The organism is Flagellimonas aquimarina, from assembly GCF_003149745.1.
Taxonomy (GTDB): domain Bacteria; phylum Bacteroidota; class Bacteroidia; order Flavobacteriales; family Flavobacteriaceae; genus Flagellimonas; species Flagellimonas aquimarina.
In genome coordinates this window covers 57672-173014 of sequence record NZ_QGEG01000003.1, presented here as the reverse complement: position 1 = coordinate 173014, position 115343 = coordinate 57672, and the positions used below count along the sequence as shown (strand labels likewise).

The 115343-nt window shown below is 37.7% G+C and carries 114 protein-coding genes, 1 tRNA gene and 1 riboswitch (1 of these 116 only partly in view); of the genes, 89 read left to right on the top strand and 26 right to left on the bottom strand.

Features of this window, described 5'->3' with window-relative positions; translation table 11 throughout:
* Positions 1 to 68 precede the first annotated feature (68 nt).
* The 16 genes from cysD to DKG77_RS13940 all read left to right on the top strand — a co-directional run bounded on the left by cysD (position 69) and on the right by DKG77_RS13940 (position 16871).
* The gene (gene cysD / locus DKG77_RS14015; protein WP_109664419.1) at positions 69 to 971 is read left to right on the top strand and encodes a sulfate adenylyltransferase subunit CysD; all 903 of its coding nucleotides are present in this window, start codon (positions 69 to 71) and stop codon (positions 969 to 971) included.
* A 19-nt stretch (positions 972 to 990) separates the two neighbouring features.
* Positions 991 to 2238: a sulfate adenylyltransferase subunit 1 gene (locus tag DKG77_RS14010; RefSeq protein ID WP_109664203.1), complete on the top strand. Its 1248-nt coding sequence runs from the start codon at positions 991 to 993 to the stop codon at positions 2236 to 2238.
* A gap of 78 nt (positions 2239 to 2316) precedes the next feature.
* On the top strand, positions 2317 to 4407 hold the full coding sequence (locus DKG77_RS14005; protein ID WP_109664201.1) for a HEPN domain-containing protein: 2091 nt from the start codon (positions 2317 to 2319) through the stop codon (positions 4405 to 4407).
* The gene (cobA, locus tag DKG77_RS14000) at positions 4400 to 5167 is read left to right on the top strand and encodes a uroporphyrinogen-III C-methyltransferase (protein ID WP_109664198.1); all 768 of its coding nucleotides are present in this window, start codon (positions 4400 to 4402) and stop codon (positions 5165 to 5167) included. The genes DKG77_RS14005 and cobA overlap by 8 nt, the downstream gene beginning before the upstream one ends.
* A gap of 10 nt (positions 5168 to 5177) precedes the next feature.
* The gene (locus DKG77_RS13995; protein WP_109664196.1) at positions 5178 to 6239 is read left to right on the top strand and encodes an NAD(P)/FAD-dependent oxidoreductase; all 1062 of its coding nucleotides are present in this window, start codon (positions 5178 to 5180) and stop codon (positions 6237 to 6239) included.
* Between the two features lie 142 nt (positions 6240 to 6381).
* A riboswitch (SAM riboswitch) is annotated at positions 6382 to 6497 on the top strand.
* Positions 6498 to 6574: 77 nt separating this feature from the next.
* Positions 6575 to 7576 (top strand): homocysteine S-methyltransferase family protein, encoded by a 1002-nt coding sequence (locus DKG77_RS13990; RefSeq protein WP_109664193.1) that lies wholly within the window; start codon positions 6575 to 6577, stop codon positions 7574 to 7576.
* Positions 7577 to 7590: 14 nt separating this feature from the next.
* Positions 7591 to 10287 (top strand): methionine synthase, encoded by a 2697-nt coding sequence (gene metH, locus DKG77_RS13985; protein ID WP_109664191.1) that lies wholly within the window; start codon positions 7591 to 7593, stop codon positions 10285 to 10287.
* Between the two features lie 3 nt (positions 10288 to 10290).
* Positions 10291 to 11244: a methylenetetrahydrofolate reductase [NAD(P)H] gene (gene metF, locus DKG77_RS13980; RefSeq protein ID WP_109664188.1), complete on the top strand. Its 954-nt coding sequence runs from the start codon at positions 10291 to 10293 to the stop codon at positions 11242 to 11244.
* Between the two features lie 19 nt (positions 11245 to 11263).
* Positions 11264 to 12364 (top strand): acyloxyacyl hydrolase, encoded by a 1101-nt coding sequence (locus DKG77_RS13975; protein WP_109664186.1) that lies wholly within the window; start codon positions 11264 to 11266, stop codon positions 12362 to 12364.
* Positions 12361 to 13113, top strand: a complete 753-nt coding sequence (locus DKG77_RS13970) for a head GIN domain-containing protein (protein ID WP_109664183.1) — start codon at positions 12361 to 12363, stop codon at positions 13111 to 13113. The genes DKG77_RS13975 and DKG77_RS13970 overlap by 4 nt, the downstream gene beginning before the upstream one ends.
* A 180-nt stretch (positions 13114 to 13293) precedes the next feature.
* Entirely contained in the window at positions 13294 to 14259 is a 966-nt protein-coding gene (locus DKG77_RS13965) for a serine hydrolase domain-containing protein (protein ID WP_243414936.1), read from the top strand.
* Positions 14260 to 14337: 78 nt separating this feature from the next.
* Positions 14338 to 14571 (top strand): thioredoxin family protein, encoded by a 234-nt coding sequence (locus DKG77_RS13960; protein ID WP_109664178.1) that lies wholly within the window; start codon positions 14338 to 14340, stop codon positions 14569 to 14571.
* 53 nt (positions 14572 to 14624) lie between these two features.
* The gene (locus DKG77_RS13955) at positions 14625 to 15347 is read left to right on the top strand and encodes a hypothetical protein (protein WP_243414935.1); all 723 of its coding nucleotides are present in this window, start codon (positions 14625 to 14627) and stop codon (positions 15345 to 15347) included.
* Between the two features lie 4 nt (positions 15348 to 15351).
* Positions 15352 to 15615: a DUF2024 family protein gene (locus tag DKG77_RS13950; RefSeq protein ID WP_109664175.1), complete on the top strand. Its 264-nt coding sequence runs from the start codon at positions 15352 to 15354 to the stop codon at positions 15613 to 15615.
* 54 nt (positions 15616 to 15669) lie between these two features.
* Entirely contained in the window at positions 15670 to 16278 is a 609-nt protein-coding gene (locus tag DKG77_RS13945; RefSeq protein ID WP_109664173.1) for a MarR family winged helix-turn-helix transcriptional regulator, read from the top strand.
* The gene (locus tag DKG77_RS13940; protein ID WP_109664171.1) at positions 16275 to 16871 is read left to right on the top strand and encodes a Crp/Fnr family transcriptional regulator; all 597 of its coding nucleotides are present in this window, start codon (positions 16275 to 16277) and stop codon (positions 16869 to 16871) included. Before DKG77_RS13945 ends, DKG77_RS13940 begins: the two co-directional genes overlap by 4 nt.
* Positions 16872 to 17020: 149 nt before the next feature.
* On the opposite strand, the gene DKG77_RS17030 is transcribed toward DKG77_RS13940, so the two are convergent.
* A complete protein-coding gene (locus tag DKG77_RS17030) occupies positions 17021 to 17206 on the bottom strand; it encodes a hypothetical protein (RefSeq protein ID WP_165819401.1) in 186 nt (61 codons plus the stop codon).
* 47 nt (positions 17207 to 17253) lie between these two features.
* On the opposite strand from DKG77_RS17030, the gene DKG77_RS13930 reads away from it, so the two are divergent.
* Complete coding sequence (locus DKG77_RS13930; RefSeq protein ID WP_109664169.1) at positions 17254 to 17655, top strand: group III truncated hemoglobin; 402 nt, start codon at positions 17254 to 17256, stop codon at positions 17653 to 17655.
* Between the two features lie 8 nt (positions 17656 to 17663).
* Here the strand turns inward: DKG77_RS13930 and DKG77_RS13925 are convergent, their stop codons facing one another.
* Entirely contained in the window at positions 17664 to 19094 is a 1431-nt protein-coding gene (locus tag DKG77_RS13925; protein WP_109664166.1) for a pyridoxal phosphate-dependent decarboxylase family protein, read from the bottom strand.
* A gap of 171 nt (positions 19095 to 19265) precedes the next feature.
* Between DKG77_RS13925 and DKG77_RS17240 the strand changes: the two genes are divergently transcribed.
* Positions 19266 to 20249 carry a response regulator transcription factor gene (locus tag DKG77_RS17240; RefSeq protein WP_279305977.1) on the top strand — a complete coding sequence of 328 codons (984 nt, stop codon included), beginning with the start codon at positions 19266 to 19268 and terminating at the stop codon, positions 20247 to 20249.
* Positions 20250 to 20315: 66 nt separating this feature from the next.
* Positions 20316 to 22643, top strand: a complete 2328-nt coding sequence (locus DKG77_RS13915) for a TonB-dependent receptor (protein WP_109664164.1) — start codon at positions 20316 to 20318, stop codon at positions 22641 to 22643.
* Here DKG77_RS13915 and gldA read toward each other — a convergent pair.
* On the bottom strand, positions 22640 to 23533 hold the full coding sequence (gene gldA, locus DKG77_RS13910; protein WP_109664161.1) for a gliding motility-associated ABC transporter ATP-binding subunit GldA: 894 nt from the start codon (positions 23531 to 23533) through the stop codon (positions 22640 to 22642). The genes DKG77_RS13915 and gldA overlap by 4 nt on opposite strands.
* Before the next feature lie 395 nt (positions 23534 to 23928).
* On the opposite strand from gldA, the gene DKG77_RS13905 reads away from it, so the two are divergent.
* The 5 genes from DKG77_RS13905 (at position 23929) to DKG77_RS13885 (ending at position 28665) form a co-directional block, all read left to right on the top strand.
* Complete coding sequence (locus DKG77_RS13905) at positions 23929 to 24759, top strand: prephenate dehydratase (RefSeq protein WP_109664159.1); 831 nt, start codon at positions 23929 to 23931, stop codon at positions 24757 to 24759.
* The gene (locus tag DKG77_RS13900) at positions 24756 to 25898 is read left to right on the top strand and encodes a pyridoxal phosphate-dependent aminotransferase (RefSeq protein WP_417935478.1); all 1143 of its coding nucleotides are present in this window, start codon (positions 24756 to 24758) and stop codon (positions 25896 to 25898) included. The genes DKG77_RS13905 and DKG77_RS13900 overlap by 4 nt, the downstream gene beginning before the upstream one ends.
* A 3-nt stretch (positions 25899 to 25901) precedes the next feature.
* The gene (locus DKG77_RS13895) at positions 25902 to 26762 is read left to right on the top strand and encodes a prephenate dehydrogenase (protein WP_109664155.1); all 861 of its coding nucleotides are present in this window, start codon (positions 25902 to 25904) and stop codon (positions 26760 to 26762) included.
* Positions 26763 to 26770: 8 nt separating this feature from the next.
* Positions 26771 to 27853 (top strand): bifunctional 3-deoxy-7-phosphoheptulonate synthase/chorismate mutase type II, encoded by a 1083-nt coding sequence (locus DKG77_RS13890; RefSeq protein ID WP_109664153.1) that lies wholly within the window; start codon positions 26771 to 26773, stop codon positions 27851 to 27853.
* Positions 27854 to 27990: 137 nt separating this feature from the next.
* Entirely contained in the window at positions 27991 to 28665 is a 675-nt protein-coding gene (locus DKG77_RS13885) for a head GIN domain-containing protein (protein ID WP_109664409.1), read from the top strand.
* Positions 28666 to 28734: 69 nt separating this feature from the next.
* On the opposite strand, the gene DKG77_RS13880 is transcribed toward DKG77_RS13885, so the two are convergent.
* Complete coding sequence (locus DKG77_RS13880; RefSeq protein ID WP_109664152.1) at positions 28735 to 29175, bottom strand: hypothetical protein; 441 nt, start codon at positions 29173 to 29175, stop codon at positions 28735 to 28737.
* A 118-nt stretch (positions 29176 to 29293) separates the two neighbouring features.
* Positions 29294 to 29734: a hypothetical protein gene (locus DKG77_RS13875; RefSeq protein ID WP_109664151.1), complete on the bottom strand. Its 441-nt coding sequence runs from the start codon at positions 29732 to 29734 to the stop codon at positions 29294 to 29296.
* Between the two features lie 95 nt (positions 29735 to 29829).
* Between DKG77_RS13875 and rsgA the strand changes: the two genes are divergently transcribed.
* From rsgA to rlmN, 8 genes are all read left to right on the top strand, one after another.
* Entirely contained in the window at positions 29830 to 30774 is a 945-nt protein-coding gene (gene rsgA / locus DKG77_RS13870) for a ribosome small subunit-dependent GTPase A (protein WP_109664150.1), read from the top strand.
* Positions 30775 to 30786: 12 nt separating this feature from the next.
* Positions 30787 to 31239, top strand: a complete 453-nt coding sequence (gene dtd, locus DKG77_RS13865; RefSeq protein ID WP_109664147.1) for a D-aminoacyl-tRNA deacylase — start codon at positions 30787 to 30789, stop codon at positions 31237 to 31239.
* Positions 31240 to 31319: 80 nt separating this feature from the next.
* Complete coding sequence (locus DKG77_RS13860) at positions 31320 to 33218, top strand: DUF3857 domain-containing protein (RefSeq protein WP_165819400.1); 1899 nt, start codon at positions 31320 to 31322, stop codon at positions 33216 to 33218.
* Between the two features lie 2 nt (positions 33219 to 33220).
* Complete coding sequence (locus DKG77_RS13855; protein WP_109664142.1) at positions 33221 to 35230, top strand: transglutaminase domain-containing protein; 2010 nt, start codon at positions 33221 to 33223, stop codon at positions 35228 to 35230.
* A gap of 3 nt (positions 35231 to 35233) precedes the next feature.
* Complete coding sequence (locus tag DKG77_RS13850; protein ID WP_109664139.1) at positions 35234 to 35560, top strand: nucleotide pyrophosphohydrolase; 327 nt, start codon at positions 35234 to 35236, stop codon at positions 35558 to 35560.
* A gap of 52 nt (positions 35561 to 35612) precedes the next feature.
* Positions 35613 to 36842, top strand: coding sequence for a 3-phosphoshikimate 1-carboxyvinyltransferase (gene aroA / locus DKG77_RS13845; RefSeq protein ID WP_109664137.1), 1230 nt, complete (start codon positions 35613 to 35615; stop codon positions 36840 to 36842).
* Between the two features lie 89 nt (positions 36843 to 36931).
* A complete protein-coding gene (gene queA, locus DKG77_RS13840) occupies positions 36932 to 37981 on the top strand; it encodes a tRNA preQ1(34) S-adenosylmethionine ribosyltransferase-isomerase QueA (protein WP_109664134.1) in 1050 nt (349 codons plus the stop codon).
* Positions 37982 to 38062: 81 nt separating this feature from the next.
* Complete coding sequence (gene rlmN / locus DKG77_RS13835; protein WP_109664131.1) at positions 38063 to 39103, top strand: dual-specificity RNA methyltransferase RlmN; 1041 nt, start codon at positions 38063 to 38065, stop codon at positions 39101 to 39103.
* Positions 39104 to 39135: 32 nt separating this feature from the next.
* Here the strand turns inward: rlmN and DKG77_RS13830 are convergent, their stop codons facing one another.
* Positions 39136 to 39540, bottom strand: a complete 405-nt coding sequence (locus DKG77_RS13830; RefSeq protein ID WP_109664128.1) for an META domain-containing protein — start codon at positions 39538 to 39540, stop codon at positions 39136 to 39138.
* Positions 39541 to 39737: 197 nt separating this feature from the next.
* Between DKG77_RS13830 and DKG77_RS13825 the strand changes: the two genes are divergently transcribed.
* The 4 genes from DKG77_RS13825 (at position 39738) to DKG77_RS13810 (ending at position 43320) form a co-directional block, all read left to right on the top strand.
* On the top strand, positions 39738 to 40715 hold the full coding sequence (locus tag DKG77_RS13825) for a polyprenyl synthetase family protein (protein ID WP_109664126.1): 978 nt from the start codon (positions 39738 to 39740) through the stop codon (positions 40713 to 40715).
* A 132-nt stretch (positions 40716 to 40847) separates the two neighbouring features.
* A complete protein-coding gene (locus DKG77_RS13820) occupies positions 40848 to 41417 on the top strand; it encodes an RNA polymerase sigma factor (protein ID WP_109664123.1) in 570 nt (189 codons plus the stop codon).
* 10 nt (positions 41418 to 41427) lie between these two features.
* Positions 41428 to 42156, top strand: a complete 729-nt coding sequence (locus tag DKG77_RS13815; RefSeq protein ID WP_109664120.1) for a hypothetical protein — start codon at positions 41428 to 41430, stop codon at positions 42154 to 42156.
* A 93-nt stretch (positions 42157 to 42249) separates the two neighbouring features.
* Entirely contained in the window at positions 42250 to 43320 is a 1071-nt protein-coding gene (locus tag DKG77_RS13810; protein ID WP_109664117.1) for a hypothetical protein, read from the top strand.
* A gap of 82 nt (positions 43321 to 43402) precedes the next feature.
* On the opposite strand, the gene DKG77_RS13805 is transcribed toward DKG77_RS13810, so the two are convergent.
* Both DKG77_RS13805 and DKG77_RS13800 read right to left on the bottom strand, forming a co-directional pair.
* Entirely contained in the window at positions 43403 to 43642 is a 240-nt protein-coding gene (locus DKG77_RS13805; RefSeq protein ID WP_109664114.1) for a zinc-ribbon domain-containing protein, read from the bottom strand.
* A gap of 73 nt (positions 43643 to 43715) precedes the next feature.
* Positions 43716 to 44066, bottom strand: coding sequence for a 7(1) septoil knot domain-containing protein (locus tag DKG77_RS13800; protein WP_109664112.1), 351 nt, complete (start codon positions 44064 to 44066; stop codon positions 43716 to 43718).
* Between the two features lie 334 nt (positions 44067 to 44400).
* Here DKG77_RS13800 and dnaG point away from each other — a divergent pair, with 334 nt between their 5' ends.
* Positions 44401 to 46374 (top strand): DNA primase, encoded by a 1974-nt coding sequence (gene dnaG / locus DKG77_RS13795; protein ID WP_109664109.1) that lies wholly within the window; start codon positions 44401 to 44403, stop codon positions 46372 to 46374.
* Positions 46375 to 46427: 53 nt separating this feature from the next.
* Here the strand turns inward: dnaG and DKG77_RS13790 are convergent, their stop codons facing one another.
* Together DKG77_RS13790 and nadE are read right to left on the bottom strand one after the other, a co-directional pair.
* On the bottom strand, positions 46428 to 47057 hold the full coding sequence (locus DKG77_RS13790; RefSeq protein ID WP_109664107.1) for a response regulator: 630 nt from the start codon (positions 47055 to 47057) through the stop codon (positions 46428 to 46430).
* Positions 47058 to 47214: 157 nt separating this feature from the next.
* On the bottom strand, positions 47215 to 48003 hold the full coding sequence (nadE, locus tag DKG77_RS13785; RefSeq protein WP_109664104.1) for an NAD(+) synthase: 789 nt from the start codon (positions 48001 to 48003) through the stop codon (positions 47215 to 47217).
* 66 nt (positions 48004 to 48069) lie between these two features.
* Between nadE and gldB the strand changes: the two genes are divergently transcribed.
* Positions 48070 to 49059: a gliding motility lipoprotein GldB gene (gene gldB / locus DKG77_RS13780; protein ID WP_109664101.1), complete on the top strand. Its 990-nt coding sequence runs from the start codon at positions 48070 to 48072 to the stop codon at positions 49057 to 49059.
* Positions 49060 to 49392 carry a gliding motility protein GldC gene (gene gldC, locus DKG77_RS13775; RefSeq protein WP_109664099.1) on the top strand — a complete coding sequence of 111 codons (333 nt, stop codon included), beginning with the start codon at positions 49060 to 49062 and terminating at the stop codon, positions 49390 to 49392.
* 9 nt (positions 49393 to 49401) lie between these two features.
* Here gldC and DKG77_RS13770 read toward each other — a convergent pair whose 3' ends face one another.
* From DKG77_RS13770 to DKG77_RS13755, 4 genes are all read right to left on the bottom strand, one after another.
* Positions 49402 to 49899, bottom strand: coding sequence for a hypothetical protein (locus DKG77_RS13770; protein WP_109664096.1), 498 nt, complete (start codon positions 49897 to 49899; stop codon positions 49402 to 49404).
* Between the two features lie 150 nt (positions 49900 to 50049).
* Positions 50050 to 51150: an AraC family transcriptional regulator gene (locus tag DKG77_RS13765; RefSeq protein WP_109664094.1), complete on the bottom strand. Its 1101-nt coding sequence runs from the start codon at positions 51148 to 51150 to the stop codon at positions 50050 to 50052.
* Between the two features lie 48 nt (positions 51151 to 51198).
* The gene (locus DKG77_RS13760) at positions 51199 to 51897 is read right to left on the bottom strand and encodes a hypothetical protein (protein ID WP_133248460.1); all 699 of its coding nucleotides are present in this window, start codon (positions 51895 to 51897) and stop codon (positions 51199 to 51201) included.
* 197 nt (positions 51898 to 52094) lie between these two features.
* Positions 52095 to 52397, bottom strand: coding sequence for an antibiotic biosynthesis monooxygenase (locus DKG77_RS13755; RefSeq protein WP_109664088.1), 303 nt, complete (start codon positions 52395 to 52397; stop codon positions 52095 to 52097).
* Between the two features lie 77 nt (positions 52398 to 52474).
* Here DKG77_RS13755 and DKG77_RS13750 point away from each other — a divergent pair, with 77 nt between their 5' ends.
* Positions 52475 to 52852 (top strand): GTPase, encoded by a 378-nt coding sequence (locus tag DKG77_RS13750; RefSeq protein WP_109664085.1) that lies wholly within the window; start codon positions 52475 to 52477, stop codon positions 52850 to 52852.
* 3 nt (positions 52853 to 52855) lie between these two features.
* Here the strand turns inward: DKG77_RS13750 and yihA are convergent, their stop codons facing one another.
* Both yihA and DKG77_RS13740 read right to left on the bottom strand, forming a co-directional pair.
* Positions 52856 to 53467, bottom strand: coding sequence for a ribosome biogenesis GTP-binding protein YihA/YsxC (yihA, locus tag DKG77_RS13745; RefSeq protein WP_109664082.1), 612 nt, complete (start codon positions 53465 to 53467; stop codon positions 52856 to 52858).
* A gap of 3 nt (positions 53468 to 53470) precedes the next feature.
* On the bottom strand, positions 53471 to 54235 hold the full coding sequence (locus DKG77_RS13740) for an alpha/beta fold hydrolase (protein WP_109664080.1): 765 nt from the start codon (positions 54233 to 54235) through the stop codon (positions 53471 to 53473).
* A gap of 264 nt (positions 54236 to 54499) precedes the next feature.
* Here DKG77_RS13740 and DKG77_RS13735 point away from each other — a divergent pair, with 264 nt between their 5' ends.
* From DKG77_RS13735 to DKG77_RS13665, 15 genes are all read left to right on the top strand, one after another.
* The gene (locus DKG77_RS13735; RefSeq protein WP_109664077.1) at positions 54500 to 54955 is read left to right on the top strand and encodes a division/cell wall cluster transcriptional repressor MraZ; all 456 of its coding nucleotides are present in this window, start codon (positions 54500 to 54502) and stop codon (positions 54953 to 54955) included.
* On the top strand, positions 54948 to 55850 hold the full coding sequence (gene rsmH, locus DKG77_RS13730) for a 16S rRNA (cytosine(1402)-N(4))-methyltransferase RsmH (RefSeq protein WP_109664076.1): 903 nt from the start codon (positions 54948 to 54950) through the stop codon (positions 55848 to 55850). Before DKG77_RS13735 ends, rsmH begins: the two co-directional genes overlap by 8 nt.
* Before the next feature lie 14 nt (positions 55851 to 55864).
* Positions 55865 to 56182: an FtsL-like putative cell division protein gene (locus DKG77_RS13725; protein ID WP_109664073.1), complete on the top strand. Its 318-nt coding sequence runs from the start codon at positions 55865 to 55867 to the stop codon at positions 56180 to 56182.
* Positions 56183 to 58192, top strand: coding sequence for a penicillin-binding protein (locus DKG77_RS13720; protein WP_109664071.1), 2010 nt, complete (start codon positions 56183 to 56185; stop codon positions 58190 to 58192). It abuts the gene before it with no gap.
* The gene (locus DKG77_RS13715; protein WP_109664068.1) at positions 58189 to 59652 is read left to right on the top strand and encodes a UDP-N-acetylmuramoyl-L-alanyl-D-glutamate--2,6-diaminopimelate ligase; all 1464 of its coding nucleotides are present in this window, start codon (positions 58189 to 58191) and stop codon (positions 59650 to 59652) included. The genes DKG77_RS13720 and DKG77_RS13715 overlap by 4 nt, the downstream gene beginning before the upstream one ends.
* Before the next feature lie 9 nt (positions 59653 to 59661).
* Positions 59662 to 60882 (top strand): phospho-N-acetylmuramoyl-pentapeptide-transferase, encoded by a 1221-nt coding sequence (gene mraY, locus DKG77_RS13710; protein WP_109664065.1) that lies wholly within the window; start codon positions 59662 to 59664, stop codon positions 60880 to 60882.
* Positions 60883 to 62217 (top strand): UDP-N-acetylmuramoyl-L-alanine--D-glutamate ligase, encoded by a 1335-nt coding sequence (murD, locus tag DKG77_RS13705; RefSeq protein WP_109664063.1) that lies wholly within the window; start codon positions 60883 to 60885, stop codon positions 62215 to 62217. It abuts the gene before it with no gap.
* Between the two features lie 2 nt (positions 62218 to 62219).
* On the top strand, positions 62220 to 63425 hold the full coding sequence (locus DKG77_RS13700) for an FtsW/RodA/SpoVE family cell cycle protein (protein WP_109664061.1): 1206 nt from the start codon (positions 62220 to 62222) through the stop codon (positions 63423 to 63425).
* A complete protein-coding gene (murG, locus tag DKG77_RS13695) occupies positions 63412 to 64500 on the top strand; it encodes an undecaprenyldiphospho-muramoylpentapeptide beta-N-acetylglucosaminyltransferase (protein ID WP_109664058.1) in 1089 nt (362 codons plus the stop codon). Before DKG77_RS13700 ends, murG begins: the two co-directional genes overlap by 14 nt.
* The gene (murC, locus tag DKG77_RS13690; RefSeq protein WP_109664055.1) at positions 64497 to 65849 is read left to right on the top strand and encodes a UDP-N-acetylmuramate--L-alanine ligase; all 1353 of its coding nucleotides are present in this window, start codon (positions 64497 to 64499) and stop codon (positions 65847 to 65849) included. Before murG ends, murC begins: the two co-directional genes overlap by 4 nt.
* A complete protein-coding gene (locus tag DKG77_RS13685) occupies positions 65839 to 66558 on the top strand; it encodes a cell division protein FtsQ/DivIB (protein WP_109664053.1) in 720 nt (239 codons plus the stop codon). Before murC ends, DKG77_RS13685 begins: the two co-directional genes overlap by 11 nt.
* A gap of 3 nt (positions 66559 to 66561) precedes the next feature.
* Positions 66562 to 67887 (top strand): cell division protein FtsA, encoded by a 1326-nt coding sequence (gene ftsA / locus DKG77_RS13680; protein WP_109664050.1) that lies wholly within the window; start codon positions 66562 to 66564, stop codon positions 67885 to 67887.
* A gap of 42 nt (positions 67888 to 67929) precedes the next feature.
* Positions 67930 to 69894 (top strand): cell division protein FtsZ, encoded by a 1965-nt coding sequence (gene ftsZ / locus DKG77_RS13675; RefSeq protein ID WP_109664048.1) that lies wholly within the window; start codon positions 67930 to 67932, stop codon positions 69892 to 69894.
* Positions 69895 to 69996: 102 nt separating this feature from the next.
* Positions 69997 to 70449: a GatB/YqeY domain-containing protein gene (locus DKG77_RS13670; RefSeq protein WP_109664406.1), complete on the top strand. Its 453-nt coding sequence runs from the start codon at positions 69997 to 69999 to the stop codon at positions 70447 to 70449.
* Positions 70450 to 70455: 6 nt separating this feature from the next.
* Positions 70456 to 70529 (top strand) — tRNA-Arg (locus DKG77_RS13665).
* A gap of 37 nt (positions 70530 to 70566) precedes the next feature.
* Here the strand turns inward: DKG77_RS13665 and DKG77_RS13660 are convergent.
* Together DKG77_RS13660 and DKG77_RS13655 are read right to left on the bottom strand one after the other, a co-directional pair.
* Positions 70567 to 71298 (bottom strand): ribonuclease activity regulator RraA, encoded by a 732-nt coding sequence (locus DKG77_RS13660; protein ID WP_109664045.1) that lies wholly within the window; start codon positions 71296 to 71298, stop codon positions 70567 to 70569.
* Positions 71299 to 71322: 24 nt separating this feature from the next.
* A complete protein-coding gene (locus DKG77_RS13655; protein ID WP_109664043.1) occupies positions 71323 to 72291 on the bottom strand; it encodes a sugar phosphate isomerase/epimerase family protein in 969 nt (322 codons plus the stop codon).
* A gap of 225 nt (positions 72292 to 72516) precedes the next feature.
* Here DKG77_RS13655 and DKG77_RS13650 point away from each other — a divergent pair, with 225 nt between their 5' ends.
* The 18 genes from DKG77_RS13650 to DKG77_RS13565 all read left to right on the top strand — a co-directional run bounded on the left by DKG77_RS13650 (position 72517) and on the right by DKG77_RS13565 (position 97421).
* On the top strand, positions 72517 to 73617 hold the full coding sequence (locus DKG77_RS13650; RefSeq protein WP_243414934.1) for a polysaccharide lyase family 7 protein: 1101 nt from the start codon (positions 72517 to 72519) through the stop codon (positions 73615 to 73617).
* A gap of 42 nt (positions 73618 to 73659) precedes the next feature.
* Complete coding sequence (locus tag DKG77_RS13645) at positions 73660 to 75981, top strand: chondroitinase-B domain-containing protein (RefSeq protein WP_165819399.1); 2322 nt, start codon at positions 73660 to 73662, stop codon at positions 75979 to 75981.
* A 12-nt stretch (positions 75982 to 75993) separates the two neighbouring features.
* The gene (locus tag DKG77_RS13640; protein WP_109664037.1) at positions 75994 to 77019 is read left to right on the top strand and encodes a polysaccharide lyase family 7 protein; all 1026 of its coding nucleotides are present in this window, start codon (positions 75994 to 75996) and stop codon (positions 77017 to 77019) included.
* An 83-nt stretch (positions 77020 to 77102) separates the two neighbouring features.
* Positions 77103 to 79358, top strand: coding sequence for an alginate lyase family protein (locus DKG77_RS13635; RefSeq protein WP_207785465.1), 2256 nt, complete (start codon positions 77103 to 77105; stop codon positions 79356 to 79358).
* A gap of 9 nt (positions 79359 to 79367) precedes the next feature.
* Positions 79368 to 79721, top strand: coding sequence for a cupin domain-containing protein (locus DKG77_RS13630; protein WP_109664032.1), 354 nt, complete (start codon positions 79368 to 79370; stop codon positions 79719 to 79721).
* A gap of 420 nt (positions 79722 to 80141) precedes the next feature.
* Positions 80142 to 83246, top strand: coding sequence for a SusC/RagA family TonB-linked outer membrane protein (locus tag DKG77_RS13625; RefSeq protein WP_109664029.1), 3105 nt, complete (start codon positions 80142 to 80144; stop codon positions 83244 to 83246).
* 16 nt (positions 83247 to 83262) lie between these two features.
* A complete protein-coding gene (locus DKG77_RS13620; RefSeq protein WP_109664400.1) occupies positions 83263 to 84726 on the top strand; it encodes a RagB/SusD family nutrient uptake outer membrane protein in 1464 nt (487 codons plus the stop codon).
* A gap of 18 nt (positions 84727 to 84744) precedes the next feature.
* Positions 84745 to 86703 (top strand): PKD domain-containing protein, encoded by a 1959-nt coding sequence (locus DKG77_RS17235; RefSeq protein ID WP_109664027.1) that lies wholly within the window; start codon positions 84745 to 84747, stop codon positions 86701 to 86703.
* A gap of 138 nt (positions 86704 to 86841) precedes the next feature.
* Entirely contained in the window at positions 86842 to 87753 is a 912-nt protein-coding gene (locus DKG77_RS13610; protein WP_109664024.1) for a polysaccharide lyase family 7 protein, read from the top strand.
* 52 nt (positions 87754 to 87805) lie between these two features.
* A complete protein-coding gene (locus DKG77_RS13605; RefSeq protein WP_109664022.1) occupies positions 87806 to 88723 on the top strand; it encodes a polysaccharide lyase family 7 protein in 918 nt (305 codons plus the stop codon).
* Positions 88724 to 88911: 188 nt separating this feature from the next.
* Positions 88912 to 89619: a FadR/GntR family transcriptional regulator gene (locus DKG77_RS13600; RefSeq protein WP_109664019.1), complete on the top strand. Its 708-nt coding sequence runs from the start codon at positions 88912 to 88914 to the stop codon at positions 89617 to 89619.
* Positions 89620 to 89849: 230 nt separating this feature from the next.
* Positions 89850 to 91136 (top strand): MFS transporter, encoded by a 1287-nt coding sequence (locus DKG77_RS13595; protein WP_109664017.1) that lies wholly within the window; start codon positions 89850 to 89852, stop codon positions 91134 to 91136.
* A 42-nt stretch (positions 91137 to 91178) separates the two neighbouring features.
* Entirely contained in the window at positions 91179 to 91943 is a 765-nt protein-coding gene (locus DKG77_RS13590) for an SDR family NAD(P)-dependent oxidoreductase (protein ID WP_109664014.1), read from the top strand.
* Between the two features lie 19 nt (positions 91944 to 91962).
* The gene (locus DKG77_RS13585; RefSeq protein WP_109664012.1) at positions 91963 to 92718 is read left to right on the top strand and encodes an SDR family NAD(P)-dependent oxidoreductase; all 756 of its coding nucleotides are present in this window, start codon (positions 91963 to 91965) and stop codon (positions 92716 to 92718) included.
* Positions 92719 to 92752: 34 nt separating this feature from the next.
* Positions 92753 to 93793: a sugar kinase gene (locus tag DKG77_RS13580; RefSeq protein WP_109664009.1), complete on the top strand. Its 1041-nt coding sequence runs from the start codon at positions 92753 to 92755 to the stop codon at positions 93791 to 93793.
* An 8-nt stretch (positions 93794 to 93801) separates the two neighbouring features.
* Complete coding sequence (locus tag DKG77_RS13575) at positions 93802 to 94470, top strand: bifunctional 4-hydroxy-2-oxoglutarate aldolase/2-dehydro-3-deoxy-phosphogluconate aldolase (protein WP_109664006.1); 669 nt, start codon at positions 93802 to 93804, stop codon at positions 94468 to 94470.
* A gap of 53 nt (positions 94471 to 94523) precedes the next feature.
* Positions 94524 to 95783, top strand: a complete 1260-nt coding sequence (locus DKG77_RS13570; RefSeq protein ID WP_243414933.1) for an Nramp family divalent metal transporter — start codon at positions 94524 to 94526, stop codon at positions 95781 to 95783.
* 57 nt (positions 95784 to 95840) lie between these two features.
* Positions 95841 to 97421, top strand: a complete 1581-nt coding sequence (locus tag DKG77_RS13565; protein WP_109664001.1) for an aldehyde dehydrogenase (NADP(+)) — start codon at positions 95841 to 95843, stop codon at positions 97419 to 97421.
* A 58-nt stretch (positions 97422 to 97479) separates the two neighbouring features.
* Here DKG77_RS13565 and DKG77_RS13560 read toward each other — a convergent pair whose 3' ends face one another.
* The 4 genes from DKG77_RS13560 to DKG77_RS13545 are packed head-to-tail and all read right to left on the bottom strand — an operon-like array spanning position 97480 to position 99847.
* Positions 97480 to 98172: an SCO family protein gene (locus tag DKG77_RS13560; RefSeq protein ID WP_109663998.1), complete on the bottom strand. Its 693-nt coding sequence runs from the start codon at positions 98170 to 98172 to the stop codon at positions 97480 to 97482.
* Positions 98141 to 98758 carry a toxin-antitoxin system YwqK family antitoxin gene (locus tag DKG77_RS13555; RefSeq protein WP_109663996.1) on the bottom strand — a complete coding sequence of 206 codons (618 nt, stop codon included), beginning with the start codon at positions 98756 to 98758 and terminating at the stop codon, positions 98141 to 98143. The genes DKG77_RS13560 and DKG77_RS13555 overlap by 32 nt, the downstream gene beginning before the upstream one ends.
* Positions 98759 to 99526: a YHYH protein gene (locus DKG77_RS13550; protein WP_109663993.1), complete on the bottom strand. Its 768-nt coding sequence runs from the start codon at positions 99524 to 99526 to the stop codon at positions 98759 to 98761.
* A gap of 18 nt (positions 99527 to 99544) precedes the next feature.
* Positions 99545 to 99847, bottom strand: a complete 303-nt coding sequence (locus DKG77_RS13545) for an EF-hand domain-containing protein (protein WP_109663990.1) — start codon at positions 99845 to 99847, stop codon at positions 99545 to 99547.
* Between the two features lie 124 nt (positions 99848 to 99971).
* On the opposite strand from DKG77_RS13545, the gene DKG77_RS13540 reads away from it, so the two are divergent.
* From DKG77_RS13540 to DKG77_RS13465, 16 genes are all read left to right on the top strand, one after another.
* The gene (locus DKG77_RS13540) at positions 99972 to 100550 is read left to right on the top strand and encodes an RNA polymerase sigma factor (protein ID WP_109663987.1); all 579 of its coding nucleotides are present in this window, start codon (positions 99972 to 99974) and stop codon (positions 100548 to 100550) included.
* Positions 100551 to 100601: 51 nt separating this feature from the next.
* The gene (locus DKG77_RS13535) at positions 100602 to 100919 is read left to right on the top strand and encodes a hypothetical protein (RefSeq protein ID WP_109663985.1); all 318 of its coding nucleotides are present in this window, start codon (positions 100602 to 100604) and stop codon (positions 100917 to 100919) included.
* 6 nt (positions 100920 to 100925) lie between these two features.
* Complete coding sequence (locus DKG77_RS13530) at positions 100926 to 101375, top strand: Spy/CpxP family protein refolding chaperone (protein WP_109663982.1); 450 nt, start codon at positions 100926 to 100928, stop codon at positions 101373 to 101375.
* Between the two features lie 383 nt (positions 101376 to 101758).
* Positions 101759 to 103372 carry a glutamate synthase-related protein gene (locus DKG77_RS13525; RefSeq protein WP_109663979.1) on the top strand — a complete coding sequence of 538 codons (1614 nt, stop codon included), beginning with the start codon at positions 101759 to 101761 and terminating at the stop codon, positions 103370 to 103372.
* A gap of 12 nt (positions 103373 to 103384) precedes the next feature.
* The gene (locus tag DKG77_RS13520; protein WP_109663976.1) at positions 103385 to 104623 is read left to right on the top strand and encodes a cation:proton antiporter; all 1239 of its coding nucleotides are present in this window, start codon (positions 103385 to 103387) and stop codon (positions 104621 to 104623) included.
* 29 nt (positions 104624 to 104652) lie between these two features.
* On the top strand, positions 104653 to 106608 hold the full coding sequence (locus tag DKG77_RS13515) for a thiamine pyrophosphate-binding protein (RefSeq protein ID WP_109663974.1): 1956 nt from the start codon (positions 104653 to 104655) through the stop codon (positions 106606 to 106608).
* A gap of 1 nt (position 106609) precedes the next feature.
* A complete protein-coding gene (locus DKG77_RS13510) occupies positions 106610 to 106825 on the top strand; it encodes a hypothetical protein (protein ID WP_109663971.1) in 216 nt (71 codons plus the stop codon).
* Complete coding sequence (locus DKG77_RS13505) at positions 106825 to 107214, top strand: hypothetical protein (RefSeq protein ID WP_109663969.1); 390 nt, start codon at positions 106825 to 106827, stop codon at positions 107212 to 107214. The genes DKG77_RS13510 and DKG77_RS13505 overlap by 1 nt, the downstream gene beginning before the upstream one ends.
* On the top strand, positions 107214 to 108245 hold the full coding sequence (locus DKG77_RS13500; RefSeq protein WP_109663966.1) for a Rieske 2Fe-2S domain-containing protein: 1032 nt from the start codon (positions 107214 to 107216) through the stop codon (positions 108243 to 108245). The genes DKG77_RS13505 and DKG77_RS13500 overlap by 1 nt, the downstream gene beginning before the upstream one ends.
* A gap of 3 nt (positions 108246 to 108248) precedes the next feature.
* Positions 108249 to 109037: a hypothetical protein gene (locus DKG77_RS13495; RefSeq protein ID WP_109663963.1), complete on the top strand. Its 789-nt coding sequence runs from the start codon at positions 108249 to 108251 to the stop codon at positions 109035 to 109037.
* A 1-nt stretch (position 109038) separates the two neighbouring features.
* On the top strand, positions 109039 to 109485 hold the full coding sequence (locus DKG77_RS13490; RefSeq protein WP_109663961.1) for a YHS domain-containing (seleno)protein: 447 nt from the start codon (positions 109039 to 109041) through the stop codon (positions 109483 to 109485).
* 121 nt (positions 109486 to 109606) lie between these two features.
* Positions 109607 to 110260 carry a LysE family transporter gene (locus DKG77_RS13485; protein WP_109663958.1) on the top strand — a complete coding sequence of 218 codons (654 nt, stop codon included), beginning with the start codon at positions 109607 to 109609 and terminating at the stop codon, positions 110258 to 110260.
* Between the two features lie 5 nt (positions 110261 to 110265).
* Positions 110266 to 110751 carry a hypothetical protein gene (locus DKG77_RS13480; protein ID WP_109663955.1) on the top strand — a complete coding sequence of 162 codons (486 nt, stop codon included), beginning with the start codon at positions 110266 to 110268 and terminating at the stop codon, positions 110749 to 110751.
* Positions 110739 to 111461 carry an NRDE family protein gene (locus DKG77_RS13475; RefSeq protein WP_109663952.1) on the top strand — a complete coding sequence of 241 codons (723 nt, stop codon included), beginning with the start codon at positions 110739 to 110741 and terminating at the stop codon, positions 111459 to 111461. Before DKG77_RS13480 ends, DKG77_RS13475 begins: the two co-directional genes overlap by 13 nt.
* A complete protein-coding gene (locus tag DKG77_RS13470; protein WP_109663950.1) occupies positions 111458 to 112501 on the top strand; it encodes an ATP-grasp domain-containing protein in 1044 nt (347 codons plus the stop codon). The genes DKG77_RS13475 and DKG77_RS13470 overlap by 4 nt, the downstream gene beginning before the upstream one ends.
* Positions 112502 to 112508: 7 nt before the next feature.
* On the top strand, positions 112509 to 113084 hold the full coding sequence (locus DKG77_RS13465; protein WP_133248459.1) for a hypothetical protein: 576 nt from the start codon (positions 112509 to 112511) through the stop codon (positions 113082 to 113084).
* Positions 113085 to 113094: 10 nt separating this feature from the next.
* Here the strand turns inward: DKG77_RS13465 and DKG77_RS13460 are convergent, their stop codons facing one another.
* The 4 genes from DKG77_RS13460 to rpe form a co-directional block, all read right to left on the bottom strand.
* Entirely contained in the window at positions 113095 to 113481 is a 387-nt protein-coding gene (locus tag DKG77_RS13460; protein ID WP_109663944.1) for a DUF2721 domain-containing protein, read from the bottom strand.
* A gap of 3 nt (positions 113482 to 113484) precedes the next feature.
* A complete protein-coding gene (locus DKG77_RS13455) occupies positions 113485 to 114216 on the bottom strand; it encodes a hypothetical protein (RefSeq protein WP_109663941.1) in 732 nt (243 codons plus the stop codon).
* Positions 114217 to 114312: 96 nt separating this feature from the next.
* The gene (locus DKG77_RS13450; protein ID WP_109663938.1) at positions 114313 to 115281 is read right to left on the bottom strand and encodes a YpdA family putative bacillithiol disulfide reductase; all 969 of its coding nucleotides are present in this window, start codon (positions 115279 to 115281) and stop codon (positions 114313 to 114315) included.
* Positions 115281 to 115343: the final stretch of a ribulose-phosphate 3-epimerase gene (gene rpe, locus DKG77_RS13445; protein ID WP_109663935.1), read on the bottom strand. Its footprint extends 597 nt past the window's final position; the window shows 63 of its 660 coding nt (coding positions 598–660); its start codon lies beyond the right edge, outside the window — the gene reads right to left on this strand; its stop codon occupies positions 115281 to 115283. The genes DKG77_RS13450 and rpe overlap by 1 nt, the downstream gene beginning before the upstream one ends.

The window sequence follows — 115343 nt, the reverse complement described above, 5'->3', positions numbered from 1 at the left end:
CAGAGGCCTTAAATAGAAAAGCATTGAATACACTTACAGAAGTAATACAAGACCCAGAAATACTGCAACTGGCGGATAGACCAAATGCCAATGCATTGGAGCATGAGGCCATTTACATTATCCGGGAGGTAGCGGCACAGTTTGAAAATCCTGTACTTCTATTTTCAGGAGGAAAAGATTCCATAACCTTGGTGCGCCTGGCTCAAAAAGCTTTTTGGCCTGCCAAAATTCCTTTCCCTTTAATGCATATAGATACAGGACACAACTTTCCAGAAACAATAGAATTTAGAGATAGGTTGGTTGAAGAATTGGGGGTGGATTTGATTGTGCGCAATGTGCAGGATTCCATAGATCAAGGTAAAGTTATTGAGGAAACTGGAAAATATGCTAGTAGAAATATGTTGCAAACGACAACTTTGCTAGACGCCATTGAGGAATTCAAATTTGATGCTTGCATTGGTGGCGCCAGAAGAGATGAGGAAAAGGCAAGAGCCAAAGAACGCATTTTTTCTGTCCGTGACGATTTTGGCCAATGGGACGAAAAGAATCAGCGTCCAGAGTTGTTCGATATGTTGAATGGCGAGATTGAAATTGGTCAAAACGTAAGGGTATTTCCAATTAGTAACTGGACAGAATTAGATGTATGGAGTTACATTCAAAAAGAAGATATTGAAATACCATCTATCTATTTTGCACACCTTAGAAATATCTTTTTAAGAGATGGATTGATTTGGTCTGCGGAAGATGATGTGGTCTTCAGGGCAGAAGATGAGAAAGTTGAAGAACGTATGGTAAGGTTCAGAACTGTAGGGGATATGTCTTGCACAGCAGCTGTGGAATCCTATGCGGATACCATAGAAAAGGTGGTTTCGGAAATTCGAGAATCAAAAATTTCTGAACGAGGAGCGCGAATCGATGACAAACGTTCAGAAGCGGCCATGGAAAAACGCAAACAACAAGGATATTTCTAACAACCATCAAAAATAAAAAATGGAAGTTTTAAAAATAGCAACGGCAGGTAGTGTGGACGACGGTAAAAGTACCTTGATAGGAAGGCTACTTTACGATACAAAATCGTTGACAGATGACAAATTAGAGGCCATTGAAAAAACAAGTAAGCAAAAGGGATACGATTATCTTGATTTTTCCTTAGCTACAGATGGTTTGGTGGCAGAAAGAGAGCAAGGTATCACAATTGATGTGGCGCATATCTATTTTTCTACGGCATCAAAAAGCTATATCATCGCGGATACTCCCGGGCACGTGGAATATACAAGAAACATGGTTACGGGTGCATCTACATCACAAGCGGCCATCATTTTAATAGATGCTAGAAAAGGGGTGATAGAGCAGACAAACAGACATTTTTTCATCAATAACCTTCTTAGGGTGAAAGAAGTAATTGTTGCTGTAAACAAAATGGATTTGGTAGATTTTTCGGAGGAAAAATACAATGCTATCAAAGCAGATTTTGAGCAGTTAATGAGCAAACGTGATTATGCAGACCAAAAAATCACCTTTATCCCGGTAAGTGCCTTAAAGGGCGATAACGTGGTCGATAAATCTAAGAACACACCGTGGTACAATGGCGAAACCATTTTGGAACATTTAGAAGGCCTGGATTTGGCCGCTGTCTCTAATGTGGGTACTCCGCGTTTTCCAGTACAATATGTAATTCGACCAAAAACTGAAGAATTTCATGATTTTCGTGGATTCGCGGGCAAGGTATACGGAGGAGAGTTAAATGTAGGGGATGATGTTGTAGTGCTACCATCTATGACCCGCAGTCGGATTAAGAGCATATATTTTCATGATCAAGAATACCAAACAGCGCCAAGGCGCTCATCGGTGACCATTGCTTTGGAAGATGAAGTGAATGTAAGTAGGGGTGATATGCTGGTAAAGACAGGAGATTTGCCAACCATAGACAAACAGCTAACAGCTACCATATCTTGGATGGATTCCGATAACATGACCACAGGAGGGAAATATGTGGTTCAACATGGAGTGAACAAAGTATTGGCCAAAGTAGACGCCATAGAACACAAGATACATCCAGATTATTCTGGTATTGAAGAGAATGTCTCCACTTTGCAAATGAACGACATTGCCAAAGTCCGTTTAAAATTGAACAGGCCTATTTTCTATGATCGTTTTAAGGATCATCGCACAAATGGCTCCTTTATCATTTTAGATAGCAGAACAAACAATACCGCAGGAGTGGGATTTATAAATTAAAAAATTTGACCAGCAAGGTTCTTAGGTTATAAAATAAACACTTTTAAAACCTAGTAAATAGATAGGAAAAATAGAAATATGAGAAGCTTTAGAACAGAAATCGAAAATCCAATAGTAGAAAAGGATATTATTGAATTGGAGAACAAAATTCGTCAGTTTAAAGGCGGTAAAATTGATGAAGAGAAATTCCGAAGCCTTCGTTTGGCCAGAGGAGTTTATGGACAACGTCAACAAGGGGTGCAGATGATACGCATTAAGCTGCCTTATGGTAAAGTGACATCAAACCAGCTACTTCGTATTTGTGATGTGTCTGATGAATATTCTAGAGGAAGACTCCATATAACTACGCGCCAAGACATACAGATTCACTATGTAGATTTAGATCGTACCCCTGAACTTTGGGCACAATTGGAGAGAGACGATGTCACCTTGCGTGAAGCTTGCGGAAATACTGTGCGTAATGTTACTGCAAGTGAGACTGCTGGTATTGATGTAAACGAACCTTTTGATGTTTCACCCTACGCACATGCCGTTTTTCAATATTTCCTTAGAAATCCTATTGGACAGGAAATGGGAAGAAAGTTTAAAGTCTCGTTTTCTGCAAGTGATTCAGATACAGGACTTTCCTATATGCATGATTTAGGCTTTATAGCTAAAATACAAAATGGAGAAAGGGGTTTTAAAGTGATGTTGGCGGGAGGACTTGGTTCACAGCCTCGTCATGCAGACGAACTTTATAGTTTCTTGCCTTCAGAGAAAATTGTTCCTTTAATGGAAAGTGTAATCCGTGTTTTTGATAGATATGGAGAACGAAAGAGTAGGGCAAAGGCTCGTATGAAGTTTTTGTTGAAAGACATTGGTCTGGATGGATTCAAGGCTTTGTTGGAAGAAGAACAATTGGCGGTTCCACATCAAACCTACCGTATTGATTTTGAAAGCTACCCAAAACCGGAAATTGCAGATGTTGTGGTTCCTTTAGCTCAAATAAAGGATACCAATGCATTTGAACAATGGAAATCAACCAATATAGTACCTCAAAAACAAAATGGTTTTGTGGCCATTGGGATTAAAGTCTTATTGGGTGATTTCTATACAGACAAAGCAAGGGCATTGGCAAGATTGGTCAAGAATTATGCTGCTGGAGAGTTAAGGTTGTCACTCAGACAGAATATTCTAATTCCTTATGTAAAAGAAGAATTGGTTCCCTTTTTCTACTTGGAACTTCAAAAACTGGGGTTTGTGGAAGCAGGATATAACAAGGCCTTGGACATCACCGCCTGCCCGGGAACGGATACCTGTAATTTGGGAATTGCCAGCAGTACAGGAATAGCAGAAGAGTTGGAAAGAGTAATAAAGGCGGAATATCCACAATACATCAGCAACCCAGATGTGGTCATCAAAATCAGTGGGTGTATGAATGCTTGCGGGCAACATAACATGGCCAATATTGGTTTCCAAGGAATGTCTATTCGTACCAAGGATAAACTCGTTGCACCTGCTTTACAGGTACTATTGGGTGGAGGTAATTTTGGAAATGGGAAGGGAAGATTTGCAGACAAAGTTGTAAAAATTCCGAGCAAAAGAGGACCTCAGGCGCTAAGATTAATTTTAGACGATTTTAATGAAAATGGCAATGGAGCTTCTTTTGCCGATTATTATTGGGAAAAAGGAGAACATTATTTCTACAATTATCTAAAACCACTTGCAGACATTGAAAATCTAACACAAGATGATTTTATAGATTGGGGTAATGCTGAAAAATACAAGAAGGAAATTGGAATTGGAGAATGTGCAGGAGTGATTGTTGATTTGGTGGCTACACTTTTCCTAGAAAGCAAGGAAAAGATTCAAAGCGCCGAAGATGCATTGGTGCAAGAAAAGTGGGCTGCAAGTATCTACTATTCCTACCAGTCTATTGTAAACTCTGCAAAAGCACTGTTAACATCAGAAAAAGTAAAAACAAACAGCCATGCCAGTATCATCAAAGATTTTGACAGATTGTATGTTGAGACAGGTAAGATAGATCTGGCTGTAAGCTTTGAAGATTTAGCGCTTCAACTCAACAAAAATAGGCCATCCCAAGAGTTTGCTCAAGACTTTTTAGAAGATGCAAGAGCAGTATTGGAACAACTAGAGGCATATAGAAAATTAGAATTGGCACATGTATAGAGGAAAACTAACTGTAGTAGGAGCAGGCCCCGGAGATGTCGACTTAATTACCTTAAAAGGGGTTAAAGCATTACAAGATGCAGATGTTGTTTTGTATGACGCTTTGGTGGATAAAGGATTATTGGATTATGCGCCAAATGCTGAGCAAATCTTTGTGGGGAAACGTAAAGGTTGTTATGCCTATCAACAAGAGCAGATCAATGAACTTATAGTTGAACGTGCCTACTTGCGCAAACATGTTGTGAGACTTAAAGGTGGAGATCCTTTTGTTTTTGGCAGAGGTGCAGAAGAAATGGAGTATGCAGCTGAACAAGGTATAGAGGTGGCAGTAGTTCCAGGAATTTCCTCTTCGGTGTCCGTACCAGCATTTCAAAATATTCCTGTTACTAAAAGAGGAGCGGCAGAGAGTTTTTGGGTGATTACGGGAACCACAAAAGAACATAAACTATCCAAAGATGTTGCCCTGGCTGCTAAGTCAAACGCGACAGTAGTTATTTTGATGGGGATGTCAAAGCTATCAGAGATTATGGAGCTTTTTAAGAGCGAAGGAAAATCGGACGTACCTGTAGCGATCATACAAAATGGCACTACGGATAAAGAAAAAATAGGTATTGGTACTGTTGCTTCTATTGAGTACAAGGCAAGGGAGCAGCAGTTATCCAATCCTGCCATTATTGTTATTGGTGAGGTGGTAGGGCATCGAGAGAAAATATTGGAAATCCAAAGAGAATACTACCATAAAGAAGCAGTGTTATTGTAAAAAGAATAAGATGATCAAAACAGATATACTCATAATCGGAGCAGGTCCAACAGGTTTGTTTACCGTATTTGAAGCAGGTTTGCTAAAGTTAAAAACACATTTAATAGATGCATTGCCCCAACCAGGAGGCCAATGCTCAGAAATTTATCCAAAAAAACCTATTTATGATATACCCGCTTATCCGGAAATATTGGCAGGTGATTTAGTGGGTAGACTAATGGAACAAATAAAACCATTTGAACCTGGGTTTACCTTGGGAGAACGTGCAGAAACTTTGGAGAAGCAAGAAGACGGGTCTTTTGTGGTAACTACCAATAAAGGAACCAAGCACCATGCTCCCGTAGTGGTCATTGCTGGCGGCTTGGGTTCTTTTGAACCAAGAAAACCTCTGATTGCCAATATTGCTGATTATGAAGACAAAGGAGTCTCTTATATCATTAAGGATCCAGAAGTATACCGAAACAAAAAAGTGGTCATAGCAGGAGGTGGAGATTCAGCCTTGGATTGGGCCATTTATCTTGCTGATGTGGCTTCAGAAGTTGCTTTGGTGCACCGAAGAAACGAATTCAGGGGCGCTTTGGATTCAGTTGAAAAAGCATCGGAATTAGCCAAATTGGGTAAAATTCAGTTGTATACGGAAGCTGAGGTAAAAGAAATACATGGAAAAAATGCACTACAAGCTGTTGTCATAAAGTATAATGATAATGACAAAGGAGAAACCTATGTGGAAACGGATCATTTTATCCCTCTTTTTGGACTTTCTCCAAAACTTGGACCAATAGGTAGTTGGGGCTTGGAGATTGAAAAAAATGCAATTAAAGTGAACAATGCCAAAGACTACCAAACCAATATTGAAGGTGTATTTGCCATTGGGGACGTAAACACATATCCTGGAAAATTAAAACTGATTTTATCAGGATTCCACGAGGCCGCAGTGATGTGCCAATTTGCCTATCAAATCATAAACCCAGATAAACGATATGTTATGAAATACACCACGGTTGGCGGAGTAGAAGGTTTTGATGGTACTAAAAAAGAAGCTAAAAAGGAAGTTGTGCAAAGTATAGTCTAAAGTTTTTTTAGGTTATTTGAGTTAGTCAAGAACCTTCCTATGTGCCCACTTAGGAAGGTTTTAACGTTATAAAAAGAAGATTTAAGTTGTTTTTAAGGACAAAGAGTGGTTATTTTGTACTCAGTTCATTTATAAATTGAAATTGTTATCAAGAAAGGTGGAGGGATTAGACCCTATGAAACCTTAGCAACCCTTTACTCTTAAAGAAGGTGCTAAATTCTACCTCAAATCAGACTTTGGTTTTAGGAAGGATAACGTAATGAATACGCCTTTTGCGCATTTCCTACACTTTTCTTGATGCAATATTATAACCCTTTAAAGGGGGTGATTGTGTTATGAATAATATTGAAACTATTTTAAAGAAGCGTATTCTGGTGTTGGATGGTGCCATGGGAACCATGCTGCAGCGCTATAAATTTAAGGAAGAAGATTTTAGAGGTGAGCGATTTAAAGATTGGAAATACCCTCTTCAGGGCAATAACGACCTTTTATCATTGACCCAGCCAGATGCCATTGCAGAAGTACATAAACAGTATTTTGAAGCTGGGGCGGATATTGTAGAAACCAATACATTTTCGGGAACCACAATCGCCATGGCCGACTATCATATGGAGGATTTGGTGTACGAACTCAATTATGAATCTGCTAGAATTGCCAAGAAAGTAGCCGAAGAATTCACTGTAAGAGAGCCTCATAAACCAAGGTTTGTAGCAGGGAGTATTGGTCCCACCAATAAAACGGCTAGCATGTCTCCAGATGTCAATGACCCAGGATACAGAGCAGTCTCTTTTGACGAACTACGCATTGCCTACAAACAACAGGTAGAAGCGCTATTGGATGGTGGAGCGGATATCTTATTGGTAGAAACCATTTTTGATACGCTGAACGCCAAAGCTGCTTTATTTGCCATCGAAGAAGTTAAAGAAGAAAGGAATATTAAAGTACCTATAATGGTAAGCGGAACCATTACAGATGCTTCTGGTCGCACGCTATCTGGTCAAACGGCAGAAGCCTTCCTAATCTCTATTTCACATATCCCCATTATTTCTGTTGGGTTCAATTGTGCCCTAGGTGCAAAACAACTAGTTCCCCATTTAGAGGTATTATCGGCAAAAACTAATTATGGAGTCTCTGCCCACCCTAACGCAGGACTTCCCAATGCATTTGGGGAATATGACGAAACACCGGAACAAATGGCAAATCAGATCAAGGAATATGTTGAGAAAGGACTTGTGAACATTGTAGGGGGGTGCTGCGGAACCAATCCGGAGCATATTAGGGCCATTGCAGATTTGGTAAAAGAATATAAACCACGAAAACAAGTCGTTCCCGCATAGCTGAAGAATCATTTATGGAAAGTACTAAACCAAAATATTTAAAGCTTAGTGGACTGGAGCCGTTGGTCGTTACCCCAGATAGTAATTTTATAAACGTTGGGGAACGAACCAATGTAGCGGGATCAAAAAAATTCCTTCGATTGATCAAGGAAGAAAAATTTGATGAGGCTTTGGACGTTGCCAGGCACCAAGTGGAAGGAGGGGCTCAAATCATCGATATTAACATGGATGATGGTCTTATTGATGGAAAGGAAGCTATGGTCAGGTTTTTAAATTTGATTGTCGCTGAACCAGATATTGCCCGTGTCCCAATAATGATCGATAGTTCCAAATGGGAAATTATTGAAGCTGGTCTTCAAGTAGTGCAAGGAAAGTGCGTGGTGAATTCTATCAGTTTAAAAGAAGGAGAAGCCCAATTTATACAGCAAGCCGTATTGATAAAGCGTTATGGCGCCGCTGTAATCGTTATGGCTTTTGATGAGGTCGGTCAAGCAGATAATTTGGAACGGCGCAAAGAAATTGCAGAACGGTCCTATCGCATTTTGGTGGATCAAGTTAAATTTACTCCGGAAGACATCATTTTTGACCTTAATATTTTCCCTGTCGCCACGGGCATGGATGAGCATAGGTTGAATGCCTTGGATTTTATTGAAGGAACTAGATGGGTCAAAGAAAACCTTCCTCATTGTAGTGTTAGTGGAGGAGTAAGCAATGTTTCCTTCTCATTTAGAGGCAACAATCCAGTTCGTGAGGCTATGCATTCCGTGTTTTTATTCCATGCCATTAATGCAGGAATGAACATGGGTATTGTAAACCCAGCTTTGCTGGAAGTTTATGATGATATTCCAAAGGATTTGTTAGAGCATGTTGAAGATGTGATTCTAAACCGAAGAGATGATGCTACAGAGCGGTTGTTGGAGTTTGCCGAGACTGTTGTGGGCAAGGCAAAGGAAAATAAGGTCGATCTATCTTGGCGAGAAGAGCCATTACAATCAAGGATTACAAGGGCCTTGGTCAAGGGAATTGACCAATTCATTGTTGAAGATATTGAAGAAGCTCGTTCTAAGGCATCCAGACCATTGGAAGTTATTGAAGGTAACCTAATGACAGGGATGAATGTTGTTGGTGATTTGTTCGGAAGTGGGAAAATGTTTCTTCCCCAAGTTGTAAAATCTGCAAGGGTGATGAAGAAAGCCGTAGCATATTTAGAACCTTTTATTGAAGAAGAGAAAAAGAATAATCCAGACCTTAATTTTTCAGAAGGAGCAGGCAAAATTTTAATGGCTACCGTTAAAGGGGATGTTCATGATATCGGTAAAAATATTGTTAGTGTGGTTCTTGCATGCAACAATTATGAAATCGTGGATATGGGAGTCATGGTGCCTCCAGAAAAAATCATTCAAAAAGCTAAAGAAGAACAGGTGGATGTCATTGGTTTAAGTGGTTTGATCACACCTTCTTTAGATGAAATGGTTTTTCTGGCCAAAGAAATGGAAAGACAGCAATTTACGGTTCCTTTGTTAATTGGTGGTGCAACTACCAGTAAAGCCCATACAGCTGTGAAGATAGACCCACAATACAGTCAAGCGGTGGTGCACGTAAATGATGCTTCCCGTGCAGTGACAGTTGTTGGAGATTTATTGCAGAAAGAAACGTCCAGCACATATAAGAAATCCATCAAACTGGATTATGAAAGCTTCCGGGATAAGTTTTTAAATAGAACCAAACAAAAAGAATACTTGACATTGGCAGAAGCCAGAGAAAATAAATTTCAAATTGAATGGAATGCTTCCGATATCAAAAAACCAAATGAACTTGGTATTCAAGTATGGGAAGACTTTGATTTAAAAAAGCTTATAGATTTTATAGATTGGACTCCATTTTTTAGAAGTTGGGATTTACATGGAAAATATCCTGCTATTCTAAACGATGATATTGTTGGAAAACAAGCGACTGAGCTTTTTGAAGATGCACAGGTTATGCTGAAACGGGTTTTGGACAAAAAATCGTTGAAAGCTAAGGCGATTTTTGGCTTGTTTCCTGCAAATACTATAGATGACGATATTAAAGTGACTGAAAATGGAAGTTCAAAATCTGGGTTTACTTTTCTAACACTCCGTCAGCAGCTCAAAAAAAGAGCTGGAGTCCCAAATATTGGGCTTTCAGATTTTATTGCCCCAAAAGAAACGGGTATTCAGGATTATATTGGTTGTTTTTGCGTAACCACTGGGTTTGGAACTCAAGAAATGGCCGCTGAATTTGAAAAGAACCTAGATGACTATAGTTCCATAATGATCAAAGCACTGGCAGATCGCTTGGCTGAAGCCTTTGCTGAATACCTCCACAAAGAAGTTAGAACTAAGCATTGGGGGTATGCATCACAGGAAATTTTGTCCAATGCTGAACTGATCGATGAAAAATATAGAGGGATCAGGCCCGCTCCGGGTTACCCTGCCTGTCCAGATCACTTGGAAAAAATCACCATTTGGGAACTGTTGGATGTAAAAGAAAAAATAGGAGTGGAGCTTACAGAAAGTTTGGCCATGTGGCCGGCGGCAAGTGTAAGTGGTTATTATTTTGGGCATCCAGAAGCTAAATATTTTGGTTTAGGTAAAATAAAACAAGATCAAGTTGAAGATTTTGCGAAAAGAAAAGAAATTAAATTGGAAGAAGCACAAAAGTGGCTGGCACCAAATATTGTTGAAGTGTAATCAATGAAAGTAACAGACCACATAGAAAAAGCAAACGGAGAAACGTTATTCAGTTTTGAAATTATACCTCCAGTAAAAGGAAAAAGCATCCAGGAACTCTATGATAATATTGACCCGCTAATGGAGTTTAATCCACCTTTTATAGATGTCACTACCTCAAGGGAAGAATTTGTATACATAGACCGCGATGGTCTTTTGGACAAAAAGTTAACACGAATGCGCCCTGGGACTTTGGGTATTTGCGCTTCTATAACGCATAAATACAATGTAGATACGGTTCCTCATGTATTGTGTGGAGGATTTACCAAAGAGGAAACAGAATACCTGTTGGTCGACTGTCACTATTTGGGAATAGACAATGTAATGGCGTTACGGGGAGATGCCATGCGCGAACAGAAGTATTTTGAAGCTACCAAAGGCGGTCACCCATACGCATCGAGCTTGGTAAAACAGATTCAAGAATTGAACCGAGGGAACTACTTGCATGAGGTAATAGAAACAGATAATTGTTCAGATTTTTGCATTGGCGTAGCTGGTTATCCTGAGAAACATATGGAATCTCCTTCTTTGAAATCAGATTTAAAAAGACTAAAAGATAAAGTGGATTTGGGAGCGGATTATGTTGTAACACAAATGTTTTTCGATAATCAAAAATATTTTGAGTTTGTGGATGAAGCAAGAAAAATGGGGATTACGGTGCCAATAATACCTGGAATAAAACCCATAGCAGTTAAGCGACATCTGCAATTGCTGCCTCAAGTATTCCGAGTGGATATTCCACAAGATTTGGTAGATGCCGTGGAAATTTGCAAAACCAACAAAGAAGTTCGCCAGGTAGGAGTAGAATGGTGTATTCAGCAATCAAAAGAATTAAAGGAAGCTGGAGCGCCTGTTTTGCATTATTATTCCATGGGTAAGTCAGATAATATTCGAGCTATAGCGAACGAGGTATTTTAATTTCCTATTTTAGCGCCACATGAAGCGCCTACTTTATTTATGTATTCTTGTATGTAGTAGCTATGGATTTTCCCAAAAAGAGGAAATTCCAAAAAAGTTTGTAATCGATGCAAATCAATTCTATGGCTCCATTGTATTACATAACCCAGATATTTCACATTTAATAACTGACCACCCTAGTGGAATTATCCTAGGGCTAAGCAGGAAAAGATTTGGGAATGAAGAATGGGAATCACTTTATGGATATCCTGATACCGGTGTTTCTTTTGTGTATCAGAATATGAACAACTCCACACTTGGAGAACATTTTGGATTATATGCCCATTACAATTTTTATTTTCTAAAGCGTAATTTACAATTGCGCGTTGGTCAAGGGTTGGCGTACAATACAAATCCTTATGACAAGTCAAGAAATTTCAGAAACAATGCTTATGGATCGCACGTACTGGCGTCTACGGTGGTAATGCTCAATTACCGCAAAGAGAATCTTGTTTCAGGTTTTGGGTTGAAAGCTGGGATTTCTTTATTACATTATTCCAATGCAAATTTTAAAGCGCCCAACACTTCCACCAATACCATGGCTTTTAACTTGGGGTTGACGTATGATTTGGATTCGGAAAAATCATACGAATTTATTCAACCTCAAACTACAGAAAAGATTACCGAGCCCATCCGATATAATTTGGTTTTGAGAAGTGGCGCCAATGAAAGTGATGTGATTGATTCTGGGCGTTACGGATTTTTGATTTTTTCGGCATATGCAGACAAAAGACTTGGAAGAAAAAGTGCAATACAATTTGGAACAGATGTCTTCTTTTCTAATTTCTTAAAGGAACTCATTCGGTTTCAATCCATTTCATTTCCAGAACTTGATGTAGCTTCAGATACTGATTATAAACGCGTGGGACTTTTTATAGGCCATGAACTTTTTGTAAATAAAATGAGTGTCATTGCCCAACTAGGGTATTATGTATATTATCCTTTTGATTTTGAAGGTAAAGTGTATAATAGGATAGGTTTAAAAAGATATTTAGGAGATAAAATCTTTGGAGCCGTTACCTTAAAATCGCACGGAGCAAAGGCAGAAACCGTAGAATTTGGAATAGGAGTTCGTTTATGAAGCAATGGCCAATAATATATCTGTTTTTATTTTTAATCGCATGTAGTGGTGAGAACACTCCTGATTGTTTTCAAAGTGCTGGTGATTTGGTTCGAGAAACTGCAGAAGTTGCTCAATTCACGAATATAACGGTCTTTGAAAACATCAATTTGGTCATAAGGCAAGGTACGGAACAAGTGGTGGAAGTTGAAACAGGAGAATTCCTTAGAAAAGAAGTCTCTGCCCAAGTGGAAGATAACCGTCTCATTCTTAGAAACGAGAATGGATGTAATTTTTTTCGTGATTATGGCTTAACAACAGTGTATGTTACTGCACCGAACATAGAAGAAATACGAAGCAGCACTGGTTTGTTGATTTCTAGTGATGGAGTATTGGAATACCCCAATCTGTTGTTATTATCAGAAAGTTTTGGAGAGCCAGAAGCAGAAACCACGGATGGTTCTTTTGATTTAAATGTAAACTCAGAAAATTTGCGGATAACTACTAACGGTATTGCATATTTTAAATTAAGAGGAAACACAATGAATCTGAATATAGATATAGCTGCCGGAGATTCCAGAATTGAATCGGAGAATCTTATTTCAGAAAATGTAAGTATCAATCATCGGGGGTCAAATGACGTGTTTGTAAACCCGCAACAGCGAATCAGCGGGGTCATTAGAGGTACAGGAGACGTTATAAGTACTAACCGGCCACCAGAAGTTGAGGTGGAAGAACTTTTCAATGGACAATTGATTTTTAATGATTGACCATTTGGTGTTGTTTTACGCATAGATGGTAACCTCTGGAAAGTATAGAATTTCTCATTACATTAGGAAAGACAAACTCAAAAAGGATTGAATCCATTCTTTTCATATTTTAAAAATTTGTTTAACTCAAATCAGGTTAAATCCCTCGACAATCTCTATGGATTTAAAAGGTATGATGCCATGTTACATAATCTTGTTGCGGATAAGAAGGTGCCAGGGCTAGCAGTTACTATTTTAAAGCAAGGTAAGATGCTACTTGAAAGGGGGTATGGCTATGCGAGTTTGGAGGAAAAAGTTAAAGTAACTCCAGAAGAAGCGGTTTTCAGAATTGCAAGTATTTCAAAGTGTATCACTGGTATTGCGTTGGCAAAAATGGTAGAGGAAATGATAGTGGATTTGGATGCCTCGTTTTATGATTATGTGCCTTATTATCCCAAAAAAGAATTTGATTTTACATTAAGACATTTGGCAAGTCATACCGCTGGTATTAGAGGATACAGAGGTAAAGAATATGCCTTGAACAAGCCATATTCCATTAAAGAGAGTATTCAAGCCTTTAAAGATGACCCTTTGGTTTTTGAACCGGGTAAAGGGTATTTATATAACAGTTTTGATTTTGTGCTTCTATCCCTTGCTATGCAAGAAGCCAGTGGAATTGTTTTTGAGGAATATGTAAAAGAAAAAGTACTTGACCCTCTAGGAATGATGAATACGTTCTCACCACAAAGCAGTAAAATGAAGCTTAAAAACATTGTGGAGTGCTATTCTAAAACAGCTATAGGATTTAAGAACTCGGTGCCGGTCAATAATTACTTTAAACTGGCCGGAGGTGGTTATCTGTCCACTAGTCGTGATATTTCCAAGTTGGGACAGGCCATTTTAGAGAAGAAATTGGTAAGGCCAGAAATATGGGATGAAATACTCGCTTCGCAAACGGTAAATGGAAAACCAACATACTACGGGTTAGGTTTTCAAGTGAGTCAAGACGGTCTAGGACGGCATTATGTAGGTCATGTAGGCAATAGTGTTGGCGCGTACTCCAACTTTTTTGTATACCCAAAGGAAGAAATGGTCATCTCTATCTTAATTAATTGTACGGATCCCAAAGTACAGGAGGATTTAGAAAACATTCAAAATTTAATGTAAAATCTAAGTTTTATTTTTATAAGTTAGGAATCCTAACTATATTTGTATCGCAATAATGCAAAAACTAAAAAGATACAAATGAGTAAATCAGTTTTTTATCATGCAGGCTGTCCAGTTTGTGTAACTGCGGAACAAGAGTTAATTGGTCTTGTTGGAGCAACGAATGTTTCTATAGTTAACATAGGGGAAGATAAAAGTAGAATTTCCGAAGCTGAAGACTTGGGAATTAAATCTGTACCGGCATTGGTTACACCTAATGGAAATGTACTACATATTAATTATGGCGCTTCTATTGAAGATGTTAAAGGTTAACTCTTTTTAAACCCTACAAGTTAGGAATCCTTACTAATTAAATATTTATAGTTATGAAATTACAAAATTTAGCAATCATGGGCATGTTGTTTGGTGGCAGTCTATTTACTTCTTGTGCCCAAAAAAGTCCTTATAATAATTCAGATTTTGAAATTAAGGCCATACAAGTCACACATGAAACCGATTTAGGAGTAACCATTTGGGAGTTAGCCGTAAATGGCCATGCTGGAGCTACTGTGCCAAAAGCAGTTGGACAGTTAGATGGTGCTCCGGTGCTTGGATATGTTTTTCCTACTAGCCTGCAACCCACGGATGTTGGTTTTAATGCCACGGCAGGTATAGTCGCCTTAGCTTTAACCTCTCACCCAGACTTTGATGATACACCGCTATGGGATGAGAATAGCGACACCGTTTTTGACAATGATGGTGTAATTTGGCATCCACACTGGGTGGTGCTGACTGAGGATAAAAGGGTTGCTGGTGGGCTCTCTGTGAAACAGTTCAAAAAAGCGGATGAAACTGTGGTGCTTCCTCCAACAAATCCTGGTATGCCAATGTATATGGACTCTCCTGGGTATCCGGTGCTTACTAAAAACGAAATTATCAAGGTTGTTGTCCCCGACTATCGGATTAATAATCGAATAAATTTCACCTATGATGGGGTTACTGCCTTCATGAAGGTGAATACCAGTGTTGATGACATGCCCATGCTTGGAGTATATGAAGTCTTCAGCATTGCTAGTGGTGATTTGTCTTTACCTTATATTGTAAAATAACAGTATGGAGGTTTCAGTTTGGGATACCTATGTTCCACGACAAGATGGTAAGGTCATGCATTTTGACATTTTAGTTCCTAGTACCTTAACAGATATAGCTGTAATTTATGGTTTTGGCAAGCAGTATCTTGCTTCAAAACCTTTTGTAACAGCGGAATTATCAGTTAATGAATGTAAGTTTTGCCATATGCAGGAAGCACCCTTGCAGGTTGAGCATGATATTATGGCGGACGGATATTATATCATTGAAATGGAAAATTGCTCCTAATTTAATTAGGATAACTAACTTTGCCTGTCGAACAATCGGCAGGCTTTGTTTTTTATGAACAAGAAAAGTGTTTTTAATCCGGAACAACAACAAAACGACCTTTCTAGTAAAATAATTACTGGTTTGGAGAGAATATCCCAAGCTTTTAAAGCCCTTTTATGGGAAAAAGCCAAGGAATTAGGTTTGAGTCCTATTCAAATTCAAATCTTGATTTTCATTGCTTATCATAAGAGTGAATTCAACAATGTGAGCTTTTTGGCTCTGGAATTCAATGTTACCAAGCCCACCATTAGTGATGCCATAAGAGTGTTGGACAAAAAAGGATATATAATCAAAGATTATTCTTCTTCTGACAATCGGAGCTATTCAATTTTGCTCTCAGGTGCTGGAAAAGGGATTGTAGAAAAGACGGAGCACTTTGCCAGTCCTTTGGAAAATCAAATGGATGCTATAGGGACAGAAGAAAAAGAAAATCTATTTAAGACATTAAGTAAATTAATTTATCAACTCAACAGAACTGGTGTTTTAACAGTGCAACGGACATGTTTTGCATGCAAATATTATCAGAAAACAACGGCCAACCATTATTGCCATTTGTTAGAAAAACAATTAAAACATTCGGATATTCGACTGGATTGTGTTGAGTTTGAAGAAAAGTCATGATTTCAGACGATTTATTAAAAAAGTATGGAGCGGAAAAGGTTCACCTTGTAAAAAGGGAGGTGCTTTTTGGGGTAGATACTTTGCCCCGATATTATTTTCAGGTTATTTCTGGCAAAATCAAGATGAACAATTTTAATGAGGATGGCAAGGAGTTTATTCAAGGCATATTTTCTGAGGGACTAAGTTTTGGTGAACCACCTTTATTAGCTGAATTGGCATATCCGGCATATGCCGAAGCTGTTGCAAACAGCATAGTTTGGAAGCTTGAGAAAAGCAAGTTTTTAGCATTGTTAAAAGAGAACCCAGAAACGCATCTAGTTTTGACAAAAGTGTTGGCTCGTAGGCTGCACTATAAAGCTACTATGGTGGCAGAGATTTCTTCAGAAAGTCCTGAACATAGACTACTAAAACTTATTGATTATTTTAAAACACATATTCATAAGATTCCAGACGAGGAGCCATATTTAGTGGAACTATCTAGGCAGCAAATGGCAGACCTCATTGGACTCAGAGTAGAAACCGTAATTCGCGCCATAAAATCTTTGGAAAAGAAAAATATACTTCAACTTCAATCTCATAAAATAGTCCGATAGGAATTTCACGCCATATCAGTTCTTTTATGATTTAAGTCATAAAAGTAAGCGTCCAACCTATAATAATTTTGCTTCATAATATGACAAATGACATATATTATGGAACTCTATTCAAAAGGTTTACAGGAATTTAAAAAGAGTATTAATGGCTATTCTCCCATATTTATAATTTGCCAAAGCTGCCTAGGCTCGGTGGCTGCAATGTATATCTTAATAAATGGGGCATCGGCCATACAAATGTTCCAGTTGTTTTTAGTGACCATAGCATGTATGGGGTTCAACGCATCCGTGCTATCGCAACAACCACCAAAAACCATATTTAACTTATTTATCATTAGTGTTGTTCTCAGCACAGTTGTTTTAACATTAAATTTGCTGTAATATGGCAAAAGTGCAAATAGAAACTAGAAAGGAAGTTCGTTTATTGGTAACTCAGTTCTACGAGAAGGTTAGAAAGGATGCCGAAATAGGTCATTTTTTTAATGAAGCCATAGATGATTGGCCAGCGCATATAGACAAACTAGTGGATTTTTGGGAAACCAATTTGTTTTTTGTTCAGAAGTACAAGGGTAACCCTCTCATGGTTCATGCAGAGCTGGATGAAAAAATGTACCATAAAATTTCCAACTATCATTTTGGAATTTGGTTACGCCATTGGATTGAAACTATTGATGCTAACTTTGTGGGTGCAAATGCAGAAAAGGCAAAACAGAGAGCCCGAAACATAAGTGTAAGAATGTTTATGACCATTTTTGAACACCGTAAACATTTACATTCAAAGTAGCCAAATTTTTAGTCACGGTCCTTGGCAAATGCTTCACAGAGTGCCAGAGTCTCTTTAACATCGTTCAATGTTGTCCTTGGGTTGATCAAGCACATACGCAAGACCGTTTTTCCATGCAATACAGTGGTGACCAGCAATGCTTTTCTAGAAGACACTACCTTTTCCGAAATATATTGATTGATGGCATCCAGTTCTTTTTTTGAGTGCTTTTTTGCAATAGGATTGTACCTAAAATTAATGATTGCCAAGGTTGCCGGAAAAACAACTTGCCAATGTTTACTGGACCTCAATAGTGTTTCAACCTCCTCGGCCAAGTCAATATTGTATGTGATTGCATTTCTAAATTCCTTTAATCCATATGTCTTTAAAGACATATAAAATTTTAATGCCCTAAATCTTCTAGTAAGTTGAATACCATGGTCGTAAAAATTGATTTCAGAAGTATTCCCTTCAATATCTCTAAGATATTCAGGTTTTTCGGTGAAAGTGTGGCTCAAATGCTTATGGTTTCTTATTAAAAGACAGCCCATTTCATAAGGTTGAAAAAACCACTTATGGGGATCTACAGTCAAAGAATCGGCTTTTTCAATACCCTTTAAAAGCTGTTTTCCCTTTGGAGCTAAAATTGCGGCGGCTCCATAAGCACCATCTATATGAAACCAAATATCTTCTTTTTTGCATATAGTGGCTAACTCTGACAAAGGGTCTATAGTGCCAGTGTTTGTAGTGCCAGAGGTAGCTATGAGACAGAATGGCAAAAGCCCTTCTAACTTATCCTTTGCAATACAGTTTTTAAGCTTGTTAATAGCAAATTTAAACTCAAGATCTGTTGGAATTATTCTGATCTGTTCTTTTTTAAACCCTAAAACCCTAATTGCTTTAATGTTTGATGAATGTGCTTGGTCAGAAAGGTAGATTACCGCTTTTGAGAAATCCTCACCACATTTAATTCTTCTAGCAGTGGTCAATGCCGTTAAGTTTGCCATGGAACCTCCGCTGGTAAAAATGCCACCACCTTTTTTTTGTGGAAATCCAAATATTTTGAGCAACCATTGTATAGTAATGATTTCCAGTTCAGCTGCAGCAGGTGAGGCTACCCAACCGCCCGAAAAAATATTAAAACCAGTTGCAAGGGCATCTGCCATGACACTTATGTAATTACTTGGACCTGGCACAAAAGAATACGATTTGGGGTGAGACAGATCGGTACTATTTGTCATCACCTTTTCCAATACAAAATTTAGCACATCCAACGGTTCGGTGCCCTGTTCTGGGGCCTCTTCGAGAAAAAGGGAATCCATTTGTTCTCTGGACCCCATTGCTACTGGAAGTTTGTTGCTCTGAGTATGATAATGTTCAATTATGGCATTTACAACATGGTTGCCATACTCTTTCATTGTTTCTTTTGATAGTTCTAAACTAGCTCGGTCTTTTTTCATGAAATCAGATTAACCCTGAATTGCAAAAGTACCGATTTGCATATTTGGATAACATGATGTTTGCCGTAAAATAGTATTGGAAAAAGTTGTAAAGCAATAGAAATGGGAAAACTGGTATTTGAATTGTTTCAACACCTTAAATACCGTAATTTTATTGAGTAAGTACTTTTGATGCAGAAATTTATTTTACCCCTTGTTTTTATCATATTCGGATTCCATCTTTCGGCCCAAAATGCTATTTCCGGCTTTGTTAATATGGAAAACCCTGATATATGGGAAACAAACGTGCAGTTGAGAAAGTTGTCCCTAAACAACTTGGAAAAGGGTGAAGTTGGAAAACCTGTGGCCATAGCCCAAATTAGGAAAGATGGTTCCTTTGCTTTTAATAAAAAGTACATTTCAGAATCAAATGAATTGTACCGCCTTTCAATCAATAGAATTCGGGAAGTAATCAATGATACTGTAAAAAAGCAGGTTGACTTCATTCTTTCCAACAAAGACTTTATAAAATTCGGAAAAGGAAAACAGCTGTTCGCCAAGTTTCACACAACCAATCAAGCACATCTAGAATGGCAAAAGTTCAAAACGTTTGAATCCGATTTAGTTGCCCAATATGGATCCTCTGAAGAAATGGTAATGCCCAGAAAAGGCTACGTAAAAGATTCACTTCAAATATTGATGGTAAAATTGATTGGGGTTAAACAGTTGGAAAGCCAACAGTTGTTAGATGCGGATATTGGTCAAAATGAAACATACTATCTGCATTTGCTTTCAGAATTACAAGCAAGTGATTTAGACCCTTTGACCTATGCATTTTTAGAAAGGAAATTGGCTTACTTAACGAGTATAAGTTTGGAGAAGGAACTGCAACAGAGCAGATGGATAAATTTAGGACTGCTTTTTATGGTTGTTGCATTGAGTTTTGTTATTGTAAAAACAAGGAACAAACGGCAAGAATTGACCGTTTCTGTTTTGAGCAAACAGGAGAGAACCGTAAGAGGTCTTATACTTCAAGGAAAAAGTAATAAAGAGATTGCAAACGAGCTTTTTATCAGCCTTAGCACTGTTAAAACCCATATCACCAATATATACAGCAAGCTAAATGTTGCCAATAGGGAAGAATTGCTTCAAAAAAGTACGGGTACTAGTACCTAAATCAGACCTTATAATTTCTAAAACAATCCTGTTCATCTTTTACTTTGCCTCAAAAATGTAGGCGTTTTGAAGTATTTATTTTGGTTTGTTTGTTGGTTTTCAATCTCAGTGGCATATGGTCAAAATCAATATAAGATATCTGGGAAAGTAGTAGATGAAAAGGGGCATGCCATTCTTGCGGGTGATGTGCTTTTGTACGATGCAACCCAAGAGAACCTGGTATTGTATACCCAGTTGCTGGATGGGGATTTTAAATTGGAGCAGATAGCAGAAAACGAATATTATTTTAAGGTATCGGCACTTGGTTATGAGAGCTTTGAAAAAACAATTCTTTTATTTCAAAGTAGAGAATTACAAATTACATTAAAGGAAGATGCAACCGAACTTGAAGGGGTTGAAGTAGTAGCTGCCAAAAACCCAATAACCAACAAAAACGGCAACTTAAAAATTGATGTTCAAAATCCGGTCTTCTCATCTGTTCCTGAACCTTTGGATGTTTTGTCCAAGTTGCCAAATGTCCAAATATCACCAGATAGAGCGTCCATATCAATTATTGGGAAAGGGAATCCGTTGATATATTTAGGCGGTCAGCGTATCAGTTTTGAAGAATTTACAGCTTTGCCCGTGGATAGCTTGGAGAGCATTGAATTGATCAATAACCCTACAGCGAAATACGAAGCGGAGGGGAGGGCAGTACTTTTAGTGACAAGAAAAGGCAACTCAGAAAAAGGAGTCAAGGTTAATGCTAGTGAGACAGTTTCTGTTAAAAGGAACTACAATAGTTATCTTAATATGAACGGCAACTATTCCAACGGAAAATGGAATCTTCAAAGTAACCTGGCGTATAATGATCTGGGACATTGGGAGAGTAACTCATTTGCATTTAGCATTCCTGAAGAAGATATTTTTTCAGATTATTTGGTGCTGATACCATTAGGTAATCGCACACAAATTAATGGTGGATTAGGTTTTTTTCATCCTTTAGAAGAAGATGATTACATATCATTCAATACAACCTTTAAGTTACAAACGGATAAAGCTCCTATTGAAACAGAAACTTTTCTTCGAGATGGAGAATTGGAGAATAATATTTTAACTGAAACTGCTAATGAACAGAAAAAAGACTATTTCAGCAGCAATTTTAATTTTAGCAAAAACCTGGCTTCCGATATAAATCTATTTACAGGATTTCAATATTCCTCATTTAAACAATCTTTAGATACCGAGGTTTCAAACAATTTCAATGAAAATGGGTTTAGGCTAGATCAAATTAGGCATCAGACATACAAAATCAACTCATTGGCACTAAGGCTTGATATTGAGTATGATATTTCGGACAGACTAAAATGGGAGGTTGGCACAAACTGGAACGAAGCCAGAGCGGATGCGTTTTCAGATATACAGGAGGCACCTATAGCGGAAGAAACCATTACAGAGTTCGATTACAAAGAGTCTTTATACTCAGGATATACCAGTTTATCAGGGAGCCTAAAAAAATGGATGGATTTTAATTTGGGATTACGTTTGGAGCACAACGAAGTGCAGGGCCAAATTGAAAAAGAAACTTCTCCTTTATTGGAGCGAACAAATACAAATTACTTTCCTAGGGTAAATTTGAACTTTAAGTTGGATAGTACCAAAACTACTTCGGTTAACTTTTCTCGAAGCATTTCACGACCAAATTTTTCTAGGACAAGTTCAATAACCGCATTCATTAACCCATTTTTAGAAGGTGCCAATAACGTAAATCTTTTACCTACCTTGACCAGTGAGTTATCAGCTAATTTTCAATGGAAGAAAACATCTGTATATGCTTCATATTACACAAATACCGATCCTGTCTATTTTACTATAAGTTTTGATGAGGCATCAAACAAGGCAATTTTATCTCCGGTTAATTTGGACAAGGAATCTGGATTTTACCTTGGATTGACCCTGCCATTTTCCCACAAAAAATGGACTTCTACAAATACCATAAACATTAATTACAATAGGATAGAGGATAAAACCGCAGTACTGGGGGCTACCAAACCTTCTCTATATGCGTATTCCAATCAGCAGTTCATTGTTGGAAAGGATACAACCATCGCCTTTGGAGGCTGGCTATTGACCAGAAGGCAGGAAGGGATATTTAATCGAAACAGCATGTTGGTCCTGAATGCATCTATAACAAAAACACTATTTAAAAAACTATATTGTGCAATTCGCTTAAATGATATTACCAGAGCAATGAATTTTGAAGAGCGTTATACAATTCATGGGGTAGAAGCTGAAGGCGTTTATTTTGCAGATGCAAAAGAGGTGGCATTTTCGGTAAAATATGTTTTTGGAAATACCAAAGTGGCGAAATTTAAAAACAAGGATATAGATGAGAATATAAAGAGGATAAACTAGTTCGTCAATTCCGTAAACAAAGTTTCAAGGTTTTTGTTTTTTCTGCTCAATTGCAATGTTTTTAATTTGTTGTCGTGCGCAAAATCAAAAACTGCGGGCCTCATGTCCTCTGATGTAGTAAAGGTGATTTCATAGGTAAAACCACCAGTGTTCTTCACTTTAGATGCATTGGGCAATTTGTTCAGTAGCACTTCTTCAACTCTATAATCAAACTCTACTTCTATAATCTGCTCTTTAGCTTCACGTAGTTCTTCCAGTTTTTTATCGGCGACCAATTCTCCATTATTAATAATGATAACGCGGTCACAAACAGCCTCAACCTCCTTCATGATATGGGTAGAAAGCAATATAGTTTTTTCCTTACCAATTTCCCTGATCAGTTTTCGTATTTCTACCAGTTGGTTAGGGTCAAGTCCGGTAGTGGGCTCATCCAAGATTAACACATCTGGGTTATGCAACAATGCAGCTGCTAGACCAACGCGTTGACGGTATCCTTTGGATAATTGCCATATTTTCTTGTGAGCTTCTGGGGAAAGACCCGTTTGATCAATTACATCCGTTATACGATCTTTTCCAATATTATAGACATTGGCATTAAAAGCCAAATATTCTTTAACATACATTTCTAAGTAGAGCGGATTATGCTCTGGCAGGTAACCAATACTCTTTTGAACCTCTCGTTCGGATTTTACAACATCAAACCCATTTACTTCCGCATCTCCAGAGTTGGCCTTATAGAAAGTGGTCAAGATACGCATCATGGTTGATTTACCGGCGCCATTTGGCCCTAGGAATCCTACAATTTCGCCTTTATCGATCGAGAAAGTAACGTTGTTCAATGCCTTTTGCTTTCCAAAAGTCTTGGTAATGTTATTTACTATAATGGACATTCAAAAGTATTTGAATTCAAAAATACGGTTTTAGACTTTTCGATTGTCACAGAAGGGCTTGTTTTGATATGTACAACAGATCAATTTGGTCATTTCTGTTAAACCTGGAAAATTCTAAAATATTTTGAATTCTTAAAAAAAGGATATTTCTGCAAAGTAATATTCAACAAATCTGAGCATTTTACTGAAAATCGAAAAAATTTAGGGTTTAGCTTTTGTTTTTCAATTGAATACCTATCTTAGCCTTAGAATTACAACAAAATGACAAATACGTATTTCTGGAACAGTTTTTATTTCTATTTCTTTTTTGAAAGAAGTAAGGGGCTGTTGTAAAATACATTGAACGTATAAAACACATATGAATCCCCGAAATATCTTCGGGGATTTTTTTTTGAATGAAACTGAAAGTTGCAATACAGGGAATAAGGGGTTCTAATCATCATCAAGTGTCAAATGATTTTTTTGGTGCTGATGTGGATTTAGTGGAATGCCTTTCGTTTGACACTATTATAGAACATTTGCACAATGGTTCGGCTGATAAAGGAATAATGGCTATCGAAAATTCAATTGCAGGGTCCATAATTCCCAACTATAATTTAGTATACCACAATAATATGCACATTATTGGGGAGCACTATTTAAACATCCATCACAATTTGATGGTTTTGAAAGGGTGCGTATTGAAGAATATTGAAGAAGTGCATTCACATCCCATGGCGTTATTGCAATGCAAGGAGTTTTTTAAGAAATTCCCTGATATAAAACTGGTTGAAGATGTAGATACCGCCGAGACCGCCAAACGGATCAAAGAAGGTCAGTTAACTAATATTGCTGCCATTGCACCTAAAGTTGCTGCAGAGTTGTATAATTTGGATATTATTGCCTCTGAAATTCAAACGATTAAGAACAATGCTACGCGTTTTATTATCCTTAAAAAACAGAACAAAGTTCTGCCAGAGGAAGAAATTAATAAGGCCTCTTTAAGATTTATTACTGATCATAAGCGAGGAAGTTTGGCAACAGTGTTGAATGTAATGAGTGATTGTAATTTGAATTTGACAAAAATCCAGTCTCTACCTGTGATTGAGACCCCTTGGAAATATGCTTTTTTTGTGGATGTTACATTTGATACCTATAATCAATTTACAAAAGCAAAATCACTTTTAGAAATAATGTCTGAGGATTTTAGGGTTTTAGGGGAATATAAAAATGCACTAATATCATGATTACAGCAGATAGGCTACATAGTGTTCAAGAATACTACTTTTCTAAAAAATTGAGGGAGGTTCGGGGACTAATCAGTCAAGGTAAACCTATAATCAATATGGGTATAGGAAGTCCTGATTTAGCTCCATCACCTAAAGTTTTAGAAACCTTGAAGCAATCTATCTCCGATATGGGAGCCCATCAATACCAAAGCTATCAAGGTTTACCAGAACTACGTGAGGCTATTGCCAAATTCTATCTAGAAAAGTTTGAGGTTACTATAGACCCGTCTAACGAAATTCTACCTTTAATGGGTTCTAAAGAAGGCATTATGCATATTAGCATGGCTTTTTTAAATGAAGGAGATATAGCTCTCTTGCCCAATCCAGGTTACCCAACCTACGCTTCGGTCACTAAGCTGGTTGGAGCAGTCCCTCAAACATATGATTTAAAGGCAGAAAATGGTTGGTTTCCAGATTTGGACAAACTTTCAAAAACAGACCTGTCCAGAGTAAAGTTAATGTGGATTAGTTACCCTCATATGCCAACTGGGGCAACTGCAAGTATAGAGCGATTAAAAACGCTGGTTGATTTTGCAAATAAAAACTCCATTTTGTTGGTCAATGACAACCCATACAGCTTTGTTTTATCCAAAAATCCAACCAGTATTTTACAGGTTGAAGAGGCAAAAAATGTAGCTCTGGAACTTAATAGCCTAAGTAAAACCTTTAATATGGCCGGTTGGCGAGTAGGGATGGTTTTAGGAAGTTCAGAACATATAAATGCGATATTAAAAGTGAAGAGCAATATGGATTCTGGAATGTTTTATGGAATCCAAAAAGGCGCTATAGAAGCCTTGAAAAGTGGCTCGGAATGGTTTGAAGCTTTGGATAGTATTTACACAAGAAGAAGAGAGCTTATGTTTGAATTAGTTGAAAAGCTTGGTTGTAGTTATGATAGTAACGCAGTAGGTATGTTTGTTTGGTCAAAGCTCCCACTTGGTTCAGTTAATTCTGAAGAGTTTGTTGACAACATTTTATATGACAAGAATATTTTTATAGCCCCAGGAACCATTTTTGGAAATAATGGCGAAGGATATATTCGGTTTTCACTTTGTGTAAAAGAAGAAAAAATTAAAGAAGCCATAGCTAGATTTTAGAATATGAATGTAGTCATTATAGGTATTGGATTGATTGGAGGTTCTTTTGCTAAGGATTTAAAACTAGTGTACCCAGAAGCCAATATTCTTGGTATCGATACAAATGAATCCCATGTAAAGGAGGCGTTGGAACTGGGGATAATACAGGGAGAAGGCAGTTATCAATCCTTGGCTTTGGCAGACATTGTATTGATCAGTATTCCAGTAAATGCCCTTGTGTTAGAGTTGCCCAAAATACTGGATGCAGTAGGTGATGAAACTGTGGTAATTGATGCCGGATCAACCAAAAGGTTGGTATGCCAAACAATATCCAACCACTCTAAACGCAGGAATTTTATGGCCTGTCATCCTATTGCTGGTACAGAATTTTCTGGTCCTTCGGCAGCAATTAATGGTTTGTACGAGGGAAAAACCAATATTATATGCGAAGTGGAAAAGACCGCTTTTATGCTCCAGGAAAAAGCACTGGAAGTTTTTCAGAAGTTAAAAATGCGCATTCGTTATATGAACCCAGATGCGCATGATAAACATATAGCCTATGTATCCCATTTATCACATATAAGTTCATTTATGTTGGGAAAGACGGTAATTGAAAAAGAAAAGAATGAACGAGATATTTTTGATATGGCGGGAAGTGGATTTGAAAGTACAGTGCGTCTGGCAAAAAGCTCTCCGGATATGTGGACACCAATCTTTGAGCAAAACAAAGAAAATGTAATAGAGACATTGGAAGAGTATATTCAAAATCTGGAAACCTTCAAAGGATTGTTGTTGAACGATGATTTTGAGAATGTCTATAAAGAAATGAACAATACCAATAGAATAAAACAAATACTTAAAGGAATACCACTTACAAAAAAATAGAATTTATTATGGAAAACAATAAGGAAATGAGAACATGGTTGAATGATATGGACTTACCGCATCCTTTGGTTATAGCGGGTCCATGCAGTGCCGAGACCGAAGATCAGGTGTTGAAGATAGCCCATGATTTAAAAGATACCGATGTCAACTATTACCGAGCAGGTATTTGGAAACCAAGAACACGTCCAGGTAATTTTGAAGGTGTAGGTGCCATTGGCCTAAAGTGGTTACAGAAAGTAAAAGAAGAAACCGGATTAAAAACTGCTACAGAAGTTGCAAATAGAGCCCATGTAGATCTTGCATTAGAACATGACGTGGACTTGTTGTGGATTGGGGCACGTTCAACCGTAAGTCCTTTTATTGTTCAAGAAATTGCGGATGCCTTAGAAGGTACAGACAAAATTGTCTTGATAAAAAACCCGGTAAATCCTGATCTCTCTTTATGGTTGGGCGCCGTTGAACGCTTGTATTCGGCAGATATAAAAAACTTAGGGGTTATCCATAGAGGGTTTTCTACGTATGAGAAGACTAAATATAGAAACATTCCAGAATGGCAAATGGCAATCGAGCTGCAATCAAAGTTTCCAGATTTACCTATAATAAATGACCCTAGCCACATTACGGGAAAACGTGATATGATTTTTGATGTATCTCAAACCGCTTTGGACTTGAACTTTGATGGATTAATGATTGAAACGCACCATGATCCAGATAATGCTTGGAGTGATGCGGCGCAGCAAGTTACCCCAGAAAGATTGATGCAGATCATGAATGACCTTCGCATTAGAAAAGAAACAGATGAAGAAGCGGAGTACAACAGCAAATTGAGCAACCTAAGAGCACAAATTGATGTGATTGACAATCAAATAATCGATATCCTTGGAAAAAGAATGAAAGTTTCTGGTGGCATAGGAACGCTTAAAAAACAAAAGAATGTGGCGGTGTTACAAACCAATAGATGGAATGCTATTTTGGGGAAAATGATTTTAGAAGGAGAATCTCAAGGACTTAGTGAAGAGTTTGTTCTAAGAATGTTCAAGGCAATTCACCAAGAATCCATTAATCACCAAGAGAAGATAATAAACGCTTAAACCCTCCTTAAGAGCTACACAACAATGCCATTTTGGAGCTAATGAGAGATCATTTTGTTTCAAATGGCATTTTTATATTAAAAAGTGTAACAGTTTCCAAAAAAGTTCATCTTTTAAAAAGTCAAAACACCATAATCATGAAAAAATTATTTTCTCTTGGCCTTTCTCTAATTGCCACCGCTGTTTTCTCACAACAAATGATAGATACTGAAGTAGGCGATTTTAATAAAATCAAAGTTTTTGATCTAATAGAAGTAAACCTTATTCAATCAGATGATAACAGGATTACCATAAAGGGGAGGAATGTGGACGATATTGTTTGGATGAATAAAGATGGTGTGTTAAAACTGCGCATGCAATTGGACAAAAAATTCTTGGGTGAGGATACATTGATCGAGGTGTTTTATACCAATTTGGATGTTATCGATGGAAATGAAGGAGCTAAGATCACGTGTAACGAACTGGTCAAGAAAAACAAGATTGAGCTTAGGGCACAAGAAGGCGCAAAAATCCATATTGGAATGGATGTGGAATATGCGGAAATTAGAGCAGTGACGGGGGGTATTGTCCAAGCTACTGGGTTAGCACAAAATCAAAGCATTGTTTTAAACACGGGAGGAATTTTTGACGGAAGGGATTTGAGAACAGCCACTACAGACATCAAGGTTTCTGCAGGGGGCGAAGCAGATATTTTTGCATCAGAAGAAGTGGATATCAACATCAAAGCAGGAGGTGATGTCCATGTATACGGAAAACCCAAAAAGGTTTACAAAAATACTTTTGTAGGAGGAAGAGTCTATATTGTAGACTAGTAAATACAAGAATAATTAAAAGTCCAGTACGATTGTTTTCGCACTGGGCTTTTTAATTTTCCAAGAGCTTTACTTCTTAAAAATATACCTAGTTATAAAGATTCCCTGTCCATCTTCATCTCCTGCATCACTTTCTACAGCACTGGTTACAAACGCCAGCTCCCAACCATTGGCGACCATATCATTGATCATAGAGGTTAATAAGGCATCATTGGCAGCAATGTTCTGGAAACGGATTCCACCAATATTGTAAAAGTTCAACAATTTGGTTTCCTCAAAATTCTTTACCCTAATATTACCTCTTTTAGATTTGTTCCTTGTGTTGTCATCTTTGGTTTGGACACTGGTGTATTCTTTATAATCTTTGTCTTCCAGAGCATTAATGATTCTAGATCTGCCCAATCCATTAGGCACAATAGATTCTACACTGGTTATAACTTTGAACTCCTGTGCGCTAAGACTCAAACTTGACATTAACACCAAACTGGCAACTAATAATTTTTTCTTCATGATATATTATCTTTACTATACTTGAAAGACAATTGTAATCCACAAAGGGTTGCATTTGGGCAAACAAAAAACCCTTTGAATTATCAAAGGGCTTTTATACTTAAGAAATGTAAGATTCTTATTTCTTGAAAATATATCTTGTAATAAAAATACCTTTCCCGTCACCTTTTCCACCTTCGCTTTCAACAGCACTGGTTACAAAGGCAAGCTCCCAACCATTGGCGACCATGTCATTGATCATGGATGTAAGTAAGGCATCATTGGCAGCAATGTTCTGGAAACGGATTCCACCAATATTGTAAAAGTTCAACAATTTGGTTTCTTCAAAGTTTTTTACACGAATTTCTCCACGCTTAGATTTGTTTCTGGTGTTGTCATCATCAGTTTGTACACTTGTGTACTCTCTGTAATCCTTATCTTCAAGCGCATTTACAATTCTTGAACGACCTAGACCATTAGGGACAATAGACTCCACACTGGTAATAACTTTGAACTGCTGTGCATTCATTTCAAAAGTTGAGGCGAATGCAATGATTGCGATAAATAATAGTTTTTTCATGTTGTAATTGATTATTTAGATTATTGTACTGTCAAAGATATATACGTATCAATTAGAGGATTATTGTTTCTTTGCAATTAAAATATTAACAAATAGTGAAGGGAACAGTCTATAAATCTACTGGAAGCTGGTATACCGTTAAATCGGAAGATGGTAGTTTTTATGAATGCCGTATTAAAGGCAAGTTCCGTATAAAGGGTATAAAGAGCACCAATCCAGTCGCTGTGGGAGATAATGTGGTGTTTGAATTAGAAAAAATTGGAGATGAAACGGTTGCAGTAATTTCGGAGATAGGTGATAGAAAGAATTATATCATACGTAAATCTGTAAACCTTTCCAAACAGACACATATTATAGCCGCGAATTTGGATCAAGTTTTTTTGTTGATCACTTTGAACAATCCACCAACGTTTACCAGTTTTATCGACAGGTTTTTAGTTACTGCCGAAGCTTATGAAATTCCCGTGGTATTACTGTTCAATAAGATGGATGTATATGATGATGACCAAATGGTGGAAGTTGACTATTTAATAAAGCTTTACAGGCGGATAGGTTATCATTGTTTGGATATAGCGGCCAAAGAAGGAAAGAACGTGGACAAGGTCAAAGAGTTGATGATAGACAAGACAAGTATGTTCGCTGGGCATTCTGGTGTGGGAAAATCTACTTTGGTCAATGCATTGGAACCTGGACTAAAACTCAAGACGGCCGAAATTTCAGAACAGCATTTGCAGGGGCAGCATACCACTACTTTTGCTGAAATGTACGATCTCTCTTTTAATGCAAGAATTATAGATACTCCCGGCATTAAAGGATTTGGTATTGTTGATATGGAAAAGCATGAGATAGGGAATTATTTTCCTGAGTTTTTTAAATTGAAATCCGAATGCAAGTTCAATAACTGTTTACATTTAGATGAACCAAAATGTGCCATTAAAGATGCGTTGGAAAATGAAGAGGTATCATGGAGCAGGTATCGCAGTTATGTGCAAATGATTACAGGCGAAGAAGAGAACTATCGTGTTGATATTTATAAATAAAATGGATTATAATTGAGGGCAGTTATACAGAGAGTTTCCAGAGCAAGTGTCACGGTGGATAGCCAAGTAATTTCGGAAATAGGAAATGGACTTCTTGTGTTGCTCGGAATTGAGAATGAGGATAACAATGAAGATATAACATGGTTATCCAACAAGATAGTGAACCTCCGTATCTTTAATGATAACGAAGATATTATGAACCGTTCTGTTCTAGATGTAGAGGGTAACATAATTGTTGTAAGCCAATTCACCTTGCATGCCCTTACAAAAAAGGGAAATAGACCTTCATATATTAAAGCATCAAAACCCGAAATTGCAATCCCTATTTATGAGAGTTTCGTTCGTAATATGGAGCAAAACTTAGGCAAAAAAGTAGGGACTGGTGTATTTGGAGCAGATATGAAAGTTGATATAGTGAATGATGGTCCGGTAACTATACTAATTGATACAAAACAAAGAGAATAATAGTCTTTTAACGATTTTGGTTTTTTCTTTTGTAAGAAATGTATCATTTTAGTAGTATACAATTTAACCGACCAACCTTAATGCGTTTTCTTACTTTTATTCTTCTCTTTTTAAGCACACACTTTTCGTTTTCACAGGACTTTGGTTATAATAGCATACCTGAAGAACTCCTTAAAAATGCAGATGCTGTCGTTAGATTAAATCAAATGTCAGTTGTAATTAAAGCTCGAAATTTGATGGTCGTTTCTTCCAAAAGAGTAGTTACAGTTTTAAATGAGAATGGCGATAGATATATACATGCCTTTGCGTTTTATGACAAGAGTGATAAAATTACTGGGTTGGAAGCCAAGATTTATAACAAACAGGGAGAAGAGATAAAGAAAATCAAAAAGAAAGATTTTTTTGATCAGAGTGCTGTAAGCGGAGGTACGCTTTATTCGGATTCTAGAGTTTTGTTTATGAGATACACTCCTACAGAGTATCCATACACTGTTGAGTTTAATAAGGAATACGCAACCCCTAACACAGCTTTTATTCCTAAATGGAACTTTGTAGATGGATATAGGGTAAGCACGGAAAAAAGTGATTTTACTTTTAGTACTGAATCTGCAATAGCAGTTAGGTATAAGGAATCCAATCTGGAAGAACATTCCATAGAAGTGAATAAAACAGGCAACAGAAGAAATTATAGTGCTGCTTATATTAAGGCATTAAAGAAAGAACCTTTATCCCCATCTTTAAATGAGTTTTCTCCAACAGTTAAAATTGCACTTGATAAATTTCATTTAGAAGGAGTCGACGGAACTGCAGAAACTTGGAAAGAATTTGGCAAATGGATCTATGATGAATTATTAGTTGGCCAAGATGCTCTAGACCCACATACTATAGAAAAAGTAAATAGCTTGGTAAAAGGAGTTGACGACCCCAAAGAAAAAATAAGAAAAGTCTACAACTTTGTACAAGATAATACCCGATACATAAGTGTACAATTGGGAATAGGCGGATGGATGCCCATTAGCGCTTCCGAGGTGGATAGAGTTAAATATGGGGATTGTAAAGGACTTACAAATTATACAATGGCATTGTTAAAATCTGTAGGGATTGATTCTTATTATACTGTAGTGTATGCAGGTTCTCAGAAGCGGGATTTTGATCCAGATTTTCCTGTTATGCAAGGAAATCACGCCTTTTTAAATATTCCTCTTGAAGAAGAAAATGATATTTGGTTGGAATGTACAAGCCAAATAACCCCTGTAAATCACTTAGGGACGTTTACAGATAATAGAAATGTGCTAAGGGTCACTCCATCTGGCGGGGAAATTGTGAAGACAAAAACTTATCTGGACAATGAGAATCACCAACTTACTAAGGCAGAATACTTTGCGGATATTGAGGGTAAGGTGACAGGTAGCATAAACATATTATCAAAAGGAACTCAGTACAATTATAAGTACAGAAATCAATCTAAATCCAAAATTGAACAAGAAGAATATTATAAAGAATACTGGGATTACATAAATGATTTGTCATTGGGGAAGATTAATTTCAAAAATGATAAAGAAAATATTGTGTTTGAAGAGGAACTTGAAATAAGTGCAGAAAATTATATGTCATCTGTTGAGGGAAAATTGCTTTTTGCCCCGAATATATCAAATAGAAACCTAGCAGTACCAGAAAGATGTAGAAACCGAAAAAGAGATCTAATAATAGCTCGCGGCTATTTGGATGAGGATGAATTTACTATACACCTACCTGAAAATTTTGAGCCAGAGACATTAATTCAACCAGTTAGCCTGGAAACAAAATTTGGAAGCTATAAAATTGTCATGGAACATAAAGAGCATGGTATACTCCAGTATAATAGAAAACTCTTGATTAAATCGGGAAAATATTCAAAAGAAGATTATGAGTTGTACAGAAACTTTCGGAAACAGATTGCCAGGTATGACAACTCTAGAATTGTCCTAACCAAAATGTAAATATGAAAACAAAGCTTTTTTTACTCTTATTCATCAGTATTTATTTTGTTCATGCCAACGACTTCAAATTTGGAAAAGTTTCTAAGGAAGAAATCTCAGAAACACAACACCCGCTTGAACCTGATGCTAATGCAGCAATTCTTTATAAAAAGGAAAGGGTTGTTTACAATTACGATTATGAGAGGGGTTGGTCCATTATCAAAGAGGCTCATTACAGAATTAAAATTTATAGTAAAGAAGGCCTTGATTGGGCAACCCTTCAGGTTCCTCTGTACATATCGGGATCTGATGAAGAAAAAATTTCTAGCGTAAAAGGTTTCACTTTTAATATAGTTGATGAAAAAATAGTGAGCGAGAAACTCAAAAAAGATGGTGTTTTTGTGGAGAAAATAAATAAATATAGGAACAAAGCATCCATTACTATGCCCGAGGTCAAAGAAGGAAGCGTTTTGGATATTCAGTTTAGAGTTAACTCACCTCTTTATTGGCACATGGATGATTTTAGATTTCAATATGCCATTCCTGTAAACAATGTGCATTTAAACTTAAACATACCACAATATTTTGTTTTTAAAAGGCATAGCAAAGGGTTTTACCCTATAAAACTGAATGAATCGAGAGGGAGCAGGTCTATAAGCGTATCATATAGATCAGAAGATGATCCATCTGGTCGATCAATAAAAACTTCACGCAAAAATGGAACATTGGATTTCTATGAAAATATGTATGAAGTCAATGCTAGCAACCTTCCGTCGTTAAAAGAAGAAATATATACCAATAATATAGACAATTACAGAGCAGCAATAAAGTTTGAGCTAGCTTCCACTCAATTTCCAAACAGACCCTATAAAAACTATAGTTTAAGCTGGGAAGGAGTGGCAAAATCAATATATGAGTCTGACAATTTTGGACCAGAATTAAAGAAGACAAATTATTTTGAAGAAGAAGTTGATAAAATAATTATGGGCAAAACCGATGATGCAGAAAAAGCTATGTTAATTTTTGAGTTCGTGAAATCGAAAATGACATGGGATAAATATGTAGGGGTTACTTGTAGCCAAGGGATTAAGAAAGCTTATAAAGAAGGTACAGGTAATGTAGCCGAAATAAATTTAATGCTTACGGCAATGTTTAGATATGCGGGATTAAAAGCCAATCCAGTATTGGTAAGCACTAGATCACATGGTATTCCACTTTTTCCAACTACCGATGGATTTAACTATGTTATTTCAGGAGTCGAAGTAATGGATAATGTTATTCTTTTTGATGCTACAGAAGAAAACACTTCTCCGGGTATTCTTCCTAATAGGGTATTAAACTGGATGGGGCGACTTGTTCGCAAGGATGGAAGTTCTGCCCAAGTTGATTTAATTCCGAAGGAACCTTCAAAGGAATTGCATTATATGAACGCAAGAATTAACACTGATGGTTCTGTTGAAGGTAGAAGAAGAACACAGTACTCTAATCAACTAGCGTTATCTTTTAGAGATGTTTTGGACAATACAGATGAAGAAACTTACTTGGAAGAACTTGAAAATAGTTATGGAGAAATGGAAATCTCCTCCTTTAACATTAAGAACAAAGATGAATTTTCAAAACCGGTAGTTGAGACTTGTGAGTTTAGTAAAGAAAATCAATGTGAATTCTTGGGCGATAAGATATATTTTAGACCAATGCTTTTTTTAGCGCAGACAAATAATCCATTTAAAATGGATAAAAGAGAATATCCGATTGATTTTACTTTTCCTAGGCAAAAAAAATACATGATTAATTTATCTATTCCGGAAGGATACCAAATAGAGTCATTACCAGAAAATGCCATAGTTCAATTACCTAACCAAGCTGGAACGTTTAAGTTTAAAATAGTATCTCAAGAAAATCAGATTAGGGTGAGTGTTTCAACAGAATTTACAACTGCACTTTTCCCTTCAGATTATTATGATGCTTTAAAAGAGTATTATAAAAATATGGTGCTAAAACAATCAGAAAAAGTAGTTTTGTCCAAAATATAGGTTATGGACATCCAAAACGCCCAAAAAGCAGTCGACGAATGGATTAAAAAGCATGGAGTTCGCTACTTTAATGAATTGACGAACATGGCACAATTAACCGAAGAAGTTGGAGAAGTTGCCAGAATCATTGCAAGAAGATATGGGGAACAAAGTGAAAAAGAATCAGATAAAGTAAAGGATTTAGGGGAAGAACTGGCAGATGTGCTCTTTGTGGTACTCTGTCTTTCCAACCAAACAGGCATAGATTTGCAGGAAGCTTTTGATAAAAAATTGGATTTAAAGGCGAAACGGGACCATCACCGTCATCAGAATAATGAAAAGCTCAAATAAACTATATTTGAGCTTTTATTTTTTTAAGGATAACCAATAAAGAATTCAACGTTTGAAACTCCAACTTTCCTACCTTCAAGAAAAAGTAATAAACAAGACCATAAAAATTACAGGCTCCAAAAGCGAGACCAATAGGTCACTGTTATTGCAAGCTCTTTTTCCAAATATAACCATTGAAAACCTGTCCAATTCAGATGATGGGGAAGTCATGCAAAAAGGATTGAAAAAATCAACAGGAGAAGTCGATATACACCATGCAGGCACGGCTATGCGATTTCTTACGGCGTATTTTGCCTCGCAAGAGGGAAAAGAAGTGGTTTTAACAGGGTCCAAACGCATGCAGGAACGGCCCATTAAAGTGTTGGTAGAAGCGCTAACAGATTTGGGAGCAGAAATTGCATACGTAAAAGAACAAGGATATCCACCTATAAAAATAACAGGTAAAAAACTAAACAGAAGTAAGGTTTCCTTGCCTGCCAATATAAGTAGTCAATATATATCTGCTTTATTGCTAATAGCACCAAGCCTTGAAAATGGACTGGAATTGGAGCTTGTTGGAAAAATTACCTCAGTTCCATATATTAAAATGACATTGGCACTTCTAGACCAAATAGGAGTAAACACACAATTTGAAGGAAACTCAATAAAGATTAAACCAAAAAATGAAGTTAAGGATACAACTTTAGTAGTGGAATCGGATTGGAGTTCTGCAAGCTATTTCTATAGTATTGTTGCATTATCAGATGTTGGCACTAAAATTCAATTGTCTTCTTATAAGAAGAATTCTTTACAAGGGGATAGTGTATTGTCCGAGATTTATAAAGATTTTGGAGTTGAAACCTCTTTTTCAGAAAATCAGATAACAATTACAAAGGCTGCCAATAGTAAATTGGCAACTGTCACCTATGACTTGTCCAATGCTCCAGATACGGCACAAACTATCTCAGTTACTTGTTTGGGCCTTAATATAGGGTGCCATCTTTCCGGTTTGCATACGTTGCCCATTAAGGAAACAGACAGGTTGGCTGCAATGAAGACAGAATTGGAAAAATTGGGAGCTCAAGTTGATATTGATGCGGAAAGTCTGACGTTACATGCTTTAGAACAAATGAAGTCAGGAGTTTCCATTGATACCTACAACGATCATAGAATGGCCATGGCGTTTGGTCCTTTGGCCCTAAAAACCAAACTGATCATAAATGATGCGGGCGTGGTTTCAAAATCTTATCCAGACTTCTGGAAAGACTTGGGAACACTTGGATTTGATATCATTGAAATGTAATTCGCATTTAATCACCAAATTACTTGACATCCCCTATCTCGAGATTGTATATTTGCCATCTTTAAAAAAAAAATCCTAAACAAGTCTACATGAAATTATCAAACTTCAACTTTGAATTACCTAAAGAATTATTGGCAGAATATCCCGCAGAGAATAGGGATGAATCCAAACTTATGGTAATCCATAGAGAAACTGGAAAAATTGAACACAAAATGTTCAAAGATCTTATTGATTATTTTGATGAAGGAGATGTAATGGCCTTGAACAATACAAAGGTATTTCCGGCAAGACTTTATGGGAATAAGGAAAAGACAGGTGCTCGGATTGAAGTTTTTTTACTGCGTGAATTGAACCAAGAACAACGCCTTTGGGATGTTTTGGTTGATCCAGCAAGAAAAATAAGAATAGGCAACAAATTGTATTTTGGGGAAGATGAGAGTTTGGTGGCAGAAGTAATTGATAATACTACCTCTAGAGGAAGAACCTTGCGTTTTCTTTATGATGGTTCCTATACTGATTTTAGAAGAAAATTACGTGAGCTTGGGGAAACACCTCTACCAAAATATATTAAACGCGGTGTTGAGCCAGAGGATGAAGAAAGATATCAAACCATTTATGCAAAGCACGAAGGTGCAGTGGCAGCGCCAACAGCAGGATTGCATTTTTCCAAGCATTTGCTAAAAAGACTTGAAATAAAGGGTATTAACTTTGCCGAAGTTACCCTGCATGTTGGATTGGGGACATTCAACCCGGTTGAAGTGGAAGATTTGTCCAAACATAAAATGGATAGCGAAGAGTTGGTTATTGATGAAAAGGCCACAGAAATCATAAACAACGCAAAGGAAAATAAAAAGCGTATTTGTGCTGTGGGTACAACGGTAATGAGAGGCTTGGAAAGCGCAGTTTCATCAGGACATACGTTGAATACTTTTGAAGGGTGGACGAATAAATTTATATTCCCCCCATATGATTTTAGTATTGCAAACTGTATGATTACTAATTTCCATTTGCCAAAATCCACGCTTTTGATGATGGTTTCTGCATTTATTGGACATGATCTTATGAAAAAGGCCTATAAGCAAGCAATCTTGGAAGGATATCGTTTTTATTCCTACGGAGATGCAATGTTGGTCATCTAAAACATAAAAGTTTAAAACAAGATAAGTCCCGCTTGATTGATAAATGAATCAGCGGGATTTTTTCTTGACTATCTTTAACAAGTGGAGATTAAAAAGAAGGACATAAGGGCGCTTACCAAAGAACAGTTACGGGATTTTTTCGTAAAAGAAGGAGATAAGGCTTTTCGTGGCAATCAGGTTTATGAGTGGTTATGGCAAAAGTCTGCACATTCTTTTGATTCCATGACCAATATTTCTAAAGAAACCAGGAATATGTTGGAGGCTAACTTTGTCATCAACCATATTAAGGTAGATCAAATGCAGCGCAGTAGTGATGGCACCATTAAAAATGCGGTAAGACTTCATGATGACCTAGTTGTTGAATCTGTTTTGATTCCAACAGCAACAAGAACCACTGCCTGTGTCTCTAGTCAAGTTGGATGTAGTTTAGATTGTAGATTTTGTGCCACAGCACGTTTAAAAAGAATGAGAAACCTGAATCCTGATGAGATTTATGATCAGGTCGTGGCCATTGACAATGAAAGCCGATTGTATTTTGATAGGCCTTTGAGCAATATTGTTTTCATGGGCATGGGAGAGCCCCTAATGAACTACAACAATGTACTTAAGGCAATCGAGAAAATAACATCGCCCGAAGGGCTTGGGATGTCACCTAAGCGAATCATAGTTTCTACCTCTGGAGTTCCCAAAATCATTAAAAAGATGGCAGATGAGGAGGTAAAGTTTGGCTTGGCGGTCTCTTTGCACTCGGCAATAGATGAGGTTAGAACATCCATAATGCCTTTTAATGCCACTTTTCCATTAAAAGATTTACGGGAAGCACTCCAGTATTGGTATAGCAAGACCAAAAACAGGATAACCTATGAATATGTGGTGTGGGAAGGAATAAACGATACACAAGAAGCTGCCGATGCTTTGGTCAAGTTTTGCAAGTTTGCCCCTTCAAAAGTTAATTTAATAGAGTATAATCCTATTGATGATGGCGAATTTCAACAAGCTTCAAACGTTGCTGTGGAGATGTACCAGAACACTTTAGAGAAAAACGGAATTACGGTAACCGTAAGAAGGTCTCGTGGCAAGGATATTGACGCTGCCTGCGGGCAACTTGCCAATAAGAGTTAGTTTATAGAATAGGTCATTTGCTGGTAATAGCCTTATTTCTTTTTCAATACATATTTATAAACCCCAACATCATTTTTATTGGCAGACAAGGTCAATGTATTCTCATTTATGGTATAGTTGTATGTGCCGTTTAAGATTAAGTTCCAATCAAAATCGGCAGTCCATATATTTTTATCTGTAAATTGAATAGTATTATTTTCCACTTCATAAGCACCGCTTCCGCCAGCTGGAAATCTGTTGGGTCCTGTTGAACTTGAAAATTCTCCTCCGCCGAAAGAAACTTCTACTGGATTTGAGAACGTTTGGTCATTTTGATATTCTACAGTAAATGTTCCCTCATATTCTCCTTCTAATGTTGTTAAAAAATTATCGTCACTATTTCCACAGCTTAAAATACATATGAAAAACCCAACAAATAAGATTGATTTAAATTTCATCTTCTTTCTTTAATTCACAGATGTAAAACTTAAGTCAAAGTTGCGTTATGTATTAACCATTGAAGAAGCAGCTCTATATTGCAGATTGTCGATGGTTTTGTACTACTATCTTAAAACTTGAAACTTCCAAGGGTGAACTCTGGCATTTTCCCTACTTTTAGACATTGAAAACCAAATTAATCAAAGGCTAAATTCCATTGAAGGTAGTTTCGCAAATAAGAGAGCCCATTGAACATGAAATGGAACTTTTTGAGGAAAAGTTCCTTAAGTCCATGTCTTCAAAAGTGGCATTGTTCAATAGAATCACGTACTACATCGTAAATAGAAAAGGCAAGCAAATGCGCCCAATGTTTGTTTTTCTTACTGCCAAATTGATTAATGGCGGCGCTGTAAACGATAGAACTTATTGTGGCGCTTCAATTATTGAACTCATACATACCGCAAGCTTGGTACATGACGATGTGGTGGACGACAGTCATAAAAGAAGGGGTTTTTTTTCCATCAATGCTCTTTGGAAAAACAAAATTGCAGTTTTGGTAGGTGATTTTCTTTTTTCAAAAGGTGTTTTGGTTGCTTTGGAAAACAAGGATTATGATCTTTTGCATATTATTTCCAATGCAGTAAAGGACATGAGCGAAGGGGAATTGCTGCAGATAGAAAAAGCACGCCTTTTAGATATTACCGAAGATGTGTATTATGATATCATCCGTCAAAAAACGGCTACCCTTATCGCAGCCTGTTGCAGCATGGGTGCATGCTCCGTTAAACCAGATTCTGAAGATGTAGAAACTTTTAGGAAATTTGGAGAGCTTTGTGGAATGGCCTTTCAGATTAAAGATGACCTTTTTGACTATGGAGCGGAAAAGATTGGGAAGCCAACGGGAATAGACATTAAGGAACAAAAAATGACGCTTCCATTGATTTACGCACTAAATGAGAGTGACAAAGAAAAAAAACAATGGTTGATCAACTCAATTAAAAAACATAACAAGAATAAAACAAGGGTTAAGGAGGTAATTGCTTACGTAAAGGAAAAAGGCGGATTGGATTACGCTGTGACCAAAATGATTTCCTTTAAAGATGAAGCTCTGGCATTACTGGAAAATTACCCAGATTCAGAATATAAAAGCGCCCTTACACTTATGGTAAACTATGTAGTAGAGCGTAAAAAGTAAATTTTCCATCTCCATTCTTTTAAGTGCCTGTTTGGGCATGTAATATGAATCTTCATAAAAAAATACTTCCCTAGACAACCCTTTTAGGTTTTGTCACGTCTATCTTTATAGAAAACAAACCGAGAACCACTTTTGAAGATTATCTCTTTGCATACAAATGATAAGCTTTTGATCAAAAAAGCCATTGCTGGTGACCAGCAGGCACAAAAACTCTTGTATGAAAAGTTTTCACCTAAAATGCTGGGGGTTTGTAGGCAATACATCAAGGATCTTCAGTTTGCAGAAGATATAATGGTAAATGGGTTTGTCAAGGTCTTTCAAAATTTAAAATCCTTTCAGCACAAAGGAAGTTTTGAAGGATGGATCAGAAAAATCATGGTTCGAGAAAGTATTTCTTATTTACGCAAAAGACAATTTGTGGTCTACGATGATGAGGTGTATGAATCTCAGCCAAAAGAAATAGAAGGAAGTAGCACATTATTGGATGTGGAATACGTACAACAATTAATAGATAAACTTCCTGAAGGATATAAAATGGTTTTTTTACTGTATGCAATAGAAGGCTATAAACACCAAGAGATTGCCAAAATGTTGAAAATTTCTGAAGGGACCTCAAAATCACAGTTGTTCAAAGCCAGAAAAATGCTTCAGGAAAATTTGACCCTAAAGGGAATGTCACCTAGAATTAAATCTGGGGATTAAAGAAATTATAATGGAGAAATTGGAGAAACATATAAAAGAAAGATTGGAGGAGCGAAAAATTTCGCCTTCAGCAGGAGCATGGGACAGGGTTTCTGCGCAAATTCCAGTGAAAGAGAAACCAAATCAAAAAGGTTGGTATTTATATGCCATTGCCGCTAGTTTTGTAGGTATTGTTTTGGTTTCAATATTCTTTTTTAAATCAGAAGAACCCAAGGAAAGTACCATTCAAGTTGTAGAAGAGCATAATAGAAAACAGGAAGAGGCACTTACCGAAGAGGGCAAGATCAATTTTCAGAATGTTGAACTTAATAAACCGGGCATTGTAGAAAAGGCATACAATAATAGAACTCAAGAAAAAACCAATGACTTAAAGTTGCAGGCATTGCCCTTACAGACAGAAGTGGCGGAAGAGACTGTAAAAGAGCCATTGCAAGACAGTTTTTTAAAAGAACCCAACGATTTAATAGCTCAGAAAGTAAATCAAGTAGTGGCCCAGGTGGAGTTTTTGGAAAACACAAATGCTGAAGTGACCGATGCTGAGATAGATTCACTTTTAAGAGCCGCACAACGACAAATTATCACGGAACAGTTGTTTACAGAAAGCAGCTCTGTAGATGCCATGGCATTGCTGTCAGAAGTTGAGATTGAACTGGATGATTCATTTAGGGATCAAATTTTTGATGCACTTAAAGATGGCTACTCAAAATTAAGAACAGCTGTGGCCGACCGAAACAATTAAAAATATTCATCAATCAGAAAGCCTTTTTTAGTTTCCCTATCCCGATAACAGTCGGGTAGGGAGGTTAGAAGGGAGAAAAAATCAAAGAACATCATGAGAACAATTACACTTTATTTGGCAACACTTTTTCTATTATTTCTTTCTCATCAGGTAGTTGGGCAAGAAAAGTATGAGCGAAAAATAGAAATACTAAAAGCTCAAAAGGAAAAGATAACCCAACAAGAAAAAGATGCGCTAAAATTTGAAGTTAAGGATATAAACAGGCGTCTTGGTAAGGGAGATTTATCACCTGAAGAAGCTAAACTCCTTAAGGCGGAGGTAGCAAAAAAAAGAGCCAAGAATATTGAAAATAGAATTGCAATCGTTGAAAACCAAATATTGTTATTAGAGAGAAATCAAGGAGATGCACTTGCCATAGTGGAGACAGATACGATTACGCACGAAGGCGTTCGACTGGGAATTGATATTGATGGGAGACCCGCTTTTTCTTTCCGGTCGCGTGAATGGAAAAAGGAGATTAAATATGATAGGCGTACGTATTCAGATTTTGTCTTTGCCATTGGGTTGAATAATGCCATAATTGAGGGGCAATCTTTAGATGATTCGCCATATAAGGTTGGGGGAAGCAGGTTTTTTGAAATGGGCTGGCAATGGCGGACACGGGTTTTTAAACAATCTAATTGGATGCGATTACATTATGGTTTTTCGTTCCAGTTTAACGGATTAAAGCCCGACGACAACCAAATTTTTGTACAGAACGGAGATCAAACGACATTGGAGGAGTTTGAGTTTGAGCTGGACAAATCTAAACTTCGAATGGATAATCTTGTATTTCCCGTTCATTTGGAGTTTGGTCCTTCTAGACTGCGTAAAACTGAAAAGAGTTTTAGGTATTCCATTCAAAACCAATTTAGGATAGGTTTTGGTGGTTATGGAGGGTTTAACCTTGGTACCCGTCAAAAATTGAAGTACAGTAGGGATGGAGAGCAGGTAAAGGACAAATTCAAAAGGGATTATAATACAAGCGACTTAATTTATGGTTTAAGTGGATATGTAGGTTTTGATGGAATACTTTTATACGTGAAGTATGATTTGAACCCTATATTTAAAGACGCTGTTGTAGAACAGAATAATATTTCCTTGGGCTTTCGGTTCGATCTGTAGACCAGTCAAAAATACCTCCCTGTCATCTAGAATGTCATTAAATAAAAAGGGAGGTATTTTGCTAATTTGTAAAGGCATTGAATCAACCTAGTTCCTTTTTCATTTCTGGAGTAAAATCTTCTTTGTAATATACCCTCCTGCAGTGCGAGCATTCGGCATACCGGGATACACTTATTTTAAATAGTGGAATCCAAAATAGGTGAAAATAATTTGGTTGAGAAACTGCTGTTAAGGTTCCCATCTGTGAGCAATATCTACAGATAGTATTGCGCAACGCCTTGGTTTCCTTTTTTCCTGTTTTGGTTCCGAAAAACAAAATCATTTTTGAGTTGTCTTATGTTTCGAGTCAAAAATCAGAAAAATATTTGATTCAAACCTATTTTTGCCTGAGCCGACTAATCAAACCAAAACCTGGTTGTTTTTTTATTCCATCCTGCTTTGTAATCTGCGTTGGTGAAGTAAATTTTCACATCTGCTTTGTAATCCGCGTCCACAAAGAAAATTTTCTTATCCGCTTTATAATCAACATCTGTAAAGTACCACCTACCTTTATTTCCAAGTACTTTATAATCCGCGTCGACCTTGAATACCCAAAGATCAGCTTTGTAAGCAGCATCTACCCTGTATACTTTGACATCCGCCTTGTGGAAAGCATCAACAGTGTAAACTTTTTGCGCCCAAGCATTTCCCATTAACAACAAAACAGGTAGAAAAACGAATACCTTTTTTGATTTAGAATGAGTCATTTATTTTTATTGATTAAATCGTTATGTATAGATGATTGGATTACTGGCTTACAATATCATCGACTTTTGGACTTGACCCATATTCATTTTTTGCGGAATTACCTCCCTTAACAATTTTTGCCAAAAGCCAGATAGATTCAATTACAGGAACTTGGGTTATAAATATTACCTGACCACTTTTCCAAATCATTGGATCATAGTATTTGCAAAGTAGTTTTTCGGTTGATTAGCTATGTTGTTAATTTGATGAATATCGATTTTCATGTGATGGATGATTCATTTCGGTGATTTTTTCGTTTTTTAGCTACCTTTAAAGGCTATTTAAAGCATTACATTGATTTCAAAAACTACCATAGACCAAGTATATGAAACCGCTCGTTTAGAGGAGGTAATTGGCGATTTTGTACAGTTGAAGAAAGCAGGTTCTAATTTTAAAGGGTTAAGTCCGTTTTCTGATGAACGCACCCCAAGTTTTATGGTATCGCCAGTAAAGCAGATTTGGAAAGACTTTAGTAGCGGAAAAGGAGGCAATGTTGTTGCATTTTTAATGGAGCATGAGCATTTTACCTATCCCGAGGCCATAAGGTATTTGGCTAAAAAGTATAACATTGAGCTTGAGGAGACAGAACAGTCAGATGAGCAAAAGGAACAGGCCAATGAAAGGGAAAGCATGTACCTTGTCTCTGAATATGCGCAAAAGTATTTTACTGAAACCTTGTGGGAAACTGAGCCTGGGAAAGCAATTGGTCTAACGTATTTTAAAGAGCGTGGCTTTACGGACAGCACTATAAAAAAATTCAATTTAGGTTATGGGTTGGATGAATGGGATGCCTTCACCAATGCAGCGTTGGAGAAAGGTTATCAACTTGAATTTTTAGAAAAAACGGGATTAACCATAGTTAAAGATCAAACAGGCAGGGAATCTAGAAAGTTTGACCGTTTTAAAGGCCGCGTGTTGTTTCCAATCCATTCTATGAGCGGCAGGGTTCTGGGTTTTGGAGGAAGAATTCTAACCAGTGATAAAAAAGCTGCCAAATATTTAAATTCTCCTGAGAGCGATATTTATCATAAAAGCAAGGTGCTGTATGGAATCTACTATGCTAAGCAGGCAATTGCTAAGGAGGATAATTGCTTTTTGGTAGAAGGATATACAGATGTCATACAATTGCATCAGCGAGGGGTAGAAAATGTGGTTGCTTCTAGTGGAACGGCACTTACTCCAGAACAAATAAGGTTGATCAATAGACTTACAAAAAACATCACTGTACTTTTTGATGGAGATGCAGCGGGTCTTAGGGCCTCTCTTAGGGGGATAGATTTGATTTTGGAGCAAGGCATGAATGTAAAAGTCTGTACTTTTCCGGAAGGTGAGGACCCAGATAGTTTTGCCAAAAGCAACACCTATGAGGACTTGGTTCTTTATTTAGAGGAAAATGCCAAGGATTTTATTCAGTTTAAAACTTCCCTTTTAGCTGAAGAAGCTGCTAATGATCCAATAAAAAGGGCAGATACGGTCAGAGATATTGTAAACAGTATTAGTAAAATACCTGATCAAATAAAGAAGGAAATCTATATACAGGAATGTGCCAAAATAATGCAGATTTCTGAAGAAGTACTGTACAACACGCTGGCTCAAATAGATAAAAAAGGAGCTACAGATTCGAACAAAAAACTTAAACAAGAACAAAGGGCCTTTCAAGTTGTAAAAAACAATCAGGTTGTTGAAAAGGTGGATGTGCAGTTTGAATTGGAGCGAAAAATCATTGAAATGCTCCTCTTGTATGGAAGCCAGAAACAGGAATTTGAGGATTTGGTTTTAAAAGAAAATGAAGAAGGCGATTTGGTGTTGGAACCAGAAATTGTTGAGGCCAAAGTTTACGAAAAAGTGTATCTAGACCTTCAAGAAGATGAAATTGAACTTACCAATGAACAGTTTAGGACAATCTATTATAGGCTTATAGAAGATTTAAATGAAAGTGAAGAGTTTACGGTAAATACCTTTTTATCCAATTTGGACCAGGAGATGATAAGGGAAGTATCTTCGATCTTAATGGAAGAAGAAAAATATAAGTTGGATGATTGGGCCAGAAAAGATATCTATCCTAAAGGTAAAGGACATGGTGTTGCGCAATTAGTGGGTGAAACCATACTCACATTGCGTTGTTACCTAATCAAAAACCGAATTGAAAAACTACAAAAACGCACTGAAGGCAGCACGGACGATAACTCTGAGGTTTTGGAAGAAATTGTTAATTACCTGCAGTTGAACAAATTGTTGAATGCCAAATTAAACAGGGTGCTTTCTTAACATAAAAATCCCGAACAAATGCTCGGGATTTTCAACAGTTTGTACTGGTTATTCTAATACAGTTCCAAAGCTTTTGCCTGTTGTAATAAATCCACCAAATTATCCACATTTAATTTTTTCATTAAACGTGCTTTGTAAGTGCTGACAGTTTTTTCATTTAAGTTTAGACCTTCAGCAACCTCCTTGTTTCTCTTTCCGCTAGCCAATAGTTTTAAAACTTCTACTTCTCTAGAAGATAATTTTCTAAAGAATCTTCGTGGTTTTTGTGTGCCTTCATCAAAAGCTAAACGCTGGGCCAATTCGTTTGTTATGAACATGTTGCCTTCACTCACTTTTCTTACAGCGGAGATAATGTAGTCAAGGTCCGCAGTTTTGGATAGATAACCAAACGCTCCTGCGCGAATAGTGCTTAATGCATAAACATCTTCAGATTGTCCACTATACATTAGTGATTTTACGTTAGGGAATTCTTGCTTTAGCTTTCTTAGCGTAGCAATACCGTTTATCTCTGGAATGTCCATCTCGAGCATTACTACATCCGGGGTAACTTTATCCAACATATCAAATAGTTGAGAAGTAGTTGAAACATCAGCAATGACCTCAATATCTGAACTAGCTTCAAGGACTTGTTTAATGCCTAACCGAACTATGGGATGATTGTCAGCTATTAATACTTTTATCATTTGGTTTGAGTTTTATTCGTTTGTTTAGTAATTAATTACTTACGCGGCGTAGCGAGCAAGTTAACGATTTGATGACGTAAAACTGTAATTTTTTTCTTAAAACCTTAGAATTTCTGGGGTTTTTTTCGTCTTAAGCTGGGTTTTATGGGTCAAAAGGTCATTTTAGGCGAGCAGGAATTTCACAAATGGGTATAGGAATCATCTTATGCTTGTTAGCAGTATTAAACTTTTTATATATGGTGAATACTTCTCTTTCTCTGTCAGAAAAATCTTCTATAGTTTTTTTATTATCATCCATTTTCATGGCCCATTCAAGCTCTGGATAGGAAGCGCCTATCTGATCTTCATCTGTTCTGCTATCTCCCCACAGCCCATCTGTAGGGGCAGCTTCCATGATATCCTGATTAACACCCAGTACTTTTCCAACATCGTAGACTTCGGTTTTTAAAAGGTCGGCAATAGGGCTCAAATCTACTCCGCCATCACCGTACTTAGTATAAAAACCTACACCAAAATCTTCCACCTTGTTTCCTGTGCCCGCTACTAAATACCCATTTAACGCGGCAAAATAGTATAGTGTTGTCATTCTTAGCCTTGCTCTGGTATTTGCCAAGGACATAAATCTATCTTCTTCGTTTTGTACACTAGGCAAAGCAGAGACCAAACTATCAAATACTGGAGTTAGATTAACATGTTGCCTATTTACATTGGAAAAGTTGTTCATTAACCATTCAATATGTTTATCTGCTCTGGTTACTTGATTTTTTCCTTGATGAATGGGCATCTCTAAACATAAAAGGTCTAGCCCTGTCTTGGCACAGAGGGTCGAAGTAACAGCAGAATCTATTCCTCCAGACACCCCTATTACAAATCCTTTGCTATTTGCATTGGTCGCATAGTCCTTCAACCAACTTACAATATGTTCTATCACCTTTTCAGTTTGCATGTATTACTTTTTAGATTCAATAAATTACCTTTGTGCCCTGTAAATTTAAACGCTGTAGTGCTAAAAATGAAGAGGTTGTTGAAATACTTTGATATATACACATTTGGTGGAGCAGTTTTTTTGACAATACTTTTCCTTAATGGATGCAAACAACCGGACAAAACAGCAGAAGAGGTCTCCAAAATACAGATTGACCTAGATGTAATCCGGTTTGATCGAGAGTTTGCTTCCGCATCGGCAGAAACTATTCCTACTTTAAAGTCCAAATACCCCTATTTATTTCCAGAGCAATTCGAAGATAGTATCTGGATTGCCAAACTCACAGACACTATTCAAGTTGAGTTGTCCGATGAGGTTGACAAAACTTTTGGCAGTTTTGAACAGGAAAAAAAAGATTTAGAGTCACTTTTTAAGCATGTGACCTATTATTTTCCAAAGTTCGTAACACCGAAAGTGGTAACGGTCACATCCGATGTGGGCTATAACAATCGTGTAATTCTGACAGATACATTGCTATTGTTAGGTTTAGATAATTATTTAGGTACCGATCACCATTTTTATAAAAGTATTCAACGTTACATTGCTGCGGGACTGGACAAACAATATCTAACTTCTGATGTTGCAAGCGCTATTGCAAAGAAAGTGCTGAAATATCCACGAGATAGATCTTTTATTGCAAGAATGGTGTATTATGGAAAAGAACTATACATAAAAGATAAGGTACTTCCCTTAACTTCTGATGCTCAGAAGATAGGATATACCAATGAAGAGATGGAGTGGGCCACAAACAACGAGGAACAGATTTGGCGCTATTTTGTAGAAAAAGAATTGCTATATAGTACAGATGCTAAACTGGACCGAAGATTTTTGGAGCCTGCACCCTTTTCCAAATTTCAATTAGAACTAGATAGTGAATCTCCAGGAAGACTTGGAAGGTATATAGGATGGCAGATGGTCAGGGCCTTTATGGAAAAGAACAACCTTACATTACAACAACTTTTGAACCTGCCTGGCGATGAAATTTTTAAAAAATCAAATTACAAACCAAGAAAATAGATGGCAATAGCACATACTTCAGAAATAAAATTAACCGTTGGACTTGATGAAAACCGAGTTCCGGAAGAATTAAACTGGTCTGCCCAGGATGGCGGTATAGAGAATGAGGAGGCCAAGGCCATGATGTTGTCCGTTTGGGATAGCAAGAACAGGGAATCTTTGAAGATAGATTTGTGGACCAAGGACATGCCCGTGGACGATATGAAAATTTTTTTTCATCAAACATTGGTAACTATGGCAGATACATTTATGAAAGCCACCCAAGATGAAAAAATGACTGCCACCATGAAAGATTTTTGCGATTATTTTGCAGAGAAGTTAGAGTTGAAATAGGCTTTCTATTTATGGTATGGGCTGATTTAACTTATTAAATTGATTTCTTTCCTCTTGGTTTAGACCCAAAGCCTTTTCAATTTTTTCTTTTGTGGGTTTTAACATGAAAAAATAAAAGATCAAAACAAGAGATACTATTAAGTATGCCATGTTCTCGGTAATCATGAAGGCTACAACACCAAATAATGCAGGTGCTTCCACTAAAGCATATTTGATAATGGATGCTGTTTGAAAACGTGCCAGTTTTTGTTTTAAATTAATTGTTTTAGGAATGTTTTTTACGGAATGCTTAAAAATGAAATCTCCCAAAAAGAGACAGATGACAGAAACTATGGGCACAATCATTAAATAGATATCATCAGTATTGGATAAATCAAAACTAGTGCTTTGTGTCTGAAAATAGATTATACCACTAAGCACAACAGGACTTGAGATTAAACCCAAATGAAGTAGGGATAGGGTCTTTATAAATCCGTTAGGGGTAAGCGAGTGTTTCTGTGTTCCCATAACTTTGAGCAAAAAGATTTAGCTGTAAATAAAGGTAAATTGCAAACAAATAGCATGAACAAATTGGTCAAACCCTTAAATGATGTGAAATATGATGGGTTTCACTTGATATTCTTAATATGTTAACTGCAAAAAAGTAGAAAAACCCAGTTAGTTCTGAAAATAGTCTTTGGGAGACATGCCCATCAATTTTTTAAATGACTTGTTAAATGTAGTTTTTGAGTTGAAACCAGCCTCTTGGGCCAATCCGAAAAAAGTAAGGTTTTCTGCTTTTTGGGATTTAGCAAGCTCTACAAATTCCTTGATTCTGTAGAAATTTACATATTCAAAAAAGTTCATGCCAATACGTTCATTAAGTAGCCTGGCTATCTCTGGATTGCTAACACCCAGCATTTCTGAAAGTTCAGACTTCGCCAATTTTCTATTTAGGTACGGCTTTTTTTCGGTCATCAATGTTTCAAGGGTTGTTTTCAAATTGTCCAAGTCTTGCATGGAGAGTTTAGATTGTTGGTATTTTTTAGCCTCCCTATATTTTCCAAATTTAAATAACTCAGGCTCCTTAATTCCATAGTAGGCTATAAACAGAATAATAAGTGCTATACCAAGCCAAATGGTCCTTCTGGCAGTTCTTTCAATAGTATCAACACCAAGGATGCTTATGAAATAGACAACCAGCCAGCAAGTAAGACAAAGGCCAATGGCAGTAAGAAAGTTCGAGAAAAATTGGGTTTTTATGGAGTAACTCAGCTCATTGCGAAGCCCTTTTTTTACTTGAAAAAAAATCCTACAGCTTAATATCCAATAGGTAATATTGAAAGCCAAACCAATGCCTACAAGTAGAGTTATGGATCTATAAAGCTCCCCGCTTTTTGCCCGTTCGCCAATTATTTGGTCCGATGGTAACATGAAATAAACAACGATGATAAGGATATATATAACTCCGGGGATATAATGAATCAAATCAGATGGATGAAACGGTGCGCCCTTTAGGGAAGAACGAGTAAATAAATATATGGTAGAGCCAAACATTAAAATGGAAAACTCTGAAAAGGAGTAAAACCGGAAGTTTTGCCCAAATAATTCGGAAATATAAATGATGCGTCCAGTTAGGCCAACTGCCAATAAAACAATTAGAAAGGCCAAATAGCCGTTTATGTTTTTTCTGCTTTTTGGTGAAAAAATATAAATGAACAGCAAAAAAAGACTTTGAAAGTATGCGAAATAAACGAATTGATTGATTACTGTTTGCATATGACTAAAATAAGCAGACCATACTAAAATGGCCTGCTTACCGCGTGGCTATTTAAGTATAAACTGATTTACATGCTTAACGCCGTAATGGTCCATTTTTAAATTGGTTTCATAGAATTTTTTGAATGATGCTTCATTTTCCCACTCGTTAATAATCAAATAATCTGGATTATAATAATATCCAAATGGAGAAGCACCGTTAACAAGTTCTACCTTTATAACGGCACCATGTTGCTTTGCTTTGTTGTTCCAATTATTCTTGAATTTTAAAAAAGATGAGCTTTCATTAGCCCAATAGGCCGTTACTACGTTGTACTTATTTAGGTTGATTTCAAATGAAAGGTCTTTTTTAAGCTCCCAATAAGTAAGTGCAAATGTTGACCAAAGATCTCTTCTTCTTTTGTGAAAATCTGGTAAGGAAGTTTTAATCTCACTTAGAAACTTAGATCTACTATCAAATGAATTCCAGTATCCAAAAACCATACTTTGGGGGTGGTAATTGCCTTGCGTGTATTTTTCAACGCCAAAGCCGGGTTGAGGGTTATAACCGTTTTTTTGTGCTACCGGAAATACAAGCTTAAAGTATTCCTGTAACAAATCATCCTTGTTTGGGTTTTGATTTAGAAAGATGATATCCAGTACTTGTCCTTTCTTTAGATTAAAAGACTTTTTGTTTTCTTGGGCCGTCATAGTTGCAATACAAAGAACAAATAGAAATGAGGATAATTGATTTTTTAGAAGTTTCATGAATCTGTTTTAAAGTTTTACAGGATTCAAATGTATTTGCAAGCGGGCATATGGAAAAGTATTATAGGTCTTAATACGAACGCATACGGTATTTGTACACTTTAACCCAAAGTAGAAGGGTATAATGGTGCATGTTTCTCTTAAAGATAGAGGTAGAAGAGGAAGAAAATAGAGCTAAGAAATAGTAGGAGACAGATTTACTCAGCAAAAACTTCGTAGTGTATTACTTCTTCAGGAAAATCAACCAAGTATTTTTGATCTTCAGGATAATATTTGGCTCTTGTTAACTGTGTTCCAGCAAAATTTTTAATCACCTCTAAATTATCCCAGAAGGTAATTAACTCAAAATATGCATATTTGCTATCTGTTCGTTTAAGAAAGGTAAGTTTTACAAAGCCATCTGTTTTTGAATAATCGGGAACAGCCCTTTCCTTCATGAAGGATTCATATTCCTGCAGATGTTCCAATTTTGTTCTTCCTTTCCAGATTCGTGCAATCATGCCATATCTAATTTCTAACCATGAAAAATACTCTTTTATTCCTGTATTTTAGATAAGAAGCGTTGTATTTTTAGTTCATGAAAAAGAAAAGACCTCAAAAACTCCTTTTTGTTTATAATGCTAATTCTGGGACTCGCAATGCTATTTTAGACAGTATGCATAAAGTTTTAAGTCCATCAACTTACGATTGTAATCTATGTGATATCACTTTTGGTGTTATTGCGGAAAATAGGATTTGGAAAAAGTTCAGGCAATCAAGTAAACAAGAGATGCTCTTTTTACATAAAGATGAATTTGCGAAAAAATATGCATCAAAATTTGGACATAAATTTACTTTTCCCATTATACTGGTGGAAGGAACGCATGGATTGGAGATTGTAATTTCTACAGAAGAACTAAATCAGTTAAAAACAGCCAGCGGATTGGTTAGGTTGGTAAAGGAGCGGACACCTTAAAACTTATGATTGCTTAAAAAACTCTCCATTTATGTTATCAATATAGTTGAGCAGTTCATCTTTGCCCGTACGGTGGGTAGAAGAAGTGATAAAATAAAGGGGTGCTTCTTCCCAAACGCTATCCAGTAAATGCTGGATATAGTTTTTCGCCTTTTTTTCAATGGTATTGGGTTTCAATTTGTCCGCTTTGGTGAAAATTATGGCAAACGGAACATTGTTGGTGCCCAACCATTCCATAAATTCAAGATCTACTGGTTGCGGTTCATGCCTGATATCAATTAAAACAAACCCGCATACTAATTGCTTTCGTTCTTGGAAGTATTCTGTAATGTACTTCTGAAAAATCTTTTTATCCTTTTTGGATACCCTTGCGTAGCCATAACCGGGTAAATCGACCAAAAACCAGTTGTTGTTTATTTTAAAATGGTTGATGAGCTGTGTTTTTCCAGGTCGCCCAGAAGTTTTAGCCAAACTTTTACGCTCCATCAACATATTAATAAGTGATGACTTGCCTACATTGGACCGTCCAATAAAAGCATATTCAGGTAAGGGTTCGTTAGGGCATTTGGCTACATTGGAATTGCTCATTACAAATTCGGCCGAGGTAATCTTCATGGTCTAAAAATTGCGTTTGGCCAACCAAGCCTCAAGAATGGAATTGAAGTCCTGCGGATGTTCCATCATAGGGGCGTGGCCACATTTTTCTATCCAGAACAAGTCTGAATCTGGCAGCAGAGAATGAAACTCTTCCGCAACATTAGGAGGAGTTACTGTATCGTTTTTACCCCATATAATGCAAGTTGGAGTTTTCATATGTGGCAAATCCTTGGACATGTTGTGCCGTATTGCACTCTTGGCTATTGCAAGTGTCTTCACCAATTTCATTCGATCATTTACGGTAGCGAAAACTTCATCTACAATTTCTTTAGTGGCTACCTCTGGGTCATAGAAAACATCCTGTGCTTTCTTTTTTATGAATTCATAGTCTCCACGTTTTGGGTAACCATCTCCCATAGCACTTTCATAAAGGCCAGAACTACCTGTAATCACCAATGCCTTAACCATTTCTGGAAACATTTTGGTATGCAAAAGACCAATATGACCTCCTAGGGAATTGCCTAAAAGAATAACGTTGTTCAGTCCTTTGAATTCAATGAAACCTTCTAAAAACTTGGCAAAGTTCTTAACTGTGGTCTTCAACATCGGCATATCATAGATGGGAAGCTCAGGTATTAAAACCTGATACCCTTTGGATGGGAAATATTCAGATACTCCTTGGAAGTTGCTCAGTCCTCCCATAAGACCGTGCAATATAATCATGGGAGTGCCTTCACCCATTTCAATATATCGGTATTTACCTTCCTCAATAATATGCTCTTCCATCTAAAATTAGTTGGTCTAAGTGGGCAAATATAGGCAATTCATATCACACAGATTTGGAGTGTTTGGTTCTTCAAAAATCAGGATTTAGACAATACATAAACAGTGAATAAAACCATTTGGTAAGACGTTGTGTACAATTTTTCGGGTAAAATGTAATTTTTTCTTGATTTGTGGAATATTTATTAACAAATGTGTCTTTAAGTGGAGAAATGTGGAAATAAAATCTATATATTTGAGTTATTGTTTATAACCAATTGATTTCTAGTGACCCATATCATAGGACAACATGACTGTAAAGCTGATACCAAGGGACGGGTAATACTGCCTATTTCCTTAAAGAATCAATTGTTGCCAGTTTTGAGCGAAGGCTTTGTGATTAAGCGGTCTGTTTTTCAGCAATGCTTGGAACTTTACCCTAAGAGCGAGTTTGATGTGTTGATGCAAAAAGTACTGAAGAAAAGCAAAATCAACAGAAAGTATGATGCTTTTGTTAGAAACTTTGTTGCAGGTATGAAAGAGGTTACGATTGATGCAGATACCGCTAGACTGCAAATACCTAAGAATCTGGTTGAATATGCTGAAATAGGTAAGGAAGTGGTATTGAATGCAGTTTTTGACAAAATAGAAATTTGGAACAAAGATAAGTACGAGATGGTCTTGGCTGACGGTGAGGCGGACTATGCAGATTTGGCCGAAGAGATTTTTGCTGACGATGACTAGGGAATATCATAATCCGGTGCTGCTCCATGAGTCAGTAGATGGATTAAATATAAAGGAAGATGGAGTTTATGTAGATGTCACTTTTGGTGGCGGTGGTCACTCCAGAGAAATATTGAGAAGGCTGGGAAAAGAAGGAAGGTTGTTTGCATTTGACCAAGATGAGGATGCGTTGGCAAATACGATTGAGGACGACCGGTTTCAGTTGATAAATCAGAATTTTCAATTTCTCAAACAGTTTTTAAAGTTCTATGGCATTCGGAAAGTTGATGGAATCTTGGCAGATTTTGGAGTTTCTTCCCATCAGTTCGATGAGGCGGAACGTGGTTTCTCCATTCGCTTCAATGCGGATTTGGATATGCGGATGAACAGAAATAGTGAGTTATCCGCTTATCAAGTGATCAATAAATATTCCCAAGAAAATTTAGCATCGGTTTTGTTTCAATATGGCGAATTACGCAATGCAAACGCTATGGCAAACGCCATTTTAGAATCAAGGTCAGAAACCCCGATCAAAACCACAGGTCAGTTAAAAGAGTCCTTAAAGCGGTTTTTGCCCAAAATGAAGGAGAACAAGATTTTGGCACAGATCTACCAGGCAATTAGGATAGAGGTCAACCAAGAGATAGAGGTGCTCAAGGATTTTTTGCTTCAAACACCTGAGGTTCTTAAGGTGGGAGGGCGATTAAGTCTGATAAGTTATCATTCTTTGGAAGATAGATTGGTCAAGAGATTTATTAGGGCTGGAAAATTTGAAGGAGAACCTGAAAAGGATTTTTATGGGAATATAGATGTTCCCCTGAAAAAAGTGGGCGGATTGATAATTCCATCAGCAGAAGAAATTGGTCGCAACAACAGAGCAAGAAGCGCCAAGCTGCGCATAGCAGAACGGATTTAAAATTAAAGAGCAAAATGAAAAAAGGACTACTGGACATTTTAAAAGGAAAATTTTTGGTTAGCGGAGATGCTCCCAAGAACTGGATGTTTTTATTGTTTGCTTCTTTCCTTGCTGCCATGATGATTTCGAGTAGTCATAAAGCAGATAAAAAAGTACATGAAATAGCGGCCCTGAGCGAAGAGGTGCGCATGTTGAAAAGTGAATTTTTTGAGCATAGGTCAACGGTTCAACAATTAAAGTTGGAATCCTCTCTAAGAGAATCAGTGGCGGTCGAGGGCCTTGGTCCTTCAAAAAATCCGCCAAAGAAAATCAAAGTAAAATCAGAAGAGTAAATGGCAATAACGGAAAAAAACATAATGAATAGGCTATACCTGATTGCAGGTTGTCTCGTCGTTTTTTCCATTTGCGTAGTTATAAAGTTGGTGGACATACAAATGATTAAGGGTGAAGATTATAAAGAACTTGCTCTTAATAAGACAGAAAAGATGTTTACCATAGAACCAAATAGGGGCAATCTATATTCGGATGATGGTAGCTTGCTTGCTGCTTCAGTACCAAAATATGAGATACGGTTTGATGCCAAAACCGTGTCAGAAGAAAATTTTCAGAACAATGTTGCCGCTCTTTCAGATTCCCTAGGAAATCTTTTTAATAGGCCCTCTTCCTATTACAGACAGCTTTTTAGAAAAGCACGCGCAAATAATAACAGGTACAAGTTGGTAGCCAGAAACATTGACTATTTGGAATATATACGCATAAAGCAATTTCCATTATTTAAGTTGGGTCCTTATAAAGGTGGCTTTATAGAAACGCATAGGGTTGTTCGGGAATACCCTTTGGGCAAAATGGCGGCCAGAAGTATTGGTTACGAAAAAGTAGATGAAAATGGGTATTATACCAGAGTTGGTTTAGATGGAGCTTTTGGGGAACAATACCTTAGGGGAAAAGAAGGAAAGCGTTTAAAGCAAAAAATTGCAAAGGGCCAGTGGAAGCCAGTGGGTCTAGATAATATTGTTGAGCCACAGGATGGATTGGACGTGGTTTCCACAATCGATATCAATATTCAAGATATAGCTCATCATGAACTTTTGGGCCAATTGGAAAAATACCAAGCAGATCACGGATGTGTTGTGGTAATGGAAACTGCTACCGGTGAGATCAAGGCAATTTCAAATTTGGGCAGGACTTCAGAAGGAAAATATTATGAGAAATTAAATTATGCGGTAGGAGAATCTCATGAGCCGGGCTCTACTTTTAAGTTGATGTCCATGGTAGCCGCTTTGGAAGATAAGGTGATTGACACCAGCACAGTTATTGATACGGAGAAAGGAAGGTACAGAATTTATGACCGTGTGGTAAAAGACTCTAAATGGGGAGGCTATGGAAAGATTTCCGCATCAAAAGCCTTTGCAGTTTCTTCCAATACAGCTTTTGCAAAAATTATTAACGAGAACTACAAAGAGAAGCCAAAAAAATTTGTGGATCGCCTTATGAACATGGGGCTTCATAAAAAGCTAGGGTTGCCTATTATTGGTGAAGGAGACCCGGTAATTCGGTATCCTGGTGATGAAGGGTGGTCCGGGATTTCTTTAGGATGGATGTCCCATGGGTATGAAGTGTCCATGACCCCTATACAGACATTGGCATTTTACAACGCCATTGCAAATGACGGGGAATTTGTAAAGCCCAGATTGATCAAGGAAGTGCGGGAAGGTAACAAGGTTCTTAAAAGATTCGATAAAGAGGTGACGAACGCTTCCATCTGTTCCAAGGAAACAGTGAAAAAAGCACAACAACTATTGAAAGATGTAGTTGAGAAAAAATACGGTACGGGTCATGGATTGTATTCCAAAAACTTTTCAATGGCGGGTAAGACAGGGACCTGTCAAAAGAACTATGTGGCTAAAGACCCAGATAAACTAGCATATATTTCCTCATTTGCTGGTTATTTTCCTGCAGACAATCCAAAATACTCTTGTATTGTAATTATCCACGAACCTGATAAAAGTGTTGGGTATTATGGGGCGGACGTATCGGGGCCAGTTTTCAAATCGATGGCGCAAAAGATTTATGCTACCTCACCAACGGTGGACGAGGTAAAAGGAAAGGCCTTCAATGAAGAAACCTTAGAGGAAGATTACAAACAATACTATGCCCAGGCGCAGAAAAAATATACTAAAGTACCTAACGTAAAAGGAATGTGCGGAATGGACGCGGTTTCATTACTAGAGAATTTAGGACTGCAGGTTGAGGTGAGAGGTAATGGAAAAGTAAGAAAGCAATCCATTAACCAAGGAACAGAAATAAATCAGGTAAAGAAAATAGTGCTGGAACTGTCATGAAGTTGTTAAAGGACATATTGTATGGGGCTGGTCTTTCCGCGGTAAGCGGAAATACAAACGTAATGGTCAACCATGTTCATTTTGACTCTAGAAAAGTTGGAATGGACGATGTTTTCGTAGCCATTAGAGGTTCAATTACAGATGGGCACGAGTATATTCAAAAAGCTGTGGAATCTGGGGCTAAAGCTGTTGTTTGTGAAGAGCTTCCAGAATTATTGGTAAATGGGGTAACCTATTTAAAGGTTGTTGACTGTAATAGTGCTTTGGCCATAATAGCATCCAATTATTACAACAATCCTTCCAAGAACCTTAAGCTTGTTGGTATTACTGGCACCAATGGCAAAACAACAGTAAGTACACTATTGTATAATTTGTTTAGAAAGGCCGGTTATAAGGTGGGGTTGATTTCTACCATAAAGATAATGGTGGACAAAAAAGAATACCCTACCAGTTTAACCACTCCAGATGCTTTAACCATAAATAAACATTTGTCTCTAATGAGCGATGAGGGTGTGGAATTCTGTTTTATGGAGGTCAGTTCGCATGGAATCTATCAAAAAAGGTCTGAAGGATTACATTTTGAAGGTGCAATTTTTACAAACCTTTCTCATGATCACCTTGACTATCATAAAACTTTTGCCGAGTACCGGGACACTAAGAAAAAACTCTTTGACGATCTTCCCAAAACCGCTTTTGCCTTAAGTAACATTGATGATAAGAATGGCTTGGTTATGTTGCAAAACACCAAAGCAAAAAAATGTACCTACGCACTAAAGTCATATGCTGACTATAGAGCACAGATATTGGAAAAACAGTTTGATGGACAGTTGCTCAAAATTGATGATAATGAACTTTGGTCTAAGCTAATAGGAGATTTTAATGCTTATAATCTGTTGGCCATCTATGCTACAGCAGACCTTTTGGGTCTTGAAAAAATGGAAACCCTTAAACTTATCAGCGAGTTGGAAAATGTAGATGGTAGGTTTCAATATTTTATATCAAAAGAAAAAATAACGGCAATAGTTGATTATGCCCATACGCCGGATGCGTTAAAAAATGTGTTGGTTACGATCAATGCATTGAGGACTGGAAATGAAAACGTCATCACCGTAGTGGGGTGTGGTGGTGACCGTGATAAGTCTAAGCGTCCGGTTATGGGTCATATCGCCTCAGAAATGAGCAATCATGCGATTTTCACATCAGATAACCCAAGAACTGAACCTCCTGTTTCAATTATTGAGGAGATGGAATCTGGGGTCGAGCCCCAAAATACCAATAAAGTGTTGGCCATTGAGAATAGAAAGCAAGCAATCAAGACTGCTTGTAAACTGGCTTTGGCTAATGATATCATTTTAGTTGCGGGAAAAGGGCACGAGACCTATCAAGAAACAAATGGTGTTAGAACAGATTTTGATGATTTTAAGGAAATAAAAGAGGCCTTGGCCAATTTAAATAAATAATTGTAGTCCATGTTATACTACTTGTTCGAATATTTAGAGAATCAATATCAATTGCCAGGGGCATCACTGTTCCAGTTCCAGACATTTAGGGCAGGTATGGCGGTATTGTTTTCGCTATTGATTGCAATGGTCTACGGAAAGCGGATTATTCTGTTTTTGCAAAAGAAGCAAATAGGAGAAAGTATTCGTGATTTGGGCCTGGAAGGACAAAAACAAAAAGCTGGTACACCCACCATGGGCGGGTTGATTATCATCATATCTACATTGCTGCCAGTTTTGTTGTTTGCAGATATTAAGAACATTTATATCATCCTATTGATCGTTACAACCATATGGATGGGGATCATCGGGTTTGTTGATGATTATATCAAAATCTTTAAGAAAGATAAAAAAGGCTTAAAGGGTAGATTTAAAATATTAGGTCAGGTAGTGTTGGGTTTAATTGTTGGCGCGGTTCTCTACTTTCATCCTGAGGTAACAATCAAGGAAAAAGATACTACCCGAATAACAGAGAACTTCAAAGTAGAAAAAGTATTTGGACAGGACATTAAGTCTCTGGGCACCAATGTTCCATTTTTTAAGAACAATGAACTGGATTATGCTGATTGGATTACTTGGGCCGGTGACGGACTGGAAGATTATGCATGGTTGATTTTTATCCCCGTGGTCATATTAATTGTTACGGCAGTGTCAAATGGCGCAAACCTTACTGATGGAATTGATGGGCTCGCGGCAGGTTCATCCGCAATAATTGTATTGACTTTGGGAATTTTTGCCTTGGTCTCCGGTAACATTCAGTTTTCAGATTACCTGGATATTTTCTACATCCCTAGGGTTGGGGAGCTGTTAATTTTTATTGCTGCGTTTGTTGGGGCTTTAGTTGGTTTTTTATGGTACAATGCGTACCCGGCGCAGGTTTTTATGGGAGATACAGGTAGTTTGACTATTGGCGGGGTAATCGCCGTTATTGCCATTATTGTCAGGAAAGAATTGTTGATTCCGTTGTTATGCGGAATTTTCTTCGCCGAGACACTATCCGTAATGCTTCAGGTAAGCTACTTTAAAAGGACAAAGAAGAAATATGGCGAAGGTAAAAGGTTGTTTTTGATGGCGCCTTTACATCACCACTATCAAAAGAAATTATATCACGAGAGCAAGATAGTTACCCGATTTTGGATTATTGGAATTTTGCTGGCAATAGTCAGCATTGTGACATTAAAAGTCAGATAAATGGCTCGCTTAGTAATTCTAGGAGGTGGGGAAAGCGGTGTTGGAACAGCAATACTGGGAAAGAAAAAGGGATTTGAAGTCTTTGTCTCGGACAAAGGAGAAATAAAAGAAGAGTACAAAAAAGTTCTTGAACATTTTGAGATTGAATGGGAATCAGGTACCCATACAGAAGCTAAGATTCTAAATGCAGATGTGGTTATGAAAAGCCCTGGCATACCAGATAAAATTCCTTTAGTGGAAAAATTGGTTGCAAGTGGCATTTCTGTTGTTTCTGAAATTGAATTTGCTTCAAAATACACCAGCGCTACCTTAATTGGCATTACGGGAAGTAATGGTAAGACCACCACCACAATGTTGGCACATCACCTGCTTAAAAGTGATGGATTAAATGTAGGCATGGCAGGAAACATTGGTGATAGTTATGCAAAGATGGTGGCCGAACAAGATTTTGGTCATTACGTATTGGAGATAAGCAGTTTTCAATTGGATGGCATAATAGATTTTAAACCATATATAGCTGTCCTTACCAATATTACTCCAGATCATTTAGATCGATACGAGTATAAGTTTGAGAACTATATCGCCTCAAAATTTAGGATAGCCATGAATCAGGACGAAAATGATTTCCTTATTTATGATGCAGATGATGAAGTAATCAAAAATTGGTTAAAAAATCACCCAGTTCAATCCAAATTGGTTCCCTTTTCACTAAGGGAAAAACAAAAAGAAGGAGCATGGCTCGAAAATGAAAAGATTAAAATGAATATTGAACATAAAACCTTGGAAATGAGTACAGATATTTTGGCCCTTGATGGTCAGCACAACGTAAAGAACACCATGGCGGCAGGACTCGCGGCGCTATTGGTAAATGTAAGAAAGGAAACTATCCGTCAGAGTATTCAAACTTTTCAAGGGGTTCCACATAGACTGGAAAAAGTCTTGAAAATTAACCATGTAGAATACATTAACGATTCCAAGGCAACAAATGTAAATGCAACCTATTACGCCCTTGACGGAATTAAAAAACCAATTGTTTGGATAGTGGGTGGTGTTGACAAGGGTAACGATTACAAGGAATTGATGCCAATGGTAAGGGAAAAAGTAAAAGCCATAGTCTGTTTGGGAATGGACAATTCTAAACTAAAAGATGCTTTTAGCAATGTCATTGATTTAATGGTGGAAACATATTCTATGGAAGAAGCTGTAAAGGTGGCATATAAAATTGCAGAGAGGGGAGATTCAGTTTTATTGTCTCCTGCATGCGCAAGTTTTGATCTTTTTGAGAACTACGAGGATAGAGGAAACCAATTTAAAACGGCAATTAAAAATTTATAATAATGTTGACGGTATTTAAAAATTTGAAAGGTGATAAAGCCATTTGGGGCGTAGTGGCTCTTTTGGCCCTTTTCTCATTTTTACCGGTGTATAGTGCAAGTACCAATTTGGTATATGTAAATGACGATGGCACAACCTTTGGGCACCTAATAAAACATGCGGTACTATTGTTTTTAGGATTTGGAATTATTTACGCAGTCCATCGAATCCCAACACATTATTTTAAAGGACTTTCCATAATAGCATTGCCCATTGTTTTAATTCTATTGGTGTACACACTTACTGTAGAAACCAAAATAGGCGGCGTTACTGCAAATAGATGGATTAAGATTCCGTTTGTAGGTGTCAATTTTCAGACATCAACTTTGGCATCAGTTGTTTTAATGATATGGATTGCACGGTATTTAACAAAAATAAAGGATGTTGCAATCACATTTAAAGAAAGCATATTGCCATTGTGGCTACCAACAGTTTTAGTTGTTTTATTGATTTTACCTGAAAATTTTTCCACAGCGGCCATAATTAGCTTTTTGGTTTTGGTGCTCTGTTTTTTAGGTGGATATCCCCTTAAATATTTGTTTGCCATAGTTGGGACCGGAATAGTGCTGTCTGGAATGTTTTTGTTTGTGCTATTTAAAACCCCCGAGATATTGCCGCAACGGGCAGGAACATGGAAATCCAGAATCGAAACTTTTTGGAGTCCAGAAAAAGCAGGGAAAGATGATTTACATCAACTTACCCTTGCAAAGATTGCCATAGCAGAAGGCGGTGTAGTAGGAAAGGGTGCGGGAAAAAGTGTCATTAAAAACATGCTCTCTCAAAGCACTTCTGATTTCATTTTTGCAATAATTATAGAAGAGTATGGACTGCTGGGAGGAGGGGCCTTATTGTTCTTCTATTTGTTACTTCTATTTCGGATTGTAGTGGTCGCAAATTCAGCTAAGACCATTTTTTCCAAATTGTTGGTGATTGGTGTGGGTTTACCAATTGTTTTTCAAGCATTCATCAATATGGCTGTAGTGGTACAATTATTTCCGGTAACAGGTCAACCATTGCCATTGATCAGCATGGGAGGAACGTCTATTTGGATGACGTGTATGGCGATTGGCATTATACTGAGTGCAAGCAACAAAAAAGAAAATTTAGAGGAGGAATCCTATAACATAGATGAAAGTAATCCTTTAGAAGTATTAAGTGGGCAATTATAGGTTTATACTTTCTGGAGGAGGCACGGGAGGACATATTTATCCGGCAATAGCAATTGCCAATGAGCTGAAAAAGAGGTATCCAAAAGCTGAATTTTTGTTTGTTGGAGCTAAGGATAAAATGGAAATGGAGAAAGTACCGCAAGCAGGATATAAAATAGAAGGCTTGTGGATAAGTGGATTGCAACGGAAACTGACACTTAAAAATTTAATGTTTCCATTAAAACTAATAAGTAGTTTGTTGAGAGCACGGCAAATAACAAAACGGTTTAAACCCAATGTGGCCATTGGCACGGGGGGATTTGCCAGTGGACCATTGCTTAAGATGGCCGCTAGCGGTAAAATTCCATGTTTGTTACAGGAGCAAAACTCTTACGCAGGAATAACGAACAAATTGTTGGCAAGTAAGGCAAAGCGCATTTGTGTTGCCTATGATGGTATGGAGCAATTTTTCCCAAAAGAAAAAATTATTAAGACGGGTAACCCTGTCCGTTCCGATTTGGTTGATCTAAAGATTGATAAAAAAGAGGCAATTGAGTTTTTTGGATTGGATTCAAGCAAGAAGACCATATTGATCCTAGGAGGTAGTTTGGGCGCGAGAAGGGTGAATCAATTAATTGAAAAAGAACTTGATTTTTTTCAACATCAAGGAGTGCAGCTAATATGGCAATGTGGTAAACTGTATAATGAGGATTATAAGCAATACGATTCAAGTTCTGTAAAGGTTTTGGCCTTTTTAAATAGAATGGATTATGCGTATACAGCTGCAGATATAATCCTTTCCAGAGCAGGGGCTGGGTCGGTATCAGAATTGTGTTTGGTAGGAAAGCCAGTAATATTTATACCATCACCCAATGTGGCAGAAGACCATCAGACCAAAAATGCGAGAGCACTGGTCTCAAAAAATGCTGCTCTTATGCTAAAGGAAAGCGAATTGGATTCTGAATTCGAGAAAAGTTTTATAAACCTCATGGATTCAGCTGACACTCAAAATAAGTTGAGCACTAATATTAAGGAGTTGGCTATGCCAAAAGCTACGGAGCACATAGTTGATGAAATTGAAAAATTGTTTAAATGAATTTAAAGGACATCCATAACGTCTTCTTTATTGGTATCGGAGGTATAGGTATGTCCGCCTTGGCGCGCTATTTCAAATATATAGACAAGAAGGTGATGGGATACGACAAAACTCAGACTCCTATCACGGATGAGCTTATTGAAAAGGAAATTTTTGTGCACTTCAAAGATGAAGTACGCCTAATACCGGATATGTTTAAAAATGTTAAAAATACACTTGTGGTCTATACTCCGGCGGTACCATCTACACATTCGCAATTAAATTTCTTCAGGGAAAATGGTTTTGTAGTAAAAAAACGTTCCGAAGTGTTGGGTATTATTACCAGAGATACGTTTTGTTTTGCAGTAGCAGGTACGCACGGAAAGACTACTACCTCTTGCATTTTAGCTCATTTACTTAAAGAAAGTGGCACCCCTTTAACGGCCTTTTTAGGAGGTATTTCAGAAGATTTCAACAGCAATTTTGTGTTGGAAGGAACAGAATACTCGGTTGTAGAGGCAGATGAGTTTGATAGATCGTTTTTACAACTTTCACCAGATGTAGCTTGTATTACCTCTATGGATGCAGACCATCTGGACATTTATGGAACAAGCAATGAACTACAAAAGTCTTTTAGGGATTTTGTTGAAAAAATAAAGCCTGGTGGGATGCTTTTTATTAGGAATGGACTTCCATTACAAGGCACTACTTATGGGATTGAGGATGGATCAGATTATCGTATAGAAAACATTTCAATTGAACAGGGCACCTACATATTTGATTTGGTTACTCCCACAGGGGTATTGGAACGGGTTCGTTTTAATAAGCCGGGAAGGCACAATTTACTTAATGGATTAGCTGCATTTGCAATGGCGTTGCAAGCTGGTTCTCCCCCGCACCGTCTCGCTGAGGCATTAGGGACCTTTAAAGGAGTGCAAAGAAGATTTTCCTATCAGATACAGGATACGGATTTTACTTTTATTGATGATTACGCACATCACCCAACAGAGATCAGTGCTGTTTACGAAGCAATAAAAGAAATGCACCCAAATGAGGAAATAACCGCAGTTTTTCAGCCTCATTTGTTTTCTAGAACAAAGGATTTTGCTGATGATTTTGCAAAAAGTCTATCAAAATTTGATGTGGTTCTGTTATTGGAAATATATCCAGCAAGAGAAGAGCCTATCAAGGGGATTACTTCAGCTTGGCTATTGGAGAAAATCAATAATCCAAAGAAAAAGTTGGTTTCTAAACTTAATCTAATAAACGAAATAAAAAATTGTAAAACAGGCGTTTTGGTAACAATGGGAGCTGGCGATATTGGAATGGAGATACCAAAAATAAAAAAAGAATTAGCGTATGCGAGTTAATTGGAATTACATAAAATTGACGCTTTTGTCCATTACCATAATTGGACTTTATGGTTTTGCAGAGCATCGTAGCAAGAAAAAAAGAGTGGCAGATATATCCATTAATTTTTTGGGGGACAATAACTTATACCTTACAGAAGCCTCAGTTAATAAATTGTTAATACAAAATTATGGCACGGTAAAAAATAGGGCTAAAGAAGAATTAGTTTTGAATACCATAGAGGATATTATACTGTCCAATGCTATGGTGAAAAACGCCCAAGTCTATCTTACTGTAAATGGAGAACTTATATCTAAGATTGTTCAGCGTAAACCAATTGGAAGAGTAGAGGGAGTCTCTAAATTTTATTTGGATGATTTGGGAAAACGTATGCCTTTATCCAAGGATCATTCAGCTAGAGTTCCCATAATTACTGGGAAAATTACGGGTAAAAGCCTTGAGGACGCCTATACGATTTTAAATTATATCAACGAGGACGATTTTCTTAGAAAAAATGTTATCGGTATACATGTTGAGGAAGAAGGAAAGTACCAATTAAAGTTTCGTTTAGAAAACTTTGTGGTGAATTTGGGAGGAGTTGAAAACCTCAATGAGAAGTTCAAAAATTTTATGGCGTTTTATGCAAAAGCTGCCAAGGACAATTCTTTGGAGAAATATGCAATAGTAAGTTTAGAATTCAATAATCAAGTGGTGTGCACCAAAATATAAAGTATGGAACAAGGTAATTATTCAGTTGGTTTGGATATTGGAACTACCAAAATCGTTGCGATTATTGGTAAGGAAAATGAGTATGGCAAAATAGAGATTTTAGGAACAGGTAAGTCAAAAAGCTTGGGTGTTCATAGAGGTGTGGTCAATAACATTACTCAGACCATTTCATCCATTCAACAGGCAGTGGAGCAAGCAGAGGTAGACTCTGGGTTAAAAATAGGCTCTGTTGTCGTGGGCATTGCTGGGCAGCATATAAGAAGTCTTCAGCACAGTGATTATATCACAAGGCCAAATTCAGAAGAAGTAATCAACGATGATGATTTGGAGAAACTCTGTAATCAAGTCTATAAGTTGGTCATGCTTCCAGGTGAAGAGATCATACATGTTTTGCCGCAGGAATACCGTGTGGATGGCCAACCGGAAATAAAAGAGCCCAAAGGGATGTACGGTGGTCGATTAGAGGCCAACTTTCATGTAGTGGTCGGGCAGGTTTCGTCCATCAAAAATATTGGTAGATGTATAAAGAGTGCTGGTCTGGACTTGGCAAACATCACCTTGGAGCCATTAGCATCGGCAGAAGCTGTTTTAAGTCAGGAAGAAAAGGAAGCAGGAGTTGCTTTGATTGATATAGGAGGTGGAACCACAGACCTTGCAATCTTTAAGGATGGAATCATTCGTCATACCTCGGTAATACCTTTTGGGGGAAATGTCATCACAGAAGATATTAAAGAAGGTTGTTCAATTATAGAGAAGCAGGCTGAATTATTAAAGATAAAATTTGGCTCCGCATGGCCGGGTGAAAATAAGGATAACGAGATTGTTTCCATTCCTGGACTAAGGGGCAGGGAGCCTAAAGAAATCACCTTGAAAAACCTATCCAAAATTATCCATGCTCGGGTAGTGGAGATTGTGGAACAGGTTTATGTTGAAATAAAGAACTATGGTCACGAAGAACAAAAGAAAAAACTAATTGCCGGTATTGTATTAACGGGTGGAGGAAGCCAGTTGAAGCATTTGAAACAATTGGTTGAATATATCACCGGAATGGATACACGTATTGGATATCCTAATGAGCATTTGGCAGGAGATTCTGAAGAAGAGATTGCAAGTCCTTTATATGCAACAGCAGTTGGACTTTTAATGAATGCTTTGGAAACAACTTCCATGAACGCTGTCATGGAAGAAGAAATACAAGAAGATGAACAGGTTTTGGTGGGCCAAGAGCATGTGGCAAACAAATCGGCAAATATGTCGATGAAAGAAAGAAAATCAATTTTTGACAAATGGTCCGAAAAGCTAAAGGACTTTTTGGACAACGCGGAGTAATAACCCTATATAGCACACCCTAATAAGTAACAAAAAACTATCATGAGTAAGAGCACCGAATTTGATAACATCGCTTTTGATCTTCCCAAGAACAAGAGCAACGTAATAAAAGTAATTGGCGTTGGTGGTGGAGGTAGCAATGCCATCAATCACATGTTTCAAGCTGGTATCAACGGAGTGGATTTTGTAATCTGCAATACAGATGCCCAAGCTTTACAAAATAGTACGGTTCCCAATAAAATCCAACTGGGTGTGTCCTTAACGGAGGGACTTGGTGCTGGAGCCAATCCAGATGTTGGCGAGCAGGCTGCATTGGAAAGCATGGAAGATTTAAAAACATTGTTAGGACATACCACTAAAATGGTCTTTATTACTGCCGGTATGGGTGGTGGTACAGGAACAGGTGCAGCGCCTATCATTGCCAAAGTGGCCAGAGAGATGGATGTCCTTACGGTAGGTATTGTTACGATTCCTTTTCAGTTTGAAGGAGCTATGCGTAACAAACAAGCTCAGGCCGGTATTGAAAAACTACGTTCCAATGTGGATTCGCTAATCGTAATCAACAACAACAAATTACGAGAAGTATATGGAAATCTTGGGTTTAAAGCAGGTTTTTCAAAGGCAGATGAGGTTTTGGCAACCGCGGCAAAGGGAATTGCGGAGGTAATTACACATCACTATACACAAAACATTGACCTTAGGGATGCCAAAACAGTACTTTCCAATAGTGGTACTGCAATAATGGGTTCATCTACGGCATCTGGCTCGGCAAGGGCTGGAGAGGCCATCATGAAGGCACTGGATTCACCGTTATTGAACGACAATAAAATAAATGGAGCCAAAAACGTATTGTTACTTATTGTTTCTGGTTCACAGGAAATCACCATTGATGAAATAGGGGAAATCAATGACTATATCCAAATTGAAGCGGGACATGGCGCAAACATTATTATGGGTGTTGGTGAAGATGAAGGCTTGGGAGACGCCATTGCTGTAACGGTGATCGCTACAGGATTCAATGTAGATCAACAAGATGATATAGTAAATACGGAAACCAAAAAGGTCTTTTATACACTGGAAGATGAGCAAATCGCAGAACAGGAATTAACTCCTGATACTACTACTGTTCAAGAAATTAAGGTTGAAACACCTATTGACCAGGAACCGGTAATAGTTAAGCATACGCTGGAAATGGAAGAAGAGGAAAAGGTAGAAGAAGTTCTGCCAAAAGCTGAAGAGATTGAGCTTATTCCAACTACAAATTACATCCGAAACTTTAATGTTTTTTATGAAGAAGTAATTCCTGAAAGCTTAGAAGATGATTTTGTTATCATAGAAGCAAAGAGCATACTTAATGATATTGATGTAATAGATCCAGAGGTTGTTTCGCCAAAAGCGGCAGAGGATCAATTTGCGTTAACGTTTGATATGCCCTTGAACAAAACGGAAGAAAAGGATGAAGAGGAAAAGGAGCATACCATTACGTTCAATTTAGATGATGGCTTAAAAGATATTGATGTAAATGAATATGTAGAGGTAAAGCCCGTATTGGAGTTTAAAAAAGAAGGGGAGACCCGTTACAATTTGGAAGAATACATGGAGTTGGAAACCCAATTGACGGGGGCTAGGTCCGTAGCGGAAACCCATGAGCCCAAATTGGTTGAAGATGAATTGGTGTTTGAGAAAAAAACAATAAAGACCGAGGCTTCTACAGGTGGAGAAAATGCTTCAGGAAATGTAGATCCGTTTAACAGTTCCATTAATGATCTATTAAAAGATCGCGCAGACGAACGAAGAAAGAAATTAAAGAATTTCAATTACAAATTTCAAAACAACAGGAACAGTATTGACGAAATAGAAAAGCAACCTGCTTACAAGAGGCAGGGGGTGGATTTAGATGATACTCCCCAAGAGCAAAAGGTCTCTAGGACAACACTGAGCGAGGACAGCAATGACGATTTACAATTGCGTTCCAACAACTCTTTTTTGCATGATAATGTTGATTAGTAGTGTTTAAATTGAAATCCATTTAAGATGGAGAGCATAAACCCGTTAGTTAAGAGACTTTCGGGTTTATTTTTTATCTTCGCTGCCCAAAATAGAGATAAAATGAGTTTGCAAGATCAGGTAATGATAGAGATGAAAACAGCAATGAAAGCAAAAGATACTGTTGCGCTGGAATCATTGCGAGCTATTAAATCTGCAATTCTGTTGGCTAAGACGGATAAAGGCGGTGGTGGAGAACTTTCTGAAGAAGATGAGGTTAAACTGGTCCAAAAATTGGTAAAACAACGTAAGGACAGCGCTACAATATTTACGGAGCAAGGAAGAGAGGATTTAGCAGCTCCAGAATTGGCCCAAGTGGCCATAATTGAAAAGTTTTTACCAGAACAGCTCACTGAGGAAGAAATTGAAAAAGTTGTTGTAATGACCATCGATTCAATCGGCGCATCAGGAATGAAGGATATGGGCAAGGTGATGGGCATTGTTTCCAAAGAATTGGCCGGGCAAGCAGATGGCAAGACCATTTCTAGCATTGTTAAGGCTAAATTAAATTCTTAAAGATATGGCCACGTAGCTCAGCTGAATAGAGCACTGGATTTCGGCTCCAGCGGTCGTAGGTTTGAATCCTACCGTGGTCACAAAAAGCTCTTATTTGATTCTAAAAAGCCTGAAGATTTATGATTTTCGGGCTTTTTTGTTTAAGTGTTTCCAAGTTTCAAACTCAGTTTTAAGCGCATTGTTGGTTAAAGGGTAAAGCCCAATCACAGATGCCCCATTTCCAACTTTTTCAAGTACAAATTCCTCATACAAGGTCATCTCTAAACATTCATCAGCTACATCATCAGCTAAATGTTGCGGTATGACCATAACACCATCATTATCACCAACTATAAAATCTCCTGGAAAAACCGCCACATCTCCACAACCAATAGGTTCGTTAATGGCAATGGCTTGGTGCAATGTAAGATTGGTAGGTGCCGAAGGTCTGCTATGATATGCTGGAAAGTCCAAATCCGCTATTTCAGCGGAATCCCGAAATCCACCATCGGTTACCAATCCTGAGACACCGCGTTTCATCAATCGAGTTACTAATATTGAACCTGCCGAAGCGGCTCGAGCGTCTTTTCTGCTATCAATGACAAGTACAGCCCCTTCAGGACACTCTTCAACCGCTACTCTTTGTAAATGTTTAGGGTCTTTAAAAACTGAAATAGGATTCAAATCTTCACGGGCAGGAATATAGCGCAAGGTATATGCTTGCCCGACCATTGTGGGTTTGCCTAATTTTAGTGGTTTGACATTTTGTATAAATTGATTTTTCAATCCTTTTTTGAAAAGGCAGGTGGCGATGGTAGCCGTACTTACTTTTTTCAACTTGTCTTTTGTAGATTTTGCTACTTCAGTCATAGTATTCTAACTTATTGATTAGAATTATTCTGCTTGTTGCCAAGCATTTTTTAAAAAAGTCAAGTCCTTTTTCATTTGCGCAAAAACTTCCTTTTTATCAATCGTGATTTTAGAACCACCATGTTCTGCCCCTCCTAAATCATACTCCAAATGTAGCGAAACGGGCACATTGATTTTATATTTTTTAAGCAGTTTGAAGTAGGAATCGAAATCGACCATACCTTCTCCCAATGGGACATTTATCGGTTGCCATTTTCCATCTTTCTGTCCCCATTTAAAATCCTTGATGTCGATACTGCTAATGTAGGAATGAACAAGGCGAAGACCGAGTTGCCAACTACTACCTCCTTCTACAACCGCATGCCGAATATCATATTGGCAGCCCATGTGCAGGGAAGATGTGTTTTTTAAAATTTGCGGGATATCCCAAATCGGGGCACCAACATGATTGCCAGCATGGTTTTGATATCCGCCGTACAATCCCAATTTTTTGTTCAGCACCTCCAAAGCGGCTAATTTTTGAGCATGGACCTCGATAGTTTGCTGAATTGTCTTTTCTTCAGGATAAGTGAGCCATCCGGTACGGTAATGCGTTAGTCCCAGGGCACTTGCCGTTTCTAGAACCTGCCTGCTTTGCGGGTCGTTTGCTTCGGTAATATTGGTCGTCATCATGGTCGGTAGCAAACCGAATTTCTTCATTGTGGAAATTACCTTAGGTAAATCTTCAGCAGCACGTTCAGGCAGCACATGCCCTTTAGGCCTTACAGTTAAATCTAAACCATCAAAACCCATATCTGCGGCAGCTTCTGACATCTCATTGTAATCAAGAAATTGCAAATGTTTAGAAAACAAATTTACCTTGATATCGTCATTTGGATTTGGACGTGTATTTAAGAGAGATTTGTCAAAACCCATAAGCGGTATACTACCTAATGCAGCAGCCGATAGCTGTGTAAAATTTCTTCTTGAGATACCTTTTTTATCTTTTTTCATAATCAGGTGCAGTTTTATATTTTCTAGGTAGAAATTATGTTAAAAACTTGCGTGTCTTACAAATATATGTATTTTTGGTAAACCAAACTGGTTAACCAATTTGAATAAACCAGTTTTTTCGATTATAGTAATATGACTTTATTTGAAGTGCCACAGCTTCAAACTTGTTTCATATAGTCCTATTTTGAACTAGCATATCGTATGTATAACCGACATAATTACAACATGAATTTCAAAATATCTCCATCAAAGACTACCATGTTTGCCATAATGATTGGTGCTTTGTTGTTCCTGAAGAGCTGTAAAGATATCAAGCAAGATGTCTCGAAAGCCAATGAAAAAGCATCCAAAGGAATTGTTGCAAACGACGTCATACCATTTTTTCAACATTGGAATTTAATCTTAGGTGATGGTTCTAATGTAGGTCTGGCAACTAATTATGAGAACGAAAATTTCTTTTACGTTACAAACGACGGTAAAAGTAATTGGGTAGTTTATAAAGCACCCAATGCAGGAGATACTCATGGGACTTCCAATAACACAAGAACCGAATTGGCTCAGATGAAAAAATGGTATCCTGCAACCGCCAATGATAAATTGACAGCTACTCTCAAAGTAATGAATGTCTCAGCTACCGGCGATGCTCGAGTTGCATCTACTTATTCAGTAGTTGTTGGTCAGATTCACAGTGCCGATGGCCATGAGAACGAACCGCTGAAAATATTTTACAAAAAGTTCCCCGGACACTCCAAAGGATCGGTTTTTTGGCATTATGAAATCAATACAGCAGGCGATGATAATTCTGGAAGATGGGATTTTTCAACCGCTGTTTGGGGCAATAATTTTTCTGTTGTTGGTTCTGAAGTGAACACTTATCCAGAAGAACCTAAGGATGGTATTGCCTTAGGTGAAGAATTCAGTTATGAAATTGAGGTCAAAGATGGTATAATGCGCTTAAAGTTTATGAGCGAGGGGCATGAAACCAAAACATTTTCAAAAAACTTAATCGTATCAGAGTATACAACAGCAGCGGATATTCCAAAACAAACACAAGACTTATTTGTGCCAATCGGTCAAGACGGGGCGGAACGTTCAAAGGCATATGCAGGCGAGGGTCTTTTTTTTAAATTAGGTTCTTATAACCAAACAAATGGAAAGTCTCCAGAAGTAAACAAGAATTGGTGTTCTGGAGCTGAAACCCATGGTGGTGATGTTCAAAAACAATATGCCGACGGAAACTATGCTGAAGTTTGGTTTAAAACAGCAAGTATTTACGTAAGCGATGCTGCCGTATCAAATGAGGGTTATTTCGCTAAAAATGACTAGGCCATGGATTGTCTCAAAGTTCAATTAATTATAAGTTTTAATATGATGAAATACCGTTTATTCCTTCTTAGTGGCCTTCTTTTATTTATTTCCTGTGGAGAAAATACTGTTCAAAAAGGCGTCACAGTGAATGATATTGAAGAATTGAATGTGGCTTTGGCAAATGTGAGTCCAGGTGATGAAATAGTCATGGCGAACGGCGAATGGAATGATGTTAAAATTCGATTTGTAGGTTACGGAAAGGAGAAGCAGCCTATAACCTTAAGAGCCGAAACCGCTGGCGAAGTGCTAATCAAAGGAAAGTCTGATTTAAAACTTGGAGGTGAATATTTAGTGGTTGATGGTTTGCACTTTACGGAAGGCTCGTCACCTTCAAGAGCGGTGATAGAGTTTGCCATCAATAAAGATACCCTTGCCAATCATACGCGGGTAACGAATTGTGTAATCGAAGATTTTAATAAAGACCAGCGAAACCAAAGCGATTTATGGGTGTTGTTAAAAGGGAGGCATAATGAGGTTGATCATTGTTATATTGCAGGGAAGTCTAATCGGGGCCCGACGATTCGAGTTGATTTGGAAGGCAACAAGAGCATAAAAAATTACCACAAAATCACGAATAACTATTTCGGGCCAAGACCACCCAAAGGTGGACCAAGCGCCGAAACCATACAGATTGGTAATAGTTTTACCTCCATGGCTCCCAGTTATACACTCGTGCAAAACAACTTCTTTGATCGTTGTAACGGCGAAGTAGAGATAATTTCCAGCAAAACAAATTTCAATGAATTTCGGAATAATGTTTTTTATAAAAGCGAAGGCTCATTGGTTACAAGACATGGTAATTACTGCATCGTAGACGGAAACTATTTTATTGGAGATGATAATTCTGAACAAATAGGGGGCATTCGATTGATAGGAACCGGGCATTGGGTGACCAACAACTATTTTTATAACCTAAAAGGCCAAGTTTTCAGAAGTCCGCTGGCTGTGATGAATGGTATTCCTAAATCACCACTAAACCGATATATACAAGTTACGGATGTCGTTGTGGCCCATAACTCTTGGATCAATTGTACTTCGCCATTACAATTTGGTGTGGGATCCAATGTTGACCAAAAAGATGTGTTACCGGCTTCTGAAATCAGGTCGGAAAGACCTATTCGTACTATCGTGGCTAACAATTTAATCTATAATGAAAAGGGCGATATGCTTCCTATTGTAGCGCACGATTCTTTAGATGGCATTGATTTTAAAAGTAATTTAATAAACAATCAAGGTGTCGCCCTCAATCCTTACTCAGGATTTAAACAAGAGGAATTTTCACTTTCTGAGGTAGAGGAGAATCTTTTAATACCTTCAACTGAACTACCTAACATAGGGTTTTATAACGGTTTCGAATTTGACCAAATTAAAGAAGATTTGTTTGGTAGATCAAGAGCAGATAAAAATGTTGTTGGAGCAATAGCTGGTGGACCCGCGAATTCCCCAAATCTTATGGATGTCTCTAAATATGGTCCTGGTTGGTATACTATTAATGAGGCAAATGAGAATGAGGTGAAAACACATTCCGTAGCTTCTGTTGTAGAATTGGTGACAGCTGTAGAAGCAGCAAATAGTGGTGATATCATAGCCTTAACAGCGGACCAATACGAACTGAAAAATTCGCTGAAGATTTCTAAAAAACTCACTATTCGTTTAGCAAGTGCCAATGAGAAAGCAATAATCATGTATAGTGGTGAGGCCAAAACGCCCGCCTTTGAAATGAACCCCAAGGGAGAGCTTACCCTTGAAGGGGTTTCGTTAAAAGGTCAAAAAAGTCAGTATGCTTTTGCTAGTTTGCAAAGTAACATGTCCAGCCATTATAATTTAACGGTAATCGATAGTGAAATAGCAGATTTTGACTATGTGTTAAAAGGCTATAAATACTCTTTTTCGGAGTATGTAAAATTCAAATCTACCCTCATTCAAAACTGTTTGAATGGAATAGAATTGGCAGCCGAGGATGATGATCGTGGTGATTACAATGCGGAAAACGTCTTTATTGACAATTGTCGATTTCTTGGTATTGCCGAGAATACCATTAATTACTACAGAGGTGGTTATGACGAATCAACGGTAGGTGGAAATCTAGTTGTGACCAATAGCTCCTTTGCGAATTGCGGTGCCAAGGAGGAAAACGGAATATTAATAAATACGTATGGTATTATCAATGTTATTATTGCAGGAAATAAGTTCGAGAACAACCGAGTGAAAATGGTTGCGCGTCTGTGGGGTGCAAAAAACAATTCGCATGCTGATAACGAATTGAAAAATTCAGGGGAGTTGATAGTTCAAGAAAATCTTCCATTGAAACTCATGTATTAATCCAAAGGAAAAATGAAAACTAAAACGATAATAACTGTAGTACTAGTCGGTCTTATTTTAGTGGTTGCTAGTTGTAAAGAGAAAACAAAGCAGGTTCAAAAAGAAGTTACAAAAGCTATCATCTACCCGAGCGATGTAATTCCGTTTATGGATGAATGGAAAATTCTTTGTGGTGATGGTACAAAAAGCGATTCGTTAGTGAATTTTTCAAAAGAAAATTTCTTTTATGTTGAGAACGATGGCGAAACCGATTGGGTGGTATATAAAACTCCCAATTCAGGTGTTACCTCAAGAACCTCAAGTAATACAAGAACAGAATTAGGCCAAAAAGCACATTGGATTCCTGAAACAGGTGGCAAACTAACGGGAACCTTGAAGGTTATGCATGTGTCAACTACAGGTGATGCTAAAGTATCCTCTTCATATTCCACGGTTATTGGACAAATACATAGTGATGAGGGTCATGAAAATGAACCTTTAAAAATCTTTTACAAAAAATTTCCAGATCATGAAAAAGGTTCTGTTTTCTGGAATTATGAAATTAATACAGCAGGTGATAATTCAGGCCGTTGGGATTTTTCAACCGCCGTTTGGGGCTATGATTTCTCTAATGTGGGAACAAGTGCAACATCATATCCAAAGGAACCCGAAGATGGTATCGCATTAGGGGAAGAATTCAGTTATGAGGTAAATGTGTTTGAAGGGATGATGTACTTAACCTTTAAAAGTAAAGGTCATGAGACAGTGCGCTTCGAAAAGAGTTTATTGAAATCTGATTTTTCGAAAAAAGCGGATGTTCCCGAACAAATATTGAATACTTATTACTTGAGAGGTCGCGACGGAGTAGAACGTGATACCGCTTATGCTGGTGAAGTACAATATTTCAAACAAGGGTGCTACAATCAAGCGAACAGAAAGTCCACCAAATCGGAAACCTATGGAGGTGATATAGCCAAACAATACGCAAATGGCAGCTTCGCAGAGGTTTGGTTTAAAGAAGCCACGGTAGGAGCGGCTACTTCACCTAATAACGACTAATTTCCATGATGAACTATTGTTAAAAATTTGTGAATCTTAGAATTAAATGTATTTTTGGTAAACCAAATTGGTTAACCAATTTAATGATGTTTTTGAAAAACTCCTTTTTTCTTTTCTGTATTATTGGCTACTTAAGTATTTCCCCTTTTATAGCAATAGCTCAAGAACATCCCAGTTTGATTCTCACCAAAGCTGGTGTTGAAAAAATTAGAGCTGAGTTGGGCAAGGTGCCCTTATTTGATGTTTCCTTAGAACAACTGAAAAAAGAAGTTGATGCTGAAATCGCTTTAGGAATTGATACGCCTGTTCCAAAAGATTACTCCGGCGGGTATACACATACACGTCATAAAAAGAATTGGATTGTCCTACAAAAAGCAGGAGTCTTATTCCAGATTTTACAAGATGAGAAATATGCGATTTATGTTCGCGATATGTTAATGCAATACGCTGAGCTCTATCCAACATTACCAGCTCATCCAAAAACACGTTCCTATGCTAGAGGGAAATTATTCTGGCAATGCTTGAATGATTCCAATTGGTTGGTTTATGTAAGTCAGGCTTACGACTGCATCTACGATTGGCTGTCAAAAAAAGAGCGTAAAAATTTAGAGAAAAATCTTTTTAGACCATTTGCTGATTGGATATCCGTAAAAAATCCGCAGTTCTATAATCGTGTGCACAACCATAGCACTTGGGGCAATGCTGCTGTAGGTATGATTGGTTTGGTAATGGATGATGAAGAACTTGTTGAAAGAGCATTGTATGGTTTTAAAGATGATGCTTTGGAAGTAGGTGCCAAGGATAATGATGGGGGTTTTATAAAAGAGGAAGGTCAGAAAACGGGTTTTTTGGCGAATTTGGATGAACCTTTTTCACCAGATGGGTATTATACTGAAGGGCCTTATTATCAAAGGTATGCTATGTATCCATTCTTGATTTTCGCCCAAGGACTTCATAACGTAAAGCCCGAATTGAAAATTTTTGAATATAAAAAAGGGGTACTCTTAAAATCTGTAAATGCACTATTGAATTTAACAGATGCAGATGGCGAATTTTTTCCAATTAATGATGGCCAAAAAGGAATGTCATATTATTCTCGGGAATTGGTAACTGCCGTTGACATAGCCTATCATTTTGGAGGAAATAATCCAGAATTACTGAGTATTGCCCAAAAGCAAGGTCGAGTAGTATTGGATGACACAGGATTGTCCATTGCAATGGGGATAAAGGAAGGAAGGGCAAAGCCTTTTGTAAAAAAATCAATTAACCTCTCTGATGGCTCTGATGGTGATCAAGGCGGAGTGGGGATTTTAAGATATGGGGAAGAAGACTTGACCGTAGTACTCAAATATGCAGCCCAAGGCTTGAGCCATGGACATTATGATAAACTTTCATTTTCTGTATATGAAAAGGGAGAAGAAGTGCTTCAGGATTATGGATTGGCAAGATTTGTAAACATTGAGCAAAAAGGGGGGGGTAACTACCTCAAAGAAAATACCACATGGGCAAAACAAACCGTGGCCCATAATACATTGGTCCAAAATGAAACATCTCATTTTGATGGCAAATATGAAGTTGGAAACAAACACCATTCGGAGCTATTCTTTTTTGATACTACAAATGACCACGTGCAACTTATAAGTGCAAAAGAGAAAAATGCATATCCTGAAACAGAAATGCATAGAACACTTGTCCTTATTAAAGACAAGAATATGGAAAAGCCTTATGTGTTGGATATTCTAAAGGTAAATTCCAATACCAAGAATAAATATGATTTGCCATTTTATTATAAGGGGCAAATAATGGAAATGAATTTTGACTATAAAGTTCCCAAATCGTTGAATCCTCTAGGAACATCAAACGGCTATCAACATTTATGGTTGGAAGGAAAAGGTAATTCCACTTCTCAAAACACAAAATTTTCATGGCTGAACAACCAAAAATTTTATACGCTAACAATGGCTACACATCTTAATGATGAACTATTGTTTACGCGTTTAGGAGCCAATGACCCAGAATTTAACCTAAGAAGGGACGCTGCTTTTATGCTTCGCAGAAAAGATGTTGCCAAAGAAGTGTTTGTATCAATCATAGAATCTCATGGAGCATATAGTCCGGTCTCAGAATTTGCGGTGAATGCAAGAAGTAGTATTTCAAATTTAGAAGTCATTTATGATGATATAGATTTTACTGGAGTCCTTATTGAGACTACCAAAGACAAAAAGAGTCTGCTTATCCTGTCAAATATAGAAGCGTCAAAAAGCTACGAGCATAAATTAGAAATAAACAACAAAGAGTATAAATGGACAGGGCCATACTATTTTGGTCCAGTTAAATAGTATTTAATTATGGAAAGTTTTGGGTCAAGTAAGGAATTTTTGTTTGGAAAGGAAATCCCATGGGAAACTGTTGGGGAAGGTTTAGAAAGGCAAATAATGGGATACGATGATAAGATAATGTTGGTGAATGTAAAGTTTGCTAAGGGAGCTATTGGTGTTATGCATGAGCATCATCATTCTCAGGTTACCTATGTAGTAAGCGGCTCCTTTGAACTTACCATTGGGAACGAGACCAAAATACTCAATACTGGAGATTCATTTTATATTCCCCCCCATGTAATGCACGGAGCTGTTTGCTTGGAAGCGGGGTTTTTAATTGATGTGTTTAGTCCCATTCGTGAAGATTTTATGATAAACCGCTAAAAAAAGATATCCGAAAATCAATTCTTGATGTTTTAGAGAGCTTTAATTGCTCAAAACCATAAAATTTTAACATTTTAATTGAAAATAGGTTTTTTTTTAACCTTTATATAACATATATTTGGTCAACCAATTTGGTCAACCAGTTTGGAATACCAATAAAAGTAACACTATTATGAAAACATAACGCAATAAAAAAAAGGATAGGTGCACGCCTATCCTTTAGATGATATCACTTCTTTGGAGGGAAGTAATACTTAAACTGATACACTTTTACTTAAAAAATGCATATGTCAAAATTAAGGAAATTTAATTTATTGACTAAACGTGTTTTATTAGTGAAAGTGGGATGCCATCACGACTACGCTACGTGAATGGAATGGGAATGTTAATTGACACAAATAATTGAACTAACTAAAACTAATGAATTTAAAAACGAAACTACTTTTAATTGCAATATTGTTGTCCAATATTCAATTATTTGCCCAAGACAGCTACAGTCTTGCAGGCACAGTGACCGATACAGACAACGTTCCAATTCCTGGAGCGAATGTTATTGTTTTGAATACGACAAGAGGAACTCAAACCGATTTTGACGGTAATTATTCCATTCAGGTTTCAAATGGGGATGTATTGCAGTTTTCCTATATAGGTTATGCAACACAAGCTGTAATTATTAATGGACAAACATCTATTAATATAATACTTCAAGAGGATACAAGCGAACTAGATGAGGTTGTCGTCATTGGTTACGGAACACAGAAGAAATCCACTTTGACAGGGTCCATTTCTAAAGTCGTGAATGATAATTTGGACCAAATTGCGGTGTCTAGGGTGGACGAAGCCTTAATTGGTCAGGTATCTGGGGTTAATATCCAAGCAACTAATGCTGAAGCAGGTGGTGCTCCTACTATTACGATTAGAGGTGTAGGATCAATAACTGCCGATTCTGGCCCTGCACTGGTGATTGACGGTATAGTTGTAAGCTCAGAATTTTTCGCCAATATTGATATGAATGATGTGGAATCTTTTGAAGTTTTAAAAGATGCAGCATCTGCCGCTATTTATGGTAGTGAAGGGTCCAATGGTGTAATTTTGATTACTACTAAGAGTGGTAAGGCAGGGAAAACACAATTTAGCTATCAAGCCTACACCGGCTTTAAAGACGCACACGGGAGCGATGATTACAGAAAGAGTGTTGCTGACTGGGCGGTAATAGAGCAAGCAGCGACCGGAACACTTTCAGGTGAAACTCTATACGCTCAGGCATTGGTTAATATTACTGGAATTGACAGAGATTGGCAAGATGTTTTCTTTGACGGTGGAAACGTTATAAGTCATTCTTTTTCCGCAAGAGGAGGTTCTGAGAATACTAAGTTCAGTGCATCTTTAAGGTCACTTCATGATGAAGGTGTTGTAATTACGGATGACTATACACTGTACACTGCAAATTTGAAGTTAGATACTAAATTAACTGATAAATTAAGATTTGGACTTAGAGCTTCGCCATCTTTTACAGAGCAAAGACGATTGCCAACATCAATACATAACCCAATACGTCAATCCCCTTGGTTACCTATTTATCATACAGAAGAAACACTTCAATTCATTAATCGAGGTAACTATCCAGATGTTGGGGTTGGCGATTACTTCTTTGAAAATCATTTAGAGAACAGGGACTTTGACAATGATGGAAATACAGAAAGACCCCGTACTTCGGGTGATTCAAATCCATTTGCACAATATGTTGAGAGAGAACATTATGAGGATAACACCAAGTTGTTTGGCTCTACATATTTTAGCTACGAAATTTTAGATGGACTAACGGCAAAAACATCTTTAGGGGTTACTTTGGAACAAAGAACAAGAAGAAGATGGGACGGTACAAGGCATCATGCAGCTGGTAATAGCAGGGCTCAGTATAATTTACAGAATAGATTCCGTACCAGACTGATTTCAGATAATACATTAAACTATACCAGAACATTTGGTGAGGACCATGATTTCAATTTTCTAGCAGGTATGACCGTACAGCAAAGAAAATCTGAAGAGAGCATTACCACTGGTAATGGATATTCCAATGATTTGCTTAAAAATCTACAAGGCGCAACGGCAATAGCTAGTTATTCTGAAATCAATACTGAACTAAGAAAAGTAGGTTACTTTGGTAGGATTAATTACGCTTATAAGAATAAGTATTTATTCAATGCCTCTTTTAGAAGGGATGGTAGTTCGGTTTTTGGCGTAAACTCTAAGTATGGTAATTTCCCTGCGGTATCCATAGGTTGGAATGTGGCTAGAGAAAACTTCTTAATGAACAGCGATGTTGTAAATAATTTGAAGTTTAGAGCCAGTTACGGCCTTACAGGAGCTGAGAACTTTAATGTAGGCAATGCAATTGTAAATGCTTGGCCTTATCTAGCTTTACTGCAAAATTCAAATGCTGTTGTTGATGGCAGTGTAGATGCAGGCGTTTCACCACTTAACATTGCAAATGCATTATTGCAATGGGAAGCTTCGGAAGAATTCACCGTTGGGTTGGATTATGGATTATTCAATAACAGAATATCGGGATCCCTGGATTATTACCAAAGGACCAGTGATGAATTACTGTTAAATAACCCAGTATCTTACATTACTGGATTTTCCGCAGGTATAGTGAACTTAGGTGAAGTGCGGAACAGAGGATTGGAACTTGAGTTAAGAACCAAAAACATTATTAAGGAGAAATTTAGTTGGAGTTCTACTTTGATCGCATCTACCAACCAAAATGAATTGTTGAGTTTTGGTGATTCCAACAATGCGTTAATTGAAGATACTTATGGTAGAAATTCACAATGGATTAACAGAATAGGTGAACCTATATCATCTTTCTGGGGTTATGTAGTGGATACAGATGCTTATGATGATACTGAGTATAGAACGACTTATGTTGACAACCCTTGGAATCGAATTAACGGTCAAGCTGATGATACAATAGTTAAAGATCTAAATGGAGATGGAATAATTACAGAAGAAGACAAAACTATTTTAGGAGACCCTTATCCAGATTTATTATACAGTCTTACCAATGACTTTAGAATTGGAGCCTTTGATTTCTCATTTCAAGTTCAAGGAAGTCTAGGGGCTCAGGTAAACAATATAGGAGATCAATATTTCTACAATTGGTTTGGTAACAGAACCAGGAGTGGGGGTGAATTACAGGCTGTTGCCGATGGCCTTGTTCCACATACATCTTTCATTCAAGAAAAGGTGTTGACAAGTGAAGTAATTGCAAGCGCAGATTATTTTTCATTACGTAACGTAAACCTTGGGTTCAATTTTCCAAACGATCTCACTTCAAAATTAGGACTGTCAGGGTTAAGACTTTATGCCACTGCTCAGAACTTGGTTTATATCACTGCAGATGATTATCATGGTTTCAACCCAGAACATGTAGATGGTAATAACCCTAGAGCATACGGTTCTCAAAGAGCAGGTACACCTATATTTAGAACCGTAACACTGGGTCTTAACGTTGATTTTTAATTTAAAAAAACAAACAATGAAACATATAAAATATTTAGTCTTTGCAATTATCGGGCTCAGTTTTCTTGCCTGTAGCGATGATTTTTTAAATCCATTGCCAGATACGGCAGTTGCAGTGGATTCGTTCTTCCAATCTGATGAAGATGTGTTGGCCGGGGTTATAGGAATCTATGATGCCATTCAAGGTACCAATGAAAACACTGTAACTAATATTGGTAATGCTAACAGAGGTATACAATTTGAACACCTTTTGACCGAGCATCGCACTGATAATACAAGAAACGCAACTCTGGAAGGTTCAAAGTCTGATTTTCACAGGTATGTGGTTAATGCCAATAATGTGGAATCTGAAGATTTTTATCAATCTATGTATGAAGTAATTTTTAGGGCGAATAATGTCTTGAACTTTATTGATGTTGCAGACGCAAGTAATCAGGCACGTTATACGGCAGAGGCTAAATTTTTAAGAGCATATGCCTACTTTAAATTGGTTAGGCTGTTTAGTGATGTGCCTTTGGTAACCGAAGTGGTTGGGCCTACGGATAAAGAAGCTCTTTTTACCAGAATACCTGAAGCTCAGATTTATGCGCAAATTGTAGAGGATTTACTGGAAGCCGTTGGCGTTTTAGATAATTCATTTAAATCAAGAGCCTCTAGAGCTGCGGCCCAGGCTTTATTGGCAAAAGTGTATTTGACCCAAGCAAGTCCTAATTACACGGGCGCACAACAATTGTGCGAAGCCATTATTAATAGTGGGGAATTTGATTTGGAAAGTGATTATTCAGATGTGTTCTATTCAGAATTGAATGATGAAATTATTTTTGCAATTCAATATCAATCAGGTGATGCCAATGAAAGCCAAAGTTTTTCATCTGAATTTACTTCTGCAGTTCGTGCTGGTAGAGAGGATGGTCAAAACATTGTAAATGATAATCTTAGAATAGTTTTTGGTTCCAATGGGGGAATTAGAACAGCAACTTCCATTACCGATTTTGATGGGTCACTTGCACCTGATGAAAATGAAGTGGCCAAGTTCTTCCCTGATGGATTTGATGTGAATGCGGATCCTGATCCTTATGGACCAAATGCGCGTAATGCCGGTAACGATTACATTGCCATGCGTTTTGCAGATGTACTATTGATGCATGTAGAAGCAATTATGGCAGGAGGTGCCTCAACTAGTGCCCCAGGAGCATTGACTTCTTTTCAAAGGGTAAGAGATAGAGCATTTCCAGATACCGCTCCAAATTTAATATCAAGTATATCAAAAGATGAACTTTTACTTGAAAGACGGGTAGAACTTGCATTTGAGAATCAGCGCTGGTTTGATTTGTTAAGATTTGGAGTTGCAGATGCCGTATTGACTGCTCATGCTGCTGAAATGGGTTATATCTATAGTTCAAGAGCCTTACTATTGCCAATTCCCGCAAGAGAAATAAATATAAGCGAAGGCCTTTTAACACAAAACCCAGGATATTAATATTTAGAAACGTTAACTATGAAAAATAAGATATATATTTTCCGTAAAACAACATTGTTACTCTTGAGTTTTGTTATAGCTAGCTGTATTTCTAGTTGTGATGAAAGCCTTTTTAGAGATGATCTACCAGACGCTAATTCCAAAGCGGACACCATATTTCCTGAAGCTAATTTTTCTTACGCTCCCATTCAGGATGATTTTAGAACGATTAAATTCACTAACCTTTCCGCTGAGGCTTCTACATTCTCATGGGATTTTGGAGGTGGAAATACTTCAACCGAAGAGGATCCCTTATTTACATTTGAAGATGGAGAAGGCACCTACTCTGTAACATTGACCGCTATAGATGGCAATGGTGAAACAGGTAGTTCCACAATTGAAGTTATAGTTGTCGAAGGTCCATTCCAACCCATCATTCTAGAGCCAGGTTTTGAAGACGACACGTTACCAGAAGGTGGTGGTGATGGTCGAGATTCTTGGAGAAATAGCGACTTAGGCGGTGTTATTCAGATAACAGGTAGCCCGGTAACATTTGGAGACCAAGGTGCTAAGTTACCTGTTCCGGCAGGGGATCGCGTTGGTTATCAAGAAATTACCGTGGAACCTGATACAAACTATGATTTGAGATTCTGGTACACTATGTTGAGTGGTTCGTCAGACCCTTCGCTAATTGTTGCTGTGTTGGGCGTTACGGAGAATGGACCTTTTAGTACTCAAGAAGAAGCTTTAGATGGAGTAATCGCTTCTGTAACCGTGACGGATGATTCTGAACCTGATGTTTATGTGCAGCAGAAGCTGTCCTTTAATTCGGGAGTCAACAATACCGTTGCAATCTTTTTCACTAATGGAGGAGTTGAAGCTAGACTTGATGATTTCACCATTGATGTGGGAGCTGCCGGTGCAGTGCCGCCTTCAGCAGGTTTTGATGCGGTGCAAAGTGAAATTAATTTCTTAGAATATACATTCACTAATTCATCAACAGGTGCTGTGAACTATGAATGGGATTTTGGTGATGGAAATACTTCAACAGAAGAATCTCCAACCCATGTTTATGCAGAAGCAGCAGAATATACAGTAACACTTACTGCCATAAACGAATCTAATTTATCTACGGAATTAAGTAAAACAATTAATATACTAGCGCCGGTTACAGCAGACTTTACTTCTCAGGTAGATGCTGGCGATTATAGAACGTATACTTTCATGGATGCTTCAGAAGGCGCTGTGTCCCTATTATGGGAATTCGGAGATGGGTTCCAATTTACTGGAATGGATCCTTCACATACGTACACTGAAGATGGGATTTTCACTGTGACATTAACTGCGACCAGCATAACTGGTAATTCTCATGTAGCTACAGAAGATATTGTGGTATCTCAAGGATTTGTTGTACAGGTTCTTAATGGTACTTTTGATGAGTTTACAGTTAACACCGGTGATAATGCGGATGCTTGGGATATGACTCCTAATAGTACGGTAGTAGATAATGACGGAAACACAGTTCCAAGCCCTTACGACCCTCTTTGGGATAATGGTGCTTTGGATAGTTGGCTGGAAACGGAATATGGTGATGACAGCGAGCAAGCTGGCTCTACCAGTGATGGAAACAATGGTACTAGAGGAGCAAAATTGGATGAGACAGGCCGTCGTCTGTATCAAGTAGTAACAGTTCAGCAAGGGTCAACATATACGTTCTCTATTGATGCAAGGACTACTGCTGGCGGAATAACTTCGGAGGTATTTATATTGAATACCGAAATCGCGGATGAGACAGGTATTAATGCATCTACCTCTGATGCAGCTATTGACGCCTACTTCGCAATTCCGAATATTTTCGATACTGATGGAGATGCATACGCTACCCACACGTTTCAATTTACGGCATCCACAAATGAGATAGTTATTTATGTTAGAAATATAGATGTTGTGGATAATGTTGCTGAGGCCTTCTTTGATAACATAGAAATCACTGACTAATAATTAGGGATACAAAATTGTTTTTAGACTAAAAACCACCCAGGCCTTACATTTGGGACTGGGTGGTTATATAACAGTGGAGATAGAGAAATAAGAACTGAGTACGTAGCTATTACGCCTGATAATTAAATGTATTAAATGAAAATTTTCCGAAAGAAAACTATAGCACTTTTTTTAATGGTATTTCTTACTGTTAGTGTTACTTCTCAGAACAAGAGAAGTAATGTTGCAGAATCGGATAGCAAAGTTGAAAAACGCAATAAAAAGAAGAAAAAGATAAAACTTCCTAAAATTGATTTAAGCCATTGGAAGGTAACCATTCCTGAAGGCAAAGGCAAAGGAGGAGCGGTAAGTGTAGAGCCGCCCCAGATTTTGGATTATGCAAAAAATGAGACGTTAAAGCCTTATATGTATAATGATTCCACTTCAGGCGCTTTGGTTTTTTATGCATACCCTTCAAATGCCACCACGGCAAATACAAAATATTCCAGATCAGAACTTAGGGAGCAGATGGTTCCAGGTGATGATAACGTAAACTGGACATTCGCACAAGGAGGGACCCTTAAAGCCAAAATTGCCATGGACAAAGTCAGTAGGGACAAAAAAGGGAAGTACCACAAAGTTATCGTACTCCAAATTCATGGTAGATTGACCAATGAGCAGCGTGATTTGATAGAACAAAAAGACAATAATGCTCCGCCTATTTTAAAGATTTACTGGCAAAATGGCAAAATTAGGGTGAAGACCAAGGAGCTTGTGAATCCATCGGTTTCTTCCAAAGGAATTTTATACAAGGAAGCATGGAAGGATGATAAAGGAAGAAACTTTGAAGAAGAAGTCGGTTTTAGGAAGTTTAATTTGGAAGTTAAGGTCACTGATGGAAAAATGGTTGTCTCGCTCAACAAAAATGAGTTTTTCGTTTACGATAGCCCCAGTATTAAGCGCTGGGGAGTGTTTGAAAACTACTTTAAAGCGGGTAATTATTTCCAATCAAGGGATAAAGGTGCGTATGCAAGAGTAAAGTTTTATGAATTATCCGTTGAGCACTAAAAAATTCAAAGCAATACATAAAAAAGAATAACTGTTTTAATCCAAATACACCATGTTTAAAAGGTTGCCCTATCTTATTTGTCTTTTGTTGATTCTTGGCTCTTGTCAGGAAAACAGCGCAATTTCTCAAGAAAAAGAAATCGAAGTTTCAAAAGACGAGCCTGCAAATGATGTTGTAGAAAGTCCAGAGCCAGATACAGAAGAAACTTCTTTTATACTGCCGGAAATTGATTTGAGCAATTGGAAAGTAACGCTTCCAATAGGGCGCCCAGACGAAGTAAAACCTCCAGAAATATTGGAATATGCTACCAATGAAAAGCTAAAACCGTTCATGTATAATGACTCTATTGATGGTGCTTTGGTTTTCTACACCTACCCTGGAGCCACTACGGCAAACTCTTCTAGGTCAAGAACAGAGCTCAGGGAACAAATGGAACCTGGGAGCAACTCGGTTAATTGGACATTTTCCCAAGGAGGAAGGCTTAAAGGAACATTGGCAATGGACGATATTTCTAAAGATTCAGATAACAAATATCATAGAACTATCATTATGCAGATTCATGGACGTTTGACAAATGAACAAAGGGATTTGATTGGACAAAAGGACAATAATGCGCCACCAATGCTTAAAATTTATTGGCAAAATGGTAAAGTAAGGGTAAAGACCAAGGTTTTAAAAAACCCAGATGTTTCCGATACCGACATCTTACGCACTGATGAATGGACGGATGATGAAGGCTTTAATTTTAATGAAGAAGTAGGGTTCAATAGATTTTCATTGGAAGTCTTGGTTTCTGATGGAAGAATGGAGGTGATTTTAAATGATACAGAGTCAGTCGTGTATGAAAGTGATGATATAGAAAAATGGGGTGTTTTTGAGAACTATTTTAAAGCAGGAAATTATTTGCAAACGTCAGATGAAGGTTCATATGCTCGGGTAAAATATTACGATTTACAGGTTGAACATTAAGAATATTTTTTTGAGTTAGTTTAGTTGAATGCCAAAAGCTATTGGCCAAAATTTTTGGCCAATGGTTTTTTATCCAAACTCGGAAATTAAAGTGAATAAGAATAAAAATAATGCTTTACGGGTTAAAGTAATTTGCTTAAATTTAACAAACCAATCTGGTTAACCAATTTTAGATTGTACAAAATAGTATGAGAGTTGAGATACTTACAAAGAATGAAAATCAAGAGGTGCAGAAAGGTATTATTTCTAAACTTAGGGATTTAATAAATTATAAAAATCTAGAACCTGGAGACAAACTACCATCTGAAAGGATGCTGTCGGAAAAGTTTGAGGTTAGCAGAAGTAACGTCAGAGAGGCAATTCAAAAATTGGAGTTTTTTGGTATTCTAAAATCAAGGCCGCAGAGCGGCACTTTTATCGCCAATATTGGAAGAGTGGCCATGAGCGGAATGTTGGATGATATATTAAGATTAGAGGATCCAGATTTTAAATCCCTTGTCGAAACACGGATTTTACTGGAGTTAAAAACAGTAAGATTGGCTGCCCTAAGAAGAACAGAAGAAGACCTTGAAAAAATGCGTCAAGCGTTAGATGCTTACAAACAAAAGGTATTGAATGGGCAAGATGCAGTTGAGGAGGATTTGTTGTTTCACTTGGCCATTGCCAATGCCAGTAAGAATAGTACCATGAACACCTTTATGTTGATCATAACCCCAGAGATCATTACCAATTTTGAAAAATATCATGTGTGTGATAGCAACCAATCTTTTTTAGGTATTCAGGAGCATGAAGATATTTATCAAGCAATAAAGAATCAGGATCCTAAGATAGCCAAGGAAAAGATGAAGGTTCATTTTAAAATTTTATACCAATACTGTTATAATACAAAGGATTAATGTATGAGATAGAAGATGAAATTGCACGCTTTTGTCTTCAATCATAAAAAAAAAGGAGGGAAGTAAAACTTAACAAGAACAATATGGATCCTGCCAATATATGGTTTACCATACCCATCAGGTTTTTGTCTTTTTAAGTTTTATGTTGTAAGACTGTTTAATAGGAAAGTCAATAGTTCTTTCCTTGACAACATTTCTATAATATTCCGTTGACGATAAAACCAACTAATATGAAAGTTAAAGGCTTAAGATGGTGGATAATAGGCTTAATATTTATAGCTACTGTCATCAATTATATTGATAGAACAGCATTTGCCTTGCTCTGGCCTCAAATGGGTGAAGATTTAGGTATGGATAAGTCAGATTATGCCATTATGCTCAATGTATTTATGGCTTGTTACGCCATTGGTAAGTTTGCCTCAGGTAAGTTATACGATACCATTGGAACCCGTTTAGGATTTACAGTTTCAATTATTATTTGGTCCATTGCTTCAGCCTTTCACGCATTTGCTAGAGGTATCGTTACGCTTTCTATTTTTAGAGGGCTGTTGGGTCTTGGAGAAGCAGGTAATTGGCCAGGCGCCGTAAAAAGTAATGGAGAATGGTTTCCGGTTAAAGAACGGGCAATAGCGCAGGGTATTTTTAATGCAGGAGCTTCCATTGGAAATGTTATTGCGCCTTTTATCATAGTATTCTTATATACTAAGTTTGGTTGGCAAACCACCTACATCATTTTGGGAGCGGTAGGTATTTTATGGGTAATACCATGGTTGTTTTTAAATAAATCAACCCCTGAAAAGCATCCTTGGGTTACTGAGAAAGAAAGAAACTTGATTCTTGATAGTAGAATAGATAAGGGTAAAGAGGATATTGAGGCCAAAGTTAAAAGCCTAAGTGTTGTAAAAATATTAAGCTACAAGCAATCTTGGGGTGTATTGTTGTGTAGGTTTTTTATTGAACCAATTTGGTGGTTTTTTGCAGGATGGATGCCAATTTACTTAAATGATAAATTTGGTTTAAGTATTGAAGAAATCGCCGCGACTATGTGGATATCTTACCTTATGGCGGCCGCTGGCAGTATTCTTGGGGGTATGTTCACCAAGCAGTTAATGAAAAAGCTCTCAGTAGATGCCGCAAGAAAAATAACAATTGCCTTAGGAGGTGCACTAATACTAATAGCCTTTGTCTGTATTATAACACTGGTAAAGGAAAATAATTTTATGGCCTTCATTTATTTTGCAGGATTGGCCCTATTTGGGTTCCAATTTGCAATCGGAAATATTCAAACTATTTCAAGCGATTTATTTAGAGGGCCCTCAGTTGGAACTTTAGCAGGACTGGCAGGCACGATCGCTGCCGTTTCACCAATGATTATGAATTGGTTTGTTGGTCAAATTACAACCCAGTCGTACACACCGGCATTTATTGCAATCTGTGTTTCAGTTGTACTTGGGGTTGCTGCAATTTTCGCTTTGATCAAGAACATAGGACCAGTAAGAAAAACAGTAGAACTGTAATAAAGAAAACAAGAACAAATTTTAGAATTAAAAATAAAATAAATGAGTAAAATCGAAGGGAAAATAGCCGTCGTTACGGGGGCTACAGGTGGCATAGGTTTCGAAGTTGCAAAAAGATTAGGTAAAGATGGATATACCGTAATTTTAAATGGTATAGAAGATGATATAGGAACAGAAAGAGTGAAAGAGCTTGAAGCACAAGGGATAAAAGCTGAATACTGCGGATTTGATGTCACAAGTGAAGAAGCTGTAACTTCGAACATTGCCAAAATTGGTAAAAAATATGGTAAAATAGATGTGTTGGTCAATAATGCTGGCGGATTAGGTGGAAGATCTAGGTTTGAAGAAATGACAACAGATTTTTACAGATTTGTAATGGCACTTAATCTTGATTCTGTATTTTTTGCTTCAAGAGCTGCGATTCCCTTTCTTAAAAAAGGAGAGCATCCTTCAATAATTAACTACACTTCAAATGCAGGATGGACTGCTGGTGGACCAGGAGCCGGAATTTATGGGACATCAAAAGCTGGTGTCCATGCAATAACTAGAGCATTGGCAAAGGATTTAGCTGAATATGGGATTAGGGCAAATGCAGTATCACCAGGTACTATAGATACACCTTTTCATGCTCAAATTAAAGCAACAAAACCAGAGGTTTTTGCCTCTTGGGCAAACAATATTATGCTAGGAAGATTGGGGCAACCGGAAGATGTCGCTGGTGTTATTTCTTTCTTGGCAAGTAAGGATGCATCTTTCATAACAGCAGAGACAATTCAAATTGGTGGCGGACAAGCTTTAGGTATTTAATATTTTACACGGCGTAGTGATGAATAAACTAAAAGACAAAATAGCGGTTGTTACCGGAGGTGCTAGAGACATAGGTAGAGAAATATCTGTTAAACTGGCAAAAGAAGGTGCTAAAGTAGTTGTAAACTACTTTAATTCAGAAGCAGGAGCTAATGAAACTTTAGATATCATAAAATCTTTTGGGGGTGAAGCTATTGCTGTTAAAGCAGATGTCTCAAAATTAGATGAAATAAATAGTTTAAAAACAAAGGTGGTTGAAACTTTTGGAAATAAAATAGATATTTTGGTAAGTAATGCTGGGGGTCTTTTTGCACGCAGAACATTACAAGAATTAGATGAGCCATTTTATGACTTAGTCATGAATGTTAATTTTAAATCTACGGTTTTTGTCATGCAAGCCTTTGAACCTTTAATGGGCAATGGAGCTTCAATCATCAATCTTTCTTCTCAAGCGGCAAGAGATGGTGGTGGTGGTGGATCTTCATTATATGCGTCTTCTAAAGGTGCGGTAACCACATTTACAAGAGCAATGGCCAAAGAACTTGGTCCTAAAGGAATTAGAGTTAATGCTATCTGTCCCGGTTTAATTGCAACCAAATTTCATGATGATTTTACTAAAGATGAAATACGTGTCAAAGTTGCGGCTGGCACACCTCTAAGAAGAGAAGGACAAGCCTCTGAAATAGGGGATTTAGTTGCTTATTTAGCCTCCGATGAATCATCTTTTATAACAGGGAATAATATTGATATTAATGGAGGATTGGCCTTTAGTTAAGTTTTACAACAACAAAATCAATTAAATTAGTCAGATGAAAAAAGTAGTAACCTTTGGTGAAATAATGTTGCGTTTGGCCCCTCCTGGTTTTTTGAGATTTTCTCAGGCCAACAGTTTCGATGTGGTCTATGGCGGGGGCGAGTCCAACGTGGCGGTCTCCTTGGCCAATTATGGTGTTCCGGTTGATTTTGTCACTCGTTTACCTGACAATGACATTGGGCAATGTGCTTTGATGGAAATGCGCAAGAGGGGTGTTGGTACGGACAAGATCGTATATGGCGGTGATCGATTGGGGATTTATTTTTTGGAAACCGGTGCTGTGAGCAGAGGGAGCAAGGTGGTCTATGACAGGGCCCACTCGGCAATCGCAGAGATAGAAAAGGGTATGATCAATTGGGACAGTATTTTTAAAGGAGTGGAATGGTTCCATTGGACCGGGATAACACCAGCAATCTCCCAGGGAGCTGCGGATGCCTGTTTGGAGGCGGTACAGGCCGCCAGTAAAATGGGTGTTACCATTTCAACGGACCTGAACTACCGGGCCAAATTGTGGAATTATGGAGGCGACCGCGAGGCAATCATGACCGAACTGACCTCGTATTGCGATATCGTTCTTGGAAATGAGGAAGATGCGGAGAAACATTTTGGGATAAAGCCGGAAGGATTGGACATTACCACCCAGGGAGAGCATGTGAAGGCTGAGGCCTTCCTCTCTGTCTGTAAACAGATGATGGAGAAGTTCCCAAGAGCCAAAAAGGTGATTACCACCCTAAGGGGTTCCATATCGGCATCGCATAACACATGGGCAGGGGTGCTCTATGATGGAGAGACGATGTTCAAGTCGCCGGAGTATCAGATTACCCATATCGTTGACAGGGTAGGGGGCGGTGATTCTTTTATGGGGGGATTGATCTATGGATTGTTGAAATACCCCGAGGACGACCAGAACGCGCTTAACTTTGCCGTGGCGGCCTCATGCCTAAAGCATACCATAAAAGGTGATGCAAACCTGGCAACGGTTGCAGAAGTGGAAAAATTGATGGGCGGGGACGCCTCGGGCAGGGTAGCAAGATAATAAGGACAATGGCACAATATTCAAGAATAGAAGTAGTACAGGTAATGCAAGAAACGGGCATGGTCCCCTTGTTCTACCATCCAGACGTAGAATTGGGCAAGAAAGTATTGAGGGCCTGTTATGATGGAGGGGCGCGACTCATGGAATTCACGGCAAGGGGCGACTTTGCTTTTGAGGTATTCTCTGAGTTGAACAAGTTCGCTATAAAGGAACTCCCTGGAATGATCATGGGAGTGGGTTCTATCACGGATGGTGCGGCAGCTTCAATGTACATGCAAATGGGGGCAAACTTCATAGTGACCCCATCTTTACGAGAGGATATCGCGATGGTCTGCAACCGTAGAAAAGTGCTGTGGTCCCCGGGCTGCGGTTCATTGAGAGAGATCAACAGGGCTGAGGAACTGGGGTGCGAGGTCGTAAAACTGTTTCCGGGTTCCACTTACGGCCCCGGATTTGTAAAAGCGATAAAAGGACCACAGCCATGGACGAGCATTATGCCCACGGGAGGAGTGAGCACTGAGGAGAGCAATTTAAGGGCATGGTTCGATGCAGGGGTGACCTGCGTGGGAATGGGGTCCAAACTGATCTCAAAAACAATTCTTGAAAAACAGGATTTTAAAGGCCTTGAGCAGTTGGTCAAAAGTACTTTGACTACAATACAAAAGGTAAGAGCTTAATTGTGTTCATAGATTTTCTCATCACTGTTTTTACCTAATGATTTAATATGGAGATGAAAAAATCACTATCAAAGAAAGTACTTGGCCTGATATTAGGTTTTGGGCCAGGTATTTTTGCTATTGGCTACACAATAGGCACAGGAAGTGTAACTTCAATGATTGTTGCGGGAAGTACTTATGGCATGCAACTTTTGTGGGTGTTGTTACTTAGTTGTTTTTTTTCTGGAGTATTGATATATGCATATGGAAATTATACCCTAATCTCAGGAGAGACAGCGCTGTATAGTTTTAAAAGGCATATCAAAGGGGGAAAACTCATTGCTCTACTTATTATAATAGGGATATCTTTTGGTCAATGGAATTCTCTTATGGGGATACTGGGCATTTCAGCCAATATTATTTTTGAAATCCTAGCAATTTATTTTCCAAACCTAAGAGCATCAGAATATGAGATTGTCCTATTGATTGCTATTGTTGTAATAGTGATAATGTATGGCTTGCTACTGATAGGAAAGTATACCTTCTTTGAAAAGATATTAGTGATTTTTGTTTCCATTATGGGATTGTCTTTTCTAATCTCACTTTTTATGGTATATCCATTGCCAATAGAAGTCGCAAAAGGATTGATTCCTTCAATTCCTGATGTAAAAGGAGGCAAAATGCTTGTTGCCGCCTTTGTTGGCACTACCATGGCTGCAGCTACGTTCCTGTCAAGACCGCTCTTTGTAAAAGGGAAGGGTTGGAACATGGACAATAGAGGACAACAGAAAAGAGATGCAATTTTAGCAGCTGTTTTGGTATTTGCCATTAGTGCAGCTATTATGGCAGTGGCAAGTGGAGCACTGTTCCATCAAGGAAAACCTGTTACCCATGTTCTGGATATGGTTTCAACATTAGAACCTGTTGCAGGTAAATTTGCGCTGACCCTGTTTTTCTTTGGAACACTTAGTGCCGGACTTTCTTCAATTTTTCCGTGTTTATTGATTGCACCCATATTATTGGCAGATTATCAATCTGGAAAATTAGATACCAATTCCAAACAATTTAGGATAATTACTGCAATTGCATGTTTGTTCGCCTTAATTGTACCCATATTTGGGGCCAATCCAATTGAGATGCAAATTGTATCCCAAGTATTTAATGTGTTTGTCTTACCTCTTGTAATTGTTGGGATTCTTCTTCTTCTTAATAATAAAAAAATAATGAAAGAGCACCATACGAGCAAATGGATCAATATGATTTTAATACTTTCATTGATGTTCGCCTGCCTTATTTCTTATAATGGTATTTCAGCATTATTAAATTACTTTTAGTACAGATTTTATTTAAAGCATTACTTTTAAAAAATTAAACTTATTGCTTTAAATATTATGAATACAAGTGGGAAAAATATTTTAGGATTCAATTTTTCGTCCCAAGGGGAAACCGTTTTTTTTGCAAAAAATCCGGCAACAGGATATAAGCTAGAAACTGCATACCATGAAGCTATTCCTAAAGAGATAGACGAAGCAATAACACTTGCGGAAAATGCTTTTACTCTATATCGAGAGAAAACAGGAGAAGAAAAGGCCTTGTTTTTGGAAACAATTGCCGAGGAATTATTTCAGATTGAAGAAGGATTGGTTGGTTTATGTGCTCAAGAAACTGGATTGCCAGATGGCAGATTAAAAGGTGAATTGGGCAGAACAACAGGTCAGCTAAAACTTTTTGCAACTGTTTTACGAAATGGTTCTTGGGTAGATGCAAGAGTAGACACTGCTGATTCAAATAGAAAACCATTTCCCAAACCAGATATTAGACAAATGCAAATAGCCTTAGGCCCTGTTGGAGTTTTTGGGGCGAGCAACTTCCCATTGGCTTTTTCTGTAGCTGGGGGTGATACGGCATCCGCCTTAGCAGCAGGTTGTACGGTTGTTGTAAAAGCGCATCCTGCACATCCAGGTACTTCAGAATTAGTTGGTAAGGCCATTATTGCAGCGGCCAAACGCTGCAATATGCCAGATGGAGTGTTTTCCCTGGTTCAAGGTGCTTCTATTGCAGTTGGACAAGCGATTGTTCGGAATCCGTTAATAAAAGCAATTGGTTTTACGGGTTCATTTAGAGGCGGTAAGGCTTTGTTTGATGAAGCTGCTAAACGTGAAGAGCCTATTCCGGTATATGCAGAAATGGGAAGTGTTAACCCTGTTTTTGTTCTCCCTGGCATTTTAAAGAAGAATCATCAAACTTTGGCAGAGGGTTTATCAAACTCAGTTCAATTGGGCGCAGGTCAATTTTGTACAAACCCCGGAATTACAGTTCTGCCCAAATTAACGGAGAGCAATCTTTTTGAGGATACACTAAAGAATAGTGTAGCAGTTTCAGAGTCTTCCACCATGCTTACAGAATCAATCCAAGATGCCTATAACAGAAATCTGGAAAAATTAAAGACCAAAAGAGAAGTAGCATCCATTTCAATAGGAAAAAAAGCGGACGGACAGGCTCAAGGTGTTGCTGAGATCCTTTCTGTTTCGGCAAACCACTTTTTGAAGGACAAAGAAATGGAAGAAGAAGTTTTTGGACCATCCACACTTTTAGTAAGAACTGAGGATAAAAGTGAAATCATGGATGTAGCCAAAAGTTTAAATGGCCACCTTACCGCTACAGTTCATGGGACCCAAGAAGACCTAGAGGAATATGCAGATTTATTAAAAATACTGGAACGTAAAGTTGGCAGATTGCTTCTTAACGGTTTCCCTACAGGAGTTGAGGTATGCCATAGTATGGTGCACGGCGGACCTTTTCCTGCAACCACCGATGCAAGGATGACTTCCGTGGGAACTGCCGCAATAACAAGATTTACAAGACCTATTTGCTTTCAAAATTATCCAGATTCATTGCTTCCAGATGAGTTGAAAGCGGAAAACCCTTTGAATATTTTAAGAATAGAAAACGGTAATTATGTACTTCCGTAGTCAAAAACATAAGTATCTCTTGGTCCATTTCCTGTGAAACGCCAAGGTTTTTTTTAGTTTAGATTTCTTTTTTTAAAGCCTTGATATCTGTTATTAATTGCGCAATGGATGATCGATTCAATCCGTTATAGATACCTCTGATATGTTTGTTTTTATCGATTAGTAAGAAGTTTTCGGTATGCAGAAAATCATCAATGCCTTTTGGTTCGCCCAAATCGTTTTCCACAAAATAATGATCTCTGCCAAGAGTGTAAATTTCCATTTTGTTACCCGTTACCAAATGCCATTTATTGTCTGTTATATCATATTTATCGGCATATGTTTTTAAAGTGGATACGGAGTCTATATTAGGCGTTACTGAATGTGAAAGTATCAATACCTCGGAATCATTTTTAAAGGCATTTTGAATTTTTGACATATTATTGGTCATTTTCAGACAAATACCCGGACAACTGGTAAAAAAGAAGTCTACCACGTATATCTTTTCAGCAAATGTGTTTTGTGTAATTGTGGCACCTGATTGATTTGTTAGCTTGAAATCGGGTATTTTGTGAAAACTCTTTTCTTCAGCGCTTCCCGGGGTTATCCAATGTGGCGTAAAAGACTCATCACCAAAATAAGGTAAGTATTCTACCCTACTGGTTTCTTCAACTTTGATGTTCTCTTTCTTAAGTTCTGTTTTACAACTTGGAAAACAAACCAATAGGAAAATAGATAAGCTATAGATTTTTAACAAGTATAACTTCTTCATTTTCTAATTTATAACATGAATTGGCACGTCTCATTCCAAAAATTCTTCCATTTTTAGCCTCGTAGTTCACATACAATTTTCCATTTTTTAACCAGGCTTGCTGCAACCCTACTTCTTTACCGTCTATCAAATTTCTTGATTTTGCCAATTCTCCGGTTTTGTACCACTTTTTCTCGCTTCCCTGTACTTTTCCATTTACATAATTGGCTTTTGATGCTAAAACTCCATTTTCCCACCACGCTTTATAGCTGTCCACAAGTTTGTTTTGATCGTAATGGGATTCAATTTTTAAAACCCCATTAGGAAACCATACTTTGGCGATTCCCTTTTTTTTGCCCATATAAAAACCAACTTTTTGCTGTAGCGAATCATTTGGATAATATTTTACCGCATAACCAGTGAATACCAGACCTTTGTAGTACCAATTACCTTCATTGCCATTTAAAACAAGACTATCTCTGTCAACAAAAACATTTGCTATGGTACTGTCTTTATTGGTCTTGTTTGCTTTTGATTCTGAACTGTTTTCACAGCTTACACCGCTACTGGCAATCAATATCAAAAATAATTTGAGGATTAGCTTCATTTAGTATCCTTGATATGGGCCTGCAAACACTATGTAAGAGCCGGTTGTTGAGTAAACCTCATTGATAATGTGATAATGGTATTCTTCATCACCATCTGTGTACTGGGTGCTAGAAGTATGCCCACCGGATGAATCCAAATCTGTTGGATATGTACCTGTAGAATTACATTTTCGCCCATAGATAAATACACCATCCAATAGGACTCCAACTAAATTTTCATCATCATTTGAAAATGCTTTGGGCTCTAAATGATAATGGTATACCCCGGGACCTATATGTGCTCCGGTCCAATCTAAACTGGCAGCTGCTTGATCTAAGGGACCTCCTCCTTCTTGATCATTGAATAATGATGAACCACTAACCGCTATTCCAATAGTGCCTAGTTGAGTTTCCAATGTACTGCCAGTTAAATCTGGAACAGCATCTATTGTAATGGTGACCGCATTATTATTGCTAGACATGATTGAAGGTGTCAACGCGACATCCGGTTCATCTAAATAAAGGTCATTTCCTTCGCCCCAATAAACAGTTTCATGATTTGGCAGACCTGTTGTTTCAATGGTAACAGTAGTTCCGCCATCAGATAGATAGATATCTGTTGCTTCTGTGTTAAAAGCAGCAAAAGCAGCAGGTAACTCCGCTAAAGCAGTGTCACTTTCATTAATACCTGTGTCATCATCAACACCAGCATCATCAGTGTCGCTCGAACAAGAGAATATTGCTGTTAAAAACAACATGGCTAGGCTTAAAATAGGCTTCGTTTTCATACTACTTATTTGTTTTGATTACTGATTTCTATTAGGACCTCCTTGTCTTTTAGGTTTAGGAGCTTTTTTAAATTCTTCTTCGTTGATATAGCCATCTTCATTCAGGTCAACTTTGTTGAAATCATTTTTTAATGGCCCTTTAATTTCTGCTTTGGAAAGTTTCCCATCTTTGTTCTTGTCCATTTTCTCTAAAAGTTTTTCAAATGATGGGGGCTCTCTTCCATCAGCATTTCTTTCTCTCTGTTGGGCCTTTAAATTGCAAGAAGTTAGTATGCCAATTACTCCTGCGGAGATAGCTAATTTCAAAGTGCTATGCTTCATAATGTGATTGTTTGTTTTAAGTTTAGATGCCCTAACTTTTAAAAACTTGTGCGAGATGACGATTTTTTTCCACTTCTATTTTAAAAATCCTTCTAAATTGCATTAGGATTAACGATACAATGTATTGCAGGACAAACAGTTTTTAGAAGATCTTAGAGAGCAGAAACAGTCTGCCTACAGCAGATTGTTGGATGAATACCAGGGCAAAGTCTTTAATACTTGTCTTTCTTTTGTTCCCAATAAGGAAGATGCAGAAGATATAGCACAGGAAGTTTTTATTGAGATTTGTAATTCTATCAAAAAGTTTAAAGGAAATTCTAAACTATCTACTTGGATCTATAGGATTTCTGTGAACAAGAGCTTGGAATTCATAAGAAAGAAAAGCACTAAAAAGCGCTTTGGTTTTATGCAATCTATTACCGGAGGTGATATACCTATTGATAAATCGACCTATTTTACAGAATTTGATCATCCGGGAATTCAATTGGAAAATAAGGAAAGAAGTGAACTGCTATTTAATGCAATAAATAAACTTCCGGAAGCACAAAAGGTAGTGTTTACATTACATAAAGTAGATGGAATGAGCTATAAGGAAGTTGGTGAGGTTACACAAAAAAGTATATCCTCAATAGAGTCGTTGTTGTTTCGCGCAAAAAAGAATCTGCAGAAGATTTTAACAGAATATTATAAAAATGAACCTTAAACCGCAAGGTTGAATAAAAAATTACATCTAAACTATATAACTATAAAAATCATGGATGGTAAAAAAATTACACAGCGAAAAATTGATGAGGTACTAGATTCAGCATCTCAGATGGAAGCGGTGAACGCCCCTCCTTTTTTTAAAGATAAAGTACTTCAGAGATTAACAAGTAACAATCAAGTAATTGAAACTTCAAATTTATTAGGGTGGTTTTTACCCAAGTATCAGATAGCTGCATTGGTTGTTTTTGCTTTTTTAAACTTTGGTGCCCTATATGTGTACAACAATAGCAATCAAGAAGATGAAATAAAGACATTTGCCCAGGCATATGGTCTTGCTGCTGACGAAGACAATTCCATTTTAAATTAAGAAAGTATGAAGAAAAATCTACTCTTAGGCCTGCTGTTACTTTTTTTGGTAGTGATGAATGGAATTCTACTTTTTATGCTGTTTCAGCAAGGACCAAATAGGAGGCCTCCAGGACCTCCTGGAGATTTTGTTGTCAAAGAATTGAGCTTTGATATGAATCAAATGGAACAGTTTAGAGAGTTAAGCAAAGGGCATATGCATGCAATGAGAAGTATTGATGAACGAATAAGAGGACTAAAAGATGAGCTTTTTAGCGGAATTGGGAATGAACAGTTCACTACACAACATGCAGATTCAATCACTACCTTAATTGCACAGTTAAGTAAGGAGAAGGAACTGAATGTGTACGATCATTTTGAGGCAGTGGGCAAAATTTGCACTCCTGAGCAAAGGGCCAAGCTTAATATTATTATATCTCAAGCGCTGCACCATCATGGAAAAGGTAGAAGGCCTTAGCGGGTAAGCAATAAAGTTATCATCTTAATAAAGCTTGGAATTTTTCCAGACTTTTTTATTCTAACACAAGCTTTTCTGAAAAGAAGCATCTAAATAAGTATACGGGAATGTAAAGCTAGTCCTCTTAACTTTCGTTTTAGGCGAATACAAGGTTGCGGGTTACATTTTGATTGGTGATTAGATTTTTGGTTGATAGGAAGCCCAAGTATAATTTATACTTGGGTTTTCTTTTATGAAAAATGAGCAAAACTTACCACGGCCGACATATTTTGAAGGTTTTTAATATACGGTATCGGTTTTAGCCCTAACTTACTCTTGTAAGGCGGATTACAATGGTTCGACCTAACATTCAAGTTTAACCAATCACAAATAGTCAACCAACAATGTCAAAAAAGCTTATCGATATTGCCAAGATTTCTACTCTTGAAGAAAAAAAACCAGCGTACGCCTTAGTCAAAAACACCGATTTAGTAATTATAAAACACGAAACAGGTATATCTGTTTTATATGGTCGTTGTCACCATAGAGGAGCGCTTTTAGCAGACGGGCACGTTGAAGGCCAAAACCTTATCTGCGGAGTTCATGGATGGGACTATAGGTATGATACTGGAATAAGTGAGTACAATAATGACGAACAACTTCATAAGTTTCAAGAATATATAGAGGGTGATTCATTACAAGTTGATGAAAATGAAATAGCAGCCTTTGAAGGCGAGCACCCACAACCTTTTGATAGAGAAGCCTATTTAGGAACTTATGCAGACACACATCCTGAAGATACCGAACCTTACACAGGTTATATAAAAGAATTGGCCCAAAACGGGCTTAAGAACCTTGGACATCATGGATTTTCCTCTTCTATGGGGGTGGACAGAAACACTTTGCCCAAATGGAGTGACATCCAATTTTTACCCGCTCAATTGGCAAGCAGACCTCTTTTGGACCATGAAGAAGTTGCAACCAAGGTTGTAATTGGCCCAAAAGCTAACAAACCTTTGGAGTTGGATATACCTCTATTTGTAAGCGACATGAGTTTTGGTGCGCTGTCCCGAGAAGCAAAAATTGCACTTTCTAAAGGAGCTCAGATGGCCGGAACTGGAATCTGCTCCGGAGAGGGGGGGATGCTGCCAGATGAGCAAAAAAATAACTCCAAATATTTTTATGAGCTGGCCTCTGCCCAATTTGGTTTCTCTTGGGATAAATTGGATAATGTACAGGCCTTTCATTTTAAAGGAGGTCAAGGTGCCAAAACAGGAACTGGTGGACATTTACCTGGAAATAAGGTAAGTAAGGAAATAGCTGAGGTAAGAGGATTAAATGAAGGTGAAACAGCAATTAGCCCTGCCACCTTTCCCGATTTTCATGGAGTGAAAGACTTTAAGTCTTTTGCAGAAAAAGTTAGAGAACGTACTGGAGGGATACCAGTAGGGTTTAAAATTGCGGCAAGTCATATTGAGAAAGACATTCAGTTTGCATTGGATGTTGGCGTAGACTATATCATTTTGGACGGCCGTGGAGGTGGAACAGGTTCCGCACCCACAATTCTGAGGGATAATATTAATGTTCCTACAATTCCAGCATTGGCTAGGGCCAGAAAGTATTTGGATAAGGTTGGGGCAACAGAGGTTACCCTTATTATTACAGGGGGATTGCGCATTGCGGAGGACTTTTCCAAAGCTATGATGCTAGGAGCAGATGCCATAGCCGTTTCAAATTCTGCTATTCAGGCCATAGGATGCTTAGGCATGCGCGCTTGTGGCAGCAATAACTGCCCTGTGGGCATTGCCACTCAAAAAGAAAGCCTTAGAAGTAGATTAGTTATTGATGCCTCGGCTAAACAACTGCACAATTTTTTCACGGCTACCAATGATTTAATCAAAGTAGTGGCACGTTCATGTGGTTATGATGACATTTCAAAATTTAATCAGAATGACCTATCAACTTTTAATAAGGACATGCATGATCTCACAGGAATCAACTATGCAGGAGTTCGTTAAATCATTACCCATATGTTTCAGATTTTCACGGGCATAGTTGCTCTTTCGTCTATCCTCAGCTTTATTAATAAGAAAGTGCTGAAGCTGCCAGATACCATTGGTGTAATGCTATTGGCAATTGTGGCTTCGCTATTAATAGGAGCTTTGAATTTTATTGATCATGATACATTTGTAAGTGTTTGTTCAGTAATTGATCAAATAGATTTTAGAACAATTTTGTTCGATTTTCTGCTGAGCTTTTTACTTTTTGCTGGTTCAATACATGTAAACCTCCATAATCTACTTGAAGAAAAAGGTGCAGTTTTAATATATGCCTCTATTGGGGTGTTGATTTCAACTTTTTTAATAGGAACATTGTTTTATTATGTAAGCGGACTTTTTGGAATGAACATCGACTATATCTACTGCCTTGTTTTTGGAGCTCTAATCTCCCCAACGGACCCTATTGCCGTTTTGGCATTGCTTAAAAAGGCAGGAGCACCAAAGGATATGGAGATTAAGATAGTAGGAGAATCTTTGTTCAATGATGGTGTGGGAATTGTAGTTTTCATCTCATTGTTATCCATAGCCACCATGACTGGCGGCCATGGAGTAGAGCCATCGCATATCTTTTTGGAGTTTGCCCAAGAAGCTTTTGGAGGAATTACCTTAGGATTCGTATTGGGGTATATTGGTAAACTTCTTTTGAAAAGAATATATGAATCACCCATAGTAGCAGTGCATATTTCCATCGCTATTGTTATGGGAGGGTATTGGCTCGCTTCTTTAATTCATGTTTCTGGGGCATTGGCCATGGTGGTCATGGGATTAATGATAGGGGATTATCTTCATAAATCTTGCAAAAGCGATCCACTAAAAGAAAACATGAATACCTTTTGGAAGGTTTTGGATGAAATTTTAAATGCTATCTTATTTGTTTTGATAGGACTGGAAATCGTAAGTCTGGATTTTCAAATTGATTATTTAATCGCTGGATTGGTTGCAATTCCAATTGTGCTTTTTTCAAGATATATTTCCGTTTTTATTTCAAACATATTTCTGAAAAAAGGACATCGTAGCAGTAGTAACAAAATAACCATATTGACCTGGGCAGGTCTCCGCGGGGGCATTTCAATAGCGCTGGCCCTAACCTTACCTGAGGGGGAATTCAGGGAGGCATTAATTTTTATTACCTATTGTGTGGTGGTATTCTCGATTATTGTGCAAGGGCTTACAATTGATAAAGTGGTGCTGAAACTGCTTAAAAAATAACTCATTAACTAGAAAAATAACGACGGACTATGGCTTCTTCAAAGAAAACGATTTGGCACAAAGTATTGGATAATAAAAAAGAGCTTCCAGAAGGAAGGGTTAAAACGGTCACAGCCGCTCATAAAGGAATTTGCTTGACCCATTTTGAAGGAAAGTTTTCTGCCTTGGACAACAGGTGTCCACACCAAGGAGGACCATTGGGAGAAGGGTCCATAGAAAATGGAATGCTTCGTTGCCCATGGCATGGCTGGGATTTTCATCCATGTACGGGATTACCTCCAGGGGGATATGACGACGGTATTGAAACTTTTGAAGTGAAGGAGGAAGACGATGCCATTTATGTTGGCGTAGAGGAAGAAGATGTTCATGAGACAACTGTGTCCGATATTATGGCAGAAACCATGGTGAATTGGGGTGTGACCAAGGTTTTTGGAATGGTAGGGCATTCTAACCTAGGTTTTGCCGATGCAATGAAACGGCAAGAGGAGAAAGGAAATCTTAGCTTTTATGGAATACGACATGAAGGGGCTGCCGCATTTGCTGCCTCGGCTTATGGAAAACTAACAGGCAAGCCAGCTGCATGTTTTTCCATTGCAGGCCCAGGGGCTACAAACATGTACACTGGCATGTGGGATGCAAAAGTGGACCGAGCACCACTTTTGGCCTTAACGGGTCAAGTGGCTACGCAAGTGGTCGGAACAGGAAACTTTCAAGAAGTAGATCTGGTAAGAGGCTTTAGTACCGTTGCAGAATTCAATCAACGGGTACAAAGCGATAGTAAGCATGCCGAATTGATGTCTTTAGCGGTCAAAAGCGCCATTTTAAAGAGAGATGTTTCCCATTTGACCTTCCCAGATGAGGTTCAGGAAAGGGCGGCAAAACCCAATGAAAAAGCACAAACACCAGACAAGCGAATAACAGCCATGGAAATTGCCCCTCCCATTGAGGCTGTAAATGATGCTGTTGAATTGATCAAAAAGTCAAAACGTCCTGTCATTGTTATGGGACATGGTGCACGTGCACATAAACAAGCTATTGTAAAGTTCGCGGAGCAGTTAAACGCTGCTGTGGTTACAACGTTTAAGGGTAAAGGATTAATTGCAGATAATCACCGTCTTGGAGGTGGAGTTCTTGGAAGGAGTGGTACTCCAATTGCATCTTGGTTTATGAACGAATCCGATTTGTTGCTCGTCTTTGGAGCTTCATTCTCCAATCATACAGGAATAACACCTAAAAAGCCTATTATTCAGGTTGATTTTGACCCTATGGCACTCAGTAAATTTCATAAGGTTGAAGTTGCCGTTTGGGGAGAAATATCAAGAACACTAAAGATTTTTGAAGACCAACTTAGTGGGCAGCAAAATACCATTGATCAAACTCCTGAAATAGCGGAACGTTGGAAGATTTGGAAGGAAGAAAAAGCAAAACGGCTTTTGGAAACCTCAGATAATGGTATTAGTTCTATTGCCGTTTTTGAAACAATGAACAAATTAACTCCTGAGAATGCAGTTATGTGTGTAGATGTGGGAAATAATGCCTATTCCTTTGGTCGTTATTTTGAGCCTACAGATCAAGATTTTTTAATGTCCGGATATTTAGGGTCCATTGGGTTTGCTTTACCAGCGGCAATTGGCGCTTGGACGGCGGTTGGTAATTCTAGACCAGTAGTTGCTGTTGCCGGTGATGGAGGTCTTTGTCAATATTTGGCAGAAATTACTACATTGGTGAAGTATGACATGCCAATTAAACTTATTGTATTGAACAATCATGAACTTGGCAAAATTTCCAAAGAACAACGTGCAGGTGAATTTGATGTGTGGAAAACCTCTCTTTCCAACCCAAATTTTGCTGAATTTGCACAATCCTGTGGAGCTTGGGGCAAGCGAGTTGAAAATCAAGATGATTTGGAAACTGCAATGGAAGCACTATATAGCGAGAAGGGACCAGCAGTTTTAGAAGTATTGACCGATGTAAACCTGATTTAATATGGAAACGGCAGTAACAGTTTTTTTGACAATTTTAGCGCTTTACTTTGGCGTGGGACTTTTGTTTGGACTGTATTTTATGTTCCTTGGAGCAGCAAAAATAGATTCCATCATGGCGGATAGTAAAAAGAAGGTTCGATTGCTGCTTTTTCCTGGAGTAGTTGCTACATGGCCATTTCTATTGATAAGACTATTCAAACCCAATACTGCAGATTAATGGATGCTAACCTAAGAAAAAGACATAAATACAATTGGTTATTACTTGCAATCATAATGCCTATTTTATTGGTTTTGATTATTAAGGATTTGGATTTCGACCCGCATGAAAATGGCGCTCAAGAAAGTACATCAAGTGCAAGTAATGATATGGTCAATATTGATTTAATACAAACTGCCAATGCCTACATTGTAGAACTAAATGTAAAGTCCCCACTTAAAAGCGCTGCATCAATTGTCTATGCTTTAGATAAAAAAGGCGTGAAGGGTACAAAATTAGGGCAAATAAATGGTGTTGGGTCATATACATTTCCTTCGGAAAAAGAAATCAATGGAATTCTAATACAGGACGTAATTAAGAATCAAGAAATACTAAAACTGGAATTCTAATGGGATTGGATTATAAACTGGTGCTTTGGAACAAGCATAAAAAAGCCTATGATAAAATCATTGCTTTTGGAATGGTTATGTATTTGGTACTTTTTATAGTGCTAACATTGATATTCAATCCAGAAACCATAGCGGAAACCATGATCATAAGAGCATTCGGCTCTCTAGCGGTTATAATGCTTCACATTATTTTGGCCATTGGCCCTTTAAGTAGGTTAAATCCCCAATTTTTGCCCATTTTGTACAATCGAAGGCATTTAGGGGTGAGCATGTTTTTAGCAGCACTGATTCACGGGGTATTTGCTATCATTCATTTCCATACACTGGGAAACGTAAACCCTATCTATTCGGTCTTCACTTCCAATATGGATTATGGTTCTTTGACCAATTTCCCGTTTCAGGTTTTGGGTTTTTTAGCTTTGTTGATATTGTTCTTCATGGCTTCTACAAGTCACGATTTTTTCTTAAAAAACCTTTCTCCGCAGGTGTGGAAAGGGCTTCATATGCTTGTATACATTGCTTATGCACTTATTCTATTGCATGTTTTTTTAGGGGCGTTTCAACAGGAAACTTCCATATTTACAATAGGTATTGTGGTTTTAGGGTTCATTGTTATCACCAGTTTACATTTGGTAGCAGCTTTTAAGGAATCTAAAGTGGATGGATTTAAAGGTGAGAAAGATACCGGAGGTTGGTTAAAAGTGTGCGATATGCATGAAATTCCTGAGGACAGGGCTAAAATATTTACTGTAGGAAAGAAACGCGTGGCGATCTTTAAATACGATGGTAAATTATCGGCAATTCATAATGTCTGTAAACATCAAGGAGGTCCCTTGGGAGAAGGAAAGATTGTGGATGGGTGTATCACCTGCCCTTGGCATGGCTATCAATATCTACCGCACAATGGACAATCTCCTCCGCCTTTTACAGAAAAAGTGGCCACATATGAGTTGCGATTGGATAATGATATCATATACATTAATCCAATTGGGTTGGAAGAAGGGACCGCTGTTGAACCAATACTATGCTAGAACATGGAGAAAAAAGATGAATTTTATATTGGTTATGCAGATACCGTTGGCCAGGAAACGAAAAGTTCCATTAGGCGGTTTGTTCTAACTGCTTTGGGTTTACTCATTGTTGGGGCAGTTTTGTTTGGGTCTTTTCAGAAAGAAGCATCAAATAGCACCTTTGATTTTGATACCCCCACTAAAATATCTGGCACCTACTATGAAGCTCCTTACCCCATGCTGAGGGTGGAACTTACAGAAAATACCTTTAAAGACATTCTTCTCCTTGGTTTCGGAAAGTTTGGCGCAAATGCTTATCTGGATAATATCAAAAAGAGTGAGGTAAATATAAATGGGAAGCATTTGACGATTGAAGGGAATCTAATTTACTACAATGGAAAAACGCTGCTCCAGATTGATGATAGCCACAAAATAGATTTGGATAATTCAAAGAAGAAAAATTTTATACTTCCCCAAGCTATGGGCACTCAAGAGGTTGTTGGGGAAATAGTTGACCCAAAGTGCTATTTTGGGGTAATGAAACCGGGTTATGGCAAAATACATCGTAGTTGTGCCGCCCTTTGTATTTCTGGGGGTATCCCTCCGGTCCTAGTTGCTTCGGAAGCTAATGCCGTTTCTGAATATTTTTTGTTGACCGATTTGAAAGGAAATCCTATCCATAAGGACATAATACCATATATAGGCATACCTTCAAAATTAAAGGGTGAGGTGGAAAAAATGGAAGATTGGTACATTATGCGTATAGATGTTTCAGAAATAGAAAAGTTAGAGAAAGAATCTTCAATTTATTAGAATGAAAAAAATAATAATCGCTCTTTTTTTGATGGCGAGCACCATAACCTTTGCGCAATCCATAGATAACAACACGAAAAAAGGTTTTGCAGCCAATGGTTACGATGTGGTTGCCTATTTTGATGGAACTGCCATTGAAGGTAAAAAAGAGTTGAGCACTGATCATGATGGTATAAAATATAAGTTCTCAAGTGAGGAAAATTTGGATTCTTTCAAGTCCAATCCAACTAAATTTGTTCCCCAATACGGAGGATATTGTGCTTACGCTGTTGCCGTTTCTGGCAAAAAAGTGAGCATCAACCCAGAAACCTTTGAAATTAGAGAAGGGAAGCTCTATCTGTTCTACAATTCAGGAAAAACCAACACTCTGGATCTTTGGACAAAAGAATCCCCAGAAAAACTGCAAGCCAAAGCAGATGAGAACTGGAAAAAAATAAGAAACAAATAACATTTAGGGGATTAGAGCCTCTAAAATCTGCACTAGATTTGTTTTTGGTTGTTAGGTATACGTATTTTAGAGACTATTAAGCAATGTTCAGATAGGCAATGGCATTGCTTTTAAGAGTAGTATGGATAAATTTTCAAAAGTTTGTTTTTCAGGATTGTTGGTTAGTTTTTTAGGGGCCCTACCTTTAGGAACCTTGAACTTGACGGCTTTTGATATTGCTGCTTCGCAAAGTTTAAATTCTGCCATATGGTTTGCCATTGCAGTGGTTTTGGTAGAACTCATCGTTGTAAGACTTACCTTATATGGCAATGAACGCTTGCATTTAGGAGAAAGGTTGTCGTATTATCTGATTCCATTTGGAATAATCCTTCTGTTGTATCTTTCAATTACGAGCTTTTTGGCATCAGCCAATGTCTCTGAAGTAAGCTCAAAGATAAATATGCTTCCACAAATAAATTCGTCATTTTTGCTTGGACTGTTGTTAAGTGCCCTAAACCCTTTGCAAATTCCTTTTTGGATGACATGGAACAAGGTCCTAAGCACCAAAGGTATATTGGACACTTCCAAAGCGTCCTATGCTTTTTATTTATTGGGTATAGGAATAGGGACCATGATAGGTCTTGGTGTTTTCATTTCTGCAGGTAAATATATTTTTACAAACTATGAGAACTATAGTATGTTGACTAACCTCTTAATGGGACTCTTGTACCTTGGATTTTCTTTTTATCTTATGTTCTTATTCGTCAAAAAACGCCTTAAACTCAAAATACAATAACAATTATGTTCAGATCTTCTATAGATACTATTGAGCAATTCAAAGAAATACTTTTACAACTACCTGAAGAATGCTATGCGCAGTCTTGCGAAGTACTTTCCAATGCATCCATTGGTCAACACACAAGACATATTATAGAACTATATCTTTGTCTTATAAATGGATATGAAGGTGGCGATGTGTCCTATGACAGACGTGAGCGAAATCATAAAATTGAGCAAGAACTGCAATTTGCCATTGAGCAATTACAATTGATCCAATCAACTTTGGAACGCCCCAACAAATCAGTAAAAGTAACTTATGAATTGGGTGCTGTTGAAACTTGCTTGGAGTCTAATTATTATAGAGAGGTGATGTATAATTTAGAGCATACCATACATCATCATGCACTTATAAAAGTAGGAATCAAACATTTCTGCACTATGGAACTACCCGAATCTTTTGGAGTTGCTCCTTCAACCTTGCAACATAGAGAGGCATGTGCACAGTAAGCTTTATTTCAAAAAATAACAGTTATTTTATCACTTCAAACCGTGATGAACATATTTCGCGTCCATTGGCATTTGAGCCAAAGGAAGAGATAATAAACACTGTAAAAGTACTTTTCCCCAAAGATCCAAAGGCCGGTGGTACATGGTTTGCCATCAATGAAAATGGAGTTGTTGCAGTAGTATTGAACGGTGCATTCAAAAAACATGAACCTAAGGGGAATTACGCTAAAAGCAGAGGCTTGATTTTGTTGGATGTTATCAGTGCACACAATCCTGAAGCTTTTATTAAGGAGATGGATTTAGACAATATTGAACCCTTTACATTGGTATTATTTGATGCTAATACATTGATTGAGTTTAGGTGGGATGGGAAAGAAAAGCATTTTAAACCACTTGATAAGAACCAAAGTCATATTTGGTCATCAACTACATTATACAATGAAAAGGCTATTGCCAAAAGGACTTCCCTTTTTACCAACTTTATGAGTATGAAATCAGATATGCTAGCTTCGGATATTGTTGACTTTCATTCCAATAACAATGACGACTTCGAGAACGGATTCATCATTGATAGAGACACAGGTCTTAAAACCTTTAGTGTTACCCAAGCAGTGCTAACCAATGAGGAAGCTATCTTAAAGCATTTTGACTTATTAAATGATAAGAAATACATAGTACCTTTTTCCCCAAATCAACTTGTAACAGAATGAAAACTTGGAGATTAAAACTTCATCGACTCACGCATTGGGAATATTGGCCTTTATGGGCAATTTATTATCCTTTATTTCCGGTTTGGTTGTATTTCTCCATTAAAGCACGTTCCTTTTTCTTTTTCAATGCTGCCAACCCATCTATGAAAAATGGCGGAATGGCAATGGAGTCTAAAATGGAAATTTATAATATGATTCCCAATCAATATATTCCCAAGACAGTATTTATTTCTAAACATGAAGCTCCTGAATCGGCTCTGGAAAAGGTTTTGGTTGAAGGAATTAGTTTCCCTTTTATTGCCAAGCCCGATATTGGGATGAAAGCGTTTGGAGTAGATAAGATTCATAATAAAGATGAGTTTAGAGATTATTTTTCAAGGACTCCAGAACATTTTTTAATTCAAGAGTTAATACCCTATACCAATGAAGTTGGAATTTTCTATGTTAGAAAACCTGGAGAAGAAAAAGGGAAGATTACAGGAATAGTTTCCAAACTGTTTTTGTCGGTTGTAGGGAATGGAAAAAGCTCCATTTTGGACCTTATAAAAAAAGACCCAAGAAGCCACTTACAATTGGAAGCCTTAAAAAAGAAGTTTGGCTTTAAACTGAATATGGTATTGGATAAAGACAAGGAGTTTATTTTGGTTCCGTACGGTAGTCATACTAGAGGAGCAAAATTCATTGATGATACCCATAGATTAAATGAAGGGCTCTTGAAGACCATAGACGATATCTGCTCTAAAATAGAAGGGTTTCATTATGGTAGGTTGGACGTACTCCACAGTTCAATAGAAGAACTTTCTAAAGGTAAGAACTTCAGCATTATCGAAATTAATGGAGCAGGAGGGGAGGCCACACATATATATGACCCCAAACATTCTTTGTTTTTTGCTTGGAGAGAAATTACAAGGCATTGGGGCATGCTTAACGATGTAAGTATCACAAACCATAAAAAAGGACATTCTTACCTTAGCTTTAAGGATGGTAGAGCTATGTTGAAGGCCAATGGTGAACTGGAAGCGCAACTAAAAGTGATATAGTAAAGACATGAAAGGTAAAATCGTAAGCTTTCTTTTTTGTGTTTCCATTTTATCATTGTCCTATGCCCAGGATTCGAGTGTATTAAAAAAACGGACTGATCTGGGTGTTTCGCTTCAGGTATATCCTGCGGGGATTATTCCCACTATAAATTTGGAACACTTTCTTAATGAAAATTCGTCATTGCTTTTCCGATTGGGAGTAAATTTTGTTGATCGTCAAGATTTTAGTGATGTCAACCTTACTGAAGAAGGAGAAGGTTTTGGAGGTTCCATTGGTTTTAGAAAGCACTATCCTTCTGGTAAAGGGAAATTTATAGCAGGCTTTAATGTTGATGTTTGGAGCTTGAATATTGATTGGACAGATACTATTGGACCTATTGGTGGTACCATTGCTGGAAGCACATACACTTTGGTAGTGCAACCTTGGTTGGAAGGGGGGTACTTCCTGCCTATTAAGAATACCAAATCTCAAATTGGATTAACCGCTGGGTTTGGACGTGAAATCAATGCAATTACCAGTGGGGATGAGGTGGAACAAGGATTTATAGCCAGCATTTCCCTGCAATATCAATTTTCACTTTAGCGCAATCCATTTATAACTTTTCTTTGAACTGGTCTTGCTTGATTTTTACGGCTCTAAATGAAAATAATGTCAAAAGGATTAGGGCAGTGAGGCAACTTAAGATACCAATAACAGAAAAATAGATTGGGATGTCATCATTCATGGTATGTGTACTCTCATACAGCCCCGCTATAAGTCCTGAAAGCACAAAACAAGCAACAGATACGTAGAGAAAGACCATTGCATAGTTGACCAACTTTAGTTGCGTTAGCTTTCGCCGTAATAAGGCTTCATAATCAACATGGTCTTCAATCAAATTCTTGATTTCAGTACTCAAGGCGCCCAACAGGGTAGAGGTGGACATCAACAAGAGTCCAATACCGGGAACAATTGTAATTGGAACGTACCAACTTTCCATAGTTTAAGACCGGTAAGCTTTAAAAGCTTCCCTGAAAAATTGAACTGCAATCTCATTGCTTACACCCGAAGCAGGCAATATACCACCCTTGAAACCATCGTTTAACCATTTGCCATTGGTCAATGTGTCAAAAGTAGAAGTATCAAGACCATCATGTCCCAAATACCCGCTAATGTAAAAATAATGGTCATCAATCATGGAATCTGGAATGGAAAGTCCCATCCCTACCGATTTTCCTGAACCGTCATTCAATACACAAAACGCTCCAGTATCAAAATGATGTGGCCATATACGAATGTCCGAAGTTAGGTTTTCTACGTCTAGGAATGATTTTAGCGATGTTTGAGCTAACGTTCTTAATAAAATCAACTCTTGTGTGTCCGATTTTTTAAATCGATCATTTGGGCCCATCATGTATGGCATATCATAATGCAGGTCAAATTGATATGGCTTTTCAAATCCCAACGATTTAGAAGTATCGCTTAACCATTTTATGGTTTCTTCATGGGTTTTTCCATCAAGCGCGTAAGATTTATCGGTTTGTGACCATTTCAATGAAAATTGCTCATAGTTTAAACAAAGTTTTGTGCCCTTGTCATCCAAATCCCATGTTTGAAGGCTTTTTTCTTCTATAGAAAACCCTAGATTGGTATGACTGTCATCAGATTTAGCTTCTAAAAAGCTTTTAGCTGCCGTAGCCAAATATTGAGCGGCCAAATGCAATTGTTTGGTCATTTTCGTAGTTTTTGTGTTCCTAACTACTTAAAAGTAGGGATTTTGGAATGTACCTTACGGATAAAGGAGGTTTTTGTAAGGTTAAAGTAAGATTTCTTACTTTATCTTACTCTTAATGGATTGGACAATGATTGGAGCATGGATTCTGGAATTTTCAATAAACCATTTATGCGTTTCCATACCTCCACAGATAACCCCTGCTAGATAAAGTCCCTCAATATTGGATTCCATGGTGTTTGGATCATACTGTGGTAATCGCTTTTCATCCTTGGACAATTGGATGCCTAATTTTTCAAGGAATTCAAAATTGGGCATATAACCGGTAAGTGCCAGTACAAAATCGTTTTCTAGGGTTACAACACCATCTGGAGTGTTAATTTGTATTTCAGTTAAAGAGATTTTCTTTACCGTGGCATTGTAATAGGCTTTAATGCTGCCTTCTTCAATTCTGTTTATAATGTCTGGACGCACCCAATATTTTACGCGCTGCCCTACCTCTGGACCTCGAATGATCAAGGTGACATCGGCACCTTTTCGGTAGCACTCCAAGGCGGCATCAATAGCGGAGTTACTCGCTCCGATTACGGCTAGTTTCTGACTAGCATAAAAATGGGGGTCTTTGTAGTAATGGGAGACTTTGGATAAATCCTCACCTGGAACATTTAAGTTGTTAGGTAAATCGTAAAAACCAGTGGCAACCACAACGTTCTTTGCGGTATATTGTTTTTTATCGGTTGTTACTGAAAAAGAGTCGTTCCTTTTTTTAACACCAGTGACTTTTTCAAACAAATGAATGTTGAGTTGATTAGAGGTAACAATCCTTCTGTAGTACTCCAAAGCTTCATTCCGCTTGGGTTTGGCTTCTTTACTGATAAAAGGGATATCATCAATTTCCAGTTTTTCTGAAGAAGAAAAAAACTGCATATTAATTGGGTAGTTGAAAAGGGAATTGACAATAGGTCCTTTCTCGATAATTAAAAACGAAAGTCCTTGTTTTTTAGCTTCCAGACCACATGCAATTCCAATAGGACCTCCGCCAATTATTACAACATCAAATTCCTGCATTAGGCAATTTGTTCTTTAAGGTTTTTGATGGTTTCTGTTGGGTCTTGACTTTTAAAGACAAA

Bases quoted from the DNA above. Each gene is read 5' to 3' on its own strand.
- DKG77_RS13585 (WP_109664012.1), top strand. From the start codon at position 91,963: ATGAATAAACTAAAAGACAAAATAGCGGTTGTTACCGGAGGTGCTAGA.
- DKG77_RS13595 (WP_109664017.1), top strand. From the start codon at position 89,850: ATGAAAGTTAAAGGCTTAAGATGGTGGATAATAGGCTTAATATTTATA.
- DKG77_RS13905 (WP_109664159.1), top strand. From the start codon at position 23,929: ATGAAACTGAAAGTTGCAATACAGGGAATAAGGGGTTCTAATCATCAT.
- DKG77_RS13890 (WP_109664153.1), top strand. From the start codon at position 26,771: ATGGAAAACAATAAGGAAATGAGAACATGGTTGAATGATATGGACTTA.
- DKG77_RS13765 (WP_109664094.1), bottom strand. From the start codon at position 51,150: ATGCAAACAGTAATCAATCAATTCGTTTATTTCGCATACTTTCAAAGT.
- DKG77_RS13900 (WP_417935478.1), top strand. From the start codon at position 24,756: ATGATTACAGCAGATAGGCTACATAGTGTTCAAGAATACTACTTTTCT.
- DKG77_RS13605 (WP_109664022.1), top strand. From the start codon at position 87,806: ATGTTTAAAAGGTTGCCCTATCTTATTTGTCTTTTGTTGATTCTTGGC.
- DKG77_RS13635 (WP_207785465.1), top strand. From the start codon at position 77,103: ATGATGTTTTTGAAAAACTCCTTTTTTCTTTTCTGTATTATTGGCTAC.
- DKG77_RS13515 (WP_109663974.1), top strand. From the start codon at position 104,653: ATGGCTTCTTCAAAGAAAACGATTTGGCACAAAGTATTGGATAATAAA.
- DKG77_RS13570 (WP_243414933.1), top strand. From the start codon at position 94,524: ATGAAAAAATCACTATCAAAGAAAGTACTTGGCCTGATATTAGGTTTT.
- DKG77_RS13500 (WP_109663966.1), top strand. From the start codon at position 107,214: ATGGGATTGGATTATAAACTGGTGCTTTGGAACAAGCATAAAAAAGCC.
- DKG77_RS13670 (WP_109664406.1), top strand. From the start codon at position 69,997: ATGAGTTTGCAAGATCAGGTAATGATAGAGATGAAAACAGCAATGAAA.
- nadE (WP_109664104.1), bottom strand. From the start codon at position 48,003: ATGCAAACTGAAAAGGTGATAGAACATATTGTAAGTTGGTTGAAGGAC.
- DKG77_RS13685 (WP_109664053.1), top strand. From the start codon at position 65,839: ATGCGAGTTAATTGGAATTACATAAAATTGACGCTTTTGTCCATTACC.
- DKG77_RS14010 (WP_109664203.1), top strand. From the start codon at position 991: ATGGAAGTTTTAAAAATAGCAACGGCAGGTAGTGTGGACGACGGTAAA.
- DKG77_RS13875 (WP_109664151.1), bottom strand. From the start codon at position 29,734: ATGAAAAAACTATTATTTATCGCAATCATTGCATTCGCCTCAACTTTT.
- DKG77_RS13610 (WP_109664024.1), top strand. From the start codon at position 86,842: ATGAAAATTTTCCGAAAGAAAACTATAGCACTTTTTTTAATGGTATTT.
- DKG77_RS13620 (WP_109664400.1), top strand. From the start codon at position 83,263: ATGAAACATATAAAATATTTAGTCTTTGCAATTATCGGGCTCAGTTTT.
- gldC (WP_109664099.1), top strand. From the start codon at position 49,060: ATGGCAATAGCACATACTTCAGAAATAAAATTAACCGTTGGACTTGAT.
- metH (WP_109664191.1), top strand. From the start codon at position 7,591: ATGGAAAGTACTAAACCAAAATATTTAAAGCTTAGTGGACTGGAGCCG.
- DKG77_RS13950 (WP_109664175.1), top strand. From the start codon at position 15,352: ATGGAGGTTTCAGTTTGGGATACCTATGTTCCACGACAAGATGGTAAG.
- DKG77_RS13810 (WP_109664117.1), top strand. From the start codon at position 42,250: ATGAGAACAATTACACTTTATTTGGCAACACTTTTTCTATTATTTCTT.
- DKG77_RS13475 (WP_109663952.1), top strand. From the start codon at position 110,739: ATGTGCACAGTAAGCTTTATTTCAAAAAATAACAGTTATTTTATCACT.
- queA (WP_109664134.1), top strand. From the start codon at position 36,932: ATGAAATTATCAAACTTCAACTTTGAATTACCTAAAGAATTATTGGCA.
- gldA (WP_109664161.1), bottom strand. From the start codon at position 23,533: ATGTCCATTATAGTAAATAACATTACCAAGACTTTTGGAAAGCAAAAG.
- DKG77_RS13770 (WP_109664096.1), bottom strand. From the start codon at position 49,899: ATGGGAACACAGAAACACTCGCTTACCCCTAACGGATTTATAAAGACC.
- DKG77_RS13490 (WP_109663961.1), top strand. From the start codon at position 109,039: ATGAAAAAAATAATAATCGCTCTTTTTTTGATGGCGAGCACCATAACC.
- gldB (WP_109664101.1), top strand. From the start codon at position 48,070: ATGAAGAGGTTGTTGAAATACTTTGATATATACACATTTGGTGGAGCA.
- cobA (WP_109664198.1), top strand. From the start codon at position 4,400: ATGTATAGAGGAAAACTAACTGTAGTAGGAGCAGGCCCCGGAGATGTC.
- DKG77_RS13495 (WP_109663963.1), top strand. From the start codon at position 108,249: ATGGAGAAAAAAGATGAATTTTATATTGGTTATGCAGATACCGTTGGC.
- DKG77_RS13760 (WP_133248460.1), bottom strand. From the start codon at position 51,897: ATGAAACTTCTAAAAAATCAATTATCCTCATTTCTATTTGTTCTTTGT.
- DKG77_RS13590 (WP_109664014.1), top strand. From the start codon at position 91,179: ATGAGTAAAATCGAAGGGAAAATAGCCGTCGTTACGGGGGCTACAGGT.
- DKG77_RS13565 (WP_109664001.1), top strand. From the start codon at position 95,841: ATGAATACAAGTGGGAAAAATATTTTAGGATTCAATTTTTCGTCCCAA.
- DKG77_RS13945 (WP_109664173.1), top strand. From the start codon at position 15,670: ATGAACAAGAAAAGTGTTTTTAATCCGGAACAACAACAAAACGACCTT.
- DKG77_RS13940 (WP_109664171.1), top strand. From the start codon at position 16,275: ATGATTTCAGACGATTTATTAAAAAAGTATGGAGCGGAAAAGGTTCAC.
- DKG77_RS13580 (WP_109664009.1), top strand. From the start codon at position 92,753: ATGAAAAAAGTAGTAACCTTTGGTGAAATAATGTTGCGTTTGGCCCCT.
- DKG77_RS13830 (WP_109664128.1), bottom strand. From the start codon at position 39,540: ATGAAATTTAAATCAATCTTATTTGTTGGGTTTTTCATATGTATTTTA.
- DKG77_RS13575 (WP_109664006.1), top strand. From the start codon at position 93,802: ATGGCACAATATTCAAGAATAGAAGTAGTACAGGTAATGCAAGAAACG.
- DKG77_RS13995 (WP_109664196.1), top strand. From the start codon at position 5,178: ATGATCAAAACAGATATACTCATAATCGGAGCAGGTCCAACAGGTTTG.
- DKG77_RS13725 (WP_109664073.1), top strand. From the start codon at position 55,865: ATGAAAAAAGGACTACTGGACATTTTAAAAGGAAAATTTTTGGTTAGC.
- DKG77_RS13740 (WP_109664080.1), bottom strand. From the start codon at position 54,235: ATGGAAGAGCATATTATTGAGGAAGGTAAATACCGATATATTGAAATG.
- DKG77_RS13960 (WP_109664178.1), top strand. From the start codon at position 14,338: ATGAGTAAATCAGTTTTTTATCATGCAGGCTGTCCAGTTTGTGTAACT.
- DKG77_RS13455 (WP_109663941.1), bottom strand. From the start codon at position 114,216: ATGACCAAACAATTGCATTTGGCCGCTCAATATTTGGCTACGGCAGCT.
- DKG77_RS13965 (WP_243414936.1), top strand. From the start codon at position 13,294: ATGTTACATAATCTTGTTGCGGATAAGAAGGTGCCAGGGCTAGCAGTT.
- DKG77_RS13970 (WP_109664183.1), top strand. From the start codon at position 12,361: ATGAAGCAATGGCCAATAATATATCTGTTTTTATTTTTAATCGCATGT.
- DKG77_RS13930 (WP_109664169.1), top strand. From the start codon at position 17,254: ATGGCAAAAGTGCAAATAGAAACTAGAAAGGAAGTTCGTTTATTGGTA.
- DKG77_RS13545 (WP_109663990.1), bottom strand. From the start codon at position 99,847: ATGAAGCATAGCACTTTGAAATTAGCTATCTCCGCAGGAGTAATTGGC.
- metF (WP_109664188.1), top strand. From the start codon at position 10,291: ATGAAAGTAACAGACCACATAGAAAAAGCAAACGGAGAAACGTTATTC.
- DKG77_RS13955 (WP_243414935.1), top strand. From the start codon at position 14,625: ATGAAATTACAAAATTTAGCAATCATGGGCATGTTGTTTGGTGGCAGT.
- DKG77_RS17235 (WP_109664027.1), top strand. From the start codon at position 84,745: ATGAAAAATAAGATATATATTTTCCGTAAAACAACATTGTTACTCTTG.
- DKG77_RS13560 (WP_109663998.1), bottom strand. From the start codon at position 98,172: ATGAAGAAGTTATACTTGTTAAAAATCTATAGCTTATCTATTTTCCTA.
- DKG77_RS13790 (WP_109664107.1), bottom strand. From the start codon at position 47,057: ATGATAAAAGTATTAATAGCTGACAATCATCCCATAGTTCGGTTAGGC.
- DKG77_RS17030 (WP_165819401.1), bottom strand. From the start codon at position 17,206: ATGATAAATAAGTTAAATATGGTTTTTGGTGGTTGTTGCGATAGCACG.
- DKG77_RS13755 (WP_109664088.1), bottom strand. From the start codon at position 52,397: ATGATTGCACGAATCTGGAAAGGAAGAACAAAATTGGAACATCTGCAG.
- DKG77_RS13655 (WP_109664043.1), bottom strand. From the start codon at position 72,291: ATGAAAAAAGATAAAAAAGGTATCTCAAGAAGAAATTTTACACAGCTA.
- DKG77_RS13520 (WP_109663976.1), top strand. From the start codon at position 103,385: ATGTTTCAGATTTTCACGGGCATAGTTGCTCTTTCGTCTATCCTCAGC.
- ftsA (WP_109664050.1), top strand. From the start codon at position 66,562: ATGGAACAAGGTAATTATTCAGTTGGTTTGGATATTGGAACTACCAAA.
- DKG77_RS13975 (WP_109664186.1), top strand. From the start codon at position 11,264: ATGAAGCGCCTACTTTATTTATGTATTCTTGTATGTAGTAGCTATGGA.
- DKG77_RS13460 (WP_109663944.1), bottom strand. From the start codon at position 113,481: ATGGAAAGTTGGTACGTTCCAATTACAATTGTTCCCGGTATTGGACTC.
- DKG77_RS14005 (WP_109664201.1), top strand. From the start codon at position 2,317: ATGAGAAGCTTTAGAACAGAAATCGAAAATCCAATAGTAGAAAAGGAT.
- DKG77_RS13535 (WP_109663985.1), top strand. From the start codon at position 100,602: ATGGATGGTAAAAAAATTACACAGCGAAAAATTGATGAGGTACTAGAT.
- DKG77_RS13510 (WP_109663971.1), top strand. From the start codon at position 106,610: ATGGAAACGGCAGTAACAGTTTTTTTGACAATTTTAGCGCTTTACTTT.
- DKG77_RS13600 (WP_109664019.1), top strand. From the start codon at position 88,912: ATGAGAGTTGAGATACTTACAAAGAATGAAAATCAAGAGGTGCAGAAA.
- DKG77_RS13815 (WP_109664120.1), top strand. From the start codon at position 41,428: ATGGAGAAATTGGAGAAACATATAAAAGAAAGATTGGAGGAGCGAAAA.
- DKG77_RS13465 (WP_133248459.1), top strand. From the start codon at position 112,509: ATGAAAGGTAAAATCGTAAGCTTTCTTTTTTGTGTTTCCATTTTATCA.
- DKG77_RS13990 (WP_109664193.1), top strand. From the start codon at position 6,575: ATGAATAATATTGAAACTATTTTAAAGAAGCGTATTCTGGTGTTGGAT.
- DKG77_RS13715 (WP_109664068.1), top strand. From the start codon at position 58,189: ATGAAGTTGTTAAAGGACATATTGTATGGGGCTGGTCTTTCCGCGGTA.
- DKG77_RS13880 (WP_109664152.1), bottom strand. From the start codon at position 29,175: ATGAAGAAAAAATTATTAGTTGCCAGTTTGGTGTTAATGTCAAGTTTG.
- rsmH (WP_109664076.1), top strand. From the start codon at position 54,948: ATGACTAGGGAATATCATAATCCGGTGCTGCTCCATGAGTCAGTAGAT.
- DKG77_RS13925 (WP_109664166.1), bottom strand. From the start codon at position 19,094: ATGAAAAAAGACCGAGCTAGTTTAGAACTATCAAAAGAAACAATGAAA.
- DKG77_RS13855 (WP_109664142.1), top strand. From the start codon at position 33,221: ATGAAAACAAAGCTTTTTTTACTCTTATTCATCAGTATTTATTTTGTT.
- DKG77_RS13850 (WP_109664139.1), top strand. From the start codon at position 35,234: ATGGACATCCAAAACGCCCAAAAAGCAGTCGACGAATGGATTAAAAAG.
- DKG77_RS13660 (WP_109664045.1), bottom strand. From the start codon at position 71,298: ATGACTGAAGTAGCAAAATCTACAAAAGACAAGTTGAAAAAAGTAAGT.
- DKG77_RS13530 (WP_109663982.1), top strand. From the start codon at position 100,926: ATGAAGAAAAATCTACTCTTAGGCCTGCTGTTACTTTTTTTGGTAGTG.
- murC (WP_109664055.1), top strand. From the start codon at position 64,497: ATGAATTTAAAGGACATCCATAACGTCTTCTTTATTGGTATCGGAGGT.
- DKG77_RS13885 (WP_109664409.1), top strand. From the start codon at position 27,991: ATGAAAAAATTATTTTCTCTTGGCCTTTCTCTAATTGCCACCGCTGTT.
- DKG77_RS13720 (WP_109664071.1), top strand. From the start codon at position 56,183: ATGGCAATAACGGAAAAAAACATAATGAATAGGCTATACCTGATTGCA.
- DKG77_RS13450 (WP_109663938.1), bottom strand. From the start codon at position 115,281: ATGCAGGAATTTGATGTTGTAATAATTGGCGGAGGTCCTATTGGAATT.
- DKG77_RS13895 (WP_109664155.1), top strand. From the start codon at position 25,902: ATGAATGTAGTCATTATAGGTATTGGATTGATTGGAGGTTCTTTTGCT.
- DKG77_RS13645 (WP_165819399.1), top strand. From the start codon at position 73,660: ATGATGAAATACCGTTTATTCCTTCTTAGTGGCCTTCTTTTATTTATT.
- DKG77_RS13800 (WP_109664112.1), bottom strand. From the start codon at position 44,066: ATGACTCATTCTAAATCAAAAAAGGTATTCGTTTTTCTACCTGTTTTG.
- DKG77_RS13750 (WP_109664085.1), top strand. From the start codon at position 52,475: ATGAAAAAGAAAAGACCTCAAAAACTCCTTTTTGTTTATAATGCTAAT.
- DKG77_RS13650 (WP_243414934.1), top strand. From the start codon at position 72,517: ATGAATTTCAAAATATCTCCATCAAAGACTACCATGTTTGCCATAATG.
- DKG77_RS13805 (WP_109664114.1), bottom strand. From the start codon at position 43,642: ATGATTTTGTTTTTCGGAACCAAAACAGGAAAAAAGGAAACCAAGGCG.
- DKG77_RS13860 (WP_165819400.1), top strand. From the start codon at position 31,320: ATGCGTTTTCTTACTTTTATTCTTCTCTTTTTAAGCACACACTTTTCG.
- DKG77_RS13505 (WP_109663969.1), top strand. From the start codon at position 106,825: ATGGATGCTAACCTAAGAAAAAGACATAAATACAATTGGTTATTACTT.
- DKG77_RS13480 (WP_109663955.1), top strand. From the start codon at position 110,266: ATGTTCAGATCTTCTATAGATACTATTGAGCAATTCAAAGAAATACTT.
- DKG77_RS13525 (WP_109663979.1), top strand. From the start codon at position 101,759: ATGTCAAAAAAGCTTATCGATATTGCCAAGATTTCTACTCTTGAAGAA.
- DKG77_RS13630 (WP_109664032.1), top strand. From the start codon at position 79,368: ATGGAAAGTTTTGGGTCAAGTAAGGAATTTTTGTTTGGAAAGGAAATC.
- yihA (WP_109664082.1), bottom strand. From the start codon at position 53,467: ATGAAGATTACCTCGGCCGAATTTGTAATGAGCAATTCCAATGTAGCC.
- mraY (WP_109664065.1), top strand. From the start codon at position 59,662: ATGTTATACTACTTGTTCGAATATTTAGAGAATCAATATCAATTGCCA.
- DKG77_RS13625 (WP_109664029.1), top strand. From the start codon at position 80,142: ATGAATTTAAAAACGAAACTACTTTTAATTGCAATATTGTTGTCCAAT.
- DKG77_RS17240 (WP_279305977.1), top strand. From the start codon at position 19,266: ATGCAGAAATTTATTTTACCCCTTGTTTTTATCATATTCGGATTCCAT.
- DKG77_RS13485 (WP_109663958.1), top strand. From the start codon at position 109,607: ATGGATAAATTTTCAAAAGTTTGTTTTTCAGGATTGTTGGTTAGTTTT.
- DKG77_RS13550 (WP_109663993.1), bottom strand. From the start codon at position 99,526: ATGAAAACGAAGCCTATTTTAAGCCTAGCCATGTTGTTTTTAACAGCA.
- murD (WP_109664063.1), top strand. From the start codon at position 60,883: ATGGCTCGCTTAGTAATTCTAGGAGGTGGGGAAAGCGGTGTTGGAACA.
- ftsZ (WP_109664048.1), top strand. From the start codon at position 67,930: ATGAGTAAGAGCACCGAATTTGATAACATCGCTTTTGATCTTCCCAAG.
- DKG77_RS13470 (WP_109663950.1), top strand. From the start codon at position 111,458: ATGAAAACTTGGAGATTAAAACTTCATCGACTCACGCATTGGGAATAT.
- DKG77_RS13700 (WP_109664061.1), top strand. From the start codon at position 62,220: ATGTTGACGGTATTTAAAAATTTGAAAGGTGATAAAGCCATTTGGGGC.
- DKG77_RS13555 (WP_109663996.1), bottom strand. From the start codon at position 98,758: ATGAAGCTAATCCTCAAATTATTTTTGATATTGATTGCCAGTAGCGGT.
- DKG77_RS13640 (WP_109664037.1), top strand. From the start codon at position 75,994: ATGAAAACTAAAACGATAATAACTGTAGTACTAGTCGGTCTTATTTTA.